General features: G+C 40.8%; 127 protein-coding genes, 3 tRNA genes, 3 rRNA genes, 1 other RNA gene and 1 pseudogene (1 of these 135 cut by a window edge). 18 read left to right on the top strand and 117 right to left on the bottom strand.

Annotation, left to right across the window (positions count from 1 at the left end; translation table 11 throughout):
- Positions 1-88, bottom strand: the start of a protein-coding gene (locus tag M9H69_RS00670) for a metal-sensitive transcriptional regulator (protein WP_000185161.1). It extends 170 nt beyond the left edge of the window; only the first 88 of its 258 coding nucleotides appear in the window; it begins with the start codon at positions 86-88; its stop codon lies beyond the left edge, outside the window.
- A gap of 147 nt (positions 89-235) precedes the next feature.
- Here M9H69_RS00670 and M9H69_RS00665 point away from each other — a divergent pair, with 147 nt between their 5' ends.
- The 11 genes from M9H69_RS00665 to M9H69_RS00615 all read left to right on the top strand — a co-directional run bounded on the left by M9H69_RS00665 (position 236) and on the right by M9H69_RS00615 (position 7442).
- Complete coding sequence (locus tag M9H69_RS00665) at positions 236-856, top strand: GTP pyrophosphokinase (RefSeq protein ID WP_250315650.1); 621 nt, start codon at positions 236-238, stop codon at positions 854-856.
- A 9-nt stretch (positions 857-865) separates the two neighbouring features.
- Positions 866-1540 (top strand): response regulator transcription factor, encoded by a 675-nt coding sequence (locus M9H69_RS00660; RefSeq protein WP_250315649.1) that lies wholly within the window; start codon positions 866-868, stop codon positions 1538-1540.
- Positions 1541-2773 (top strand): sensor histidine kinase, encoded by a 1233-nt coding sequence (locus M9H69_RS00655; protein ID WP_250315648.1) that lies wholly within the window; start codon positions 1541-1543, stop codon positions 2771-2773.
- Between the two features lie 51 nt (positions 2774-2824).
- Positions 2825-2974 (top strand): hypothetical protein, encoded by a 150-nt coding sequence (locus tag M9H69_RS00650; RefSeq protein ID WP_250315647.1) that lies wholly within the window; start codon positions 2825-2827, stop codon positions 2972-2974.
- Positions 2968-3231 carry a hypothetical protein gene (locus M9H69_RS00645; protein WP_250315646.1) on the top strand — a complete coding sequence of 88 codons (264 nt, stop codon included), beginning with the start codon at positions 2968-2970 and terminating at the stop codon, positions 3229-3231. Before M9H69_RS00650 ends, M9H69_RS00645 begins: the two co-directional genes overlap by 7 nt.
- Positions 3232-3276: 45 nt before the next feature.
- Positions 3277-4341, top strand: a complete 1065-nt coding sequence (locus M9H69_RS00640; protein ID WP_250316153.1) for an ankyrin repeat domain-containing protein — start codon at positions 3277-3279, stop codon at positions 4339-4341.
- A 24-nt stretch (positions 4342-4365) separates the two neighbouring features.
- Positions 4366-4566: a hypothetical protein gene (locus tag M9H69_RS00635; RefSeq protein ID WP_250315645.1), complete on the top strand. Its 201-nt coding sequence runs from the start codon at positions 4366-4368 to the stop codon at positions 4564-4566.
- 3 nt (positions 4567-4569) lie between these two features.
- Positions 4570-5439: an ankyrin repeat domain-containing protein gene (locus tag M9H69_RS00630; protein ID WP_250315644.1), complete on the top strand. Its 870-nt coding sequence runs from the start codon at positions 4570-4572 to the stop codon at positions 5437-5439.
- Between the two features lie 24 nt (positions 5440-5463).
- The gene (locus tag M9H69_RS00625; RefSeq protein ID WP_250315643.1) at positions 5464-6054 is read left to right on the top strand and encodes an SMI1/KNR4 family protein; all 591 of its coding nucleotides are present in this window, start codon (positions 5464-5466) and stop codon (positions 6052-6054) included.
- A 95-nt stretch (positions 6055-6149) separates the two neighbouring features.
- Positions 6150-6872, top strand: a complete 723-nt coding sequence (locus tag M9H69_RS00620) for a DUF4241 domain-containing protein (RefSeq protein WP_250315642.1) — start codon at positions 6150-6152, stop codon at positions 6870-6872.
- A gap of 12 nt (positions 6873-6884) precedes the next feature.
- Complete coding sequence (locus M9H69_RS00615; RefSeq protein WP_250315641.1) at positions 6885-7442, top strand: SMI1/KNR4 family protein; 558 nt, start codon at positions 6885-6887, stop codon at positions 7440-7442.
- Positions 7443-7522: 80 nt separating this feature from the next.
- On the opposite strand, the gene M9H69_RS00610 is transcribed toward M9H69_RS00615, so the two are convergent.
- From M9H69_RS00610 to M9H69_RS00575, 8 genes are all read right to left on the bottom strand, one after another.
- Positions 7523-8560, bottom strand: a complete 1038-nt coding sequence (locus M9H69_RS00610) for an aldose epimerase family protein (RefSeq protein ID WP_250315640.1) — start codon at positions 8558-8560, stop codon at positions 7523-7525.
- Between the two features lie 147 nt (positions 8561-8707).
- Positions 8708-9703, bottom strand: a complete 996-nt coding sequence (gene lacD / locus M9H69_RS00605) for a tagatose-bisphosphate aldolase (RefSeq protein ID WP_250315639.1) — start codon at positions 9701-9703, stop codon at positions 8708-8710.
- Between the two features lie 10 nt (positions 9704-9713).
- Positions 9714-10880 carry an SIS domain-containing protein gene (locus M9H69_RS00600; RefSeq protein ID WP_250315638.1) on the bottom strand — a complete coding sequence of 389 codons (1167 nt, stop codon included), beginning with the start codon at positions 10878-10880 and terminating at the stop codon, positions 9714-9716.
- A gap of 223 nt (positions 10881-11103) precedes the next feature.
- Positions 11104-11508: a PTS sugar transporter subunit IIA gene (locus M9H69_RS00595; protein ID WP_044020044.1), complete on the bottom strand. Its 405-nt coding sequence runs from the start codon at positions 11506-11508 to the stop codon at positions 11104-11106.
- 3 nt (positions 11509-11511) lie between these two features.
- Complete coding sequence (locus tag M9H69_RS00590) at positions 11512-12333, bottom strand: PTS system mannose/fructose/sorbose family transporter subunit IID (RefSeq protein WP_000185284.1); 822 nt, start codon at positions 12331-12333, stop codon at positions 11512-11514.
- A complete protein-coding gene (locus M9H69_RS00585) occupies positions 12320-13225 on the bottom strand; it encodes a PTS mannose/fructose/sorbose/N-acetylgalactosamine transporter subunit IIC (protein WP_250315637.1) in 906 nt (301 codons plus the stop codon). The genes M9H69_RS00590 and M9H69_RS00585 overlap by 14 nt, the downstream gene beginning before the upstream one ends.
- Positions 13226-13251: 26 nt before the next feature.
- Positions 13252-13728, bottom strand: coding sequence for a PTS sugar transporter subunit IIB (locus tag M9H69_RS00580; protein WP_000156968.1), 477 nt, complete (start codon positions 13726-13728; stop codon positions 13252-13254).
- Complete coding sequence (locus M9H69_RS00575) at positions 13725-15512, bottom strand: glycoside hydrolase family 35 protein (RefSeq protein WP_250315636.1); 1788 nt, start codon at positions 15510-15512, stop codon at positions 13725-13727. Before M9H69_RS00575 ends, M9H69_RS00580 begins: the two co-directional genes overlap by 4 nt.
- 322 nt (positions 15513-15834) lie before the next feature.
- Between M9H69_RS00575 and M9H69_RS00570 the strand changes: the two genes are divergently transcribed.
- Both M9H69_RS00570 and strH read left to right on the top strand, forming a co-directional pair.
- Positions 15835-16551 carry a GntR family transcriptional regulator gene (locus M9H69_RS00570; RefSeq protein WP_250315635.1) on the top strand — a complete coding sequence of 239 codons (717 nt, stop codon included), beginning with the start codon at positions 15835-15837 and terminating at the stop codon, positions 16549-16551.
- A 294-nt stretch (positions 16552-16845) separates the two neighbouring features.
- Positions 16846-20877, top strand: a complete 4032-nt coding sequence (gene strH, locus M9H69_RS00565) for an LPXTG-anchored beta-N-acetylhexosaminidase StrH (protein WP_250315634.1) — start codon at positions 16846-16848, stop codon at positions 20875-20877.
- Positions 20878-20935: 58 nt separating this feature from the next.
- Here strH and purB read toward each other — a convergent pair whose 3' ends face one another.
- The 26 genes from purB to M9H69_RS00435 form a co-directional block, all read right to left on the bottom strand.
- Entirely contained in the window at positions 20936-22234 is a 1299-nt protein-coding gene (gene purB, locus M9H69_RS00560; RefSeq protein ID WP_000610729.1) for an adenylosuccinate lyase, read from the bottom strand.
- Positions 22235-22280: 46 nt separating this feature from the next.
- The gene (locus M9H69_RS00555; RefSeq protein WP_250315633.1) at positions 22281-23024 is read right to left on the bottom strand and encodes a hypothetical protein; all 744 of its coding nucleotides are present in this window, start codon (positions 23022-23024) and stop codon (positions 22281-22283) included.
- Positions 23021-24199 carry a DUF262 domain-containing protein gene (locus M9H69_RS00550; protein WP_250315632.1) on the bottom strand — a complete coding sequence of 393 codons (1179 nt, stop codon included), beginning with the start codon at positions 24197-24199 and terminating at the stop codon, positions 23021-23023. The genes M9H69_RS00555 and M9H69_RS00550 overlap by 4 nt, the downstream gene beginning before the upstream one ends.
- Before the next feature lie 32 nt (positions 24200-24231).
- A complete protein-coding gene (purK, locus tag M9H69_RS00545) occupies positions 24232-25305 on the bottom strand; it encodes a 5-(carboxyamino)imidazole ribonucleotide synthase (RefSeq protein WP_250315631.1) in 1074 nt (357 codons plus the stop codon).
- Entirely contained in the window at positions 25292-25783 is a 492-nt protein-coding gene (gene purE / locus M9H69_RS00540) for a 5-(carboxyamino)imidazole ribonucleotide mutase (protein ID WP_250315630.1), read from the bottom strand. The genes purK and purE overlap by 14 nt, the downstream gene beginning before the upstream one ends.
- 189 nt (positions 25784-25972) lie before the next feature.
- On the bottom strand, positions 25973-27235 hold the full coding sequence (gene purD / locus M9H69_RS00535) for a phosphoribosylamine--glycine ligase (RefSeq protein ID WP_250315629.1): 1263 nt from the start codon (positions 27233-27235) through the stop codon (positions 25973-25975).
- Between the two features lie 344 nt (positions 27236-27579).
- Positions 27580-28671 (bottom strand): RES domain-containing protein, encoded by a 1092-nt coding sequence (locus tag M9H69_RS00530; RefSeq protein ID WP_000666927.1) that lies wholly within the window; start codon positions 28669-28671, stop codon positions 27580-27582.
- A gap of 3 nt (positions 28672-28674) precedes the next feature.
- Positions 28675-29616, bottom strand: a complete 942-nt coding sequence (locus M9H69_RS00525; protein ID WP_000273871.1) for a sce7725 family protein — start codon at positions 29614-29616, stop codon at positions 28675-28677.
- A 12-nt stretch (positions 29617-29628) separates the two neighbouring features.
- Positions 29629-30462 (bottom strand): sce7726 family protein, encoded by an 834-nt coding sequence (locus M9H69_RS00520; protein ID WP_000403437.1) that lies wholly within the window; start codon positions 30460-30462, stop codon positions 29629-29631.
- 211 nt (positions 30463-30673) lie between these two features.
- The gene (gene purH, locus M9H69_RS00515; RefSeq protein ID WP_250316152.1) at positions 30674-32221 is read right to left on the bottom strand and encodes a bifunctional phosphoribosylaminoimidazolecarboxamide formyltransferase/IMP cyclohydrolase; all 1548 of its coding nucleotides are present in this window, start codon (positions 32219-32221) and stop codon (positions 30674-30676) included.
- A 15-nt stretch (positions 32222-32236) separates the two neighbouring features.
- Positions 32237-32782, bottom strand: coding sequence for a phosphoribosylglycinamide formyltransferase (gene purN, locus M9H69_RS00510; protein WP_250315628.1), 546 nt, complete (start codon positions 32780-32782; stop codon positions 32237-32239).
- Positions 32779-33801 (bottom strand): phosphoribosylformylglycinamidine cyclo-ligase, encoded by a 1023-nt coding sequence (gene purM / locus M9H69_RS00505; RefSeq protein WP_250315627.1) that lies wholly within the window; start codon positions 33799-33801, stop codon positions 32779-32781. The genes purN and purM overlap by 4 nt, the downstream gene beginning before the upstream one ends.
- A 213-nt stretch (positions 33802-34014) precedes the next feature.
- Positions 34015-35457 carry an amidophosphoribosyltransferase gene (gene purF / locus M9H69_RS00500; RefSeq protein WP_250315626.1) on the bottom strand — a complete coding sequence of 481 codons (1443 nt, stop codon included), beginning with the start codon at positions 35455-35457 and terminating at the stop codon, positions 34015-34017.
- A 12-nt stretch (positions 35458-35469) separates the two neighbouring features.
- Positions 35470-39195, bottom strand: coding sequence for a phosphoribosylformylglycinamidine synthase (locus M9H69_RS00495; protein WP_250315625.1), 3726 nt, complete (start codon positions 39193-39195; stop codon positions 35470-35472).
- A 66-nt stretch (positions 39196-39261) separates the two neighbouring features.
- Positions 39262-39969: a phosphoribosylaminoimidazolesuccinocarboxamide synthase gene (gene purC, locus M9H69_RS00490; protein ID WP_250315624.1), complete on the bottom strand. Its 708-nt coding sequence runs from the start codon at positions 39967-39969 to the stop codon at positions 39262-39264.
- Positions 39970-40138: 169 nt separating this feature from the next.
- Entirely contained in the window at positions 40139-41488 is a 1350-nt protein-coding gene (comB, locus tag M9H69_RS00485; protein WP_250315623.1) for a competence pheromone export protein ComB, read from the bottom strand.
- Positions 41489-41500: 12 nt separating this feature from the next.
- Positions 41501-43654 carry a peptide cleavage/export ABC transporter ComA gene (comA, locus tag M9H69_RS00480; RefSeq protein WP_084920041.1) on the bottom strand — a complete coding sequence of 718 codons (2154 nt, stop codon included), beginning with the start codon at positions 43652-43654 and terminating at the stop codon, positions 41501-41503.
- 210 nt (positions 43655-43864) lie between these two features.
- Positions 43865-44074 (bottom strand): hypothetical protein, encoded by a 210-nt coding sequence (locus tag M9H69_RS00475; RefSeq protein ID WP_000869800.1) that lies wholly within the window; start codon positions 44072-44074, stop codon positions 43865-43867.
- A gap of 24 nt (positions 44075-44098) precedes the next feature.
- The gene (locus tag M9H69_RS00470) at positions 44099-44287 is read right to left on the bottom strand and encodes a hypothetical protein (RefSeq protein WP_195217117.1); all 189 of its coding nucleotides are present in this window, start codon (positions 44285-44287) and stop codon (positions 44099-44101) included.
- A 71-nt stretch (positions 44288-44358) separates the two neighbouring features.
- A complete protein-coding gene (locus M9H69_RS00465; protein WP_080585587.1) occupies positions 44359-44583 on the bottom strand; it encodes a bacteriocin immunity protein in 225 nt (74 codons plus the stop codon).
- A gap of 3 nt (positions 44584-44586) precedes the next feature.
- Positions 44587-44769 carry a Blp family class II bacteriocin gene (locus tag M9H69_RS00460; RefSeq protein ID WP_009729537.1) on the bottom strand — a complete coding sequence of 61 codons (183 nt, stop codon included), beginning with the start codon at positions 44767-44769 and terminating at the stop codon, positions 44587-44589.
- 24 nt (positions 44770-44793) lie between these two features.
- Positions 44794-44985, bottom strand: coding sequence for a class IIb bacteriocin, lactobin A/cerein 7B family (locus M9H69_RS00455; RefSeq protein WP_000180812.1), 192 nt, complete (start codon positions 44983-44985; stop codon positions 44794-44796).
- 443 nt (positions 44986-45428) lie between these two features.
- Positions 45429-45665, bottom strand: coding sequence for an acyl carrier protein (locus tag M9H69_RS00450; RefSeq protein WP_000136450.1), 237 nt, complete (start codon positions 45663-45665; stop codon positions 45429-45431).
- Positions 45666-45668: 3 nt separating this feature from the next.
- Entirely contained in the window at positions 45669-46661 is a 993-nt protein-coding gene (gene plsX / locus M9H69_RS00445; protein ID WP_247941856.1) for a phosphate acyltransferase PlsX, read from the bottom strand.
- A complete protein-coding gene (recO, locus tag M9H69_RS00440; RefSeq protein ID WP_084938702.1) occupies positions 46658-47428 on the bottom strand; it encodes a DNA repair protein RecO in 771 nt (256 codons plus the stop codon). The genes plsX and recO overlap by 4 nt, the downstream gene beginning before the upstream one ends.
- Positions 47425-48594: a pyridoxal phosphate-dependent aminotransferase gene (locus M9H69_RS00435; protein WP_000366366.1), complete on the bottom strand. Its 1170-nt coding sequence runs from the start codon at positions 48592-48594 to the stop codon at positions 47425-47427. The genes recO and M9H69_RS00435 overlap by 4 nt, the downstream gene beginning before the upstream one ends.
- A 148-nt stretch (positions 48595-48742) precedes the next feature.
- Between M9H69_RS00435 and M9H69_RS00430 the strand changes: the two genes are divergently transcribed.
- The gene (locus tag M9H69_RS00430; protein WP_250315622.1) at positions 48743-49753 is read left to right on the top strand and encodes a YeiH family protein; all 1011 of its coding nucleotides are present in this window, start codon (positions 48743-48745) and stop codon (positions 49751-49753) included.
- Positions 49754-49780: 27 nt separating this feature from the next.
- Here M9H69_RS00430 and M9H69_RS00425 read toward each other — a convergent pair whose 3' ends face one another.
- The 57 genes from M9H69_RS00425 to M9H69_RS00145 all read right to left on the bottom strand — a co-directional run bounded on the left by M9H69_RS00425 (position 49781) and on the right by M9H69_RS00145 (position 87724).
- Positions 49781-50218, bottom strand: coding sequence for a CoA-binding protein (locus M9H69_RS00425; protein WP_250315621.1), 438 nt, complete (start codon positions 50216-50218; stop codon positions 49781-49783).
- 119 nt (positions 50219-50337) lie between these two features.
- Positions 50338-51306, bottom strand: a complete 969-nt coding sequence (locus M9H69_RS00420; protein WP_000010175.1) for a ribose-phosphate diphosphokinase — start codon at positions 51304-51306, stop codon at positions 50338-50340.
- A gap of 213 nt (positions 51307-51519) precedes the next feature.
- A complete protein-coding gene (locus tag M9H69_RS00415; protein ID WP_002876632.1) occupies positions 51520-52014 on the bottom strand; it encodes a beta-class carbonic anhydrase in 495 nt (164 codons plus the stop codon).
- Between the two features lie 72 nt (positions 52015-52086).
- Positions 52087-53448, bottom strand: a complete 1362-nt coding sequence (radA, locus tag M9H69_RS00410) for a DNA repair protein RadA (RefSeq protein WP_434481180.1) — start codon at positions 53446-53448, stop codon at positions 52087-52089.
- Positions 53449-53461: 13 nt separating this feature from the next.
- On the bottom strand, positions 53462-53977 hold the full coding sequence (locus tag M9H69_RS00405) for a histidine phosphatase family protein (protein WP_250315619.1): 516 nt from the start codon (positions 53975-53977) through the stop codon (positions 53462-53464).
- 1 nt (position 53978) lies between these two features.
- Positions 53979-54422, bottom strand: a complete 444-nt coding sequence (locus M9H69_RS00400; RefSeq protein ID WP_250315618.1) for a dUTP diphosphatase — start codon at positions 54420-54422, stop codon at positions 53979-53981.
- Positions 54423-54706: 284 nt separating this feature from the next.
- On the bottom strand, positions 54707-55672 hold the full coding sequence (locus tag M9H69_RS00395; protein ID WP_250315617.1) for an N-acetylmuramoyl-L-alanine amidase family protein: 966 nt from the start codon (positions 55670-55672) through the stop codon (positions 54707-54709).
- A gap of 2 nt (positions 55673-55674) precedes the next feature.
- Complete coding sequence (locus M9H69_RS00390) at positions 55675-56007, bottom strand: phage holin (protein WP_061864867.1); 333 nt, start codon at positions 56005-56007, stop codon at positions 55675-55677.
- A 3-nt stretch (positions 56008-56010) separates the two neighbouring features.
- Entirely contained in the window at positions 56011-56310 is a 300-nt protein-coding gene (locus tag M9H69_RS00385) for a hypothetical protein (protein WP_001810279.1), read from the bottom strand.
- An 11-nt stretch (positions 56311-56321) separates the two neighbouring features.
- Positions 56322-56927: a DUF1366 domain-containing protein gene (locus M9H69_RS00380; protein WP_250315616.1), complete on the bottom strand. Its 606-nt coding sequence runs from the start codon at positions 56925-56927 to the stop codon at positions 56322-56324.
- A gap of 9 nt (positions 56928-56936) precedes the next feature.
- Positions 56937-58985: a DUF859 family phage minor structural protein gene (locus M9H69_RS00375; protein WP_250315615.1), complete on the bottom strand. Its 2049-nt coding sequence runs from the start codon at positions 58983-58985 to the stop codon at positions 56937-56939.
- 10 nt (positions 58986-58995) lie between these two features.
- On the bottom strand, positions 58996-61731 hold the full coding sequence (locus M9H69_RS00370; protein WP_250315614.1) for a collagen-like triple helix repeat-containing protein: 2736 nt from the start codon (positions 61729-61731) through the stop codon (positions 58996-58998).
- A gap of 8 nt (positions 61732-61739) precedes the next feature.
- Positions 61740-62081, bottom strand: coding sequence for a hypothetical protein (locus M9H69_RS00365; RefSeq protein WP_049479251.1), 342 nt, complete (start codon positions 62079-62081; stop codon positions 61740-61742).
- Between the two features lie 9 nt (positions 62082-62090).
- Positions 62091-65267, bottom strand: a complete 3177-nt coding sequence (locus tag M9H69_RS00360; RefSeq protein ID WP_250315613.1) for a hypothetical protein — start codon at positions 65265-65267, stop codon at positions 62091-62093.
- Between the two features lie 13 nt (positions 65268-65280).
- On the bottom strand, positions 65281-65574 hold the full coding sequence (locus M9H69_RS00355; RefSeq protein WP_029680951.1) for a Gp15 family bacteriophage protein: 294 nt from the start codon (positions 65572-65574) through the stop codon (positions 65281-65283).
- 34 nt (positions 65575-65608) lie between these two features.
- The gene (locus M9H69_RS00350; protein WP_250315612.1) at positions 65609-65911 is read right to left on the bottom strand and encodes a hypothetical protein; all 303 of its coding nucleotides are present in this window, start codon (positions 65909-65911) and stop codon (positions 65609-65611) included.
- Entirely contained in the window at positions 65911-66108 is a 198-nt protein-coding gene (locus tag M9H69_RS00345; protein WP_195217141.1) for a hypothetical protein, read from the bottom strand. The genes M9H69_RS00350 and M9H69_RS00345 overlap by 1 nt, the downstream gene beginning before the upstream one ends.
- Positions 66109-66149: 41 nt before the next feature.
- Positions 66150-66593 carry a phage tail tube protein gene (locus tag M9H69_RS00340; protein WP_007518781.1) on the bottom strand — a complete coding sequence of 148 codons (444 nt, stop codon included), beginning with the start codon at positions 66591-66593 and terminating at the stop codon, positions 66150-66152.
- Entirely contained in the window at positions 66593-66997 is a 405-nt protein-coding gene (locus M9H69_RS00335) for a minor capsid protein (RefSeq protein ID WP_250315611.1), read from the bottom strand. Before M9H69_RS00335 ends, M9H69_RS00340 begins: the two co-directional genes overlap by 1 nt.
- A 2-nt stretch (positions 66998-66999) precedes the next feature.
- On the bottom strand, positions 67000-67380 hold the full coding sequence (locus M9H69_RS00330; RefSeq protein ID WP_138099584.1) for a hypothetical protein: 381 nt from the start codon (positions 67378-67380) through the stop codon (positions 67000-67002).
- A 4-nt stretch (positions 67381-67384) separates the two neighbouring features.
- Positions 67385-67723 carry a hypothetical protein gene (locus M9H69_RS00325; protein WP_138099583.1) on the bottom strand — a complete coding sequence of 113 codons (339 nt, stop codon included), beginning with the start codon at positions 67721-67723 and terminating at the stop codon, positions 67385-67387.
- A complete protein-coding gene (locus M9H69_RS00320; RefSeq protein ID WP_007518773.1) occupies positions 67723-68097 on the bottom strand; it encodes a hypothetical protein in 375 nt (124 codons plus the stop codon). The genes M9H69_RS00325 and M9H69_RS00320 overlap by 1 nt, the downstream gene beginning before the upstream one ends.
- A 5-nt stretch (positions 68098-68102) precedes the next feature.
- Positions 68103-68318: a hypothetical protein gene (locus M9H69_RS00315; protein ID WP_250315610.1), complete on the bottom strand. Its 216-nt coding sequence runs from the start codon at positions 68316-68318 to the stop codon at positions 68103-68105.
- 18 nt (positions 68319-68336) lie between these two features.
- The gene (locus M9H69_RS00310; protein WP_250315609.1) at positions 68337-69236 is read right to left on the bottom strand and encodes a capsid protein; all 900 of its coding nucleotides are present in this window, start codon (positions 69234-69236) and stop codon (positions 68337-68339) included.
- A gap of 19 nt (positions 69237-69255) precedes the next feature.
- Complete coding sequence (locus tag M9H69_RS00305; RefSeq protein ID WP_250315608.1) at positions 69256-69846, bottom strand: hypothetical protein; 591 nt, start codon at positions 69844-69846, stop codon at positions 69256-69258.
- Between the two features lie 214 nt (positions 69847-70060).
- The gene (locus M9H69_RS00300; RefSeq protein WP_250315607.1) at positions 70061-70312 is read right to left on the bottom strand and encodes a DUF6275 family protein; all 252 of its coding nucleotides are present in this window, start codon (positions 70310-70312) and stop codon (positions 70061-70063) included.
- 1 nt (position 70313) lies between these two features.
- Complete coding sequence (locus M9H69_RS00295) at positions 70314-70565, bottom strand: hypothetical protein (RefSeq protein WP_007518764.1); 252 nt, start codon at positions 70563-70565, stop codon at positions 70314-70316.
- Between the two features lie 53 nt (positions 70566-70618).
- Complete coding sequence (locus M9H69_RS00290; protein WP_007518762.1) at positions 70619-70876, bottom strand: hypothetical protein; 258 nt, start codon at positions 70874-70876, stop codon at positions 70619-70621.
- A 2-nt stretch (positions 70877-70878) separates the two neighbouring features.
- Entirely contained in the window at positions 70879-72648 is a 1770-nt protein-coding gene (locus M9H69_RS00285) for a phage minor capsid protein (RefSeq protein WP_250315606.1), read from the bottom strand.
- Positions 72638-72826 (bottom strand): hypothetical protein, encoded by a 189-nt coding sequence (locus tag M9H69_RS00280; RefSeq protein WP_007518758.1) that lies wholly within the window; start codon positions 72824-72826, stop codon positions 72638-72640. The genes M9H69_RS00285 and M9H69_RS00280 overlap by 11 nt, the downstream gene beginning before the upstream one ends.
- Positions 72783-74342 (bottom strand): capsid protein, encoded by a 1560-nt coding sequence (locus M9H69_RS00275; protein WP_250315605.1) that lies wholly within the window; start codon positions 74340-74342, stop codon positions 72783-72785. Before M9H69_RS00275 ends, M9H69_RS00280 begins: the two co-directional genes overlap by 44 nt.
- Positions 74343-74352: 10 nt before the next feature.
- Positions 74353-75693 (bottom strand): terminase, encoded by a 1341-nt coding sequence (locus tag M9H69_RS00270; RefSeq protein WP_250315604.1) that lies wholly within the window; start codon positions 75691-75693, stop codon positions 74353-74355.
- Positions 75677-76213 (bottom strand): terminase small subunit, encoded by a 537-nt coding sequence (locus M9H69_RS00265; protein ID WP_434481179.1) that lies wholly within the window; start codon positions 76211-76213, stop codon positions 75677-75679. Before M9H69_RS00265 ends, M9H69_RS00270 begins: the two co-directional genes overlap by 17 nt.
- 79 nt (positions 76214-76292) lie before the next feature.
- Positions 76293-76718, bottom strand: a complete 426-nt coding sequence (locus tag M9H69_RS00260; RefSeq protein WP_250315602.1) for a DUF1492 domain-containing protein — start codon at positions 76716-76718, stop codon at positions 76293-76295.
- A 412-nt stretch (positions 76719-77130) separates the two neighbouring features.
- Positions 77131-77409, bottom strand: coding sequence for a hypothetical protein (locus M9H69_RS00255; protein WP_007518749.1), 279 nt, complete (start codon positions 77407-77409; stop codon positions 77131-77133).
- A 1-nt stretch (position 77410) separates the two neighbouring features.
- Entirely contained in the window at positions 77411-77911 is a 501-nt protein-coding gene (locus M9H69_RS00250) for a MazG-like family protein (protein ID WP_250315601.1), read from the bottom strand.
- Positions 77908-78147 carry a DUF1372 family protein gene (locus tag M9H69_RS00245; protein WP_250315600.1) on the bottom strand — a complete coding sequence of 80 codons (240 nt, stop codon included), beginning with the start codon at positions 78145-78147 and terminating at the stop codon, positions 77908-77910. Before M9H69_RS00245 ends, M9H69_RS00250 begins: the two co-directional genes overlap by 4 nt.
- Before the next feature lie 12 nt (positions 78148-78159).
- On the bottom strand, positions 78160-78312 hold the full coding sequence (locus M9H69_RS00240) for a hypothetical protein (RefSeq protein ID WP_250315599.1): 153 nt from the start codon (positions 78310-78312) through the stop codon (positions 78160-78162).
- Positions 78309-78569: a hypothetical protein gene (locus M9H69_RS00235; protein ID WP_007518746.1), complete on the bottom strand. Its 261-nt coding sequence runs from the start codon at positions 78567-78569 to the stop codon at positions 78309-78311. Before M9H69_RS00235 ends, M9H69_RS00240 begins: the two co-directional genes overlap by 4 nt.
- The gene (locus M9H69_RS00230; RefSeq protein ID WP_007518745.1) at positions 78569-78721 is read right to left on the bottom strand and encodes a DUF7204 family protein; all 153 of its coding nucleotides are present in this window, start codon (positions 78719-78721) and stop codon (positions 78569-78571) included. The genes M9H69_RS00235 and M9H69_RS00230 overlap by 1 nt, the downstream gene beginning before the upstream one ends.
- Before the next feature lie 379 nt (positions 78722-79100).
- On the bottom strand, positions 79101-80501 hold the full coding sequence (locus M9H69_RS00225) for a virulence-associated E family protein (RefSeq protein ID WP_250315598.1): 1401 nt from the start codon (positions 80499-80501) through the stop codon (positions 79101-79103).
- On the bottom strand, positions 80485-81312 hold the full coding sequence (locus tag M9H69_RS00220; RefSeq protein ID WP_007518741.1) for a bifunctional DNA primase/polymerase: 828 nt from the start codon (positions 81310-81312) through the stop codon (positions 80485-80487). Before M9H69_RS00220 ends, M9H69_RS00225 begins: the two co-directional genes overlap by 17 nt.
- Positions 81313-81323: 11 nt before the next feature.
- Positions 81324-81716 (bottom strand): single-stranded DNA-binding protein, encoded by a 393-nt coding sequence (ssb, locus tag M9H69_RS00215; protein WP_007518739.1) that lies wholly within the window; start codon positions 81714-81716, stop codon positions 81324-81326.
- On the bottom strand, positions 81716-82006 hold the full coding sequence (locus M9H69_RS00210; protein ID WP_007518737.1) for a hypothetical protein: 291 nt from the start codon (positions 82004-82006) through the stop codon (positions 81716-81718). The genes ssb and M9H69_RS00210 overlap by 1 nt, the downstream gene beginning before the upstream one ends.
- Complete coding sequence (locus M9H69_RS00205; RefSeq protein WP_250315597.1) at positions 82006-82716, bottom strand: ERF family protein; 711 nt, start codon at positions 82714-82716, stop codon at positions 82006-82008. The genes M9H69_RS00210 and M9H69_RS00205 overlap by 1 nt, the downstream gene beginning before the upstream one ends.
- A gap of 12 nt (positions 82717-82728) precedes the next feature.
- The gene (locus M9H69_RS00200) at positions 82729-83043 is read right to left on the bottom strand and encodes a hypothetical protein (RefSeq protein WP_250315596.1); all 315 of its coding nucleotides are present in this window, start codon (positions 83041-83043) and stop codon (positions 82729-82731) included.
- Between the two features lie 11 nt (positions 83044-83054).
- Complete coding sequence (locus M9H69_RS00195) at positions 83055-84230, bottom strand: DEAD/DEAH box helicase family protein (protein WP_250315595.1); 1176 nt, start codon at positions 84228-84230, stop codon at positions 83055-83057.
- Positions 84199-84663 carry a hypothetical protein gene (locus tag M9H69_RS00190; protein WP_049493537.1) on the bottom strand — a complete coding sequence of 155 codons (465 nt, stop codon included), beginning with the start codon at positions 84661-84663 and terminating at the stop codon, positions 84199-84201. The genes M9H69_RS00195 and M9H69_RS00190 overlap by 32 nt, the downstream gene beginning before the upstream one ends.
- Positions 84663-85013: a hypothetical protein gene (locus tag M9H69_RS00185; RefSeq protein WP_224757118.1), complete on the bottom strand. Its 351-nt coding sequence runs from the start codon at positions 85011-85013 to the stop codon at positions 84663-84665. Before M9H69_RS00185 ends, M9H69_RS00190 begins: the two co-directional genes overlap by 1 nt.
- An 8-nt stretch (positions 85014-85021) precedes the next feature.
- A complete protein-coding gene (locus M9H69_RS00180) occupies positions 85022-85504 on the bottom strand; it encodes a siphovirus Gp157 family protein (protein WP_250315594.1) in 483 nt (160 codons plus the stop codon).
- A complete protein-coding gene (locus M9H69_RS00175) occupies positions 85497-86219 on the bottom strand; it encodes an HNH endonuclease signature motif containing protein (RefSeq protein WP_250315593.1) in 723 nt (240 codons plus the stop codon). The genes M9H69_RS00180 and M9H69_RS00175 overlap by 8 nt, the downstream gene beginning before the upstream one ends.
- Before the next feature lie 13 nt (positions 86220-86232).
- Entirely contained in the window at positions 86233-86463 is a 231-nt protein-coding gene (locus M9H69_RS00170; RefSeq protein ID WP_000252079.1) for a hypothetical protein, read from the bottom strand.
- Position 86464: 1 nt separating this feature from the next.
- Positions 86465-86743, bottom strand: coding sequence for a hypothetical protein (locus tag M9H69_RS00165; RefSeq protein ID WP_250315592.1), 279 nt, complete (start codon positions 86741-86743; stop codon positions 86465-86467).
- Between the two features lie 10 nt (positions 86744-86753).
- Complete coding sequence (locus M9H69_RS00160; RefSeq protein ID WP_250315591.1) at positions 86754-87011, bottom strand: hypothetical protein; 258 nt, start codon at positions 87009-87011, stop codon at positions 86754-86756.
- A 4-nt stretch (positions 87012-87015) separates the two neighbouring features.
- Positions 87016-87189, bottom strand: coding sequence for a hypothetical protein (locus M9H69_RS00155; protein ID WP_250315590.1), 174 nt, complete (start codon positions 87187-87189; stop codon positions 87016-87018).
- Complete coding sequence (locus M9H69_RS00150; protein ID WP_007518714.1) at positions 87186-87458, bottom strand: hypothetical protein; 273 nt, start codon at positions 87456-87458, stop codon at positions 87186-87188. The genes M9H69_RS00155 and M9H69_RS00150 overlap by 4 nt, the downstream gene beginning before the upstream one ends.
- 74 nt (positions 87459-87532) lie before the next feature.
- Positions 87533-87724, bottom strand: coding sequence for a DNA-binding protein (locus M9H69_RS00145; protein ID WP_001112860.1), 192 nt, complete (start codon positions 87722-87724; stop codon positions 87533-87535).
- 297 nt (positions 87725-88021) lie between these two features.
- Between M9H69_RS00145 and M9H69_RS00140 the strand changes: the two genes are divergently transcribed.
- From M9H69_RS00140 to M9H69_RS00125, 4 genes are all read left to right on the top strand, one after another.
- Positions 88022-88405 (top strand): helix-turn-helix domain-containing protein, encoded by a 384-nt coding sequence (locus M9H69_RS00140; protein ID WP_007518712.1) that lies wholly within the window; start codon positions 88022-88024, stop codon positions 88403-88405.
- A gap of 2 nt (positions 88406-88407) precedes the next feature.
- Positions 88408-89166 (top strand): ImmA/IrrE family metallo-endopeptidase, encoded by a 759-nt coding sequence (locus tag M9H69_RS00135; protein WP_250315589.1) that lies wholly within the window; start codon positions 88408-88410, stop codon positions 89164-89166.
- Positions 89167-89298: 132 nt separating this feature from the next.
- On the top strand, positions 89299-89970 hold the full coding sequence (locus tag M9H69_RS00130; RefSeq protein WP_250315588.1) for a zinc ribbon domain-containing protein: 672 nt from the start codon (positions 89299-89301) through the stop codon (positions 89968-89970).
- Positions 89971-90094: 124 nt separating this feature from the next.
- Positions 90095-91231, top strand: a complete 1137-nt coding sequence (locus tag M9H69_RS00125; RefSeq protein WP_250315587.1) for a tyrosine-type recombinase/integrase — start codon at positions 90095-90097, stop codon at positions 91229-91231.
- 85 nt (positions 91232-91316) lie between these two features.
- On the opposite strand, the gene ffs is transcribed toward M9H69_RS00125, so the two are convergent.
- The 25 genes and pseudogenes from ffs to dnaA form a co-directional block, all read right to left on the bottom strand.
- Positions 91317-91402, bottom strand: an RNA gene (gene ffs, locus M9H69_RS00120) — signal recognition particle sRNA small type.
- Positions 91403-91439: 37 nt separating this feature from the next.
- Positions 91440-91907 (bottom strand): tRNA adenosine(34) deaminase TadA, encoded by a 468-nt coding sequence (gene tadA, locus M9H69_RS00115; RefSeq protein ID WP_250315586.1) that lies wholly within the window; start codon positions 91905-91907, stop codon positions 91440-91442.
- Positions 91908-92107: 200 nt separating this feature from the next.
- A complete protein-coding gene (locus M9H69_RS00110) occupies positions 92108-93394 on the bottom strand; it encodes an adenylosuccinate synthase (protein WP_195217196.1) in 1287 nt (428 codons plus the stop codon).
- Between the two features lie 242 nt (positions 93395-93636).
- Entirely contained in the window at positions 93637-93873 is a 237-nt protein-coding gene (gene comW / locus M9H69_RS00105) for a sigma(X)-activator ComW (protein ID WP_000939506.1), read from the bottom strand.
- Positions 93874-94075: 202 nt separating this feature from the next.
- Entirely contained in the window at positions 94076-95011 is a 936-nt protein-coding gene (locus tag M9H69_RS00100) for an IS30 family transposase (RefSeq protein WP_009729550.1), read from the bottom strand.
- Between the two features lie 140 nt (positions 95012-95151).
- Positions 95152-95225 (bottom strand) — tRNA-Asn (locus M9H69_RS00095).
- A gap of 5 nt (positions 95226-95230) precedes the next feature.
- A 5S ribosomal RNA gene (gene rrf / locus M9H69_RS00090) occupies positions 95231-95346 on the bottom strand.
- A gap of 76 nt (positions 95347-95422) precedes the next feature.
- Positions 95423-98325, bottom strand: a 23S ribosomal RNA gene (locus M9H69_RS00085).
- A gap of 122 nt (positions 98326-98447) precedes the next feature.
- Positions 98448-98520, bottom strand: a tRNA-Ala gene (locus tag M9H69_RS00080).
- A gap of 51 nt (positions 98521-98571) precedes the next feature.
- Positions 98572-100120, bottom strand: a 16S ribosomal RNA gene (locus tag M9H69_RS00075).
- The 16S, 23S and 5S rRNA genes sit together here with 3 tRNA genes alongside, the layout of an rRNA operon.
- Positions 100121-100364: 244 nt before the next feature.
- Positions 100365-100436, bottom strand: a tRNA-Glu gene (locus tag M9H69_RS00070).
- 58 nt (positions 100437-100494) lie between these two features.
- Positions 100495-100755, bottom strand: a pseudogene (locus M9H69_RS00065) (23S rRNA (uracil(1939)-C(5))-methyltransferase RlmD); the annotation flags it as partial.
- Positions 100756-100794: 39 nt separating this feature from the next.
- Positions 100795-102753 carry an ATP-dependent zinc metalloprotease FtsH gene (gene ftsH / locus M9H69_RS00060; RefSeq protein WP_084874658.1) on the bottom strand — a complete coding sequence of 653 codons (1959 nt, stop codon included), beginning with the start codon at positions 102751-102753 and terminating at the stop codon, positions 100795-100797.
- Positions 102754-102768: 15 nt separating this feature from the next.
- A complete protein-coding gene (gene hpt / locus M9H69_RS00055; protein WP_000889402.1) occupies positions 102769-103311 on the bottom strand; it encodes a hypoxanthine phosphoribosyltransferase in 543 nt (180 codons plus the stop codon).
- A gap of 4 nt (positions 103312-103315) precedes the next feature.
- Positions 103316-104593: a tRNA lysidine(34) synthetase TilS gene (tilS, locus tag M9H69_RS00050; protein WP_250315585.1), complete on the bottom strand. Its 1278-nt coding sequence runs from the start codon at positions 104591-104593 to the stop codon at positions 103316-103318.
- Positions 104590-105858 carry a serine hydrolase gene (locus M9H69_RS00045; RefSeq protein WP_250315584.1) on the bottom strand — a complete coding sequence of 423 codons (1269 nt, stop codon included), beginning with the start codon at positions 105856-105858 and terminating at the stop codon, positions 104590-104592. Before M9H69_RS00045 ends, tilS begins: the two co-directional genes overlap by 4 nt.
- A complete protein-coding gene (locus M9H69_RS10345; protein ID WP_000429343.1) occupies positions 105851-105973 on the bottom strand; it encodes an SP_0009 family protein in 123 nt (40 codons plus the stop codon). Before M9H69_RS10345 ends, M9H69_RS00045 begins: the two co-directional genes overlap by 8 nt.
- A gap of 4 nt (positions 105974-105977) precedes the next feature.
- Positions 105978-106346 carry a septum formation initiator family protein gene (locus M9H69_RS00040; RefSeq protein ID WP_000041922.1) on the bottom strand — a complete coding sequence of 123 codons (369 nt, stop codon included), beginning with the start codon at positions 106344-106346 and terminating at the stop codon, positions 105978-105980.
- Positions 106339-106605: an RNA-binding S4 domain-containing protein gene (locus M9H69_RS00035; RefSeq protein WP_001234975.1), complete on the bottom strand. Its 267-nt coding sequence runs from the start codon at positions 106603-106605 to the stop codon at positions 106339-106341. The genes M9H69_RS00040 and M9H69_RS00035 overlap by 8 nt, the downstream gene beginning before the upstream one ends.
- 57 nt (positions 106606-106662) lie before the next feature.
- Positions 106663-110166: a transcription-repair coupling factor gene (mfd, locus tag M9H69_RS00030; RefSeq protein ID WP_250315583.1), complete on the bottom strand. Its 3504-nt coding sequence runs from the start codon at positions 110164-110166 to the stop codon at positions 106663-106665.
- Entirely contained in the window at positions 110167-110736 is a 570-nt protein-coding gene (gene pth / locus M9H69_RS00025) for an aminoacyl-tRNA hydrolase (protein ID WP_250315582.1), read from the bottom strand. It lies immediately after the preceding gene.
- A 73-nt stretch (positions 110737-110809) separates the two neighbouring features.
- The gene (gene ychF, locus M9H69_RS00020) at positions 110810-111925 is read right to left on the bottom strand and encodes a redox-regulated ATPase YchF (protein WP_001218700.1); all 1116 of its coding nucleotides are present in this window, start codon (positions 111923-111925) and stop codon (positions 110810-110812) included.
- Between the two features lie 84 nt (positions 111926-112009).
- A complete protein-coding gene (locus M9H69_RS00015; RefSeq protein WP_000285178.1) occupies positions 112010-112204 on the bottom strand; it encodes a DUF951 domain-containing protein in 195 nt (64 codons plus the stop codon).
- A gap of 64 nt (positions 112205-112268) precedes the next feature.
- Positions 112269-113405 carry a DNA polymerase III subunit beta gene (gene dnaN, locus M9H69_RS00010; RefSeq protein ID WP_250315581.1) on the bottom strand — a complete coding sequence of 379 codons (1137 nt, stop codon included), beginning with the start codon at positions 113403-113405 and terminating at the stop codon, positions 112269-112271.
- A 158-nt stretch (positions 113406-113563) separates the two neighbouring features.
- Positions 113564-114925, bottom strand: a complete 1362-nt coding sequence (dnaA, locus tag M9H69_RS00005) for a chromosomal replication initiator protein DnaA (RefSeq protein WP_084931889.1) — start codon at positions 114923-114925, stop codon at positions 113564-113566.

Genomic DNA, 114925 nt, shown 5'->3' with positions numbered 1-114925 from the left:
AGTCACGATCTTCTTCAATCATCTTTTGAATCCCACGCAACTGGCCCTCTGAACGTTTCAAGCGTGTTATATACTTTGAGTTTGTCATTTCTTTTTCCTTGCTCGATTTTTCTTCATTATATCTCGAATAAGAGGCTTTGTCAAAATTCTCATCCCATCTGTCTTTGTAGGAACTTATCTCATATCTGTGTTTTCATGATATAATAGTAAAAAACTGTTCAGAATGGACGTGCTTATGAATTCTATCTATGGTAGCTGTGAGACCTATTTACCCATCATCTTGCAAACCTTTATTCAAGACATAGAAGAGGCCGCAGCCAATTACAAAAAAGAAACCAACCTCAAACTATATGAGCATTTGCATGCGCGCATCAAAACAGAAAAAAGCATGCGTGAAAAATGCCAACGCAAGGGCCTTCCTCAGACAAGTCAATCTGCTCTTAAAGAAATACGAGATGCTATTGGCGTTCGAATCATCACAGGCTTTACAGATGATATCTATCGCATCGTAGAGTATATTCGCCAGATGCCAAGCATCCATATTTTCAAAGAGAAAGACTATATCCGTCAGGTCAAACCCAACGGCTACCGTTCCTATCATCTGATTCTAGAGGTAACCACTCCCTACCCAGACTGTCTGGGAAATGACCAGGGTACCTATTTTATCGAGATTCAACTGCGCACAATTGCCATGGACTCCTGGGCTAGCCTCGAACACCAGATGAAATACAAGAAAAATATCCAAAATCCTGAGCGAATCACGCGCGAGCTCAAACGTTGTGCCGATGAGCTTGCTTCATGCGACTTGACCATGCAGACCATCCGTGATTTGATTCAGCGATCTGACCAAGACTAAGGAGAACCTATGAAAATCCTACTTGCCGAAGATGAAGCTCAACTAAATCGTGTCATCACTGTTGCTTTAGAACGCGAGGGCTATAGCGTTGATTCTGTTTTTAATGGACAAGATGCTGTCGAAAAGGCTAAATCTAACCACTATCACCTCATGATTTTTGACATCATGATGCCAATTAAAACTGGAATTGAAGCCCTCAAAGAAATTCGCCAGTTGGGCAATACGACCCACGTCATCATGCTGACAGCCATGGCTGAAGTAGATGACCGTGTAACCGGACTCGATGCAGGTGCTGACGACTACTTGACTAAACCTTTCTCGCTCAAGGAGCTCTTGGCTAGACTCCGTTCTACTGCACGCCGCCTGGAAGACTATACTCCGGATACAGTCCAATTAGGAAATACCCGCTTGGATATTGATGAACAAGAATTGGCTGCTACAAACAGCATTCGTTTGGGGAAAAAGGAGACCCAACTCTTGACTCTCCTCATCCAGCACGCTAACCAACCCCTCAGTTGTCAACAACTACTAGAGCAGGTCTGGCCAGACGAGCTGGAAGAACAGGATCACGAGCTCGTCTTTCTCTATATCTCCTACCTACGCCAAAAACTCCAAAGTGTCCAGTCTAGCTTACAGATACTTGGGCCGGCAGAAGGCCCCTTCCAATTAACAGGAGGTGACTAGATGTTTCGAAAGCTTCGTATCAAATTTATCGCAACGGCTACTCTTGCCATCACTCTGATTCTAACCTTCTTTCTAGTTTTGATGAATAGTATCGTCTACACTCAGACTGAGGACAACATTCACACTGTTCTCTCTATCTTAACCAAGAATGAGGGGGAACTTCCTATTACAGACGAAATCAAAGAAAGTCTGACTGAGAAAAATATCCAAGAAGGGATTGTCTATAATTTTCAATACTTCTCCGTCAGAGAAAAGGAAAATGACTACGCCATCTCCCTTACAAATGTCCAGTCCTTAACTGAGGCTGAAGTCAAAAGTTTTCTCCCAAGCATCCTCAAAAGGCAAGAAACTTATGGCTCTATTACTCATAAGGGACGCTATTTTACCTACCAAGTGAGCCAATCTACGACTGGGAAACTACTGGTTTTCTTTGAGACGACTAACTATATCCGAGAACGAGATACCTTACTTCAGGTCTCTATCTGGCTGGCCTTGGCTAGCTTACTCCTCCTCATACTGCTCTTCACCTTGATTTCAGGGATTGTCATTCGTCCTTTTATCAAAAACTATGAAAAACAACGGATGTTTATCACCAATGCAGGACACGAACTCAAAACGCCTCTAGCCATCATTTCGGCCAATACCGAGCTACAGGAGTTAATAGAGGGAGAGACTGAGTGGAGTAGCAGCACTAAAGAACAGACGGAACGACTCAACCACCTGATTGGAAGACTCATCCGACTTGCTCGGCTCGAGGAACAAGAGGATATCAAACTAGCTCCTCAAAATATCTCCGTTATCGCTGAAAAGGTTGCCTCAGATTTTGCTCCTCTCTTTACCAAAGAAGATAAAAAATTTGAAAGTTCTATTGAAGCAGACGTTGTAGAAAAAGTAGCCCAAGAAGAATTTTATGAGCTTCTTAGCATCCTTCTTGACAATGCCCGAAAATACTGCGATCCCGCTGGAACGATTCGCTTGACGCTCCAACGCAAAAATTACCTACTACGCAAACGAACTTGCATCACTATTTCTAATGATTATAAGGATGGACAAGCAGTTAATATTAAGCGTTTCTTTGATCGCTTTTATCGTGCGGAGACCTCTCACAACAACCAAACCATATCTGGACACGGAATTGGTCTCTCTATGGCTCAGCATCTTGTCAGCCTATTTAGAGGTAAAATATTTGTCACCTACAAAAAACAGGTGATTACCTTTACCATCTGGTTGTAAACGTGGAGAGTCTGGTCGGAGTTCATTCAATTACAACATAAGGAGAAGCCAATGGGATTTTTAGTAGCTGAGGAGGGTATTCCTCAAAGCATCGGTTGCGAAGGAGCAACGATAGCATATTATGGGAGTGAGATAGAATTTCATTATGAAACCGTGCCACCACATGGAGATGATATTTTTCTGCAAAATTGCCTTTGTTAAATATTCAACTTCCATTTTGGATTTATGGGAGAAATCTCATATTTTTAGATGCCTATTATTTGCTTGCAGAAACAGTGGAAAAGGGCACTTGGGATTCTATAACAAGCATGCTTATCAATATCCATACAGGAAAATATGCCAGCTTAGATCACTGGTACAACAACATTTCGGTTAAGGAAAAAGAAATCGAGTTAAAAAATGACTACGATGGAAAATCTATGATTTTAAAAAATGTTGATGGGCTTAAGTGGGTTTAGAAATGTAAAATGCAAATGTTAGTTCTATATTAAAGGAGAAGAACAATAGCCAAAAAAAGAGTGACCTTACCTAAAAATTTTGATGAACTGATTACAGCAGGAGATATTGAATCTCTTAAAGCCGTATATGATAAATGTGAGCTTACTGCTCATGACGGCAGATACAGCTTAAATACGGCACTTCATTTTGGAGGTGTTCCTGATGAGTTTGTTATCTGGCTAGTGGAACAGGGTTTAGATGTAAATACTCCTGATTATTATGGACGTACACCTTTATATAAACATGCCGCTTTGGGGAGAGATACTGTAAAACTGCTGTATGAATTAGGCAGAGATATACAAAAACCTGATACATATGGCAGTACACCTCTACATACGGCAGCAGGTTTTTTCCGACCTAAGATAGTAAGTTTTTTGATTGAAAAAGGTGCAGATGTTAATCCCAAAACTGATATGGGACGAACTCCTTTAGCCGAATCCCTTGCTACTTGCAGGAATATGAATATTGCACAGGTAGCAGAAATTGCAGAAATGCTCATAAAGGCGGGTGCTGAGGTAGTGCCTGAAATGGCGGAAAGAGTCGAACTAATCGGAAAGGATTTTGAATTTCACAGAGAAAACTTTAATAAAGATTACTTGACTGAAACAGAAGCAGGGCTTGAGAAACTCTATGCACTGTTTGGTGTAGAACCTGCTCCAAAACGCAAGATATATGACGGAGTTTCTCCTATTCTTGTAGAAGATGTTCCTTGGCAAAAGCAATACGATGAACTTTGGGAGATGTTGATTCCTTCAAGCGGGCCAGCGAAAACTGTACAAGGCGAAGTGATCCGTATAACAGGGCGCGTACAGGATGAGCTCTATAGAAATGGCGGTGTCAACTGGGATAAACACTACCGGAACATGCTTAAAGCCCTGCCAAACCATTTCGCTTCAGGTACACCGCTTTCCGAAGAAAAACTGGAAGAAACTAAGGAACTGATTTCCAGCATCCGTGCAAAAGGCAGTGATGAAGATACTATAACTGAACGTTTGTGTGAACTTTCGATTCTCTGGGTAAGCTTAAATCCTAATCCGCTTCCTTTAGGCAAAACAAATTATAACAGATGATTCTAAATTTATAGGAGACTTAAAATGATTAGATTAAAGGATATAGGAAGTTTTAAATCTGTTCCACAAATTGTAAATGATATCATAAATGGAAATACATCGGCATTAGATGAACAGTTTTTAAAGGGTTTTGATATTGAAGAGAGCATAAAGATAGGTAAATATACCACCCTGTCGCCCTTAAACCTTGCCCTGATTATGGAAAGTTTTGACTCTCTAAAATGACTGGTGGAAAAGGGTGTCAATCTGAATGTAAAAGGCAATCCGGCGTTTTTGCTTGCCGTAAGATATTGTGATGAAGCTATTATCAGGTATCTGGTAGAACATGGCGCAAAGGTGAACTGTGTAAATGATGTAAAGACAGAGGCATTTGAACAGGCTTTATATGGAAAAAAATACGAGAACCTGCCTCTCATCCACGAATTAGGTCATAGGGTAGAAAAATACGGTGGGCAGGCATTTCGCAGTGCCGTTTCAGATAGAAATTATGATGTGCTTGATTTCTTTATAAAGAACGGAGTTGATATTAACTACAATGCCCCTGATACAGTCTATCCTTTTAAACCGACTCCGCTATGTGTAGCCGCTAGGTATGTTGATTTAAAAATGTGTCAATATCTTGTAGAAAATGGGGCGGATGTAACCATAACAGAAAAAGGCGGTATGCGTCCATACAGCATCGCACTTGAAAATGGTGATGAAGAGATGGCTGACTATTTTAAGCAGTTAGAGCCTGAAGAATACCACAGTTTACAAAATAAACTGGATGAACTGAAGCCATTTAAACTGCCTAAGGCGGTCATTGATTTTCTTCAAAGTGAGGAATTACATTTTGAGTTTAAAGACTGTAACTTTAAATGGATAGAGTTTTTCTCTTTAATCAATACTGTTCCGATGAAAAAAGGCAGACAGAAAGTCCTACGTATTTCTAAACAGACGGGAGATTATGACCATATCTATATCGTATGGAATCCTAAAACAAAGAAAGTGGCTTTCTATGATATAGAGCATGAAGAGTTGAAAGATATGTGCAGTTTTGCGGATTTTGTAAATAATATGTCAGCATATATGCAACAAATAATCGAAGGAGAACTGTAACTAAGAAAATAAAGGGTGGATGATATGCAGATAAGTAATGAAATCCAAAAGATAGAAGAGTACATCTGTGAAAATTTTGAAGAATGGGATTTGGATGACCCAGTGGAGGAAGAATATCTAGACGATTATCAGGAAATCCCTGGAGCTTCTGAGGAAGAACTGGTAGCATTTGAGGAGAAATTTGGGATAACGCTGCCTGATGAAGTAAAAGAGCTATACAGGTATAAAAACGGGAGTAATTATCTCAGTATTCTGCCTTGCCTTGTAGATGAAAGAGGCATGCCCTTTTGCTTGATGAGCCTGCAGGAAATTGAGAACACTAAACACTATTTTCAAAACAGAGACGCCCTCTTAACTGAATTTCCTGAGCATTTTACAAGCCAAGACATTGAAAAAATGCGGGACGAGAGGATAAAACCCTATCTTTTTAATAAAAAATGGATTCCTTTTGCCGAGTATTGTGACAGTTGTTTTCTGATGCTGGATTTTGATCCGAATACAGAGGGAAAAGAAGGGCAGATTATCGGCTATATCCATGATCCTGATGAAGTTGTGTATGTAGCAGAAAGTCTTAAAGACCTAATCTTTTCGATCATTAGGGAAATAAAAGCATAGAATGAATGCATTTGTAGGAAAAATGATAATGAGTACACAATTCTCTAACTCAGAAAGTACCCACCTAAAATAAAAGATTTAGAAAGGAGCTGTTTATGGAAAAAATACAAACTTCACAAGAATGGTTACAGAAATACCAAGAAATAAAACACCTGCTCACTTCGTCTATCAATTATGCAGACTATTTTGATAGGAAAGAAATACAGGACATGGAAGTTTTTGTTTTGGATATGGGGGAAGTGACTTTTCCTAGTGGAGAAATTCTAGTCCGAGATCCTTTGTTCTGGCTCCGTAGAGAGGAAAAGCCTTACTTACAATCTGTTCCCAAAGGAACATATAGACTAAAAACTTTAGTAGCCAAGTTAGAAGAAGATCACTACAGGTATATAGCAACGAGAATCCAATTTACAGATCAAGTGCCAGTCATCTACTATGAAGCACTGACTGGTGATGAAGATATAGACACTGTTGAAAAAGACTCTTATTTTGGATTTGCAGTTGACGCAGGTCTGGCAACGATAGTGGACGTTGACACCAAGAATGCCTACTGCGATTTTGAAGAGAGTTGGTATAAAGAAAATCCTGATAAAAATATCTACGATGATTTTTTTGCAGCAATTTTTGCCCAAAATGCCATAGACAATCCCCTTTATCAACGTGAGGGCGGGGATTGGATTAATTTTAAAATCCCCAACGCTGACCTAAGCATTCCGATGATCCAATCAGGTTTTGGAGACGGAGTCTATCCCGTCTACTTCGGCTATGATAAGGATAATCAGCTTTGTGATTTGGTTGTCGAATATATTTACCTAGGATAGAGAGGTGTAGCCATGTCACTAGAAAATGTCTATGATTATTTTCATCATTATGATTCTAAAACCTACCAAGTTGTAGCCTGCATGGGAAATGAACCCTCTGAAGAGGATATAGAAGATTTTGAAAAACTGTATCAAATTAGCCTTCCAGACGACTTTAGGGACTTTACCATGTCACCCCTAGGTGGACTCTATATGGAAGTCAGGGAGGAACTGTGGCCAAGAGCCAAAGCATTTGATGTGGCCCCATTTTGGACATTTTGCCGTGGTATTAAGGTTTACGGCATTGCAAATGAGATACCTGATTTTCTAGACATTCGACTGAAGACCAAAGAATTACATGAACTTGGCTTTGTAGATTATATCCCTTTTCTGTCTATCATCGGTGATGGAGATGTGATTTTCTGCTTTGATAAAAATAATCACATTGTCGCCTTAGATTGGTATAGTAGTGGAGAGGCTGAAGAGCTCGATAGTGACTTTTCAGATCTTTTACTCAAGCAAATCCAAGAACTGGAGGAGCGTAAAAACAGAATGTTAGAGAGAATCGAGAAACAGAAAAAAGAAAAATAAGCCATGTACTGACCAAACTGCCTCTAATGTCAATACAACAGCACGGAACTCAAAAGAGCTGGAACCCAGCTCTTTCTTTTTTATTTGACAACAAGCTCATAACGAGTTTTGCTGGTAAAGGTTTGACCTGCTTTGAGAATGACTTGGTCTTTGAGGTCACTGTGAATAGCATCTGGTAAGGCCTGCGCTTCAAGGGCAATCCCATTGTGCTGTACCATTGGCTGGCCTCCTATGACGACACTCTCATCCACAAAGTTTGCTGTGTAGACCACAAGGCAAGGGGCCTCTGTCTTGAAAAGCAGGAAACGACCTGAGTTTTGATCATAAAGGAAACCAGCATTGTCATGACCTGCAGGAAGAGCAAATGGGTGATCCAAACCAGATACCAGCTGGATTTGCTCATCATCCTCTGCAAAGATATCCTTGAGCAAAGCACCATTGTAGATGTGTTTCACTACATCACGATCAGCATCTGGAATCTTAGCTGGAACACCGTCTGGAGCGATTGGGTAAATGCCCTCCGTATTTAGCTGAAAGACATGGCGGTCAACTGTCTGCGTGAAATCACCAGATAAGTTGAAATAGCTATGATTAGTTGGATTGACAAGCGTGTCCTGATCAGTCGTCACCTTATAGCTGACTTCGTAGGCACCAGTTTCTTCCAAGTGATAGCTAATCCAAATCTTAAGATTACCAGGAAATCCTCCTGTCCCGTCTGTACGCTCTGTGTAGAGAGTCAAGCCATGGTCGCTCACCTCAACCAATTCAAACAAGCTCGAATCCCAACCTGTTGAACCACTGTGGTTACAGTTGCTAGCGTTGTTGACTTCAAGGTCATAGGTCTGACCATTGAGCTCAAATGTTGCACCTGCAATACGGCCCGCTACAGGACCTACACTTGCTCCATGCTTGGGACTATTGCTTATATAGCTATCAAAGTCATCAAAGCCCAAAATCACATTGGCAAAATTTCCAGCCTTGTCAGGCGTGACATAGCGCAAGATGGTCGCTCCATAGGTCATAACTTCAAGCTGATAGCCACTGTTAGTCTCAAAGCGATAGGCCAAGACATCCTTGCCCTCATGATTTCCAAATACACGCTCTGTGTATGCTTTCATTCTTCTCTCCTTTGATCCATTTCTCTTAAGTAAACAAACCATAGAGAGTGTATGCACCATCTATGGTTGTAGTTTCTATTTTCAGAATCCTTTGTCAGAAAACCTTAAGTATCTTCTTAACAAAAAGGGATTCTTCTATTCTTGTTTTTATGCTTCTACACGTTCAATCCATGAAGTTGCTGTTGTTTGAAGAACTTTGTTGAGTTCGTCAATGTTCTCAAAACCTGTTGTACGTAGCCATTCACGAGCTGCTGCTTCACCGTCTTTGATGTAGGCTTCAACTGATCCAGCCCAGGTTGCACGGCCGCAAAGAACGCCGTTGAAGTTTGCGCCTGATTCGTGGGCAAAGACAAGGGTCTCTTGGAAGAGTTTGGCTGATACACCAGCACTCAAGTAGATATATGGCAAGTTAGTCGCTTCATCTTGTGCTTTGAAGAAGGCTGCTGCTTCTTCACGAGTATGCACGATTTCACCTTTGCCAAAGCCTTCAACGTATTTAACATTGACTGGAACTTCCACTTTCAAGACATCGATGTTGAAGCGTGGGTCTGAGAAGACCTTCATAGCACCGATAACCTTGTGTGGTTTCACTTTTGCGTATTCTGCAGAACCTGCGTCAGCAATTTTTTCATCGTAAGCGAGGATTTCAAGGAAGAATGGAATATCTTCCGCCACACACTCTGAACCGATGCGTTCGATGTAGGCTTGTTTTTGTTGGTTGAGTTCGTCAGAACTGTCTACATCGTAGTAAAGCAAGAATTTGACTGCATCCGCACCTTGTTCTTTGATGCGTTTGGCAGACCAAACATCCAAGCAGTCAGGCAAGCGTTTGGTGCTAGTTGTGTCGTAGCCAGTTTTCTCATAAGCAAGGAGAAGACCAGCATTGGCATCAAGCGCTTTTGTAGCTGGAAGACCATACTCAGGGTCGAGAAGCATAGATGATGCGTATTTTGTTAATTCATCTGCAACCAAGACTTTGAGTTCTTCCATTTGAGCCACTGTTGGCTCCTCTGTTTGGTATTGAGCCATGAGGCGTTTCAAAGCACCACGTTGGTCAAAGGCAAGAGCTGAGATAATGCCGTTCTCGTCAGAGAGTTTTTTCAAGCAAGCTACTTTATTGGGACTTAATTGTAATTTACTCATAGACACTTCCTTACTTTTGATAGTCATGAATGATAACACCTTGTACCACACGGTTTACTGTACCTGTAGGAGACGGTGTATCTGGTTTGTTTTCCACTTTGAGCGAAGTCAACAGGGCAAAGAGTTGGGCATAAACGATGTAAGGGAAGACACGGTAAATATCATTCAAGACACCGCCACAACCAAGGGCCACTTCTTTGACATTTTCAAGACCAGAGGCTTGATCACTCAAAAGCACAACACGACGAGCAATGTGATCACCAGCAACTTCACGAACCAAGTCCAAGTCGTACTTGCGAGTGTATTCTGACGTTGTGCCAAAGGTCAAAACAACTGTATCTTCATTGATAAGAGATTTTGGACCGTGACGGAAGCCAACTGGGCTTTCATACATGGTCGCCACTTGACCAGCTGTTAGTTCCAAAATCTTGAGCTGAGCTTCATGAGCAAGTCCAAAGAAAGGACCAGCGCCCAGGTAGATAACACGGTTAAAGTCAAGGTCAACCAGCTCTTTGACATCTGCTGCATTTTCTAGAACCTTACGCGCAAGGCTCGTCACAACTTCAAAACGTTCAGCTTTCACAGCAAATTCTGTAGGATCAAAGACCAAGAGAGCTGTCAACATCATAGACGTAAAGCTAGAAGTCATGGCAAATCCAGCATCATTAGAGGCAGCTGGTTGCAAGAGCAAAAGATTGCGCTCATCGCCATGAGCTTGAAGCGCCAATTTACCATCTGCAGCACATGTAATGGTCACTTGATAGAGGTCGTCAACCAAGGCTTTAGCCAAATCAACAGTCGCCACACTTTCAGGTGAATTCCCACTACGAGCAAAGGAAACAAGGACCGTCGCCACATCTTTTTTCAAATAAGTTTCTGGGTTGGCTACAATATCTGTTGTCGCAATAGAATTGAAATTCCATTTGCGCTCGTCATAGACTTCCTTAAAGTATGGCACCAAGGTATCTCCCACATAAGCAGAAGTACCAGCACCCGTCAAGATGACCTTGATATAGTCATGTCTATCAGCGATACCTTGCAGAAAGGCTGCAATTTCTTCACGTTTCGCTTGATAGGCTTCAAAAGCTTCTTTCCATACATCAGGCTGTTGGTAGATCTCACGAGTCGTGATTTCTGCACCCAGTTCAAGTAATTCTTCTTTTGTGTAATTTAGCATAGAGTTCCTCTAATCTATTGTTGTTTCATTCTTATTGAAAATATGGGAATGGGAGTGACTCCCATTCCCATGTATATTCTATATAAGATGTTCTAACGGTTTAGCCGTTGTCACATCTTATACTCGATGAAAATCAAAGAGCAAACTAGGAAGCTAGCCGCAGGCTGTACTTGAGTACGGCAAGGCGACGCTGACGTAGTTTGAATTTGATTTTCGAAGAGTATTATTCATCTTCGTCATCATCGAAGCCTGCTAACAAATCATTGACTTTCACAATGCTTTCTGCAGCACGGCTCTTGTAGTCCGCATCTGCACCTGTAAGGCTAGCATTGATAAATTCAATCACCATTGGCAGATTCATTCCCGCGTAGAGTTCAATGTCGCGACCTTCCATGATTAGACGGCTCACCACGTTACATGGTGTTCCGCCGAGAAGGTCCGCAAAGACTAGGAAATCATCCAATCCTTCGATAGCAGCTTCAAATTTTGCAGTAAATTCTTCTGGACCATCTTCTGGAAGAAGAGCCACTGCATGAATGTTGTCTTGTGGACCCATAATCATTTCCGTGCTACCTTTAAGTTCTTCACAGAAACGACCATGACTCACCAAAATTAATGATTTTGTCATAAATTATGCGCCCATTCCAAGCAAGAATTTACCGATGAATGAAAGACCTACTGCAAGAACGATAATGATACCGATCGCTTTAGTAGAGTTCATACCTTTCTTACCAAGCAACCAGAAGATAAAGGCAGTAAAGATTGCTGGAAGCAAGCGTGGGAAGATTGAGTTCAAGATGTCTTGGAAGTCAATCATCTTTTCACCGATTGGCAATTTGTAAGAAATGTCAAAGTTGATCATTGTTGCTACAAGAGCACCCATCATGAAGACACCAAGTACAGATGCAGCGTCAATCAAAGCTGTCAAGGTACTTTGCATGTTGTTGATAAGGTTAACCCCTTCTTTGTAGGCAAATTCCAATTGTTTCCAACGGAAGATGTCATAAGCAACTGCAACTGCAATCCAAAGGAAGATACCCCATGGTTGGCCAGCGATAGCCATAGTTGCTGCGATAGATCCCATGATAGCAGGTACAAGTGAACCAAAGATTGTGTCTCCAAGAGGAGCGAATGGTCCCATCAAACCTGTCTTGATACCGTTAACGGCATCTTTTGAACCCACACCATCTTTTTCTTCCATGGCAAGGTCAAAACCAGCGATAATAGTGTGGAAGAATGGTGAAGTATTGAAGAATTGAGTATGAACTTTCATCATTTCTTTCAATTCAGGAGTTCCATCCCCATACATTTTACGCAATTGAGGCAAGATCATGTAAAGGTAACCAGAAGCTTGCATACGTTCGTAGTTCCAACCTAATTGGAAAGTAAACAAGCTACGTTTGTTGATTTGATTAAAATCTTCTTTTGTAAGTTTGTAATTAGAATTCGTCATCTTCGATTTCCCCACTTTCTGATGGTGTAGAAGGTGCTGCTACAGCTACTTTTTGGCTGTTCTTAAAGTGAACAACTGCAAGGAAGATACCTACGATAGAAACACCGATCATAGACAAACCTTTGAAGTTGTTAGCAAAGCCAATCTTTTCAGCAACTTCAGCAGGAAGAGTGCTAATGATACCAGCAACTGCTCCACCAAGACTTTGTACGTTTGAGTAAAGAACAGTCAACATAGCTGTCAAACCAAATCCCATAGCAAGGTAGTGAAGGTTACGTTTAACTGGAAGGTAACGAAGCAAGATTGCAAATCCAAGACCTGGAAGCATACGACCTGCAAGTGTCAAACCGTCTGCAACCCATTGGTATTCTTTAACAAGGTCTACTACTGATTGTACGAAAGCACCACCAAAAGCAAGAGCGAAGAATACTGGAAGGGCACGTGAAAGAGCCCATGGAAGCGCACCAAGTAGGTAGTTGCGTTCGATACCTTTGTAGTCAAAGCGTTCGATCGCAGCATCAATACGGTGTGCAAAGAAAGTAGTTGTCATACGTCCAAGAACGTCGAAGTATGTCAAAAGTGCTGCTACTGGTACAGCGATTGTTGTAATCGCAAGATCTGTATCAATACCTTGAGAGATAGAGAATGCTGTTGCAAGAACCGCACCAGAAGTTGCGTCGATACGAGAAGCACCACCGAAGGTACCAACCCCAAGAACGAACAACTGCAAGCTACCACCGATAAACAAACCAGTTGTCACATCTCCCATGATCAAACCAGTAATAAAACCAGCGAATACAGGGGAACCTGCAGATGAAACGATTGTCAACTCATCACAGATTTGATAAGCTGAGTACAAAGTGAGAAGTAAAATTTGCCACCATTGTATCATAACAATGACCTCCTAAAAATTTTTTCCTATTTTAATAAGCTCAAAAAGTCTGAAACTGGATCATTTGGAACCATTTGAGCAGTGAGTTTCACACCTTTTTCTGCTAGTTTGTGGAAATCTTCCACATCCTTATCTACCACATTGATAGAACGTGTGATAGAGCGAGTTTCTGGTGTTTGAGACATATTGCCGACGTTAAGTGTTTCAAGTGGAACACCTGCTTCAACCAAACCAAGGAAACGGTCTGGTTTACGTGCAACGATAAAGAGACGTTGACTATCGTATTTACCAGCAAGGATATTTGCTGCTGCTTTCTCAACTGGCAAGATACTGAGTTTCACACCTGGTGGTGTCGCAAGTTTCAAACCACTCTTTTCAATATCGTTGTTAACAACTTCGTCGTCTACAACCATAATGCGTGAAACATTTAGTTTTCCAGCCCAAAGATTGGCTACTTGACCGTGGATCAAACGTCCATCGATACGGCATCCTACAATTGTCATAAGTTTTCCCCCTTTATGTGTTTTAGTGTAGGTTTACGAGTTAAGTGAATCTCTTCTTTATATTCGCCTTCAGTTTCAAAGATGATGATGCGGTTAGCAGCTTCCTTGAGATAGCTATGAGGGATATAAAGTGAGAGGGTCGGGCCGACATTCCAGAAACGCCCTAGGTGACGCCCATTGACAAAGGCAACTCCCTTACCAAACTCAGACAAATCTAAGTAGGTATCCTTCGGCTCTTCAACAGTAAAGTCGAAAGCGTAAAAGGCTGGTTGTCCTTCTGTCCATCCTTTTGAAAAATCAATTTTCTCAGGATTATCCAGTGGAAGTGGATATTGTTTCCAATTCAGTAAGAAATGTAGATCTTTGCAGACACCTGTACGAATTCCTTTATGTTGCGTATCTGCTAAGAACTTGTGTCCATAGTTAACACGCCCCATATTTTCGATCAAGATGTCAATCTCTGAAAAGCCTTCTCGGTTGCCCTGACAGTAGATGTCTTCACCAATCTCTGTCTGGTATTGAGTAGCAATCCATTGACCATCTACAAAGAGCTGAGCTCGGTCACGTCCATCGATGATACGGAGACGTTCCTCTTCTGCATCCCAACTTGCCTCAGTGCGGTAGAGAAGGTAGCCATAGCTTTGACCAAGTTCTTCCATCGCCTTTGGATAGAGGCTTTCAGTTGGACTAGAGAGACTATCCAGGGTTTCAAACAGGGAAACTTTTTCGGCCAATGGAACTGCCTCTATCTCCATGCTTTCCTTATAGAGTGGTTCCAACTGTGGATACTCTGGGAAGTGTGTTGCCATCATCTTCTTGACTGCTAGATATTTAGCAGTTGGATTTCCTTCTTCATCGAGAAGGGCATCATAGTCGTATGATGTGACTTGTGGTAAATCCAGAGTTCCTCGAGCTGAGCAACCATTCATGAAACCAAAGTTTGTCCCACCATGGAACATGTAAAGGTTGATAGAGCCTTGCTCCAATACCTCTCGAACAGCTTCCGCCAACTCTTTTGGATCGCGTGTGATGATGGGTTCTTTCCAACGGTTGAACCAACCATCCCAGAATTCCATACACATGAGAGGCCATTTCTTGCCATGCTCATCAAAGAATTCTTGCATTTGTGAAAAGTTGTAAGGAGCCTTAGAACCGAAGTTCCCTGTCACAAAGAGATCATCTTCGATCAAGGTCCCGGCTTTCAGAGTAGCCCTCCATGGGCCATCTGAAGTAAAGAGTGGGCAATCAATCCCTCGCTCTTCCATCAATTTCCGAATTGCTCGTAGATAAGACTTATCTTCTCCATAAGAACCATATTCATTTTCGACTTGCATCATGAGAATGTTTCCGCCATTATCCAACAAGCGAGGCACAAGCCTTGGCAATAATTGGTCATAATAGCGAGCAACTGCCTCGATGTAGGCCGGGTCGGACGAGCGGATTCGCATGTCCTTGGTCAAGAGCCAAGCCGGCAAGCCACCAAATTCCCATTCCGCACAGATAAATGGAGACGGGCGTACAATGGCATAGAGACCCAAATCTTGTGCTATTTGAAGAAATCTCTCCAAATTTCTGGCACCTTCAAAATCAAATTCCCCTTCAACGGGTTCATGTAAATTCCAAGCCACATAGGTCTCGACCGTATTAAAGCCAAGCGCCTTTAAGTTATAGAGAGAATGATACCAATCCTCTGCTGGAATCCTAAAATAATGAATGGCGCCAGACAAAATCTTGAACGGTTTCCCATCTAAATAGAAATCGTCCTCAATTTTAAATCTTGTCATGTTACCACCTCTGACGAATTAAGTTTGCGCTTTCATTTATTATAATATTAAATATAATCAAATATTTTGCATTTGTCAATAGGTTTTAGAAAATTCTTTAAAATTTTTCTATTTTTTTACTTACTATTTACCAAAATTATCTAAAAATAGCATGAAAGCGATATTTTAATGTATGATAATTCACAAGGTTATAAAATGGAATTTTTTACATGTAACATAACATTTTTAGTCTATTATTTTAATTTTTTTTACCTAAATACTACTATTTTGTCTGTATTTGTGGTAAAATCAAGGTTGGAGAAAGAGAATCGAGGTGAAATTTATGGCTATTCCTAAATACCAATATATTAAAGATGAATTAAAAAACAAAATCATCTCTGGTCAATTTGCAAGTGGAGATAAATTTTATACAGAAGCAGAATTGATCGCGATGTATGATGTTAGTTCAATCACTGTTGTACGTGCTTTGAATGACCTTGCAAAAGACGGCTACATTGTCCGCCAACAAGGTAAAGGTACTTTCGTTTCACGTGCCCGCAAGCACAAACTCGTTGAGTTTTCAGATGTCGAAATCTTTGAAACAAAAGACGATAAAGTTACTGTCCTTTCTATCGAGCGCGGAAACAAACTTGAATATTTAGATAAACTTGGACTACGTGGAGATCAATTCTACTATAAGATTGAACGTATTCGTCAGACAAACGACGTGACATACATCTACCACACATCTTATATTCCTGAGCAATATATCAATGCCAACTATCCAAATCTTGACTATTATAGTTCTATCTATAAACGTTTCAAATTGGATTACCGCATTCACATGAACGATGAACATTTTGAGGAAATCAATGAAATCGCATTTCCAACACCAGAGCATGTTGCTTCTGTACTTGGAATCGATACGCAATTTCCAACAGTCTTCCAAACGAAGACTACAAAACTTGAGGCCACTGGCCAAGTCCTTGCCTATAGTGAAACTTATAAGCGAGCAGACTACTACAAAATTAAATTCCTCTCATGTAATCGAGGTCATTAAGAAAAAGCTTGAGCCTAGCTCAGGCTTTTTCTATATTCATTATAGCACGAGAAAGAAGTTGTGAAAACGCTATGGAGGACTCTTATTTAATTAGTAGCGTTTTTACTAAAAACAAGTTAAATATTGGTTTTCTCTTTCTCATTTCTAGAAATAATTTTCTTCTAAATCTTATGATTTCCTCTATTTATTATAGTTCTTATATAAACCCACTTGACATTTTACTCCTTAGATAATAAAATAAAATTGGTTTTATGTAAACGCTATCACATATGATAATAACAAGGAGGTTTTGTCATGAAACTAGAAAAGAAACAGCGCTTCTCCATTCGTAAATACGCGGTTGGGGCAACTTCTGTACTTATAGGATTTGCTTTTAGCGCTCAAGTCGTATCTGCCGACGGGATTACTCCAGCTCCAACAGCTGAAGAAACTGTCCAAACTATTCAGGAGAGTCCACAAGCAGTCAAGGAAGCTGTAGAGTCCAAGACCCCAGAAAAACTAGAAGAAAAGACTGACGAGCCTGTAAAAGAGGAGGTCAAAGAAGACCAGGAGGCTCCTCGAACAGTTGCTCCAAAAACAGAAGAAACAACTGCACCAGTTGTGACAGAAAATGCTAGTCCAACTCCTACTGCCGAGAAAGAAATCACTGCCCCTGCTGAAACTCCTGCCGAAAGTACTCCTTCCGAAAAGAAAAATGAAGCCGTCACACCTGCAGTAGCCACTCCTAGCACGGAACGTGCAGCTCAGGTGAATGAAAAACTGGCAAAAAGAAAAATGATCTCAATCGACGCTGGACGCAAGTACTTCTCTCCAGACCAACTCAAAGAAATCATCGACAAAGCCAAACACTACGGTTATACTGATCTTCATTTACTAGTTGGAAATGATGGCATGCGTTTTATGTTGGACGACATGACCATCAAAGCCAATGGTAAAACCTATGCAAGCGACGATGTCAAACGTGCGCTCGAAAACGGAACGGATGCCTACTACAAGGATCCAAATGGCAACCATTTGACAGAGAGTCAGATGACGGACTTGATTAACTATGCCAAAGACAAAGGTATTGGTCTCATCCCAACCGTAAACAGCCCCGGCCACATGGATGCTATTTTGCATGCCATGAAAGAACTAGGTATCCAAAAACCAAACTTCAACTACTTTGGGAAAGAATCTGCTCGTACCGTTGACCTGGATAACAAAGAAGCGGTTGAGTTCACAAAAGCTTTAATCGACAAGTATGCTGCTTACTTTGCTGGCAAATCTGATATCTTTAACATCGGACTAGATGAATACGCCAACGATGCTACAGATGCCAAAGGTTGGAGCGTTCTTCAGGCCTACAAGTGGTATCCAGAAGATGGCTTCCCAGATAAGGGTTACGACAAATTTATCGCCTACGCCAATGACCTTGCTCGCATCGTCAAATCTCACGGCCTCAAACCAATGGCCTTTAACGACGGTATCTACTACAATAGCGACACTAGCTTTGGAACTTTTGACAAAGACATCATCGTTTCTATGTGGACTGGTGGATGGGGCGGATATGACGTCGCTTCTTCTAAACTTCTAGTTGAAAAAGGCCACCAAATCCTTAATACCAACGATGCTTGGTACTACGTTCTCGGACGGAATGCAGATGGTCAAGGCTGGTACAACCTCGACCAAGGACTCAATGGGATTAAGAACACTCCAATCACTTCGGTACCAAAATCTGATGGGGCAGATATCCCATTTATAGGCGGTATGGTAGCTGCTTGGGCAGATACCCCATCTGCACGCTATTCACCATCACGCCTCTTCAAACTCATGCGTAGCTTCGCAAATGCCAATGCTGAATACTTCGCTGCTGACTATGAGTCTGCCGAGCAAGCCCTTAAAGAAGTGCCAACAGACCTTAAACGCTATACTGCAGAAAGCGTCGCAGCTGTCAAAGAAGCTGAAAAAGCCATTCGCTCACTCGACAGCAACCTCAGCCGTGCCCAACAAGACACCATTGACCAAGCAATCGCGAAACTCCAAGAAGCTGTTAGCAACCTAACCTTCACACCAGAAGCTCAAAAAGAAGAAGACGCGAAACGCGAAGTTGAAAAACTTGCCAAGAACAAGGTAATCTCTATCGACGCTGGACGTAAGTACTTCACGCTCGACCAACTCAAACGCATCGTAGACAAGGCGAGCGAGCTCGGCTACTCTGATGTGCACCTTCTCCTAGGAAATGACGGACTTCGCTTCCTCCTTGATGACATGACCATCACGGCTAACGGAAAAATTTATGCAAGTGATGATGTCAAGAAGGCCATCATCGAAGGAACAAAAGCTTACTACGATGATCCAAACGGAACCACTCTTAGTCAAGCTGAAATCACTGAATTGATCGAGTACGCAAAATCAAAAGGCCTCGGACTCATCCCAGCAATCAATAGCCCAGGTCACATGGATGCCATGCTCGTCGCTATGGAAAAACTTGGAATCAAGAATCCTCAAGCCAACTTTGATAAGGTCTCCAAAACAACCATGGACCTTGAAAACGAAGAGGCCATGAACTTTGTCAAAGCCCTCATCGGCAAGTACATGGACTTCTTTGCAGGCAAGACAAAGATCTTCAACTACGGTACAGACGAATACGCTAATGATGCCACCAACGCTCAAGGCTGGTACTACCTCAAATGGTATGGACTCTATGGCAAGTTTGCTGAGTACTCTAACACTCTTGCTGCTATGGCTAAAGAACGAGGCCTTCAACCAATGGCCTTCAACGATGGTTTCTACTATGAAGACAAGGATGATGTTGAGTTTGACAAGGATGTCATCATCTCTTACTGGTCTAAGGGATGGTGGGGTTACAACCTTGCAACGCCTCAGTACCTAGCAAGCAAAGGCTATAAACTCCTCAACACCAACGGAGACTGGTACTACGTGCTAGGTAATCACAAACCAGATGAAGCCTACCCACTATCAAAAGCACTTGAAAACTCTGGCAAAGTACCATTTAACCAGCTTGCATCTACTAAGTATCCAGAAGTAGACCTTCCAACCGTCGGAAGCATGCTTGCTATCTGGGCAGACAAACCAAGTGCTGAGTACAAGGAAGAAGAAATCTTTGAACTCATGACTGCCTTTGCAGACCATAACAAAGACTACTTCCGCGCTAACTACAATGCACTCCGTGAGGAACTTGCTCAAATCCCTGCAAACTTGGATGGATACAGCAAGGAAAGCTTGGATGCTCTAAATGCAGCTAAAGAAGCTCTCAACTACAACCTCAACCGTAACAAACAAGCCGAGTTAGACGCTCTCGTAGCCAAACTCAAGGCAGCCCGCCTAGGCCTCAAACCAGCTGCAACCCACTCAGGAAGTCTCGATGAAAATGAACTAGCTGCCAATGTTGAAATCAAACCGGAACTCATCACAAGAGCAGAAAAGATTCCATTTGAGGTCATCAAGAAGGAAAATCCGAATCTCCCAGCTGGTCAGAAAAAGATCATCACACCAGGTGTAGAGGGCGAACGCACTCATTACATCTCTGTTCTTACTGAAAATGGGAAACAAACAGAAACAGTTCTAGATAGCCAAGTGACCAAAGAACCTGTGACCCAAGTGGTTGAAATCGGTGCCCCTATTACGCACAAAGGGGATGAACACGGTCTTGCCCCAGCCACAGAGGCAAAACCTAGACTGGACATCCAAGAGGAAGAGATTCCGTTCACTACCGTGACACGCGAAAATCCACTCTTGCTCAAAGGGAAGACTCAAGTCCTTACCAAAGGTGTTAACGGTCGTCGCAGTCATTACTACTCTGTAAGCACTACTGCTGATGGCAAAGAAGTGAAGACTCTTGTCGATAGCCTTGTAACGCAAGAAGCAGTGACACAAGTCATTGAAGTCGGAACCCTTGTTACCCATGTAGGGGATGAACACGGTCTTGCCCCAGCCACAGAAGCAAAACCGAGACTAGACATCCAAGAAGAAGAGATTCCGTTCACTACCGTGACACGTGAAAATCCTCAATTGCCAAAAGGACAAAGTCAAGTCGTCGTTTCCGGAGTAAATGGCCGCCGTACGATTTTCTACTCTGTTAGCACCACTGCTGACGGCAAGGAAGAAAGAACCCTTGTCAATAGTGCGGTATCGCAGGAAGCGGTCGCTCAGGTTGTCGAAGTCGGAACTGCCGTTGAGAAAGCTGAGCAAGCTGAAGCAACTACTAGCAAAGCAGATGAAAAACAACTCCCTGCAACAGGAAGTCAAGACTCTGCAGGCTTGGTCGCAGCAGGACTCATGGCCACACTAGCAGCTTACGGGCTCACTAAGAAAAAAGAAGATTAACACCCTTCGATAAGCATATAAAAAAGCGAGATTCAATCTCGCTTTTTTATTGTTAGGATTAATCACCGAGTCCGATACGTTCAAAGATATCATCCACACGTTTAGTGTAGTATGCAGGGTTGAAGATTTCGTCGATTTCTTCTTGAGTGAGGCGTGAAGTTACTTCTGGATCTGCTTCAAGAAGTGGTTTAAAGTCCACTTGGTTGTCCCAAGAGTAGGCCGTTTTTGGTTGCACCAAATCATAGGCTTGCTCACGCGTCATTCCCTTCTCGATCAAGGTCAACATAGCACGTTGGCTAAAGATAAGACCGAAAGTTGAGTTCATGTTGCGGATCATATTTTCTGGGAAGACCGTCAAGTTCTTGACGATATTTCCAAAACGGTTGAGCATGTAGTCAATCAAAATAGTCGTATCTGGTGTGATGATACGCTCAGCTGATGAGTGAGAAATATCACGTTCATGCCAAAGAGCGACGTTCTCATAGGCTGTCACCATATGACCACGGATAACACGCGCCAGACCAGTCATGTTTTCAGAACCGATAGGGTTGCGTTTGTGAGGCATAGCAGATGAACCTTTTTGACCTTTAGCAAAGAACTCTTCCACTTCGCGTTGCTCAGATTTTTGTAGACCACGGATCTCAGTCGCCATACGCTCAATTGAAGTTGCGATGCTGGCAAGAACTGCAAAGTACTCAGCGTGAAGGTCACGAGGAAGGACTTGTGTAGAGATTTCTTGAGCACGGATACCCAACTTGTCGCAGACGTATTGCTCTACAAACGGTGGGATATTGGCAAAGTTACCAACCGCACCAGAGATCTTACCAGCTTCTACACCAGCAGCCGCATGCTCGAAACGCTCGATATTGCGCTTCATTTCACTGTACCAAGTCGCCAATTTAAGACCAAAGGTTGTAGGCTCAGCGTGCACACCGTGAGTACGACCCATCATGATGGTGAACTTGTGTTCCTTAGCCTTGTCAGCGATAATGTTGGTGAAGTTTTCAAGGTCACGACGGATGATGTCGTTGGCCTGCTTGTAAAGGTAACCGTAGGCCGTATCCACCACGTCGGTAGAAGTCAAGCCATAGTGAACCCACTTGCGCTCTTCGCCAAGAGTCTCAGAAACCGCACGCGTGAAAGCCACCACATCGTGACGAGTCTCTTGCTCAATCTCCAAAATACGGTCGATGTCAAAGTCCGCCTTCTCGCGAATCAAAGCCACATCTTCCTTAGGGATTTCCCCCAACTCAGCCCATGCCTCGTCAGCCAAGATTTCCACCTCAAGCCAAGCACGGTATTTATTTTCTTCACTCCAAATATTCGCCATTTCAGGGCGAGAGTAACGGTTGATCATGTTTTCTCCTTTTGCATTACAGAAACCAAATAGTAAGATTTAATAGTTAATATTCTTCTAACAATTTCATCACATATATATTATATAAATCAATAACTATTTTATCAATTAGTATCAAAATTGAAAACCAGATAAAATAATTTTTGTCTTTATCTGTGCTAATAGCCAACTCTAAAAAAGATTGAGAACTAATTTTATAAGAAGATAAATTATGAGCTAGTGTATTTCTCTGAACATACAGTTCATCATATCTACTTTGGACGACACTTTGAAACAGTGGTCCCAACTTTCCATTTTGAGTAGGCTGTAGAAATTGATTAACAGGAATTATTTTATCTACATTCGTTTTAAAAAAATAATCGAATTTTCTTTGATGCCATGTTGATAGATTAGTATCTTTAAAGAGTTTCTTTACATAGTCTATTGTTTCTTTTTGGAGATTATTCTTGTCTAAAACTTCGTAAATATTAAATTCTCTATCCAATGACGTAATTGCTTCCACTAATCTGCGAAATACTTTGTTTTTTGCTTCAAATGTTGAACATTCACCTAATTTATCATCATTATTTAGTAACTTCCTTCTATATTCTAAATCATTAGAAGCGATTTCCCATGTAATGAATTTTAATTTTTGTTCTTGAAAACCAGTCATTTTTAAAAGAACTGAATTCATAACATATTCATTAACAGGGTAGGTTTCAATCCCACTACCAATTCCATAATTAGCAACTATCGCTTCTTTTAACACACTTTCAATGGGTGCTAGAATGAACTTTTCATGATTAATCATAGTGTATACTTCCCATAAATATCTATAGATTTCTCCATTCTATTTCTCAAATGCTTTAAAGCTGCTGGATTCTTAGTATGATTATTATCTTCCTTAAATTTTAATATTGTATTTTGTAATTCTTGTATCAAGCTCGATTTTTTTGATATATCAATTTGTCTCCGTTGAAAAATCATATACTCAAATAAACCAAAGAAATTAACATCTAAATCAATAATTGATTTAAAACGTCTTTCAGGAAATAATTGCTCAATAGTACTCTCTATCTCATCCAAAATAATTTTATAGTCCCCTTCAATTATTTCTTTCGGTAGTTGTTCAAATAGATTTTGATTTTCATCATTAGCAACTGCATATATGAATTTTTCATATAAATTTTCCATTCGTCGTGCATATCCATATCCCACTTTAGTTATTCTCCCAACTTTTCTATAGTGAGAAAGAATGGCTATATATCGCACAAAATCCATTTTAGAATCATTTACAAACACTAGATTTGAAAATTTTGGTTCAAAGAAATCTACCAATGTATCTTTTAGGAAATAGAGAGACTTTCTACTTTCTTGAGGCAACAACGGTTCTCCTTGTATATTAATATTACGAAATACAGAAGAATAAAAATTTTGCTGTTCAGAATAAAATTCTATATCTGCTCTCCCACTATCTTTCTGTGGTACTAAGTAAGAAAATCCTAGATAATGATTTCTCATAAACTTATCATCAACCGAAGGAATTTCATCATAAGTGCTTATTTCAATTTCAGATAGTATCTTTTCTTTATTACTACCTTTATCTGTCAGATAATCTAAAGACCATTCTAAAACATTGTCATACTCGTCATCATCAAGCTCTGTATCGTTATCATCTGCCAAAGTTTGAACTACTTTTTTATATTTCTCTTTATTTGGAAAAATTCCCAAATAGCTCAATAAAATACTTGTTAACCTTTGTTGTCCATCAAGTATTAAATTTTCACGTCCTTCACTCGTCACGTATGATCCTATTGTCACCGGCGGAACAAACTCATTTTTTTCAAAACTTTCAATCAGCTTTTTAGCTTTCTGGGCATCCCAAACAAAATAACGTTGATAACCGGGTAAAATAATATTCTTTTTTAAAATCAATTCTTTCCAATGTTCCAAAGAATATTCTCCATAATATACCTTATTTTCCATGTCTTATATTCCTTCTGAAATTTAACCTTTCCCTAAAACTCCTCAATCTCATCCGGCACATCACTAAACAAAGTCACATGTCCCATCTTGCGGTTGTGCTTCGCTTCTATTTTACCATACAGATGGAGGTGGGCGCTTGGATTTTCTGTCACATATTGTTCAGCGACCTCGACGTGCTGGCCGAGAACATTAAGCATAACAGCAGGTGCATGGAGTTTTATGGCTGGTAATGGTGCTCCGAGAACACCCAAAATATGCGTGTCAAACTGGGAGAAGTCGCAGGCTTCGATAGAGTAGTGGCCAGAGTTGTGTGGCCGTGGGGCAATCTCATTGACGATGATGTCATCAGCTGTCGCAAACATTTCCACGCAGAGGGTTCCAGACAAGTTGAGTTGCTCAGCGATTCTCACTGCCATAGCTTTGGCTTTATCTGCTAGACTATCAGAAATTCGAGCTGGGACGATGGTCTTAGACAGGATGTTGTTGCGGTGGATATTTTCCTGAACTGGGAAAACCGTCACATCCTCGCCGTTACCAGACACGATAACAGAAATTTCAAGGTCAAAGTTGACAAATTCTTCCATAACGCAGTCTGCTGAATCCGCTAGCGCATAGGCTTCTTCCAAGTCTGCTTCCGAGCGAATGACCTTTTGCCCATGTCCATCGTAGCCACCCGTCGCAGTCTTGAGGACATAGTTTTTCGACAGGTCAATATCTGCCAAGTCTTGGCTAGAAGTCACAACCTTGTAAGGTGCCACCGTTACTTGAGCCTTATTTGAGAGAAAATCCTTTTCAAAAATGCGATTTTGGGAAATACGGAGCAGGTCTGTCCCTTGAGGGAGCTGTCCATCCTTGATAACAACATCCAAACCGTCAGCATCGACATTTTCAAATTCATAGGTGAGGACATCGCAACGTTCCGCCAACTGACGCAGGGCATCCACATCGTTATAAGGTGCGACGATAATTTCCGCCACGCGAGAGGCCGGGCAATCCGCCGCAGGATCCAGCGCGATGACCTTGTGCCCCATGTAGATAGCAGAAATGGCCATCATCTGCCCCAGCTGACCACCACCGATAATTCCGATTGTTTTAGATGAGCTCATTTGTAGACTCCTCTGCGATTTTTCCTTGCTCGTCTGCGAAATCTGCCAAAGCTGTCGCGATAGCCTGGTCCTCTACTGAGAGAAGACGGAGGGCAAAGAGAGCTGCGTTAGTCGCACCTGCTTCACCGATAGCCATTGTCGCAACAGGTACGCCACCCGGCATCTGTACGATAGAGTAAAGCGAGTCCACGCCACTAAGGGCACGTGATTTGACTGGCACCCCAATGACAGGCAGGGTTGTTTTGGCTGCAACCATACCTGGCAAATGGGCTGCGCCTCCAGCGCCTGCAATGATAACCTTGATGCCACGACTACGGGCTTCTTCTGCATGCCTAAACATGAGGTCTGGTGTGCGATGGGCAGAGACAACTTTCTTTTCGTAGGCTACACCGAAGCGATCTAAAACTTCAGCTGTTTTTTGCATGGTGGCCCAGTCGGATTTGGAGCCCATGATGATGGAAATAATTGGTTTAGTCATAATTTTTCCTTTTTCTTCTTTTTTAATAATGGTCTTAGGTGGTGGGGACGGAAGCAAACCTTCGGTTTCATTCCTAAACTTTGAGCTTAAGGTCTCAAAGTTTCCCCGACCAGAACAGATACTGTTCTGGTCTTTTCACCACGGTGACCATTATCGTATTTGGCGACTGCGTCGCCTTTTCTTATATCTTTATCGAATTGCCTTGCTTCCGATATCGGTTCGGTAGAAGAGGCCTTCTGTATTTTGTTGGGCGAGTTCTTGGTAGATGGTTTCTTGGGCTTCTTTGACGGTATCAGCAGTGGCGACGAGCATATAGACACGTCCACCGTTTGATAGCAGTGCTCTGCTATTTTCCGCAAACTTAGCTCCTGCATAGTAGGTGATGATGTCGCCTTCCGTCTTAGCTGGCAACTCGACACCCTTTGCATAATCTAGCGGGTAGCCCTTGGATGCGACAACTACGCCCAGCGTCACACCCTTGTCCGTCCACGTGATCTTCGGATCCTTACCATCCAGAATATCCGTGATATTTTGCGCAAAATCAGATGTCAAACGAGGCAAGATAATTTGTGTTTCTGGATCTCCAAAACGAGCGTTGAACTCGATGACCTTAGGTCCCTCTGCTGTTAAAATAAGCCCTGCGTAAAGGACACCAAGATAAGGACGACCTTCTTTAATCATCCCTTCGAGGACAGGCTTGACAATAGTATCAACTGCTGTGGCAACCACACTCTGTGGCAAGTGAGGAACTGGCGCATAGGCACCCATACCACCCGTGTTAGGCCCTTTGTCGCCATCATAGGCACGTTTGTGGTCCTGAGCCGTTGGCATGATGTAGAACTTGTCACCATTGACAAAGGCAAAAAGTGAAAATTCCTCTCCTGCAAGAAACTCCTCGATAACCACACGCGCACCTGAGTCACCAAATTTATTGTCCAAAAGCATCTCATGAGCAGCTTCGACCGCTTGCTCGACTGTCTCAGCAACGACAACACCTTTCCCAAGAGCTAGCCCATCTGCCTTGACGACGATTGGAGCGCCTTTTTCTTCGATATAGGCCTTGGCTTCCTCAAAATCTGAAAAAGTCCCATAAGCGGCTGTCGGAACATCATATTTGACCATGATTTCCTTAGCAAAATCCTTAGACCATTCCAGCTCAGCTGCAGCCTTGGTCGGACCAAAAGCCTTTAGCCCAGCTGCATTGAAATCATCCACAATCCCAGCAGCAAGGGCATCATCTGGACCAATGAAGGTCCAAGCAATATCGTTGGCTTTTGCAAACTCAATCAATTTAGAATGTTCGGAAATAGAGATGTCCACCAATTCCAGACCATCCAGAGTCATCCCGTCATTCCCAGGAGCTACAAAGACTTTTTCAACGTCTTTTGATTCCAGCAACTTCTTAGCAATGGCATGTTCACGACCACCCGAGCCGACAACTAACAGCTTCATCTTTCAACCTCTTTTGCGAATTATTTACTAATATTATACCATAAACGTTCGCTTTAATCTAATTATATCTACAAGTAGAAAAATACAACATAGAGTAAACTTACTGAAGCTAGTCCATTTTTTAAATCTTTAAACACTTAATGAGGCTGGGACAAAAAAATTTTAGCTTTAGGAGTCCTATACGATAAATTCTTAGACTTGGTAAATGAAATAAAAAAGCGAACAAGAAAAAATTCTGATTGTCAGAAAACTATCTTTGTTCGCTTTTTATATTTAAAGCTAGACTTTTGTCCCAAGCTCATTAAGTGCGGAGTATCTCTAAAATATGTAGCCAAGTTTTATATCTACCAGACATAGGAAATCTGATTTATTCGTTTCATTTTTATATCAATTACATCAAAACACTCTGGTGTGAATATAGCTAAATTGAAACCTTCTGGATTCATAACACTACGGAATTCAATTCCTTGAAAGGCATATTGTTCAGGATATTCTTCTGAGACTATAGATCTGACAAAATCAGCTATATATTGAGTTGGGAGATAATCTAAAACATCATCAGACTTTCTCATTACTCTCCCCATCTCATAATCAATTTGTTTTAGATGCTTTTTATTAATTGCCAACTCAGCAATATCATCAATAATCCCATCTAGAAAGGGACTAATTTCATTGATTTTTTTAAAATCAATAACTGTTATAGGAGACTTTAATTCAAAAGTCCCAATGCAGACATGGTCATATAAACCTGTTCTAGTTTCATGTATTGCTGTTTTTTCTGTATCACCCAAATATAACGTCACAATCCCTCTTGCATTCGCTCTTCCATCAGCAGATTTACCTTTAGGAGGTGCACCTATTTCTTTCGGCTCAAATTGTTTTCTATCTTTTGAAATTCTACATCTAAAGAATTGCTCTCCTCTTGAATAAGTCTTTTGGATAGCTTCACAATACTTTGCTAAAATACCTTTATTAATCTGGTTAGAATGAAAACGATTATTATATTTAATATCTTCAACAAAACATTCCCAACCCTTACTGAATAACGAATGCTCCTGTAAATAGATAGGATCATACATTTTATCTACCCCAACAGGTGAGTTTAACAAGTTTGGAATTTCTTCAAACAGTTCTTTACAAATTTCTGAAAGCATTTGATAAACCTTATACTCATCATTAGTAGTAAATATGTTCCAATTTGTTGCTACTTCAGTTTTTAATAGCATCTCTTGCCCAGATTGGAAATTTTCTATTTTTTCTATTGGAGAAAAAATAGAAATAAATGAACTAAAATAATCAATTAAATATTTATCTTTCTGTGTATCATAAACAAAGTCATTCGCATTACTACATAAATCACAGCTAGACTGTCTTCCAGCTATGATTACTTGAGATTTAAGAATTTCATCTGCAAAGCATTTTTGACAAAACTTCATTAACTATCTGTCTCCATTTATTTGATCAAGATATTTACCAACCAATTCAATATGATGCATCATGGTTAATTTTTTAATGGTGCCAAGTCCTGGATATGTTTTGGTATCGGACAATCGTTGAAACTCTTTGATCGCCATTGTCTGTGATATTTTACCTTCTTCAATAGCATTGATTAACTTTTCGAGAGCCTCCTCAAACTTACCCGCTTGGTTTCTCTGCTTTTCATTTGTATTAGATACAAAATGATGAATTCTTAAATCTTGTTTTTCGTTAAAATAAACGATATGAATAGCTATAGCAGTGGGGGCAAATCCTGAATCACTGTAGCTCTCGCCAACAATAGAGTAATCCGAAAATCCCTTATACCCATCCTTTAAAAAATATTTATGATCTTCTGAGAAAAATTCATCTGTTTTTTTAGCATAATCTACATTTCTTGGCGCTTTCTTAAATCTGTCACTAATTTTGACTTTGCTCCCGCTAACCTCTCTGTTTAACTTACTGTCTTCCCCAATAATATTGTAGGCTGTTAGTTCTGTATTATAATTATCTTCGTATCCATTTAAATCATCAGGATCTTTACATATTGTGATTTGCCTACTCATGTCATCATTCTGCTTGAAATTATCAGCTTTTTGATAATCTGTGCTTATCAGTGAGGCAAAGTACAAATGCTCACTCTGCTCAATCACTTTGTCTAAGTGGCTTGCTCGATTTTTTTCGTTTTTGCTGTATTCCTCATTAAAGAACCCTACTGCTGGATTCATGATGAGGGCACACGGTTGCTTCTTCGTTGCAAATGCTTCCAAAGTACTGACCAGAGTTGGGGATAATCTCACTGGTTCAATAATTGGAATAACATTGTTGCTTAACTTATTATTTTCTAATAACTCTCTGAGCGCTATTAATTCATATTGCCGACCTCTTAGGTATGGAAAATACATACTTTGCTCCTCCTATTTTTGTAAAAATTGTGCAAGTGCATCATAATCCTTTGGTTTAAAGTTCATGAAATACACCAAAAACTTGAGTTCATATGGGACCGCCGCAAACAATTCTTTATTGATTGGATTTCTTTTTTTCAGTTCAATTAAAAAATCTGAATAAAATTGCTCTAGTCGAATATCTTCAGTTAGTTGCCTACAAACATCGTAATAATCGAATTGAGAGACCTGAGGTAAAAAACCAAAACGCTTCTCAATAATACTTTCATATTCGCGTTTCCGAAGAATACTGAAAATGACATCTCTATCTAAATCATCATTGTATTCCTTAGGTTCCATCACTGTTTTAATTTTTACGTTTTTTTGTAGAATATATAGACCAATAGGTTTATTAATCTCATCAATTTTTCTTTTCGCCATTTCTATGTTCTTTTCGTATGTCAAAATGGCAACATGGTTAAAAGCTTTATAATATTCATTGATTTGATTTTCAAGTCTGTCAAAATTGTCTAATTCTGTTTTTATTTCATACACAACCGCCTTTCCGTTGATTAAAATAAAATCTGGTTTTGCTCGACCGACAGGTATCTCTGTTAAAGCTGTTGTAGTATTGACACTATGTATTCCTAATAAACGTTTATTTAAAAGAGTATTCTTATAGAAGTATTCGTTCCGATACGACCGAGATAGTTTATTATAAACATTTTGAATAGTGGACAAATTATTTTCTAATTTATAATGTTGCGAAACACGCTCAAAAACTGGATCTTTTTTATTTTGTACGAGATTTTTGATAGTATTTCTGGAAAAAAATCTATTTATTAAATAATTTTTTTTAATTTCCAAATCAATCCCCTCCTTGATTGCGCTCTGCTAACATCATTATATCAAAAATATTTACTTCTAACATAGTTTATCATAACTTTATTTATTACCTTGCAGATAAAACTATGATGTTTTCTAATTTACAAATAAATTCGCTTCTCATAATTTGTTATTAATCTATTATTTCATTTCAAAAAAAAAGGAAAGAAACTGTTTTCTTTCCTTTACTTTCTCAATGTCTAAAATGTCTCACGCCTGTAAAGACCATGGTCAAGCCATATTTGTCAGCTGCTTCGATAGATTCTTGGTCACGAACTGAGCCCCCTGGCTGGATGATGGCCTTGATACCAGCTTTGGCGATTTCTTCCACGTTATCCGCGAATGGGAAGAAGGCATCAGAGGCAAGTACAGCGCCGTTAAGGCGGTCTTTGGCTTGGTCAATGGCGATACGAACAGAAGCCACACGGTTAGTTTGACCTGGGCCAACACCGAGTGTCATGTGGTCATTGGTCACGATGATACCGTTTGATTTGACATACTTGATAGCCTTCCAAGCGAACTCGAGGGCGGTTGCTTCTGTCTCTGTTGGTTGGCGTTTGGTCACCACTTGCCAGTCAGCTGGGCTTTCTTTGACCACGTCTTGATTTTGCACCAGAAGTCCACCGACAACGCCTGTGTATTCTGCTTCCACTTCGCTGGCATCTTGGGCATCAAATGGTAATTCTAGAATGCGCAAGTTTTTCTTTTTGTTGGTCAAAATAGCTAGCGCTTCATCTGTATAGCTTGGCGCAATGATGATTTCAAGGAAAACGCCGTGCATCTTCTCAGCTGTCGCAGCATCCACCTCACGGTTGAGAACGACAATCCCACCGAAGATAGAGACTGGGTCTGACTCATAAGCGTAGTCCCAAGCAGTCTCGATGTCATCAGCCTGACCGATTCCACATGGGTTCATGTGTTTGAGAGCCACAACGGTTGGACGGTCTTTGAAGTCACGGATAATACGAATGGCAGCATCCGCATCACGGATATTGTTGAAGGACAATTCCTTACCGTTAAGCTGTTTGGCTGAAGCAATGGAGTAATCTGTCGGCAAGGCTTTTTGGTAAAAGTCTGCATCCTGTTGAGGATTTTCCCCATAGCGCATTGGTTGCTTGAGGTCGTAGGTCAAAGTGAGTTTTTCAGGTTTTTCTTCACCCACTTGAGCTGTGAAGTATTCTGCAATCAAGGCATCATAAGCCGCTGTGTGACGGAAAACTTTAGCCGCCAAACGTTGCCGTGTTTCGTAAGTCGTTTCGCCATTGGCTGACAACTCGTCCAAAACCACAGCATAGTCCGCAGGATCCACCACAACTGTTACGCTAGCATGGTTCTTCGCTGCTGATCGAAGCATAGAAGGACCACCGATATCGATATTCTCCACCGCATCAGCATACGTCACATCTGGTTTGAGAATGGTTTCCTTGAAAGGATAGAGATTGACCACTACAAGGTCAATGAGCTCGATTTGATTGTCCTTAGCCGCTTCCAAGTGGCTATCCAAATCACGACGAGCCAAAAGTCCGCCGTGGATATTTGGATGAAGGGTCTTGACACGACCGTCCATCATCTCTGGAAAACCAGTCACATCATCAATGGCAATAGTCTCTACCCCAGCATTATCAAGGGCAACCTTGGTTCCGCCTGTCGAGATGATATCCCAACCCAGTTTTTTAAGTTCTTTGGCAAATTCAACAATGCCCGCTTTATCTGAGACACTGATTAAGGCGCGTTTAGTCATTTTTGTTCCTTTCATTTACTTATCCAACAATTCTCTAATAACCTCTGGATACAACTTGTACTCCGCTTCATGAATCCGAGCTTCAAAACTGTCAATGGTATCATCAGCTAGCCGTGGTACACGGACTTGTTTGATGACCTTGCCTGTATCCACACCGGAGTCCACCCAGTGAATGGTCACGCCACTCTCAGCAACACCAGCATTCCAGGCGTCCTCAATTCCATGAGTTCCTGGAAATTCTGGCAAGTAAGCTGGATGGATATTGATGATTCGACCTTCATAAGCCGCCAATAAGGTTGGCCCAACGATTTTCATGTAGCCTGCTAGACAAACCAAGTCAATCTGGTGTTCTTGCAAGAGTTCGACAAGGGCTGCTTCGTAGTCTGCCTTGTTCTCGAATTCCTTGAGTTCAAAAGCGTAGGATAGAACACCAAGCTTGTCTGCACGCTCGAGCACATAGGCGTCACGATGGTCTGAAAAGACAAACTCCACCGGAAATTCTTCGGCAATCACCTGAAAATTTGAGCCATTACCAGAGGCAAAAACCGCTATTTTTTTCATTTAATGATGACACTTTCGTTTTCTTTCTTGACGATGCTACCAATTTCATAAACTGGTTCATCCAATAATTCCTTGATACGGTCTACATTTTCAGGGCTAACTGCCAGCATAAGTCCCACACCCATATTGAAGATTTCAAACATTTCTTCGTGTTTGATCTGACCGTATTTTTCAAGGGCTTTGAAAATTGGAAGAACTGGAACCTTGCTTTCCTCAATCTCAGCAGCCAAGTCAGCTGCAAACATGCGAGGGACATTTTCGATAAAGCCACCACCAGTGATGTGGGCAATCCCGTTGACTAACTCTTCCTTGATGAGTGGCAAGACAGCCTTGACGTAGATACGAGTCGGCTCAAGAAGGACTTCCTTGAGTTTCTTGCCTTCCAATTCCGGCAAGACTTCCTCACCTGTGTAGTCCGCAAAAACACGACGAACGAGGGAGTAACCATTTGAGTGAATCCCACTTGAAGCAAGTCCGAGAAGAACATCGCCTTCAGACACTTTTGACCCGTCAATAATTTGAGATTTTTCAGCCACACCGACTGCAAAACCAGCCAGATCGTAGTCATCTGCGCCATACATACCAGGCATTTCAGCCGTTTCCCCACCAATGAGAGCAGCGCCTGCCTGCACACAACCTTCTGCTACACCAGCAACGACTTGTTCTAGTTTAGCTGGTTCATTCTTGCCAGTCGCGACGTAGTCAAGGAAGTAAAGAGGCTCCGCACCTGCAGCGATGATGTCATTAACACACATGGCCACACAGTCCTGCCCAATCGTGTCATGCTTGTCGTATTTGATAGCCAGCATGAGCTTGGTTCCGACACCGTCAGTCCCTGAAATCAAGACCGGCTCTTTGACACCTGTTTTTGAAAGGTCAAACATGCCACCAAAGCCACCCAGAGCTCCCATAACACCTGCACGCTCCGTACGAGCCACGTGCTTTTTGATCCGCTCAACAACTTCATAACCTGCTTCAACATCTACACCCGACTGGGCATACGCATTTTTATTTGCCATTTTATTTTTCCTTTTCTTTGAGAAGATTGCGACGTATTTTAGATAAACAATTATTTTATCTAAAAATACTAGTCAGGGCTCTAGCTTTGGTCCCATAAGACAAAGCGTCTATTGACAAATGCTTTAGCTTTTAGTCAGTAGCGAGACGTGGAGCATAAGCATTTTTATTTGTCATCTTCTCTTCCTTTCCTTTCATGGAGAGTCTTTATCCGTCTATTTGTAAAAACTGGTCTTATCCCCCAAGCTTCTACGATATTCTTCCTCATAATCGTAGAGAGGAGTTGGGTAGTCTCCATCAAAATAAGCGACACAGAGACCACCGTTCGGCGCATCTGTTTCGATGCCGATAGAATCAATCAAGCCATCAATCGAAAGATAGGTCAGGCTATCCGCACCAATGATTTGGCAGGTTTCTTCGACTGTATGATTAGCCGCAATCAACTCCTGACGCGTCTGGATATCAATCCCGTAGAAACATGGATAAGCCAGCGCTGGACTACCAATGGCAACGTGAACCTCAGACGCACCTGCTTCTTTCAAAAGCTGAACGATACGGCGAGAGGTTGTCCCACGAACAATGGAATCATCAATCATCACCACACGTTTGCCTTTGACAACACCCGAAACAGCAGACAGTTTCATCCGCACCCCTTGCTCCCGCAATTCTTGAGTCGGTTGGATAAAGGTGCGTTGGGTGTATTGGTTTTTGATCAGTCCCATTTCATTTGGCAGACCAGATTCTTCTGCAAATCCCATAGCTGCGCTCAGCGAGGAATTTGGTACACCAACCACAATATCCGCTTCATGCTTGAATTCACGCGCTAATTGGGCCCCCATACGTTTGCGAGCTGTATGGACATTGACCCCATGGATGTTAGAGTCAGGGCGAGCAAAGTAGATATACTCCATAGAGCAAATCGCCAGCTGGGTATCATTCGTATAACTATCGTACTGGATACCATTGTCATCCACAATCACAATTTCCCCTGGCTTTACATCACGAATCCACTCAGCACCGATGACTTCAAAGGCACAGGTTTCAGACGAAACCACCACCGCTCCGTTTGCCATCTTCCCGATAGAAAGAGGACGGAAGCCGTTTGGGTCGAGGGCTGCAATTAACTTATCTTCAAACATCAAGAGATAAGCGAAACCACCTTTGACAAGACTAAGTGCTTCCTTGATTTTACCCATTAGACTAGGATTGTGACTACGACGAATGAGGTGAGCCAAGATTTCTGAATCGGAAGTTGAGCTGAAAATCGCTCCTCTTTGTTCCAATTCTTGCTTGAGAGATTCTGCATTGGTCAAGTTTCCGTTATGAGCAAGTCCAAACTGCATATCGTGAAAGCGGAAGAGAAAGGGCTGGATATTATCTACAGAAGCTTCGCCAGCAGTCGCATAACGAACATGCCCAATCGCGCTCGTTCCAGTCAGTTTATCCAAATTAGCTGGATTTCTGAACACTTCTGATAAAAGCCCCATATCACGATGACGCTTCAATTTCCCCTGATCATTGGAGAGGATTCCTGCCCCTTCCTGACCACGGTGCTGAAGACTATGGAGACCAAAATAGGTCAATTTAGCAGCATCTGGATGCCCCCAGATACCGAAAACACCACATTCTTCATTAAGAGATTTTACTTCGTATGTCATTTTTTATACCTTTTATTTCCCTGTGAAATAACGCACAGCCGACGCGAACAGGTGCTGGTCCTTATTTCCTGGAATATTTTGGAAAAGACCATCTTCATAACGTTCTGAGTGTCCCATTTTACCGATGATTTGACCATTCTTGCTGGTAATTCCTTCGATGGCATTTACAGAACCATTTGGATTGTACTTAGAATCCATGCTTGGCTTGCCATCAAAGTCTACGTATTGACTGAAAATTTGACCATTATCACGGAGCTCTGCAAATTCCTCAGCCGTCACAACAAACTTTCCTTCACCGTGCGATACTGGAATGGCGTGGATATCGCCCACTTGCACTCCAGCCAACCATGGTGAGTTGGTATTGGCAATCCGAGTTTCCACCATCTTGGCCACGTGCTGGTTGGCATCATTGTAGAAGAGGGTTGGACTAGTGCTGCTTGCATCCTCGAAGTTACCGTATGGAAGAAGACCTGATTTGACAAGAGCTTGGAATCCATTACAGATACCAATAATCAAGCCACCACGAGCGATAAAGCTATCAATCGCTACACGCACTTTTTCATTGAGCAGGATATTGACAATAAACTTAGCTGATCCATCCGGCTCATCCGCAGCTGAGAAACCACCTGCAAAGAAGAGAATGTTAGCCTTGTCGATGTTGTCAACCATGGTTTCAACTGACTTGGCAATAGCTTCTTCATTGAGTGTCACGAATGGCACCAAGTTAACCTCTGCACCTTCTTTTTCAAAAGCCTTGGCTGAGTCATATTCTGAGTTGGTTCCTGGGAATACTGGGATGTAAACCACAGGTGTTTCAACTGTTTCTTTGGCTTTAATCACAGCATCTGATGCCACAGCAGGTACTTCTTCCAGTTCTTTCGCTTGGGCAAATTCTGTTGGGTAAACCTCTTCCAATGTCCCTTGGAAGGCACTGTCAAGCTTGTGTCCATCTAGCTTCACACCGTTGACAAGGAGTGTAAAATCTGCTTTCGTTTGACCGATTTTCTCCACTCCAACGATTTCTTCAGGAGACGTGAAGACAAATCCGCCTAACTGAGCTGTCAAAGCCATTTCAAGTTTAGGCAAAAGCACCTCTGCACCGATATGATTTCCAAAAGTAGCAAGAGCCAAGCTTTCAAGGACACCACCGTATTTAACAGCTGATGCAGATGTCACTTTGTGATCAGCTTGGATGTCTTCAAACTGAGCAAAATTAGACTTAATCAAGTCAAAATCAATCTCCGCAGAAAGAGCTTGACCTGGGATGTAGTAGATATTTTCACCAGCATCCTTAAATTCTGGAGAAAGGACCTTACGGCTATCTGCTGTTGTCACCCCAAAGGCTACCAAGGTTGGTGGCACTGTCAATTCTTCAAAGGTACCAGACATAGAGTCCTTACCACCGATAGATGGCAAACCAAGCTGGATTTGTGCTTCGATAGAGCCTAGAAGAGCTGCTACTGGCTGACCAAAACGCTCTGCTTGTTTGTCCATGCGCTCAAAATACTCTTGATAAGAGAAGCGAGCCTTAGACCAGTTGGCACCAGCAGCCACCAAACGAGCAGTTGCTTCGATTACTGCATAGGCAGCACCGTGGTATGGAGACCATTCTGCTACATAAGGGTTAAAGCCTTGAGCCATGACTGACGCAGTGTGAGTTACACCATGTTGAACTGGCAATTTCTGCACAGAAGCCTCAGTCGGTGTCAATTGGTAACGACCGCCAAGTGGGTGATTGACCGTAGAACGACCGACCGAGCAGTCAAAGATGGTCTGCAAGCCTTTTTGACTCGCATGGTTGATGTCAGATAGAACCGCAAGAGTATCCGCTTCAAGGGCTTCAGCACTTGTCTTGCGTTCTTCTGGGAGTTTGACATCCTTGTCCACAACCTTGGCATCGACAACGACACGCACACCATTGGTATCAAGGAAACGGCGTTCCAAGTCAACAATCGTTTCACCATTCCAGTGCATGACTAGATTTGGTTTTTCAGTCACTGTCGCAACCACAACCGCGTCAATATTTTCTTTATTACATTCTGCAACGAAGGCATCTACATCCTCAGGACGAACCACGACTGCCATCCGTTCTTGTGATTCAGAGATGGCAATTTCTGTACCATTCAAGCCTTGGTATTTAAGAGGCACTTTGTTGAGGTCGATTTCAAGACCGTCTGCCAATTCACCGATGGCCACACAGACACCACCCGCACCAAAGTCGTTGGATTTCTTGATGAGGCGGGTAACCTCACCATTACGGAAGAGGCGCTGAATCTTGCGTTCTTCGATGGCATTCCCCTTTTGAACCTCAGCACCAGCAGTCTCTACAGACTCAACTGTTTGAACCTTAGAAGAACCTGTCGCACCACCGACACCATCACGACCTGTTTTACCACCAAGAAGGATAATCACATCCCCCGCTTCCGGTTTTTCACGGACTACATTTTCCTTAGGAGCAGCACCAACAACGGCACCTAGCTCCATACGTTTAGCTACAAAGCCTGGGTGGAAGTATTCACGAACGTAAGTCGTTGCAAGACCAATTTGGTTACCATATGAAGAATAACCATGAGCCGCTGTCTTCGAAATGACTTGTTGTGGCAATTTCCCAGCGCGCGTTTCTGAAATCGGCGTTGTAATGTCACCCGCGCCTGAGATACGCATGGCTTGGTAAACATAAGAACGGCCTGACAATGGGTCACGAATGGCGCCACCGATACAAGTAGCAGCCCCACCAAATGGTTCAATTTCCGTTGGGTGGTTGTGGGTTTCGTTTTTGAACATGAGGAGCCAAGGTTCCTTGAAACCATCAACGTCCACTTCGATTTCAACCGAGCAGGCATTGATTTCGTCAGACACCTCCATATCGTCCAAACGACCATTAGCACGCTCATAACGACCAAAAATAGTCGCCATATCCATCAAGGTTTGCGGTTTTTCAGAACGCCCCAACTCCTCACGCATGGCAATATACTTATCATAGGTTGCCTGTAATTGTTTTTGGAACTTAGATGCTGAGAAATCAATCTGTTTCAACTCTGTCTCAAAAGTCGTGTGACGGCAGTGGTCAGACCAGTAAGTGTCCAAGACCTTGAGCTCTGTTTCTGTTGGCACGCGCCCGATTGACTTGAAGTAGTCTTGGATAAAGAGCAAATCATCCACTTCCATGGCCATCCCCTGCTCGGCCTTGTAGCGGGCAAAGTCTTCTGCTGTATAGCTTTCAAAGAAAGTCAATTTTGGAATGGTCTTGTCTGACTCTGAAAATTCCTGTTTGGCAATCCCTGTCGTGATGTCCTTAAAACGAGAATCCACTGGATTGAGCAGGTAGTTCTTGACCGCTTCTAACTCAGCAGCATCAATATCTTTATTAACCAAGTAAAGTTGGGCTGTATTGACCATAACATCACTCGAACTTCCCAGCAAAAGCAAAGCTTCCTGTGAAGAAGCTGCACGCTGGTCAAACTGACCAGGCAGGCTTTCAATGGCAAAGAAAGCATAGTTAGCAAGATCTGCTTGCACAGCCGCTTCATCCAAGACATGATCCGTCACCTGCTCAGAGAAGATGTGCTTCTCTGTAGGTGCAAACAAGTCCTCTGCCAAATCAAAAACATCATAAACTTGCACAATGCGAATACTTTTTAAGGTTGAAAGCCCCAAGTTGTGCTGGAGTTCTCTTACCAAACTCTCTGACTTAACCTGAAAATCGGCCTTTTTTTCAACAAAAATACGTTTATCCATCAATTCTTATTCCTTTATTTCAGCTCTTGCAATGTTCCCAACGACCTTGAGAGTATTGCAAACAGATTATTTCAAACCCTGCAATTTCTCCCAGACAATCTCGTAAACGTCTGTTAATTCTCCGAGACCTCTACGGAAAACATCCTTGTCCATGTGATTGCCATCTGCATCCCACAAACGGCAGTTATCTGGTGAAAATTCGTCTGCCAAGATAATCTTGCCATCCTTGTCAAAACCGAACTCTAGCTTAAAGTCAATCAATTTAAGACCAATCTCAGCAAACCAAGCTTTCAAAAGTTTATTGATACGACGGGTTTCTTCCTTCAAGTAGGCAATCTGCTGGTCATCCGCAATTTTAAGGAATTTCACATGCTCGTCATTGATAAAGGGATCATCCAAATCATCATTTTTATAGTAAAATTCGACAATCGGAGTCTCAAATGCGATACCTTCTTCTACGCCAAAACGTTTTGAAAAGGAACCAGCTGTGTAGTTGCGGAGCACAACTTCCAAAGGAATAATCTCAACCTTTTTATTGAGCTGTTCCGTGTCCGAAATTTTCTCCACAAAGTGAGTCGCTACACCAGCCGCATTTAATTTCTCAAAAATAAAAGATGAAATCTGATTATTTAACACTCCCTTGCCCGCAATCTGCTCCTTCTTGACACCGTTGAAGGCAGTTGCCTGGTCCTTGTAAGTTGAAATAATGAGATTTTCATCCTCAGTTGTATAGATATCCTTGGCTTTTCCCGAATAGATCAGTTGTTTTGACATTTTAAAGTTCGCCTTTCGTTTTACTTGAGCACATTCTAACATAAAAGCATGAAAAATTCAAGGTTTTTACGAATAAATAACGTTTTTCCTATTTTAAGCGTAAAGAAAAACTGCAAGATAAGCTCCTCTTACAGTTTTAAAATCATTTATCCTCTGAAAAACACGAATATTAGCCTTTATTCAAAAATTGATCCCAAAAATAACGGAGATAACTTTTCTTTCCTGTGATCATCTGCAGGCGGCCTTCTAAGCCATAGCGAAGTTTTGCAGCCTGCTCAGGGGGCAGATGGGTTTCCGCCTCAATTTTAAAGAAATTTCCTTTTTCAGTCTTTGTAGCTGTCGCATCAATACTTGTAATAGTGGAATCCAGGAAAATTTGATTCTTCGCATCATTAGTCGTAGTATAACGGACAGAGTCTCCAATCTTAACTCTAGCAACATCTTTTGAACTGAGATAGGCTGTGAGTTTGGTTTTTCCTTCTTTTTCCAAAGATGGATAGAGTTGGGCTAGCAGGGTTCCTTCTGCAGCCATCGTAGATTCACTGGTCTCAGGATTAAGGTGAAGCACCCCATCCTCGCTTGCTGTAATCTTCCCCTTCTCTAGGAGACCTCCTTGGACTTTCTTACCCGACTCTGCTTCTAAAATTTTCTGATCCAAAAGAGTTAATTCCTGACCGACTTTGACTAGGTGCTGGGACTTGAGCGATTCCAGTTGACTATCCAGTCCCGTTGCATAGGCTTGCTGGGTTCCCGAACCTGCATACTGAACACGATAAGTAGCAAGACTAGATTCTAACTGAGAAAGCTGTGCTTCAACCTGTGCAACAGCCTGAGCCTTAGCTTGCGGATTTTCCTCCCTCTGAGACTTGTAGGACTGGTAGAGAGAGTAGGCTAGATTCTGACTGGTCAAGGAAGCACCTGTTTCAATAGCCGACTTAGCTGTCTGGTAATCGCGAATTTTAGCCTCTGTTTGACTGATGAGGTTCCCGATTTCAGCTTGGGTTTGACTAGCCGCTGCATTCTGGGACGCGATGGTCTCATTTTGCTGTGAAACATTGCTCCTCAGACTACTAGCTTGGCTGAGATAGTCTCGAAACATCTCCTGATATCCAAACTTATCCGCCTCTGGAAATTGATCACTCCCCTCTTTCAAACTGGATTGCAAATAACCCAACTGCTTTTTTTGATCCTTTAACATCTCCAATTGACTGGCATATGCTTCGACCTGGACAGCCTCCGCCCCTTGCTGGTACTCAACGAGTAGTTCGCCTTGCTTGACCAACTTGTTTTCTTCCAGATAGTTGGCCACAATCCGTTGATTGCTAGTTGACTGGATGTTGGCAATGATCCGACTAGGTTCGACAGTCGCTCTGGTAGACAAACTAATCTCCTTCTCTGCAAAAACTGCAAATCCAAGTAAAAACACGAGCAGAAGTGACATAGGTAAAATCACTCGACTGGAAAAATTATGGTAACGACGATGGTAAAACTCCGCACTTTCTAAAAATTCTGGTTGCATCTTCTCCTCTTTCTAGCTATTGACCAAATGGGCGTAAAATCCACCTCGAGCCAGTAAGTCCACATGATTTCCCTCTTCGACAATCTTGCCCTGATCCAAGACAACAACTTTCTCTGTCCGCTCAGCAATGGTCAAGCGGTGGGCAATGAAAATCAAGGTCTTGTCTAAAGCCATAAGATTATCCACAATCCGCTTCTCTGTCAAGATATCCAGACTGCTGGTCGCTTCGTCCAATATCAAAACAGGTGCATCCGTTAAAAGAGCTCGCGCCAGAGCGATTCGCTGCCGTTGGCCACCAGAAATACCTGCGCCATCCGAAGTCAATTCTGTCTGGTAATTCAGTGGCATCCGCTCGATATCCTCCCGAATCTCTGCCAATTCAACTGCTCGCAGAATATCCTCCTGTGTCGTCCCCTCCTTGGCTCCAAGGAGAAGATTCTCCAAAATCGTTCCGTTAAAGACATAGGGCTGTTGAGGCAAATAGTTGATATGCTGGCGCAAGGCTTTTTTATCAATCTGATTAAGATTGACACCACCCAGACTAATCTCTCCCTGACTAGGGTCGTAAAAGTTAACCATCATCTTGGCCAAGGTGGTCTTGCCTGACCCTGAAATCCCCACGAAAGCCACTTTAGAACCTTGCGGAATGGTCAAATTGATATCCGACAAAACATCTCGACCGTAGCCATACTTGTAGTGAACCTGCTTGAAAGCCATATCCCCTTTCATCATGCTCAAATCTTCTACTGTTTTCTTCTCCTCAAACTCCGAAGCTACCAGATAAACCTCATTTAAGCGATTATTGGCAACCTGCGCTGTTTGAAGTTTGGTTTGCAGGTTGATGATATTTTCCAAAGGATTGGTAAAGTAAACAAGCAAAGTATTATAGGTAATCAATTGCCCCAAACTCATCTTGCCATCCATGACCAGAACAGCTCCCATCCAAAGAACGGCAACATTGAGAAGAAGCTGGGCAACTTTTTTCAGAGCCTTTTGCTGGCTTTCTGCCCGACTGTAGGTAAAGGATTTTTTCAGATAAGCCACAAATTCCTTATCAATCTTTTGATAGCGTGAACTTTCACTAGTCAAAGACTTAATGGTCTCAATACCGTTGATGTCCTCGATGATAGAAGAAGACAGAACCGCATTGGCTTCCATAGTGTCCCGATTCATCTTTTCAAAAGGCTTCATAAAGGCAAATATAATCACTGTATAAATGGGAAGTGCAAGCAGACTGATGAAAAAGAGTGTTATATTTTGTGAAAACAAGACAAGCGAGATAATCAAAATCGTTGACACATCCAAAAAGATAGAAAGAATGGTCGAAGCTAGCGCATCAATGATACTATTAGCATCTGTAAAACGAGAAACGATTTCCCCTGTCCTGCGTGTCGCGAAAAAGGACATTGGCAGGTGAAAAACATGCTTGATATAAGACAAAATCACGTCAATTGACAACCGTTGCCCCAGAACAAGTAAAAGATATTCCTGCGCATAGGACAAGATTTGCTGGAGGATATAGACGATGACCAGCCCAATAGAAATAATCCCCAGCGTCGAACGCATCTGATCTGGCACATAGGTATCAATGATCGACTGCAGATAATAAGAACCCACAATGTTAATCAAGGTTACCAAGAGTGTCGCTAGAACGATATTGGTAATTAAGCCACGCTGTTTGAGTAAGATTGGCAAGAAGGATAGGAGCCCTTGTTTTTTCTCCCTGTGAGGTTTGTAGTCTGGAGACGGTGCCATAAAGAGACTGACCCCTGTCCATTCTTGCGCAAATCGCTCACGGCAAATCTTCGTCAGCTTAACACTAGGATCTGGATCAGCGATGTGGATCGTCTTCTTGTCCTGACCAATCACCACATAATAGTGGAGCAATTTCCCTTCCTTGAGCACATGGGCTACAAAAGGAAAAGTCAAATCAGGCAGATCAAAGAGCGTCATATCCGCTTTGATAGCGCGCGTCTCGAAGCCAATTTCTTCTGCCACCTTGACAAGACCCAAAGCAGTTGTCCCATCCATAGTCGTCTTGGCTAACTCTCGCAGGTGAGCCAAGGAGTAATAACTACCATAGTAGCCAAAGACCATGGCCAAGGAAGCCACACCGCAATCCATCTGATCCACCTGGGGACGATAGTGCCTTTTCCCAAATTTCATATCCATCTCCTTTTTTCTAATAATCTCTAAAAACTTTGTAAGATTATTTTAACCAAACAAGGAAGAAATAAGGGAATTATTTCTGAAAAAACTATTTTTACGCCTAAAACGCACTTTAAAAAGCATAAACTATCATTTAAATGTAAAAAGGCAGAACGAAAGTTCTGCCTGCTTAAAGCAACCGTTAAAAAATGAATGCCCAGAAATAAATTATTCTGAAATGATATTTTCTTTACTTTTATAAAGTAAGATAAAGGTCATCAAAAATAATGAAATCGTAGGTATATCAAAACATTCAAACCATGTAGGTAAATTTATTTTGTTTACATCAGCCACAATTCTAATCATTAGATAAGCCATTGAGCTAAACAATACAATAAACTCTGGCCAAGCTTTTTGTAGTAATTGAACGACTTTCATCTCAAACTCCGATCTGATGGTTCATCAATTCCCTATTTTACTTTCTTTTGTTTTGTACTTGTATCCTAGATAAAACAGACCAAGTAGAATTGGATAGGTTTCTGGATAAAACAAGGTATTGATCGGATTTTTCATAATCAAATACGTTGCGATATAAATAATGATCGATACGACAAAATACCCCTCAGCAAATCCTAATAAGAATTTTTTCATGATAGACTCCTATTTACCTGAAAAGAAAGGCGGGAAAACTCCACCATTTACATGCATAAAATCCTTTTCATTCAGATTGATCTTTTATAGTTTTGATTATTTTTCGTCAAATCCTTACAAAAAATACCAAAATAGCCCGAAGCAAGTAAACCAACTACAGTCCATTGCCAATCAAAGGATACTAATGAACCTGTACGAATCACATGAAGTACAAGATTGAGAGCTATAGCCAAGAAAGGAACTATAGTAGCTAATTTGGGTAAGAGTGTATTGAGATTAAGGTTCCGATTGTTCATAGTCTAACGCCCTCTGTATCCATTATAGACTCCCAATCCAAGTGTACCTCCTGCTACAGTAGCCGCTGCTCCATAAGCTGCTACTGCTTTCCAGCCTACAAGCACTACCGTACCTATCGTTAATGTAATAACACCGCCTTGAACCTCTTCAAGTTCTTGAAAAGATAATTCTTGAAATTGTTTCATTGTTAAGCCTCCTTTCTAATCATATTAAGGTCGCAATGCTTTTCCAATAGCATATCCTGCTCCATAAAGAGCTCCTCCAATTGTAACCACAGCACCTGCTACTTTTCCTGCTAAAATAATTCCAGCTGCTGTAATAATCAATCCCCCATTCACATCCGTCAACTCTTCTTCTGTAAGAGCTGCAAAGTTCTGTTCCATTTTGTCAAAGTTTGTCATCTTTTTTCTCCTTTATTTTTATTTTTTTAGTTTATGGTCTCTAGGCTTTAAACCATTTTAAAAACCAGATTGGAAAAATAACTGAAATCATTTTTTCTCTCCCTCCTGTTCTTCTCACTTATCTATTCGAAAAGTGATTTAAAATGAACAGGTAAATTTCATTTATTTCAAATACCATTTGATAAACCATGGCAATAAGATTGGTAAATACATCGCGTAGTCTCCTTCCCTTTTTCCTTACCTATCTATTCGAAAAACAATTCGAAAATGAGCAACTCATTCATTTTTATTTTAAAAACCACTTAATGAACCACGGATAAAAACCGGTAACATACATAAACGTTCCTCCTTTTTCTTTCTCATCTCTTTATTCGCAATTTCTACTAAAAATTTTTCTTTTTTCTACAAACAAAAAAGCAACATGCAAATCATGTTGCTTTTTGCTATTCTTTACTTTTGACAACTGCTACCACATCTCCTACACTTTGCAGTTGGTCAATTTCCTCATCACTGATTTCAATTCCGAATTCATCTTCTAGTGTCAAGACGAACTCCATCAAGTCAACTGAGTCCGCATCGAGATCGTCTTTCAAACTCAAAGATTCTGTCACGACAAAGTCCTCTCCCTGTCGCTCTTGGATAATGGTTACAATACGGTCAAAAATTTCTTTTTCTGTCATTTGTTATTCTCCTGAAAATTCACGCGCAGTCTGGGCAACTACGTCTGTTTCTAGCATAGTACGAATCTGGCGAATCGTACTATACACAGCCTTGGCATCACTTGAGCCATGAGTCTTGACAACCGGTGCCTTAACACCAAACAAGACTGCTCCACCAACATCTGAATAATTGAGTTGCTTTTTCAAACCTCTAAGGCTATCCTTGAGAAGAAGAGCACCTAGTTTCGCTCGAAGACCACCACCTGTGATAGCTGTCTTAAGCAAGCCCATGATACCCATGGCTGTCCCTTCAATAGATTTGAGCACAGCGTTTCCCGTGAAACCATCTGCCACAACAACATCCGCAACGCCATTCATCAAATCACGCGCTTCCACGTTTCCGACAAAATTCAAGCTTTCATCCGCTGCTAGCAAGGCGTAGGTTTCCTTACGAAGGGGATCACCCTTGCTACTTTCTGTTCCATTATTGAGCAAACCAACACGTGGTCTCGAAATTCTACGAACATTTTTCGCATAAAAGGAACCCAAAACAGCGTATTGGTGCAGATGATGAGCTGTATTTTCTGCATTGGCTCCAAGGTCTAGCATGTCAAAGCCTTTGCCATCAATGGTCGGTAAGGTCGACATGAGCCCAGGACGATCGATATTCCTGATACGACCCACAATGAAGAATCCTGCAGCCAACAAGGCACCTGTATTCCCAGCCGAGAGGACAGCGTCTGCCTCTCCTTCTTTGACTGCCTTAGCCGCTAATACCATACTGGCATTTTTCTTCTTACGAATAGCTTTTGTAGGCTCATCATCAAAATCAATCTTCTCATCCGTATGAATAATGCTGACGCGTTCTGTCGCTGTTAGATATTGCTTGATTTTGCTTTCGTCTCCATAGAGTTGAATCTCAATATCTGAAAAGTCAGCAAGGGCTTGATTGACACCCTCAACGATAGCTTGAGGTGCGTAATCGCCCCCCATAGCATCTACTGCGATTTTTTTCATTTGTCTTCCTCTTTTAGTAATTGTCCCCAGTCGGCTAGGGAATCAATAAATTTCTTTGATTTTAGGTGAATTCCAACATACTCTTCGTAGATTTGGTCTATAAACTTGCGCAAGTCTTGCTTGATTTCAGGCTTGAGCGAAATAGTCTCCAAGGTCTCAAAATCAATAGCTTGAAATTGATTGAGCAGATAAGGGATATTGGGATTCAGATGACAACGTCTCTCATCTTCATGATAATGCTCTGGGCAGAGGCAGGCTCCATATTTAAAAGAAAAGTCAAAAGCCTGACCGACCCGATGGCAAAAGACACACTCATTAAAATTGAGCCCAATTCCAAATCGGGTCAAGATTTGAATTTCAAAAATATTGGTCAAAACCTGATAATCCAATCCTGCTTCCATCAACTCCAAAGTCTTTTGCAAAAAAGCAAACAGGGGAGCATCCTGCTGATTATCCTGCAAACTAGCATCTGCAAGGGCAGCCACATAGGTCGCATAAGCCATAACAAAGAGATCACTATTAATCTTGGGAAAGGTCATCACCTCATGGTAGTCTTCGATATAGCTGAGTCCATCATCATTGATTCGCAAGAGAAACCGAGCCAATACCAAGGGCTGAATAACAGGGGCCAGTTTGGACTGACCAGCGTGTTTGACGAAAAACATGCGCTTGCCCGCTTGCTCGGTAAAAATCTTGACTAACTTGTCATCCTCACGAAAGTTACGATTGTAGAGCACCAAGCCTTGACTCGTGATAGACTGAATCATGCTTCTCTCATGTACTCCTCAAGTCGTTTCATAGCCTCTCTGATCGTTTCCATGCTGGCTGCATAAGACAGACGCACATAGCCTTCTCCATACTGACCAAAAGCAGCACCCGGAATAAAGGCAACAGCCTTCTTCTGAGCAAAATCCTTCAGAAAAGCAAAGGAGTCTTGATTGTAACCTGCTGGAATCTTAGCAAAGATATAGAAGGCTCCGTCTGGTTTGATAATCTCAAAACCAAGAGCAGTCATCTTCTCGATGATATAATCTCGACGCTGGATGTACTCCTTCTTCATAGGCTCCGCGTCGTTTTTACCAGCGGTCAAAGCCTCCACCGCAGCATGTTGAGCCATAGTGTTTGCGGCAGTTACCAAGTACTGGTGACTCTTGATTAACTGAGCTGTAAAGGCCACAGGAGCAAAGATAAAGCCTAAACGCCAACCTGTCATAGCATGAGACTTAGATAAACCATTGATAATAATAGCCTGGTCTCTCAGCATAGTTCCCAAAGATACATGGGCTTCGCCTGTATAGGTTAATTCTGAGTAAACCTCATCACAGACAACAAAAATCTCATACTTGCGTAAAACGTCTGCCAAGGCTTCCAACTGCTCCCGACTATAGGTAATTCCTGTCGGATTAGCCGGATAGTTGAGAATGACAGCCTTGAGCTTGTCGCCTTGCTCCAAAATGGCCTTTTCCAACATCTCAGGAGTCAAGACAAAACCATTTTCAGTCGTATCAATCTCGACAACCTCTGCCCCAACTAGATTGACAATTGGCTCATAACCTGGATAGGCAGGAGCTGGCAAGAGCACCTTATCTCCCTCTTCCAAAATAGCTGTCAAAGTAGCCGATAAAGCCTCTGTCGCCCCAATTGTAACCAAGATTTCATTTTCAGGATTGTAATCTAGCTGGTATTTTTCTTTTACAAAATCACTGGCTGCCTGACGTAATGTTAACAGACCACTCATCCCTGTATAGTAGGATTGGTTCTGGTCGATGGCCCGCTTAGCCGCTTCCTTAACATGATCTGGCGTTGTAAAATCAGGTTCCCCCAAGGTCAAACGCAGGACCCCAGGAATCTCCGAAATAGCCTGGTCAAACTGGCGAATCAACGAAACTTGAATCTTATCTAATTGTTTATTAAAGCGCTTAGTTAAGTCCATAGATACCTCCTACTCTCAAAACGTATCTCTATTATACTACAAAAGCCCCCCGACCGCAAAAATACATTATAGAATAGCTTTCCACTTTCTATTTTACTTTTCCCGTTTACAGGTCTATAATGGTAACAGATTATGATTGGAGGTTTTTATGTCATTTCTATCAAAAAATGGAGCAGGCATCTTGGCCTGCCTTCTCATTTCTATCATTTCTTGGTTTCTAGGAGGACTTTTCCCCGTCGTGGGTGCACCCGTTTTTGCAATCTTTATAGGAATGCTCCTACACCCCTGGCTCTCGCCCTACAAACAACTAGATGCAGGTTTGACCTTTAGTTCCAAAAAATTACTCCAGTATGCCGTCATCTTGCTTGGTTTTGGTCTCAATATCTCGCAAGTCTTTGCAGTCGGACAAACCTCACTCCCTGTCATCCTTTCCACCATTTCGATTTCCTTAATCGTCGCCTACCTCTTCCAGCGTTTCTTTGCACTAGACACAAAACTGGCTACCTTGATTGGTGTGGGTTCTTCTATCTGTGGTGGCTCTGCCATTGCTGCGACAGCACCCGTTATCCATGCCAAAGAAAAGGAGGTTGCCCAAGCCATTTCCGTTATCTTTTTCTTCAATATCTTGGCTGCGCTCATCTTTCCAACTCTAGGAACCTGGCTTCACCTATCTAATGACGGCTTTGCCCTCTTTGCAGGAACTGCGGTCAATGATACTTCTTCTGTAACGGCCACAGCTAGTGCCTGGGACAGTCTTTATCAGACCAATACCCTCGAGTCTGCAACCATTGTTAAACTCACACGCACCTTAGCGATCATTCCCATCACTCTCTTTCTCTCCTACTGGCAAAGTCGCCAACAAGAAAATAAACAAGGCGTACAACTGAAAAAAGTTTTCCCACTTTTTATCCTTTATTTTATCCTGGCCTCTATCTTAACGACTCTACTTACCTCTCTTGGTGTGTCCAGTAGTTTCTTTACCCCTCTCAAACAACTCTCTAAATTCTTTATCATCATGGCCATGAGTGCTATCGGTCTCAAAACCAATCTAATTGCCATGGTTAGATCCAGTGGTAAATCTATTGTCCTCGGAGCTCTTTGCTGGATTGCCATCATCCTCACCAGTCTTGGTATGCAAGCATTGATTGGTACTTTATAATACAAAAGGTAGCCCATGGCTACCTTTTTATTGCTCAAGAATTAAGCGAGTATGTTCTCTCTTGATACAGCGATTCATCACGATGTCATCGCATCCTCCAGCACGCAAGATTTCTTCCGCTTCTAGATTTTCAAGTCCTAATTGCGCCCAAAAAATCTTGGCATCAGCCTTGAGAAAATCACGCGCCACATCTGGCAAAAACTCGCTCCGTCGGTATACATTGACAATATCCACAGGAAAAGGAATCTCAGCTAGACTCGTATAAGCCTTTTCTCCCAGGATTTCCCCACCTGCAGCCTTGGGATTGACTGGAATGATTTTATAGCCCCGAGCCTGCATTTCCTTGGTCACTCGATTGCTAGTTGTTTCTTCACGATCGGACAAGCCTACTACTGCTAACGTTTTACTGGTTGCAAGATACTGACGTACCACACCATCACTTGGATTGATAAATTCTTGGCTCATAGAAATCCTCCTTTTTTCTCAGTATAGCATATTTTGAAAAGGCTTGCAGATTTTGACTACAAAAAAATTCCTAGCAAGAGAAAAAGCTTGCCAGGAAATTCGTTTATTCAAGTGAAAGTTTAGATTTTTTTCTCGATACTAAATAATGGAGAAAGAGGACGTTTTTCGTGGATACGAATAATAGCATCGCCCAGAAGATGAGCAATCGAAATTTGTTCAATCTTATCAATCAAACGCTCTTCTGGTAGGTAGATAGTATCCAAAACAACCAATTTTTTAATAGCTGATTTTTGGATATTGTCCATAGCTGGTCCAGAAAGAACTGGGTGCGTACAGCTTGCGTAAACTTCAACAGCACCTGCTTCAGCAAGTGCATCTGCTGCATGGCAGATTGTTCCAGCTGTATCAATCATATCGTCAATCAAGATACAAGTCTTGCCTTCGACCTTACCGATGATGTTCATCACCTCGCTGGTATTCATCTTGTCTACACTACGGCGTTTGTCAATAATTGCAATCGGAGTTTTCAAAAACTCTGCCAATTTACGAGCACGAGTTACCCCACCATGGTCTGGGCTGACAACCACGTAGTCAGAGCCAACCATGCCACGACGTTCAAAATAGTCCGCAATCAATGGAGCACCCATCAAGTGATCTACAGGAATATCAAAGAATCCCTGAATTTGCGCAGCGTGCAAATCAATCGTCAACAAACGATCTACCCCAGCAACTTCTAGCATGTTTGCAACGAGTTTTGCAGTGATTGGCTCACGTGCGCGCGCTTTTCTATCCTGACGTGCATAGCCATAGTAAGGCATGACAACGTTGACAGATTCTGCACTAGCACGCTTCAATGCGTCCACCATAATCAAAATTTCAAGTAAATTATCATTTACAGGTGAACTCGTTGATTGTAGGATAAAGACGTGTTTTCCACGGATTGATTCTTCGATGTTGACCTGAATCTCCCCATCTGAAAATTGGCGAACAGTCGATTTCCCCAACTCTATCCCAATTTCTTGCGCCACACGCTCTGCCAATTCTCTATTAGAAGAAAGGGCAAACAGCTTTAAATCAGAAAAAGACATGATTTCCTCCGGTATTTATGTATCACTTGTTTTTTACACAACATTTTCCATCTACCATTGTAGCGCTTTTTCCTTTATTTTTCAATCAAAAATAAAACAAGGGCAAACATTTATACCCTTGTTTTTACTATTTTATATTAGCTGTATTAAAATTAAAATCACTACATTTTAACAATCGATTTTATGCTAGGATGAAATTTTTTCGAGACAAAGTTAGTATACTTCTCTCATACTTCCTGTATCCACATCATAGACAGCACCTGAAATAACCACATCATCAGGAATCAGTGGAGATTCTCGAAGCAATTGCATATCCTCTCTCACACTCTCTTCAACATCCTGGAATGGTAAAAAATCTTGATCAGACACATCAACTCCGAGCTCGTGTTTCAAATGTTCATGAAAACTTTCATTTTGAAAGGTTTGAGCTCCACAGTCTGTATGGTGAAGCACCACAATCTCTCTAGTCCCCATTTGTTGCTGGGAAATCACCAGTGAACGAATCATGTCCTCAGTTACTCGACCACCCGCATTCCGTAGGATATGGGCATCCCCAAGGGCCAAACCTAGAGCTTGCGCAACGTGCAGACGTGAGTCCATACAGGTCACAATAGCTACTCTGGTTTTGGGTTTAAGTGGCAGATTTAACTGCCCATGTAGGGCAACATAAGCCTGATTGGCTTGCATAAACTGTTCAAAATACGACACGATTCCCTCCTCAAAAATTTGATAATCAAATATTTCTCCTATCTTATCATTTTTAAGAGGATTTGTCACGGATTATGCAAAGACCTTTTTCAAAACTTCCTGAATCGTCGTCACACCAATGACTTCAATTTCCTTGGGTGGAGTAATTCCTGTCAAGGAATTCTTAGGTACATAAATCTTAGTAAAGCCTAGTTTTGACGCTTCATTTATGCGTTGTTCGATACGATTCACGCGTCGAATCTCTCCCGTCAAGCCCAGTTCACCTACAAAACATTCCTGAGGATTGGTAGGCTTGTCTTTGTAGCTCGAAGCAATGGCAACCGCAACAGCCAAGTCAATCGCAGGTTCATCCAATTTGACACCGCCAGCAGATTTGAGATAGGCATCCTGATTTTGCAAGAGAAGCCCTGCTCGTTTTTCCAAAACAGCCATAATCAGACTCGCACGATTGAAATCAAGTCCTGTCGTCGTGCGTTTAGCATTTCCAAACATAGTCGGTGTTACCAAAGCCTGGACCTCCGCCAAAATCGGACGGGTCCCTTCCATGGTCACAACGATTGACGAGCCAGTAGCCCCATCCAAACGCTCTTCTAGGAAAACTTGACTCGGATTGAGTACCTCAACCAATCCGCCCGACTGCATCTCAAAGATGCCAATCTCATTAGTGGATCCAAAACGGTTTTTGACTGCTCTCAAGATACGGAAGGTATGGTGGCGTTCCCCTTCAAAGTAAAGCACCGTATCTACCATATGCTCCAACATACGCGGACCAGCCAAGGTTCCTTCCTTGGTCACATGCCCTACGATAAAGATAGCAATGTTATTAGTCTTGGCCAGCTGCATGAGCTCAGCTGTCACCTCTCGCACTTGAGAAACTGACCCTTGCACTCCAGAAATCTCAGGAGACATAATAGTCTGGATAGAGTCGATGATGAGAAAGTCAGGTTGGATACGCTCTACCTCAGCTCGAACACTCTGCATATTGGTCTCTGCATAGAGATAAAACTCACTATCAATATCCCCCAAGCGCTCTGCTCGTAACTTAATCTGCTGAGCAGACTCCTCCCCACTGACATAGAGAACGGTCCCCACTTGAGACAACTGGGTAGAAACTTGTAGGAGAAGGGTTGATTTCCCAATCCCTGGGTCCCCACCGATGAGGACGAGACTCCCTGGTACCACTCCGCCTCCAAGTACACGGTTGAATTCCTCCATCTCCGTCTTGGTTCGATTGACGATGATTGAAGTCACTTCAGCCAGTTTCATAGGCTTGGTTTTTTCACCTGTCAAGGACACACGCGCATTCTTAACCTCGATAACCTCGATCTCTTCTACAAAAGAAGACCAAGCTCCACAGTTTGGACAGCGCCCTAGATACTTAGGTGAATTATATTCACAATTTTGACACACAAATGTCGCTTTTTTCTTTGCGATGATAAACCTCTTTCTAAATTTCTACCTCACATTCAATCACTTGGCAAAAATCAATCTTCTCGTCTGGTACAAATTGGCGCATGAGCATTCGATGAGCGACAACTAGCACTGTCTGGTAGTCTCGGTACTTTATCATAGTTTCCAAAAAACGCACCTTCATCTCTTCAGCTGTCTCATACTGAATAGGACTATTAGGAAGCAACTCCCCCTTGTTTTCTAAAAACAGAGTACGTGCTTTTTCAAAATTCTCTATACCACTTTCGTAAACCTGCCATTCATGCAATAAAGGCTCTACTCTTAAAGGAAGGCCCGTAGCACAAGTAAGATAAGAAGCCGTTTCTAATGCTCGCGTCACTGCAGAAGACACCAGTATATCAGCTGAGCCAAGCAAAGGATTTTGGCAAAGTTCCTGAGCTTGTCGCCTTCCTTTCTCAGACAAAGGAGCCAAATCTAATCCAAAGCCAGTGTAGGAACACTCCTCTAACTCACGGTAATCTGGCTCCCCATGACGTACAAAGATAATCTTCATCTTAGTGTCCAGTTGACCCAAAACCACCAGTCCGCACGCCATCCGCTTCATCTCCGTCTGCAATCAAAAATGGTGCAAAGACAGCCTGGACTACACGTTCTCCAACTTCGAGGACGACTTCCTGTTCAGTAATGTTTTTCATCTGAGCAAAGATATGGCCTTCATTCCCAGGATTTCCATAATAATCCCCATCAATGACCCCAACTGAGTTAATCAAAACCAAACCCTTCTTGCGAGGGTTTGATGAACGGTCATAGAGATAGAGCACTTCTGTCGGCTGCATATAGGCCTTAACACCTGTCGGAACCAAGACAATCTCTCCTGGCGCAATAACCGTACGCACAGCAACCTTTAAGTCGTAACCAGCTGCATGAGCCGTCTCACGCTTAGGTAGCAAACTTTCATCTGTAAAACTCGAAACCAATTCAAAACCACGAATTTTCATATTTTTCTCTTTTCTATTATCATTTATTCTAGATTATTCTATCTTATTTATTCGGAAAAAGCACGAAAAAAGAGCACACAACAGTTATAGGTGATACGATAATTTACACTGTTTCACAATACGTTGAAATTTAGAGCTTTAAAGCGAGAGCAAAGTTGACTTTTTACATCGTTTTACAGAGATTTACGACATTTTTGCCCCTTTTTTGCCCCTTATAAAACAAAAAAAGCCCGCAAGCCTGAGCCTGCGGGCTAGTGTAATCTATTTTGAAATTCTTTCTGTTTTTATTTTTCTTCTTTTGGTTTATCGACGATAGTGATAAGCCCGTCTGGTTCTGTTTTGAATGCTGGGTCTGTGTGAAGTTCACCGTTGGCTTTCAAATAGTACCAGCCATCGCCTGACTTAATGAATTGTTTAGAGAGCATGTAGCCATCTTTTTCTTCCATAAAATACCAGGTTTCACGGTATTTCACCCAACCAGTGGCCATGCGACCGTCTGATTTGAAGAAATACCATCGATGGTTGAGGAACATCCAGCCTGTGACCATTGCGCCACGTTTGTCAAGATAGAACCAATCTTTGCCATCATTGAACCAACGGTTGATTAGGCAGTATCCACGTTCATCGAAGTAGAACCACTCATTGTTGATTTTCTTCCAGCGTTTTGTCGGATACGAGCCATCTGACTCCTCCCACCACCAGCCGGTTTCATTGCGTTTCCAGCCAGCTTCAGATAAGCCACCTTCGATATCCTTTTTAAACTGCTCACGGCTGATGCCCCATTTTGCAAGATAAGGATACGGATCCACGTGGTCAGAGTAGTTTCGTGGCTGGTTATACGTACAGTATTGGTGCGTCTTAATTCCAGCCAAACTATCAGAATCCAACGTTTTCGGAATTCCTGCTTCATCAGCAAGGTTTCGCAGTAGTTCAACATATAGCTTATAATCGCGCATGAACTCTTCCTTAGTAGCATGGCTCTCAATCAATTCTACTTGTCCATAGCCTTCAACGTTCCAGCCTCCACCTACATCATAAGCTCCCATGTCTGTGTACCAGGTCTGCATCACACGGCCGTTGCCGACAACGTGAGAGAAGAAGCCAGAATCAACAGGACGACGCATATGATAGTCCGCTTCGTTTTGGGCAGTTGAATTTGGATTTCCTGTTGAGTGTGCATGAATTTGTCTGTATGGTTGCTCCCCCACCTGTGGTAAGTCAGTTCTTAGTCTACTTGTATCAATATCCATTATTATTCCCCTTTCCACGCATCATTCATCTGTTTGACTGCTGACTCAACGAATGTATCCAAGTCCTTATCAGTCATGCTGATATTGTACTTATTGAGTTCAGCACGGATTTTCGTACGGGCTTGTTCCAGCTTTTCCTCGCCCTTGAAGCCTGTCTCTTGAGCTACTTGCTCCACAGCGTTGACCGCGTTCTTAGCAAGGATTTCGACAATCTTGATGGTCTTTTCACCGCCTTTTTTAATCAAAAAATCCTTAATCGATTTGACCGCGATACCAGCCAAAACAGTCAAGATTCCAGTAGCTGAAACGATAATGATTTCAGTAATTTGTTGCATGTGTTATTCTCCTTTTTCGATTTCTTCCATGCGGTCGTTCATGCGGACCATTTCTTTTTGAATATCTCCGACCGCGTGAGTGATTGTGGTTAATTCTGTAGTAGTTTTTTCCAGGTGAGTCATCAAACGCTCTTCTCGTCTGTTAGAGTCGGCCTTTGATTGCTCGTGCAAATCCATAATCTTCTTCTCTCGCTTGTCCGAGGTCTTGATAAGATATCGAATGATAATAAAGAAAAGTAAGATAAACAAAATCGCCCAAGCTACCTGACTTTGAGCGATTTTTTCAGCTTCTTCAATTGGCATATAACCTCCTTTTACTCAATACGTGGCATGACTACGGTCAGCACACCTTGCTGAAGCATCTCAGCAAGAGCCTGTTCTTTCCAAGTGTAGCCTTCTGTGGCTTGCATTTGGAACTTGAAAATAGTCTTGGTTCCTTTTGGCCATTTCGGATTGGTGTCAAACGGATATGGCATAGCGACGATATCGCCGTTTCCATACCGTGTACTTTTAACAAGCGGTTTGATGAACTCAGCCACTTTGTTGTAAGCATAAGTAGGCATACCCCCATTTTGAGAGATGGCTAGGGCGATGAGAACCTCAGTGATAGCTGAAACCGTGTCAAGGTTCTCCTTGTTTTCCACGGCCGCTTGCTCTACCTTAGTTGCCATTTCCTTATTTTGCTTGAGCTGCGCATCCACCTGGCTGAATTTCTCATTTTCAGCACGATTTGGAAAATTCTCTTGATAAAGAGCCTCAATAGCTAACTCAAAAAGTTCGCTATTTGATAGGCTGATTTTATCAGCAGGTAACAAGATAGGTACGATAGCACCATTTGAGTTGACAAGTGTGACCTTGGTAGCTGATGCTGTTCCACTTGCATCAAATTCCTGTGATTTTGAGCCATATTCTAGTTTCATATTTCCTCCTTAAATTTTGAATGATACGTTGTCAAAGTTGAGCCATGTAGCGTCAACGTTCCCCTTGACGACTACGTTACCTCCTGGATAAATCCCGACAACGGCAGGGCCATAGTCATTGTTTAAAGCGGTTTTGAATAGCGTTGTGGATGGTCTGAAATTTTCAGGCAAAGTAAAGATAATTGACTCACGGGTAGTCTTTCCGCCTTTACACGTCCCTTTTAAATACACAATCCCGTCGAACGTTTTTGAAAACTGCACTTTTTCATACTCAGGATGATGGTTCCATCCATTTTGTAAAACGGCATTTTGCCAAGGTGGGCTCTGAATGTCATCTTTGGTAGCAATCTCTTTCCATTGCGTTGGAGACCATTTATTGGCATTGTTATAGGTTCTAACAAATACACGACCTGTCCCTATTGAGGTGAAAAATTGGACGCCTTTCCAGCTATCAAGCCAAAAATTTTGATACAGACCCCACTCACCGTTTTTTCCTGTTGGGTTGTCATCGTATTTGCCAGACCTCCAACCAAATTCTGTAGCTTGCTTGTTCCAAACATCATCCCATTGAGCACTACCTCTACCTAGACCTCCATTGTTAGAGGTCAGCTGATACTGCTGAATTGGCTTGTTATTCGAGTAGATATCGCCTAGAACATCTAATGAGCCTGGTTTCCCAAATTCTGCAACCTTACCGATGCCTACACGTCCGTTCTTATCATAGGACATTACTACGCTTTCAGTTGCTACTGTTGTAGAAAATTCAACGTTTGTAAACTTGTCCTCAAGCTTACCAATAATCACAAAGGATTTATTCGATGGATAATTCCCCGCCATGTTAGCAGCTGAATTAGTCAATGTATGAACACTTGTAAAATTACCAGATGCACTCCCATTATCATCCGTGAAATTCTCATTACCTATCTGAGCAACTTTGAAAGTTAAGGACATTACATTCCTTTGCTTTCCTGACTGCATTATAGGGGCAATTCGGGCATTTCTTAACACTTGCAATGTATTTGGATTACCTCTAGTTCTAAGTGCGGAGAAGCTAAAGGAGGGAGCATAATACTCAATCACGTTGATAGTAATATCTTTAGTATCTGATTGTTTGCCCCGACTATCGACAACATAAGCTCGAATGGTCGCCAAGCCGCTAAAGTTCATGATACCAAAACTACCACCGTTTTTAGTTACGACCATTTTTCTATTAACAATTTCAGCTCGATATCCAGTTATGGTAGAACCATATGCGCCAGACGCATTGTTGAAGTTTACTTGGATATCTGAAATGATTTGTAAAAAGTCATTTCCACCCAAAAGCCGTCTTGCGACCGTATTCATGTCAGTTAATGAAAGACCTGTGAAGGTAGGTTTTACACTGTCTGGGATTTTAAAGTGCCAGCCATTAGAGTACACATCGCTTCCAATTCGGGTAGACCCATTATATGTTCGAATACAGATATCCATAACCCCCGAACTTGATTTAGGCAAGTATCGAGCTAGGTCAAGTGAAGGAGTAAATGAAACGCTAGTAGTATGATTCTTCCCTAGGTCAATCCAGTCACTTCCAAAAACTCTATACCAAACCTGATGAGTGAATGAACTTGCTTTTCTGTCGATTCGTATAGTATGACGAGATCCTAAATTCCTATCACCATCTAGCCCTGCAACTGCACTAGAACGAGGTAAGCTGGATAACGTGTACTTAGTCGAGATAGTAATATTTCCGTGAACTCCATTATTAGGATCAAATGAAGCCCATACTGAGAAAGTTTTTGTCCCATCGCTTTCATGAGGGATAGTAGTTTCTCCAGAAGCAAGAGTAGTCTCTTGTCCTTGAGTATCGAAACTGAGGTTACTTTTGTAGATGCTGATCCCGTTTAGCCATACGGATAAAACACTTCCGTTTTCTGCGTTCCAAGTTCGGTAACCTCCATCACGGTCAACTGTAGCTCTCCAACTAACTCTAGAGGAGTTGTTAGCGATGTCCTGACTAATTTGTTCTATGTAAAGGTTCAAGTGCAATGGGCCGCTAGAATTGATAAATTTAGTCATTTTTCTCTTTTTAACCTCCTACATATCGAACAACATTCACATCTTTGTCAAGATAATACTGCTCTGTTCTAAAGCGTCCAATTTGAATTGACGAGGTGAAAATACCGTTGTCAATATTGATTACACCTTGACTGATATACATAACCTCTTTACCAGCTGAAAACATTGATATGCGATCATGACTGACTTTGATTGATGAACTAGCATCGTTCTTTCCAATGATGAGCCCCTCATTTGAAGCACTCATATAGGTATCGATGAACTTTTTCATCTCTTTCAAGCCACCAAATTCTATTGATAAAAACTCAATTCTCCTGCCTGCTTCGATTAAATCAGATTCAGATTTTTTTTGGCTTTCTGCATTTGATTTTACAAAAGCATTATAGGCTTTTTCTAAATCACTGAACTGATCCATTGTCGCTTTAGCTTTTAGCTCTATGTCATGAAGTTGAGCTTTTTCAGCTAGAGCATTTAATTGATCTTGAGTCAGTGATTGGTCAGCTTTAGAGTTGATAGTCTCTTGCACATCTTCGTCTGATAATCTAAAATCAGTCATTACATTGCCAATTTCAAGCTGAACATCTGTAACATACAGATTGACAATTTTGTCATATCCAACATAGAGCATGACTCTGATTTCATCAAAAGGTATATCGTGCTTTGCTGAAAGAGAAAAACGTTGGTATTTGTCGCTGATTTGGGAAACAGGTATATCAAGCCACGATTGTCTGGCAATAACTCCATCTTTTATAAAATGGATTCCAATATGAGCCTCTTGAGGCGCTCCATCTTTCGCAAACAAAGCCGAAACAGTGACTGGAGTGTCTGCCGGTTGAGGCAATGAAACCTTTTGATATATCCCTTTCCAGCGAGGGATGGTCGTGTCATTCTCGCTAAACATATGCAAGCCTGACCTGCCTTTATTAGATACAGAGTGAGTAAAGTTATAAGCCAATCCATTGACAGATGCCTTAGTCCACTTTCTTTCTCCAGATAGAAATGAGGCGTTTCTGATATAATTTTTAGCTCCGATACTCACATTATCAAAGAGAGCTGTCCACTTGTACCTTGTAGGGTCTTGACTGTCTGCCTCAGTGAAATCAGTGTAAGTACCTAAATAGCGCTTATTTGTGCTATCTGTTGTACTAAAACCATCACGACCGTCAGCAGAATTAGCCCAAGCTCTATGCAAGTATGGAGTGCGTCCGTCAGCTCCAGTTTTTCCTGGGATACCTTGGTCGCCTTTCGGGCCTTGCAAACCTTGGACACCAGGTACCCCCTGTTGCCCACGTTCCCCTTGAGGTCCAGGAGTCAATTCAATTTTTTTTAGATCTTCTTTCGTTGCTACGTCTTTAGAGTTTATTGTGAGCTTATCAATGTTCATCACAACTTTGCCGTCACGTACGGAAACAATCTCTTGCAAACCATTCATGATTCGCAAACGTGCTAAATCCAGATCTCCAGCAGTTATTTTTTTGGCATTTAACGTAATGTAATTACCAATTGCTGCGGAGACTTTTTTTGCTAGCAATTCATCCGTGGTTATCGTATCGACAATTTCTCCGACATTAGCGCTGTCTGCCTTTTTAACCCATGAACCTTCTACACGTTCCCACATTTCAACATAGCCACCATTAGGTTTAAACCATATATCTCCATTTTTTGGTTTGGTAGGGCTTGATGTATCAAGGTACATACTACCTTGTTTAGTGATAAGTTCGTCCAAATACTCTATTTGACGTTGCATGGACCCCTTATATTTATAAGTACCTTGTGCAACTCCAGCAGCATTTCCACTACTATGGGCAGATAAACCACCATCAAACGAAAGTTTGTAGGACAGCATTGGAATATCAAAATAGATATTTTCATCCCAGTGTACTGTAACCCAGTCACCGGATTCCATGGCCATATCACCACGCCAGGACAATGTATATGGATAAAAGTTAAAATCACGGTATTCATTGAAGATACGATCCAGAATTTCTTGTGTAACCCATGGATTTTTTAACTTCATGATATTACCTGTGGACAATCCTGATTTATACACAACCTTATCAGCAGACTTACACTCAATACCTTTCAACCTGTAAGGTATCTCGTCACGTTCTAATCCACCTGGCTTATACATATCTTTTGTGATATGTCTTGATGTTGTCTTTAGCTTGATAAAATCAAGCTTCCCATTACGATTAAATCTGACGAAGCTTCCTGATAATTGCGCTAAATAAACTAACGCCTCACGATAACTTGTTTTTTCTAGTTTCTTCGCAACTTGATCATTTACTAATTGGATATTAGTATCTGTCGTGATACCTGTCAATCTCACGATTTCTAATAAAATATCCCTTGTATAAGCTGGATAAGTAAGCTGACTATCATAAGCACCAGACAATCTAACAAACTCGTCCTGTAGCTTAATTTTGGTCTTTTTATCATTACGATCTAGCTTGACCTCGGTAACAAAAAACTTGCCAAGTGGGACGGTTTTACCCGCAATTGCTACCGACATTGTTGCCGGCATCATTTCTTGCAGACCTTCAATAATCTCTTTAATTTCAATTTCTAGACTATTGATGTACCCACCACCAATTGTAAAATCATTACTATTACCGATGGAACTGTCGTAAGTAGCTGATGCAATTTTGGTTTTTGTGTATCTCTTACCATTTAAGTCAAAGTTAGCCTCAAACACGCGCAGATGGTTCTCTATTGCTTTGATATAATCTGATGTTACTTCTAACATGATCCCTCCTACTGCTCGATAATAGATACAGATAAGCCGTTGTAATAGGTCACACCGTCACTCAGACGCCCCATTACTGTCTCTGTGATAGTTCCGCGATAACCAGTGATAGACTGTCCTAAAATGTTTGCAGTAAAAAATCCGGCTACCAATTTAGACTTGATAAGATTTCTTTCTGCTTCTGTGATAATTCCCCATTTGATGGAGAATGTACGTTTTTCCGCAATGACGTCACCCGTCATCAATCCACTAGCACTACGACCCGTAGAAGATGACCAGATAATCTCATTATTGATGCTGATTTCAACTGGAGAAGCAAGAGCTACTCCACCTACTGATATTTCACTCATGCATACCTCCTAAATCATGAGGGGGGATTCCCCTGTTTTAATTGCAATTTCATTGATTTTATCTACAATCTTCTTGGTGATTTTATCACCATCAATTGTCAAATCAAGAGCACGAACCGCTTGTAACAACTGTGTCAGTAAGGCTAGAACTTCTGGTCCACCGCCATTATTTGACAATTCCGCTGCACGACGTGCCATTTCAAGCATTTTATTTTCCGGAGCAACAATCTCACCGTAATGCTTGTTGTCACCAATCATGGCAATTTGTGGTGTATTGGCCTTAACAAAGCCACCTTGAGCAAGTCGAGGTAGTCCAATGTAACTAAATCCACCGATATTTACACCAGGTAATTTATTAATCACGCTAATAGCGCCATTGAGTAAGCTGATACCACTATTGATTGTGCTTTCTACCGTGCCAAGCACCCCGTTAATAACGCTACGTACAGCACCGCCAATGGCACTTCCAACCATGGTTCCAACGTGAGTAAACGTTGAGCGTATTTGCCCCCAAAGTCCGCTAAAGAACCCGATAATGCCCGAAAATGCATTCTTGACATTGTTATATGCTTCGCGGAATTTTGAAGAAAACCACCCTGGTATGCTAGCAAGAGCAGATTGAATATTACTCCACTTCCCTGCAAACCAACTTGCAATAGGATTGAAGATACCTGTTAAACCTGCCCACGCGCTGCGGAATTTGTCTTTGAACCAATCAGGAATAGAAGCAAGATTGCTTTTTAACTCATTGTATCGTTGAGAAAACCAAGAACCAATACCGGTAAAGATAGCAACAATGGCATCCCAGGCTTGTTTAAACTTGTCCTTGAACCATTGAACAACAGGTGCAAAAATGGTCTTAACAGATTCCCACCAACGTGTGAACTCTGCAATCATCGAATCGATATCAATTCCAAGTGCGGCTAAGAGAGATTGGATGATACCGGAAAATAGATTTTTAATTCCGTTCCAAGCTTTATCCCAATCCCCTGTAAAAACACCCGTTACAAAATCAATCAAACCAGATAGAGCTTGAGCAAGACCACCGATGATATCAGAGAGTGCTGCAATAGCATTGATCAATGCTGTACCGATAACTTCTGCTAATCCGCTAAGAATCTCCATAAATTTTGTGACATCTACATTCAAAACAAAGTCTTCCCAAGCTGCTTTGAAAAAATCAAAAAAACTACCTAAAAGCATAGAGAGATTATCGATAGCTGGTTTTACATGAGCGTCATAAACTTCCGAAAACATTTTGCCCAATTTTGATAGAACTGGATTGAGGTAAGTATTCCACCCATCCAAAAAGCTTTTCATCAACTGACCAAAACCACTTGTCAAAGAGTCAATAAATGGTTTTGCTTTGTCATCGTACACGCGTTTCAACGCATCACCAACATCATTTACCAGTGATTCTAAACTTTCAAAAACAGGAGCAATGCCATCTAATAATCCTGTCCAGGCTTGTACTAACTGTGGAACATTCGGGACTATTGCTTTTTCAATTCCTTTAGCAAAATCTCCTGCTATCTTACTGCCTAATTCGATTACTGTGCTACCAGCACTTAAAATCGCAGATACAATCGCACTGCCAATTCTAACAGCGCCAGAAGATGTGATGACATCGTAAAAACCATTTGAGAAAGCTTGAACGATATTACCAGCAACCTCAGCTACGTTTCCTATGTTAGTAAATAGAGATACAAGAGCGCTCTTAATACGCTCTTTTTGGCGCTGTAAGCCATTAGCTATACTTTCGGCTATAAAGACTCCTATCCCGAGAGCAACAGTCCCTATCGAGCCAACAAATTGCCCTAGAGCATAAGCTATCTTATCAAGCATAGTTTGAAAAGAAGCAACAACTTTTGGATCTGTAAAAATCTCTTGTAGTAATTCACCGATTCGTTTCAAAGCACTCTGAAGGCGTTCAACACCATCAAATCTAAATGAAGCATTGAAACCGTCCTGGAACAATTTGACGAGTTCAAGCAATCGTTTAAATAATCCATCAAACAGACCGTCTAATTGATTCCCACCTTCAGCAATTTTTCCCATGTCGACTTCAGCGCCTTTAGGTGTTCCACCACCTCCGCCGCCTGAACCACCAGGACCGCCACCGGAATCTCCACCACCATCTCCGCTATCGGATGAGTCAGATAGTTTATTGATTTGGTCAAATCCCATGAGAGATTTCATTTCTTGGGCAGCTTTCTTAGCTGCTTTACCAGCTCCATCCGCAGCCTTGCCGGCTCCTTTAGCGGCTTTTCCTAAATTGCCAGCTCCTCCTGCTGCACCATCAGAAGCCTCTCCTAAATTACCAACTGCATCAGCTGTTTCTTGGATACCCGAGCCTTTCATAGACTTCTTGCCAGTAAATAGTTCAGTCAATGCTTTAAAAGCATTACCTACTGTCAGCAATTTGCTGAGCAAAAAGTTAATCACTTTGATGACTGGGGTAAAAATGTTAATCAAGCCAGCTCCGACGCTTGCCATAAAGCTTTCGAACTGTAGCTTCATAATTCTAACTTGGTTAGCCCAACTGTCAGATGTCCTAGCGAAGTCGCCACTAGCTAGTGACAGCTTATCTGTTACAAATGCGAACCGCAAAGCAACTTTTTCAGCCTCAGACATTTCTTGTGTCGTCTTTCCAAAGCCGTTAGCCATTGCATACGCATCAAGTGCCGATTGAGTCATAACAACACCTAAATCTTTAAGCGTCTCTGTTTCACCAGTAAAGACTGATTTCAGCTTTGTGTAGGCTTCATCTTGACTAATATTATAAAAAGATGCCACATCGCCCGCTAAACTAGTTAAAGCTGTCGACATCTCGTAAGCTTTTTGTTCGCTGAAACCAAAAGCTTTCGTCATCGCACCGAATGTGCCGGTGTATCGTTTTGCCATGGTCTCTGATAACCCAGAGGTATACATAGCTTGTTTTGCAAAGTCATCGACTTGCTTGCTCATGCGTGGGAAAGCAACGTCAACAACGTTTTGTACTTCGTTGAGATCTGAGCCGAGCTTGATAGCTTGAGCTCCGAAATCAACAAGTTTCTTGATTGCAAATGCTCCTGCAAGCATCTTGGCAGCTTTCGTTGCCATCCCTTGCAAGCCACTCATCTGGCCTTTAAATTGTTTGTCGTTGACGACAAGGTCAAGACCAATTTGACCAACTGTCTGTGCCAATAGCTATCACCTCCTACTTAGCCATCTCAACAAAGGCTTGTTTTAATTCTTCAAGAACTTGAGTCAGATCTTGTTCAGTTTTCTCCTTGGCAAGTCTCAATCTCCATTCGTTTCGAATACGGTGCTGACCTTCTGAAAATACTTCTAGCATTTTAGGGTCATCTTCGCTTCGAATTTGGACGATTCGACCAAGCGGTGTTTCTCCGGACAAACCAGCTAAGAGAGCCTTGAACTCTTTCCACTTCATATTCTTAAATTCATTAGAGTATACAGATAAGCCATACTGTGTCCTAAGAGAACTGACGATTAAATCGAAATCCTCAAATAGGTCATAGTATGGCTCACTGTTCTCCCATTTCTTCTTCTCCCATAACCAACGTCATCGCTGCTTCAATAACTTTAGTTAAGTCAGCAAAATTCAAGCGCATTTCATTAAGTGTTTTGCGACTATTTTCAGGGAAGATTAGCTCAAACATTTCCATCATTTTTTTGGCAGATGGAGTGCCTTTTTCATCACCGATAGTCTGCATCAGAGTCAGTACAGTTGTTGCATCTGTATTAACTTCAATTTCAGCATCTTTAATTTTCAATTTTGGATTTTCTTCAAAATTGAGTTTTTCTGTGATATCAATTACTTTGGACATTATTCAGTTTCCTTTTCTTCAAATAAAATGTTGATCAGTACTTGACCAGTTCGATTTTCTTTGCTTGCCATAGCTTCGATTCGCTCTTTGGATTTACCGCTTAAATCAACGGTATCTCCAGCCTTATATTCGATACCTGTATCGATATCAATAAAAGCTATGGTTGCTGTTGCGTTGGTTTCTTCAGCTTCAACCATATTTCCTCCTTAAAATAAAAAGAGGGTCGAAACCCTCTAAATTAACCTGCTGGCACCACTTCCGGTTTACCATTTGACATGACATCAAATGACAATGGTGCAACACCAGTTGAATCCCCTGAAATAAAGTCCTTAAGATTGATAACCGCGTCTTTAAATTTGATTTTAGTTCCATCTGGGAAAGTCCATTGGAAGTCCGCTTCAGAATCGCGACCATTTTTAAACGCAAGACCTGCGATGTAGTCGTTACCGGCATCACCTACGTTTCGTTTACCAGAAACAGAAATTGTAACTGACTTCGCAGTCATCAAACGACGTGTCCAACCTTTTTGGTCAAATGGTTTCCATTCTTCAACACCATTGTCAAATGATACTGAGAATGATTCCATGTCTGCAATATCAACAAGTGATTCAACTCCTGCAGTTCCTTTATTTACTTGGAACTGGTTTTCATATACGGGGAATACCCCAGTTTTCTGAGCCATTAGTTGCCCTCTCTTTCGTAATATAAATCAAGCTCGATAACACGCTCATACACGTTATTATCATCTGTTCCTACGTCCACAGGCTCGTTCTGTAATAAGGCAATCATCTTAATAGGTGTTCCACCGATAACAACCGATTCAGCCTCAAATAGACGATTGTAGAGGTACTGAGCACGCTTCTCAGTCTCATTCGCATTCTTGTTCCAGTGAATTAAGACGCTGATTGATTTGACATCATAGCTTGTCAGTGATCTGCCTCCGATTGCTACCCGAGGACCATCGATTGTCTTTCGTTGGTAAATGCCTATACTATTTTCTTGCTTATTATCGATCTTGCCAATGTAGTAGTTGTTAGCTGCATTAAATGTTTTAATCCAGTCACGGACTTCAGCTAATGTAATCATGCTTAAACCCCCGTGATTTGTTTGTAAAGTCGCCCGTAGGCTTGTTTTATTTTGTGTGACTTCTTGCCACCATCAGCCCAATCCTCAAACCACTTTCCTTTTGCATGAGGATTTTCTTTCGTCTGGAATTGATATTCAGGATGAAAGTACAATCGTCTTGCGTAAGGAGTGGAATGTACCAGGCTTACTACACCTTGGGATGAACGTGAGTAGTCTGGAGCCATTGCTTCGCCTTGCAACACACCTTTATCAAATGGTACGACTTGTGCCTGCACAACTTCTGTATGCAGGTATTCAGCAGTCTGTTCCAGTGCTATGATTTGAGCCCTTTCCAGTTTTCGGATAGTACCAAAATCTAGCTTTACTGTAGACTTCGCAAACATAGTATCACTCCAATCCGATGTAGGTATAGTTAACAGTCCCATCTGGATTTCTAGCTTTCCGGCTGTCGGCAATCTTCCTGGCAATGCCAAATACAATTGCAGTCCCACCGCTCAATGTAGGCAAATACGGTGCAATATCACCAACAAAATAAGCTGATCCAGTAATTTGGACCAGCTTCTTCTGTTCGGTTAGGACTGTTTTGACACCGTCCTGATAATTGCATTTTAGATTTTCTCTAAACGCCTCCAAAGGTTCGCCATCTTCAGAAACTCCCTCTTGGTTGACTGTGACTGTGATTGGCGTCTGACAAAATTGAGGTAAGACAAGTTGTGGAAATTTCATCAAATAACCCTCCTCGTCAATCCTGTTTGCTTCAAAAGTTCATAGGTCTTGCGATAAATAACAATACCTTGTTCTGTAGCAATATTCCAATTTGATCCAAATTGCATTGACACACCATTAATACTGTAGTTTGAAACCGTAGTAGCTATCAAATCAGCATTAACCTCCTCAAAATCAACAATCTGACAACAAGCCTTTCGGATGACTTCCTGCTGAAATGGTGTCAGATTGTCGAATCCAATACCACGGATTCGGTTGAATGTAAGTATATCAATCTTGTCAGAAGCTGATTTAAGTTTGCTAGCCAGTTCTTCTGAATCAGCAGAAATCACACCAACAAACGTCTTTTTGTAATAATCTGGACTAGCATACATGACTGTTACTCCTTAGCTCCTTTGAGCTTCTTGATTTCATCCTTAGCATTTTTCAAGTCAGCCAAAACTTTTTCGTACTCCTCTTTTGAAACCTTGTCGACAGATTCACCATATTTTAATTCACCATCTTCGTAGACTTCAAAGCCACGACCAACAAAATCATTGATCGCTGACTCATCGATATCATAGACGCGAGCGCCTTTAATTGCTTTTAATACCATATGCTACACCATCCTTTCTTACGCTGTCGCGTTAATAAAGATACCAGCTGCTTTGTTCTTGATCAAGAATGCATCCATGTAGAAGCGAGATTGGAGCAAATAGTTGTCAGCTGTACGTGAGTCATGACCTGGTGTAAATACTTTGATGTAAGAGTATTTTTCACGAGCAACTTCACAAGATGGGTGGATTAAGATGAAGTTCATTTGTTTCGCTTCATCTGTTGCGACACAGCCATTTGTAAAGTTGTATTGTGATTTCATGCGAGCTGATTGCACTTGTTTGATTTTAACGTCATCAAGGCTATAGATAGAGCGTTTGACGTCGCCATTTGAACCATTCACTCCTAGCACGCGTTGGATGTCTTTAGCCTGCTTGAAGAGCTTGTTGACAGCTGGAGTGACGTACAAAATGCGACCTTCAGATGGGACGCCTGCTTCGTCCATTTTTTCCATGGCATCATCAAATTTTTGCAAGATATTTTCTGCAGTCAATGTTGTAGTGTCGATAGTGGCACCGTTAGCAGTATACTTACCTGCTTCTGTGTAGAGTTTTGAGAACACGTAGCAATCTTTTTCAGGAATACCTTGTTCAGTTTCCAGAGTGTTTTGAACATTGGCAATAGAGACGACAAGGTTTGTTTCATCGACATCCATAGGATCGATTGCAAATTCGATGTCGCGGTCATGTTCGAGTTTCTTTGGTTCCCATTCGTTGGAGATTGTTCCAGAATTAAAACCGATAGTTTGACGATTGTGGTCTTTGTAACCAGATACTGTGATGTTTGGTAGCTTAATTGTTTGAGCATTGATAAATTTCACTTGCGGATTTGAGTTAAACAAATCTACAGACGCAAGCTCCTTTGCATATTTTTGATGCAAAGCTTGTTCGAATTGTTCTGCGTAGTTATAAACTGTCATAATTTAATTCTCCTTTTTCTTAAAGACCAAACGCTGCAGCAATGGCATCAGTTTGGTTAGTTTGTTGTGTTTTACCGGTAGATCCGATTTGTTGAAACCCAGTTGACTCTTCTTTATTTGGCTTCAATGCAGGAACGTCTTCCAACACTTTTGCGACAATAGCTTTGAAATCTTCTGGTTTCGATTCAAGTGTGAGAGTTGATGTATCAGCCAATTTCATCACATAAGGTAGTACACCAACAGGCAATCCTTCCTCGATTGCTGCTAATTGTAGATTTCGCTCTAAATTAGCTTGCAATGCACTTGCTTGCGCCTGCGTTAACTGTTGCTGTAGTAATGTGACGTCTGGTGTTGCATCAGCTTTCTGCGACTTAAAAGCAGTAATAGCTTGAGCCATTTCTTCACCACTCAATCCTTGCTGCTTAAAGTAATTTTTTAGCACGGTATCTTCAGCAACCTTTTGCTTGCCTTCGACAATGCTAGCGATTTTGTCATAGTCAATCTCAGGAGTGCTAGATGGTTGAGTTTGGCTTGACGTGTCTTGTCCACCTGCAGAGCCAGAGCCAGTTCCTGTATCTGCATTATGGAAAAATAGTTTGCGTTTGAACATAGCGTTCTCCTTTCAGTTTTAAGGGTGTCTCCCTATTTCAGTTATTGTCACTGGTGTCTCCACGTAGTTTTTAGTCTTCGGACAAAAAGAAAACCGTACGGGATTCCATACGGTTAGAGTATAAGAAAAACCGCCTCGAATTCGACACGGTTTATAGCGATTTACAGTGATTTATAGCAGTCTATTCCTGCCAGTCAAGATGTTAGATCACCTCCTAATCTTTAATGGCACGGTTTGAAACCTTTGCGTAAACATCCACATAAGTCTCTTTCTTGTCTCCGTTATGCGTGATTTCTGCATAATTTCCACAAGGTTCGCTTGATGTAATTGCGTTCGTACTAACAAGAGCTTTCCAGTTTTGCAGGGTCTTGCTAAACCAAACTACAAAGCAGTCTTCTGCTTTGATTTCACGATCTGATAAGCGCGAAAATTCTTGTGATGCCAATTGTTTTGCTTTCTCTAACATTTCATTCCTCCGTTTTTTCATATGTTTCTGCAAAAATATCAGGCTTACATGGATAAAATTCACCTTGCACGCCTTTGATAATGTAATCGTCTTTTGATGCTTCCATGATGCCCTCTAAGGTCACAATAGATAGTTTTCGAGTGTTTAAATCGTAGGGTACAGATTCAATACCCATAAAAGTAGCGATTTCTTTTACATTTTCGCCCGTCCACTGCACCGCCTCAATGACTACTGGTTTCTTTCTGTATTTCATTTTTTCAATCCTTTCTGAGTACAAAAAAAGCACCTTATCGGCGCTCTGTGATATTAACAATCGTAAAATACATACTTCTCACGTTGCAGTCTACGTCTTTTCTCTTCTGAATCATAGCCGTACTCATCTGCAAAATAATCGTATTGATCTTTGATACATTTGTCTAATTTTGCTTCAAAGATATCACTCTCTTCTTGTGGTCCATAGATAGCCGCTACAGGAAAAATCGGGGCTACTAAACGATATCCAAAGATGTCGCTGAATGTATCTGCTTTTTCTGCTACACGTTGATAGCTTTCGATAATCCGCATGACTACCTCTCCTTTAGTTTATTTATAACATAATTATAACTCTCAGGAAAGGTTTTTTCAAGTATTTCTCTTCGTTCACTATCAAATTGTGCCTCAAAGACATGCGCAAAAAACTCGCTCTCTATATTTCCTTTTTTCTCCCAGTAAACGAGCGAGTGCGAATACTTACCTTGTATTCTACCTTCACTCAACGCTCCTAATATATCAGATGCCGAAGAAGCTTTATCGTTGATGTGGATTGCTTCGAAAATAGTATCGTCAGATAAATTGATAAAGTCTTTACGTAGAAGTTGCAGTATTTTTTTATCCTTTGTGAATTCCCAACCCAGCTTCTCATCTATTTGGTGACCAAATTCATGGAAATAACCAGTACCAGGTCCGCGAGGGTCGTCTACGTCCTTATACATGTTCAGGAAGAGTTTTCCAGATTCATATCTCACAACTCCTGTTTCTGCAATAGTTGCAATCGCCGACTGGTCGGCTAATCTTGCAAACAAGGCTTGTCCAAGCTCTGTACCATCCTTGAATTTTTTTCGAGTCGCCTCGATATACATGTGTCGTGTCTCTGCAGAAATCTTCTTCGAAGCTACGCCACTAGTATCTCTAGGCAATCTCTGACGATTGATGAATTTCTTGTAATCACTATCACTCTCGAGTGAAAACTCTTGGTATAATTTGTATCCTTTTTCCGCTTCAAAGTATTTCAGATTTTCTTCTGCATTAGACTTAAATTTAGACCATTCTTCCGCCCTTAATGTGTACTTCTGAACATTGTCTTTATCGAGACTGAACTGCGATAATCTGCTAAAGCGTTTCTCCTGTCGCTTAGCATGCTGAACTTTGTTGTCCAGTAACTGTCTTTCCTTGATGTCGTCCAATTCCTGATTTGTAAATATTTTCTCTGGCTCGCTACTGACCCCAGGAAAATAAGTTGTATGCTTATCTTTGCAGTTAGGGTGATACAAACCAGCTGCCATTGCAGAACTTAACAATGGATATGGACCATCAGCCGCACTGCCTCCTGACCAGACATCATCAATCAATACTTTACCTTCAAAAGGCATGCACAGAGGACATGCATTCGATCGCTTGTTTAAGATAACAGTGTGAATCCCCCACTCCTGGCGCTTGACTCCCTCGCCCATTAGGTAGGCTCTTTTGGTTGCTGTCCGAATGGCCATGTCAGCGTACGATACGATATTGACCATGGCCCCGTTACTGTATTGGATGCATGTGATTCCCCGACTTAGAAAATCTTTGGTTGCCATATCCACTGATTGCTCATATGTCTTAGCTCCCGTGTTAGCTGCTACCTGAGCATCAAATATTGTGCGCCTGTACTGGTCGTCTGTATACCTCAATACAGCATGCTCTGCCGTCTTCATATCATGCTCGATCGAGTTAAGTAACGCATTCAACTTTCGTTCATTGATAGCGAAAAATGAAGCCCCCAGATTATCTGTTCCACTGTTAAATTCAAAACCGTTCTTGATAGCTTCCAGGATAGACATTTCCTCATCATCCATGCCTTGCTTATAGGCTTCTTGGATAGCTGTAGAAATCTTGCTATTGATATTGGCAAACTCTTTGCTATATTTTTTGGCATTGGATCGCTTAAATCGTTCAAGCTCTTTCAATTGAGCGACCTGCCATTGTTCCCATTCAAAACCTTCAGCAGTTTCCTCTGCCTTATGCCTTCCGATATTTCTAATCATAGAATCAAGCAGATCGTTTTCGATTCGCTCAAATGCTTTAGATACATCATAAGCCATTGCAGTACACCTTAAAACCTTGCGCCTTAAAACTTCTCAATTGTCGTTTCAAAGCTGTTTTACTAGGCATTTTGAGGTTGAGCATATCCAACTTGTTGTTCTTCTCAACAGCATAGATACCAAACTCTACATTATCACTCGCTATCTGTAGAAGTCCCTGCGCTTCCTTCTGACTCATGTGATAGATCCTCTGTCCTATCGTCACTGTCTTCAGCATCTTCAGCCTCCTTCTCTATCTCAAAATCGTTAGCAGCTTCATTCAATGATGGTACGTCGACTTCTGTCACACCTTGCTCCGCTTTGATTCTTGCCACTTCATGGTCTTTCCAGTCCTGGTCTTTTGAGTCACCGTACAATTCCTCAACGCTCGCTTCAATCGACATGATACCGCCTGTCTTGGCCTTAGAAACTGTCTCAACCTGTGATTCGAAACTAGGATTAGCATACTCGCCAAACGGCACGTCGACCTTGACTTTCTGTAGTGGGTTTTTCTTCAGCACGCTATCAGCATTCAAAACCATACTGATTAACTTTGGCAGGTAATCTTGCAGAGCTGTCACAATAGCATTGCGAGTATAGAGAGTTGCCTTTTCTTTCTCACGTTGTGCCTCGGCATTATCTAGCTTCTTGACATCAATACCGAGTGTTGATGGGCTAATGATACCTTGTAAAGCTAAATCAAGCGCAGTCACGTATGTACTCAAATAACTTTCATGTGGGATATTAGCTTGTTGCAATGTGATTGTGTTCTTTGCATCCTCGCCCATCGCTGTCTCAACCTTAATAAAGCGATGGTCAAAAGGATTGCCCTTACTAATTTCTCCTGTGTAAGGATCTCTAGGAAGTAAGTTCTCAGGAATATACTCTCGTGATCGTCCAGAACGAAGAGCATCCATCCACTGACTCCAAGACTCATCCAAGCTATCAAAAGCATCTGTCTTACGATCATAGATAGATTGACCACGGCCTTTTACTTTAGGTGACGTGTAAATCTTAAACGGCAAGCACAAGATAACGGATTTATCGAACTCCACATCGACAAGGTTAGCAGTGTACTCTGTTGCGCTCATATCTAGCTCAGTTTCGCCTCTGTAGAGCTTATAAGTTAATGAACCATAGCCGTAGATTTCCTCGAGCAAATAGTTCCGTCTGCGTTCTGTGAAGTGTGTGCGGAAAATAACTTCTTTCAATCTTCCACGGTTGTAGATGATTTCAATTCTATCTCCACCAACCCATTCAACAATAGGCAATGCTGTAAGTTCCGGATCAAATGAAATACGAAAAGCACCATCACCCATCACAAGACTATCTTTAATCGCCTCCTGCAGTTGATCGTGGAAGTTGCTATCTTCAGCAATCTCTTCCCACAAAGTCCCTTGCATTTCCTCGGCAAAATCTAAATCATTCATATCGTGCAGCGTGATATCTACCAACCTATCAACGATAAGACCAGGGATTCCTGTGTGAATCTTTCTAATTTCTTGCCCAGGAGTACTTGTCGCTCCCCAAAAGTTGATGTTGCTATGTGGTAATTGCTTGTAGAGCTGGTCCAGTTCGTATGAGTCACCGCGATACCAAATTTGGTTCTTTGCTGCATTATCTTCAAACGTCATTGCCTCTGTAATTGTGATGACATTTGGCTGTGCCTGTTCCAGTTTGAGAAAGCTTCTCATACTCTTTCTGATCATGTCCATTATTCCCACTTTAGTTTTCCTTTCTTCCGATTATCTTCCTGTATGGCAACCATGCATACTGATTCGCATTGATTGTGTGATCATTTGCATCTTCCGGCTCATCTTTTCCTTCTTTCCATGAGTAAGTGTTTAGCTCTTTGATATGATTCATACAATGACTTAACACATAGTAACAACCTTGAGCTAACCAACCAATTTGAAAGTTGATCCGGTCAATAATCTTGGTTTTCTTATAAGCATTGTTAAAGATATACAGACAGCCGTATTGTCGCTTGTATTTGTTTAATTCTGTAATTGTTGCTTGGTCCGCACTATCAACAAAGACATCACGCGCCAATCCCCATTCACTACGATTGCGTTCTAGGAAATTGATAAACTTGACCACAGTATCAGATGGAGCAATCGGCACATCAAGCTCAGCGTTGTTATAGACTTCCTCATCCAGCGTATATAACTTCCCGTCATCTGATATCCCTTGGAAAATCATTGCAATTGTATCCGGACTACTTGCTGAGTAAGCTGTATCTAGTCCAGCTGTGAACCGTTGGAACGTGACCGTATTCTTTACAAAAGACTTACTCAATACGTGTTTTTTGCTATCAAAATTAACGAAGACAATTCCTGTTGCTCGTCCACGTAGGCCAAGGATTTTATTTTTGTAGAGCTTAGTCCCAACTGGTGCCGCATCCTTTTTCTTCTGGATGGCTTCTGGTGTCAGTGACAGGTTGTCATTAAACGTAAAAAACCAGTAACGCCATTTAGGGTTAGCTGGTTCTGATAGGTCTCGCATAATTTCTTCCGGCACATCGCCTGCGTATTTTTTGTACGGTCTTGCCTTGTTGATGAACTCTTTGTAGACTGGTAAATCAGGATTATCCGGATTGAGCGTTGCCATCAAATAATCATTACGTGTGGACAACTCACGAACAAACTCAATGTCAGCCGTGTTGACCTCATCAATATAGACACATCCATACTGTCCACCAAGAACCAGCTTCCATTTTTCCTTGTTGTCATACCCCAATACATAAATGATTTTACCCTCAAACTTGATGTGAGGAATCTTCGAATCTTTGTCACCATTACCACAGTAGACGGCTGTTTTATGGATGTCTAAAATTCCGTTATCCTGATTAATGATGTTCTTTTCGGCTACACCAACTGTCTTTGCTGCAATGATATGAAACTTCTTTGTGCTCCTACTGACTGCTCGCATAAACTTAACACCAACACCAACCGTTGTTTTTCCAGCGGCCGTTGTGCCTTCCAAAAAGTCCGCATCAACATTATTAAAGCTGTTGCAAAAATCAATGTACTTTTGAGATAGAGGGAAACTATTCGTCAAGGCCATCACCGCCCAACTGACTAACGATATCGTCAAACTTCTTAGTTTCGGTCACTGTAGCATTGATATCAACTTTATCAGTCCACATTTGATGTCGTTTCCCTAGTAACTCCAAAGCTTTGTTCCTATCGCTATTTTTTGTCGGAATTTCAACCAGCTGAGGAATTTCGTTATAGACTTTCACGCTCTTTCCTGTTTTGGGATCGGGTATCAACTCAGCTACTTTTGTCGTGACTACAATTGTCTCTTTCGCCTGACCTGATGCAATCTCTGACAACATCACAAGTATTTGTTTTTGAGTCAGGATTTTTTCATCCTGAATCTCATCCATTCTTTTTTTGATATATTCAGAAATGTCAACTTTTGTCAACAATCTTTGTCCTTGACTTCTAGCAGTCTTTTCACTATACCCTGCCTTAATAGCTGCATCTGTCGCATTTGCGTTGATGATGTACTCATCTGCGAATCGTCTTTGTCTTTCATTCAATTTTCCATCACCACCTTTTTTTAAAATCAAAAAAGCCAGACATCAACTGTCTAGCTCTTAATTCTTGATGATACTATAATACCACGTTAAAACTGTCATGCACTGTCAATCACTGTCATTACTGTAATTTACTGTCAAATGCTGTCACCGCATCTAATTCCTTTGTTGCTATACGCAACAATCGAAAGTAGGTGCTCTCGCTACAATTTAGCTCATCCATAACTTGCCACCTCGTCATCTTATCAATATAAACCAAACTCAGTATCGCCTGACTATCAGTATTATCCAGAGAGTCAATTAACCCCTGAAGTTCTCTCTGCTTCCTGATAGCTTCAGCAGTTTTTTGTTCAATCTCGTCTTTAGCTGTTAGCAACTCAACATAGATATCATCTTGCTTTTTCTTAATTCCTCCCGAAACTTTATCAACAGAGTATTTTTGACTAGACAAGAGCGAAGCTTCAACTTTATCTCTTCGCCTAATCAAACTCGCGATATATAGATCCAAATTCCTTAAATCTTTTAAAATAGCCTTCGCCTTGCTCACTCTCTATCTCCTTTATGATATAATAATAGTGTGTTAATTATAGCTGAGGCAGAGAATGTCTTGGCTTTTTTGTTTATCATCGGTTTAAAATCTTGACAACCTCACCGATTTTGAGAGGTACCCGTACATACTTCTCCTCGTGCGAAAGGAATTTAGGGATTTTAAAATAGACGATCGTTTGATTTGGTGCCACTTGTTTTATTGTATCAATGTATTTCACCAAATTGCTGTTAAAGGCGGCATTTCCTAGTAAGACGAACCTTGGCAATGTCTGTCTAATCAGCTTTAGTTTTCCTGAATACGGATATTTTTTAGGTTTCATTGTCTGTCCTTTCAAATGATTTTTCCTTCAAATAGCAGTAAATCCTATTGACAACATGTAATTTTGATTCGGTATCATCCCAAATCCTCCTTAAATAAACAAACTAGCTAACCATATCAATAATGCACATGTAATGATTTTTGAAATACTGCTTTTTACAGCATATGAATAATCCTCTTCAGATTCTTTTTTGCTAGATAACACAGGCCAGATGAAAGATAGTAGTGCATCCATCCCTAATGCTTGCCAGACTGTAATTTTACTGACAGGAACAATCGTTGTGATAATTTCATTCCATCCGTACTGAACAACAAACGGAGATACAACGATTACAAATACCGCCCCTAATACAACTCCTAGTCTTTTCATTTTATAAATCCTCCTCTTTCACAAACACCCCGTCAATCCATTTACCCTTACGGTCTTTAATTTCCTGGTATGCCAGTTCAAAACATTCTTCAAAGTTATAACCAAGAGCGTTGCTGATTGATTTTAACCAATAAATTGAACGAGATAAATCGACTATATATATATCTTTATTTGTAAATCCATTTGATAACTGAATATTACTGATGGCTCTGTTCAAAAAGACCAGACATTCTATGACATAGTATTCGTCGATAAAAACTTCGTCGCTAAAAACTTCATTAAAAATCTTATGAACATCCTCTTTAATCAGTAAGGCCAGACCAACAATCACGACTGCACAGTCTCCGATGCTGTCCTTTGTCAGCTTCTCATTCTTCTTGAGATACCCAGCGCATAACTCTCCGAACTCTTCACTGAGTTTAAGTGACTGCTTGTCTAACCGTCCACAGTTTTCAAGGTCACGATCAATAAACCATTGCTTTACATTTTCTAGTGTGTTCATAATTCGATATTATCTCCGATTTCTATATGATTATATTTCTGTTCACTCACCACAAACACATTCCCGTTTACCGTGATAGTGAATAGATTTCCGATTTTACGTTTTTCCGTAACCTTGCCAGTAATCTGGTACTTACTATCAGCGTGATAGACAAGTAAGGGTTTCTGTTGCATGAATAACAAGCAAGTATCGATAAGCGACCATGCGAGCAAGAAGCGAATTAGTGTGTTTTTCATTCTGTGATCTCCTTACCTTTTAGGCTTATTTCTTTTAAAAATGGGATTTTTCTTTTCTTTTTTCTTCTGCTTGTGATATTCGCTATCTTTGTTAAAGATAATATCTTCATCTTCAATAAGTTCAGGAATGAAGTATCTAGATGGGTGTCGTTTAGTTCGTTTCATCTCGTGACCTCATTTCTCAATTCAAAACCAATTCCATATAAGAGCAAATCATTTTGAAAGTCAACGAATGCTTCAATCATCTCAGCTTCTTGAAAGTCGTATTCCTCAACCGTACTTAAGAAATCATCAATATCATTTCTTTGTACACTTCCGTATTCTGTCTTTGTGTGTTCCATGGCTTTTTCATAGCCATCAACATCAATTGTGTAGCAGATTCTGCCACTTGAATAATCATATTTATAATTATTGATAATCATCACTCCACCTCCTCAAGTTCTACTTTATACAATCGTTCCCCTCGATACTTATTCTCTAGTTGAGCCTTACATTTAGCAGCATCACCCACTTTCTTAAAGAAGTGAGTTTCATCTACCATATTGTCAAAATATAGTGTTACTGTGTATGACATTTCTTCTCCTATACTTATTAAAAAATATGCTTATTTTGTGAATACTTTTTACACGGTTACAGGTTACATCACTTTTCGCAAAACATATTTTATAAAAAACAAGAATGCTGTTATATCAACGTTTATAGCACTTGCTATTTTTACTTATTAAATATTTTATATAAATGATGTAACCTTACTAATAGACACCCCAAAACCTCAGTAGTATCAAGGGTTTAAGAGGGTTACATCACTTTTTTTAAAATTTTATCAAAAACAGCACTCAAACCATTGATATAACTGACTTTTCCTGCGGTTACATCAATGATGTAACCTGATGTAACCGAAACACGATTTTTGACCGTTTTTTGCCTAAAAGGTTACATCATTTTCACTAAGGTTACATCACTTCTGTTTGTATATTTTTTCTAAAATATGCACGTATTGTCTTTCCTTTAACCTTCTTTATTTTGTATTCCCAATCCTGATGATTGTCCATGATCAACTTGATTTTTCTAGCAATCTTTTCACCTCTTGCGCTATCGATATCAAAGACATTCTTCAATATCTGTTTAGCAGATACACTCGATTGAAGCTTCACACCTTCATATAGCAGACCGGACTCATTGCGATAGCTACCGTCATTGAAGTAGCACCAGGTATATTGATGTTGCTGAGTGACTGAGAAATCTTCCCATTCTTCTGGAACCAGCATTTCAAGATAATCGTAGACCTGTGATTCTGCCTCATCTTTATAAGTGAAGCGTTCCTTATAGATTGCCAGCTCATCTTCGAAGTCATTATCAAAGGTAAGCGTGAAACCTTTTTTGTAAATAGCAACTGCTTCACCCCAAAGCTGGAGTACATCATTATCCGTCATATCAAATGGTTTGACAAACTGTTGGCCTGCATCCACCAGCACAGGCAGAAAGCGCCGTTCACCAGTCTTATCACCCAGGTATTCAATTTTATTACTGGTTCTAGCAATGACAAAATTTTTCGGAAATTTCTCAGATCTGCGACCGTAGGACCTACGGAAAGAAAGTTCTGTTTTGGTCACGAAGGCTTTTAGCTCGTCAAAAGTAGTCTTCCTGGAAGCAACCATCTCGTCGTCGTTAACGATCAGTGATTTCAGCATAATTTCATAGTTATCTTTGTCCATAAAATCCTTAGCTGAATCTGTATACCAATCGACAGCTATTTTTTGCAAGAAAGTGGTTTTTCCAGCACCCTGACCACCGACAAGATCCAGTGTATAGTCAAATTTTACCCATGGATTAAAAACCTTAGAGACCGCACCAACAAAAAACATGACAGCTATTCTCTGGACATAGATACTGTCCTCGGCACCTAACCAAGTTTGAAATACCTGGGAAAGTCGTTCTTTATGATCCCATGACTCATAGGCACTTTCCATGTATTCTTTGACCGGATTGTAGGTTTTTTCCGCAAAGAACGCTTCGATGCCATCCCTTAATGCTCCAGCCTTGAAAACTGTCTTGAAGTGATTCTCCAAATATACGCTTAGGTAGGATTCAAAGGCTGAAGGTAGCTGCCCCTTCCTTAACTGGATAGCATCCAGTTTTACGTCCTCTACGATTTCGTGTTCACCAGTAAATTCATTGTGTCTGAGAAAGTCGTTGAGCTTGTTATCGCTCTTCATTGCAAGAAGAACATTTCTAGGACTGTCAGCCACAATAGATTCAATTTCAATCTGTTCACCTTCTTCATCTAAGATTTTTTTCTTTCTGCGCGAAAATTGCTTGATTGAAATATTCGTAACATCACCTATTATGGCCACCCCCCCTCATGTGTTTCTTGATCATCGATTCGACAGTCCTACTTAATTCTTTGTGACTAAGAGGTTCTACTGAATTGTTATTGGCTGTTTCTGCTAGTTGCAGTATACAGTTCGGCTCCACTGACCTGCTCAAGAGTCCGCCTACAAATTTTGCAAGTGTATCATTTCTGCTGCCTTCATCTCCGAAGCCTAGAACAACCATTTCAAATAATTCGGTTGTTCTGTTTCGTTTGCCAGCACCTTTGCTGATTTGATAGTAGATATTATCCAGGTCACTACCAGAGTTCTTTTTGTTGTATTCCTTCTTGATGGCCATTACAAGAGATCGACTAGCCGTGACCATAGTGCCACCCTCTTTGGACTTTTTCTTGTCCCAAGCATAGACACCTTTGGAAGTTTTAGACGGAGCAACCAGTACGTAATTATTTGGATGTGCTTTGATATCCACACCAGGCAGAAATCCAATCATCTGGGTCATAGACACATCAGGATGTTTAAAATAAAAAATATGTTTGCCGCCACTAGCTGTCTTTGCCTGCAGGGTTGGAGTTATCAAGTTTAGATGCTCCCAATTAGCCAGACTCTCATAGCCATTAGCCTTTCCGTGCAGGTCCACATCGATAACGAAGAATTTATCAGTCCGAACAGCAATGTTGCTATCCGGATACTGACTCCAAAAATCCTCAATTTCTTGCGCAGTCATAGCTGGTTTATCAGCAAATTTGATCATCGGTTGCTTATTTGAAGGACTAATAGGAATAACCGAAAATCCTTTTTTTTGATAAGCCAAGGCATGTTCTTTCATTCCCATTTAGTAACTCCTTAGAATGGTAAATCGTCGTCTTGAATATCCATCGGGTTGTCATTCCCAAATGTATCATTCGAACTTTGTTGATTACGACTTTCCAACATTTGGAAATTCTCAGCCACGACTTCTGTCACGTAGACACGTTGTCCTTGCTGGTTATCGTAACTACGAGTCTGAATACGGCCTGTCACCCCGATAAGTGAGCCTTTTTTAGCCCAGTTTGCAAGATTTTCGGCTTGTTGGCGCCACATAACGCAGTTGATAAAGTCAGCCTCGCGTTCGCCATTTTGACTCTTGAATGTACGGTTTACTGCAAGAGTAAAAGTCGCAACTGCTACATTTTGCGGTGTATAGCGGAGTTCAGCATCACGGGTCATGCGCCCTACAAGTACAGCATTGTTAATCATTATTTTATTACCTCCAAAATTCTACTGAACGTACTCTCATGAAATGAGTATAATCCAGGGTTATTTCTCTTCAAAGGCTTGATAATTTTAGTAACAATTTCTTTTAAGGACATATCTGAAATTTCAAGCCAAAAGAAATCGTTCTTAGTGTAGTTGTAAACACAATCAATTTCTCCGTGCTTATAACATACACCCCAAATCTCACCTTGATGCTGATAGACTAGGATCTTATCATAATAATCAATCTGTAATTCAATCGGACGTTTGCGCCCCAGTTCCGTATATCCCATTACTCAATACCTCTCGCTTTCTTCGCATCTGCGATAATCTTCTGAGCTTCCTTCAATCGATCAGCTGGAATGCTTTCAGGTTTGTCAACACCCATCTTATCGATGAACCATTTTCCAATTGTTGCAGCAGGACTCCCTGTAGCTTCAGCCATATTTTTGAGTTCTGTCCGAATGGCTTTAGCCTGTGCTCCTGTAATGGTTTTGGATCCGTTACTTTTAGCCGGAGCATTAGCCGGTTGCTCTTGCTGGCTATTTGGTTTTTGAGCTGTTTTTTTAGATGTACGGCCTGCTTGGTTATTCTGATTATGATATTCATCCGTATCAGGATCCTTGTTGTCATCAATCATAAATAGTCCGTTTAGGGCGTATTTTCGGGCGTAGCTGGATGCAGCACCTGTAACTTGACTACCATCCATCCCTTTTTTGCTATCATCTTCTCTAGCATAGGCTGTAGTCCCAATGGTTTCACCAACTGCATATAGAGTCGCAGTTGCTTCGACATAGTACCTGTCACCGATTTGCACAATTCCATCTTGTAAAATCAATACTGCATCGTGTTCCTGCAAGATTGGCTTCAGAGCTTCTAGGATGTCCTCTGCGCTTCGATAGCTATACTTCCCAAAACTGTTATACTGTCCTTTTGGAGCAACCAAACTCTGCTGGATACTCTGTAAAGTGACAAAGATTGGGGATTGTTGTTTTGTTACCATGCATCTCCCCCCTTATAAGTTTCTCAATAAATCAAGCAAACCAGGCTTAGTATTTTCACGTTCGATTTTTGAAACATCGCTACCATTTGGATAAGTAAGTTCAAATGTGGCTTTAACTCGAATAATCTCCATTCCGTGTACCTTAGCCAATGCTTTTAGAGCTGTTTTCTGTTCAAGATAACAATCATATGGCATTGTAAGAGCGCCTCGAATATCATCCACAAAACCGGCCTGAGTAGCCAATGAAGAACGTTTGTTCTTTAGTTCATTTAAAAAATGTCCGCTTCGTTTGTCACGCATTACAATATAATCACTTGAAAGTTTCATTTTGATTCTCCTTAGAAATAAAATTCAATGACACGCACGTCATGTTGTTGACGGCTGCCTGTTACTCGCCATAAAAGTTGGCGATAATCGTCATAATCTCCATCAGATGGATTAACAGGGTCTAAGACCACAATAGTTTTAAATTTATGCTGAAGGCCATCAACCCCTACACCCAAAACCTGGCTTGTAGCAACCACATTTGTCTGTTCTAACGAGTCCTTCTTGTCTCCAGTCCAAATACCAATTTCTGGGTGACGCTCTCTGATGACCTCTACAATCTGCTTGGATTTGCTCACTATCAGCATTTCTGTCCTGCTTGCTAGTAGAAGATCCAATTGAAGCAGCATTGGAGTATCTGCATTAACAGCCTTCAACTTTGGGAAGTCAATCTCAAAGCCGGTCTGGATTAAATATCGCTCAAAAGTTTTTCGGCCAAATGTCTGTTTGGCCATGGCATATTTACCATTTTTCCCAACGATGTTCAATTTTCTAAATTGATCTAATTCCTCCGGATTAGCTGTTAGACACCAGATAGGTTCAAATACAACTTCAAATCCGTTGTTTTCCTCCGCTTCTTCAATGGCTTCGACTTCCTCCCATCGAAAGAAGTTGGGCAGATTGCTTACATATTTTTCATAGTCTCGGAAATCATCCCATTCTTGCTTAGAATAGCTGAACTTGGAATACTTCATCTTTCCGTGGGCTAGTTGCCAGTTTTCTCTTTGATTAGGATCAGCCATCCCAAAAAATGTTTTTTCTAGAGGGTAGAAGTTTTGTCCCTTCTTCCTGATTGGGGTTGCTGATAGTCCAACTGTATAGCCACGTTTGACCTTGCGATAAGCCTTCACGTTGGCATCACTAGACATGTTCTGCCACTCGTCAATAATGAACACATCGCACTCAATAGACTCACCGCTTGCAAGTCTGTTCTGCAATCTACGGTCCGTCATCGTTTCTAATTCAAAATCAGTGTTGTATCCTAGATTTTGATAAGTGCTATTCCATCCGTTCAGGATAGCTAAACGATTATTGATAACCAGGACTTTTTTTGCTGACTTGTGCTTTGCTATTTCAAAAGCACAGATGGTCTTGCCACGGCCGCCGTATGCCTCAAGAAAGATCCCAGGACAATTACGGTCACTTCTTTTGACTGCTTCAGCTTGCCATTTGCGTAATTCGATCGCCAATGTCCACAATCACCTCCTCAATATCGTTCCTCTGGGCATAGAAGAGCCCAAGTCTTGCGGCTGCCCTCACATCGTTGTGGTGACTCTTTTCAAAGGACCATAGTCCAAGAGCTTTCAGCAAGTCATTTGGTATATCTGTCTGATAACCTGCGTTACGTTGCAAAACTAAGTCCGGATAACATAGTTCGATAGCTGCAATGGTCTCAACTACTGAGTTGTCCCTGGAATAATCATTATCCCTAACCTCAAATTTTTCAACGACCACTATATCAAACTCAAGACTGCGACCAATCTCTTTAAACCAGGCTTTAAAGTTTTGAGCGCCATAAGGGACTACCCAATAGTCAACAAGTTTTGCATTATCCAACAAGACAATCCCTGTTGTTGAGGTTTCAATTTTATTACTGCTTGGGTCAATAGATAAAATTTTCATCAAACACCAACTTTCTCAGTCAGCACTCCTGGATAAAGGGCAGTGTTAAACCAATTTTGTTTATTTACCTTTGCAAAGGCAAATAGCGATTTAACTTCTTTTGCTTGCTTCTCAAATTTTCGAATATCTTCTTCCGATTCAAAGATAGGTTTTTCTTTGTATTTAGCGACTGTGACCAGCTTGTACTCCGGAGTAAACACCGGCTTTTCATTTCCCTGATCAAGATTCGTTTCGTCTACTTTCACAAAACGAATCGCAACATCGAATAGAAATCCTTCTGTAACAAGCACTTCAATTGATTCTGGTCCAATCACAACTGCTAGTGAATCTGTTACTCGTGTTTTATTCATCAATTCCATTACTTAATCACCAACTTTTCTGTCCGGACAAGTTCCGCACCTTTAATTTTCTTACCAGCCTTCAACAATTCTTTGAGTGTTTTTTTGTCCGGTTTCAATTCAATCTTCTTAGCAAAGTACTTCTTAGGCAGTAAGTCTTCATCCACTTGGACAGACTCACGATTTTTCTGCACTTTCAAAGTCATCGCACCACTCTTGACTTCGGTTTGACCTGTGACATTCATAGCTGCCATAATGTTATCCTTGACATAATCCAGCTTTTTCTGTGCCGCCTGTTTCTTGGCTTTGAAGCTCTCTTCCTCAGCCTTGTACATGGCCACGTCAGCTTCTAGATTCTTGATAACATGGGCATACCCTTCCGCTTTCTGTTCGAATTGTTCTTGCCAATCGATGGCCTCAAGCGTGTCTGCTTTTGTTTCGTCATCAATATCCATTTGATAAATTGTCAGGAACTGACCTGTTAGTTCGTATAAACTAGCCATTTTTTTCTACCTCTCTAATTTTATTTGTAAGTTTTGTTAGTCCAATGCCAGATTTGGTCAAATCAGCGTTGGACGTAAATAGATGATTTTGATTCATTCTAGCAATTTCGTTTTTAGATAAACATGCCAGATTTGAAATATCGTAGTTTGTTTTATCACCGTCTAGGAAAACGATTGAGTATCCTTTTGGTATCGGGCCATGATGTTCCTCCCAAACCTTGCGGTGTTTCAAAACCCATCGATTAGGTTCTCCGATTTTTTCTTTCGGATAGCCATCTGTTGTATAGTTGATAGTTCCTACAGGTACATAATTCGGAGGTCGATTACCTTTTTTGAACTGCCCGCTGTTTTTTGGCATATTGGGGTATTTCTTCCCCTTATTGTGGGGAGTCTGACCTTTCTCGAATCTTCCCGTCAAACCACTGTGTAGATTATTATTTCTCCGATAACTCTTAATCTGTTTCTCAGTTAGTGATAAGCCAAATTTTTGGTTCATTTCATTTGCGACATCACGAGAAATCTTATTTTTTTGAATTGACACAAGATAATCATGTTGCTCCCTCGTCAGCAATCGACCTTGATAGATTTTCCCAACTGGTAATCCAAGGCGTTTGCGTACGCCGCCTATTTGAGTCTTAGTATAGTTTGTCCCAAATTTCTCATTTAGTAACCTGGTTACTTCGGGAGTTAATCGACCATGGCAAATTTCATGCATGTACTCCGTGTACTCATCCTTCCAGCAAAGCGATCGGGGCATTGACTTCACCTACCTTGTCTTTGAATTTTTCAGCATCTAGCGCCAACTGGCCAGCTTGTAGGATTTGACCCGAGATTGCGACCATCTGTTTTGATCGTTGAAGCTCGGTCTTTAATTCATCAGCAGTAAGATCCCTATCGTCCAACGTTTCTAGTTGGGCAAAAAGAGTATTGGTTAAATCTGTCAATTTATTTCGAACCATTTTAAACTCCTTCTTCTACACCTTTTGCGAGCCCTACAGGTGGTTCTACATCATAAGTAAATTGTTTATCTGAATTTCTCAGATTCATACGAGCGATGTTGTTGAACTGATTCCGCCCCTGTTGGTAAACTTCAATGATCGCTTTGTCTAGAATTTCTTGTTCTTCCACTTGCCTTTTTCTTTTCTGCTCGTTGTTTTCAATGACCATCAATGCTACAAAAAAGCAAATAAAGGTTGTTGCAAATCCGAGTAGTTGGCTCATTAAAGTTGGTTCTGTCATATTATTCTCCTTAAAACACACTTAAACCTTGTTTTTCCCAATAAGAAATATATTCTTGTTGTGCTTGTCCGTTATATCCACACGCATGGAATGCCAAGCCGTGATTACTATCACTTTCTTTTTTGTCTAACAAAACTTCTAGTTCTGATTTGACGAATTTTTTTAACGCTTTTAAATCGCCACATGGATAAAAAAACTCGTACCCATCAATTACTAACTGCCACACCCAACCAAGGGGCGTTTGATTATAGATGTATTTGATTTCCATTTTTCTATACCTCTAAAAGTTTTTCCAAGTCAGCAATGCGCTGATAAAGTATTTGTTTTTCTTCTTGTGCTGCAATCAATTCTCGGTTTAAGTCCAACGCAACCAATCGCCAGTCGGTGTTGACTTCGATTTTTGTTGTGTTGAAAAACCATTTTGTGATTTTGTCTAGTAATTTCATCCGACTGACCTCATTTTCTTGCTTTTCACCATTTCTTTTTCCCAAGCTTGAGTCCCACGATATTGCAGATAAGCATCAAAACCTTTAATCGTAACAAGTTGGCCATCATTCCTAAGATGCTTCTGTTGGCTAGGTAGCTTCTTCATCTCGCGTCTCATGTCTCCCGCTTGCCGTTTCGAGCATCCAAAGATGTGTTCTAATTCTTCATCATTAGCCGAAACCTTTTCGATGATTACATCTTTAATTCTTACAATTTCAACTGCTTCCATTTTTGCTCCTTTCGTGTTATAATTCAGTTAGTTATTTTGATTAGCGCCTGACTTCTGTTAGGTGCTTTTTTGTGCTACTCAATCCCATAATCTTCAATAACCTGAAGAATGAAACTGTTTGCTCGTGGACCTTTTGTTGTTCCACTTAGAATGTTTGTCACTTCCTGTCGCTTAAAGCCGTAAGCAACCGCTAGAGTTGCTTTTTTGATCCCTTTCTCTTTCAAGAAAGCATTAACTCTTTCACGACCATTTGCGATATCTGGCATATACGTCCCTCCCTCTTTACTGATTTGTAAATAAGAAACAACTAAAATTTTAACTATTTTTCTGCATTACACTTGACAACTCACACCAAATCGGCTAAAATGAAAGCATAATAAAAACAATGATAAATCTATAAATACCGTTCGCCAAAACATTTTTTATGATTTATTTTCTTAGTTGTTTTTTTAGTTGTAACTTACTTACAAAAAACATTTTACACCTTTTGGGATAATTAGTCAACCTTTTTACACCAAATTTGTTAAATTTTTTTGTAATGTCTTAGAAAGGTTGATTTAACAATGTTTGAGACATTTGAAAAAATTAAAGAATTAGCAAAAAAGCGTGGAAAAGCTCTTGGACAAGTCGAAGAAGACTTGGGTTATGGCAGAAATACACTGTATAAGATAAAAAACTCTACGCCAAATGCTGAACGTATCGCAGAAATTGCTAACTACTTCAACGTATCTACCGACTACCTGCTCGGACGTACGGATAATCCGACTATTGCAAAAGATGACAAGGCAAATGAATATCTTGGTCCAGCTGAGACTGAACTTGTCGCAGCGTTCAGAAATCAGACCCAGAACATGACCGAGGAAGAAAAGGTTCGTTTTAACAAGGCGATTGAAAGCTTGATGGTAACTGCTAAAACCCTGATGGACGATGACAGTAAGTGGAGGTAATTATGGCTAGAGAAATTATTTCCCGTAGACAGTACATCCAACACTGGGATTATGCTGTCCCGGTGATCGAAGCAGTGTCTCGACAGAATAATATTCCACTTGAACAAGTTACTTTTCAGCACATCATCCGTTACTTTGAACAGACTTACAACCTTCATTTTATCTTCTTTGAAAAGGACCCGTTTCCTATGCTCCCTTCAGCCGGTCTACTTGGTTCTGAGTACATTAAATATCGAGGGATTGTCAATAATCCAGATGTTACCTACTTGGATGATATCATCTGTAAACACAATGACGGCTTTACCATTTATAGCAAAGAAAAAGAAAAGTACCTTGTTTATATCAATCAAACACATATCAAAAGACGGGTTATCTTTACCATTTTGCATGAATTAGCCCACATCGCAGCCCATTTCAGTACAGGTCGTTCTGATGAGGTCGCCCTCGCTTGCGCTAACAACTATCAGAGTAATCCGCTAGAAATAGAAGCTAACACCATGGCCTCTCTCTTTTACATCAATAATGAGCGCATGGTCTGGCACCTCAAAAACAAGCACTCATACGAGCAAATTAAACAAGCAAATACAATCAGCGATAACGCCCTTTTTAATCGATTAGTTGATTTTGTTCATTATCGGATATTGAGCTATAACGAACATTTATTGGACGATCAACAGCAACGACGAGTAGCTATTGACCTCGTTACAAAATACAAACAAGGGAATAATATCTTACAACAATATTATGATATTGTTGTGTAATGCTAAAAGCAGATGTGATAGCTGGTACATTGTAGCGAGGTATTAAGAAAAATAAAAACCCATAACCTCATCGGCTACGGGTAGAAAAAAGAGCATAAAGGATTCTAAATAGTTATTATTTTGGAGGTTATTATGAAATTTTGTCCTGAATGTGGCAATCCAGTAGAAGGTTACAAGTTCTGTCCAAATTGCGGTTATTCTATCGCTAACCAAGAACGGACTGAACAACCTCAGCCAGTCAATAGAACAGCTTCTCCATCTCCTGCTCCACGAAGCAGAAAAACGGACAAAGTCGGACCACTTGAGATCGATAGATATAATCGTACCTATCGTATTCATGGAGCTCAAAAAGCAAAAGGCTCTTCTGGCTTGATCGGAGGAGCAATTAAAGGCTCGGTAAAAGCAGGGCTTGCAATGGGAACGATGGGATTGTCTTTGATACCGTCCTTGGTTAAGAAAGATAAGAATGACACAGATTGGTATTCCTTCGAGGATTTAGTATCCTATGAATTGATTATCAATAATGAGACGGTTGTTTCTGGAGGAGTTGGTCAAGCATTGATTGCAGGCGCTATGTTTGGTGCGATTGGCGCTGTTGCAGGCGGTATTGTTGCAAAAAGAAAATCAACTTCTAAAATTTTAAACATGACAGTCCGTGTAACCTCAAATGACTTTACCAAACCAGTCGTATTTATTGACTTGATTAGAAAGCCAGTAAAGAACACTTCGAAAGAGTATAAGGAAGCAGTCGAAAACGCTCAGCGAATCATGGGAGCCTTGGATGTTATCGTCCATAATTCATAAAAAAAATCCCCACACTCTCCGACGGCAATCTTGAGTGTGAGGAACTTCAGTATAAGAAACAACCATTCAAAAGGTCGTTTTCTTATACCCATTTTAACAAAATAAAGGGGAAAAATCAATGTGGATGGAAGAATTACCAAACGGCAAATATAAATTTTTTGAGCGATACAAAGATCCATATACTGAGAAATTAAAAAAAGTTTCAGTAACCATGGAGAAGAAAACTCCCCAGGCAAGAAATCAAGCTGCCATCTTGTTACAAGAGAAAATAAATCAAAAATTAGGAGAAAAACAACATTTTGTTTCTGATATAACTTTTGAAAAACTATATGAGGAATTTGAGGAAAATTGGAAACACGGTGTTAAAAACTCAACCGTCTACGCTTCAAAGAATGTTAAAAAAGAGATTCTAAAGCAGATAGAGGGCGACTATTTAGTTAGAAACATTGATAGACGATTATTGCAAAAAGTGATAGATCAGCTATTACAAGATGGAAGGTCTCATAACTATGTTTCTAAAATCAAGTTCAAGCTTAATCAGATAATGAAATTCGCTGTCAGAATGAATTATATTGATACAAATGAAATGCTATTTGTTGAAATGCCTAGAAAGGTAATTACAACTGAAGATCTCAGAAAGAAAAATACAAAATACTTAGATCAGAAAGAGTTTAAGTTGTTCATCCAAAATTTAAAAGAAGAGGCCCTATGTGATTATCGAATTACAAAGTATATCCGAATAGCCAAAGTTCTTTTTCTTACTGGCATGCGATATGGAGAGCTGGCTGCCTTAAATTACAAGGAGGATATAGATTTTTCTAAAAAGACCATTCACATCAAGCATACATACGATTTCAGACAAAAAGAGAGAACTACACCAAAGACAATCAAGTCTGATAGGGTTATAACAGCACCTCAAAAAGTGTTAGACATCATCAAAGAGCAGATAATAGAGAATGCGACAAATGGATTTGATACAGATTTTATTTTTATAAATACTTTAGGAGAGCCAATAACAAATGCCCGGGTTATTGGTGCATTGAAAAGACATGGCCAGAAAATTGGCATAGATAAGAACATCACTACACATATGTTCAGACACTCTCATATATCCCTACTTGCTGAATTAGGTATCCCCTTGACTGCTATCATGGACAGAGTAGGGCATAGCGACTCAAAGACCACACTAGAGATTTATTCTCACGTTACCCAAAAAATGGTATCAGACATATCTAGCAAGTTAGACAAGATAAAATTTTAAATTGTGCCCCTCGTCTGCCCCTTTTTCTTATACAAGACAAACAAAAACCCCTTAAAGTGTTGATTTTAAAGGGTTTTTAAAGTGCACGAAAAAAGAGCACACAATTCACATCGCTTAGGGCTGCTGGATTCCTCCCCTGACCCGCTTCACGCAGAACTGTTGCTCCATTATTTATTATACCACATACCTCTATATTTTAAAAGAGAAATTATTTTTTTCGTCGATTTCGGAAAAAGTCTTGCATAATAGCTACACATTCATCTTCCAAAATTCCCGTTTCGACCTCTACACGGTGATTAAGACGCTCATCTGTCAAAATATCGTACAAACTCCCAGCAGCACCAAATTTCTGGTTTTTAGCCCCGTAGACCACCTTTGGTATGCGAGCTAGTCCAATTGCTCCACTACACATAACACAAGGCTCAATGGTCACAAAAAGCGTACAATCCAGCAAACGCCAACTTTCTTCAATCGCGTTCGCATTCTCTATGGCTATGATTTCCGCATGCATGACTGCCCGTTGCAACTCCTCGCGCGCATTATGCCCCCTACCAATAATCTCTCCATCCTTGACAATTACACAACCAATTGGAATTTCATCGTGTTCCAGAGCAATTTCTGCCTCTCTCAAAGCCTCTCTCATAAAAGCTTCTTTTTCTTCAACTGTATAATTCATCGTTCTTCTCTTTTTCTACTTGTCGATTTTATTATTATATCATGATTCTCAACACAAAAAAAGCCACCGAATGCGGTGACTTAATAGGGAGATTATTATGAAAAAGAAAAGTTTAGGATATTTGTTACAACAAGTTAGGAGGTCTTCTTGTAACTATCTATAGTATACCCAACCTGTCTTAAACTAATCTTAAAAATCTCCTATGACCAAACACTTTCTAAAATATTAGTTTGTTCACGATCAGGACCTACTGAGAAAGTAGAAATACGAACCCCAACCAACTCGCTTACACGACGAACATAGTTACGTGCATTCTCAGGAAGGTCTTCTAAATTACGGACTCCAGTGATATCTTCTGACCAACCTGGCAATTCTTCGTAGATAGGTTTGCAACGTTTCAACTGCTCAAGACTAGCAGGATAGTAATCAATACGTTGACCATCAAGATCATAGGCCACACATATTTTCACAGTATCCAAACCACTCAAAACATCGATAGAGTTCAATGAAAGATTGGTAATACCAGATACACGACGACTATGACGCATCACAACTGAGTCAAACCAACCCACACGACGTGGACGGCCAGTTGTTGTACCGTATTCATGACCTACTTCGCGGATGCGATCTCCCACTTCATCAAATAATTCCGTTGGGAAAGGTCCGTCACCTACACGACTCGTATAGGCTTTACATACACCTACAACCTTGTCAATCTTACTTGGACCAACACCAGACCCAATTGTCACACCACCAGCGACAGGGTTTGAAGAAGTAACAAATGGATAAGTCCCTTGGTCAATATCCAACATAACACCTTGTGCACCTTCAAACAGCACACGTTTGCCATTATCAAGCGCATCGTTCAAGATAACAGAAGTATCTGTCACGTATTGCTTGATTTGTTGCCCGTATTCATAATATTCTTCAAAAATATCATCGAATGAAATGGGTTCACTATCATACAATTTTTCAAACAGACGATTCTTTTCCGCAAGATTGCGTTCCAAACGCTCACGAAAAATCTCTTTATCCAAAAGATCCGCAATACGAATTCCAACACGAGCAGCTTTGTCCATATATGCTGGACCAATTCCCTTTATTGTAGTACCAATCTTATTATCACCCTTAGCTTCTTCTTGCAAGCGATCCAACTCAATGTGGTAAGGCAAAATAACATGCGCACGATCAGAAATACGCAAGTTATCAGTTGTCACACCTTCATCATGAAGATAGCTCAACTCTTTCACAAGAGATTTAGGGTTTACAACCATACCGTTTCCAATAACTGAAATTTTTTCAGGGAAGAAAATTCCAGATGGAATCAAGTGCAACTTAAACTTTTTACCATCAATAACAATGGTGTGACCTGCATTATCACCACCTTGGTAACGAGCAATCACTTCCGCATTGGCTGAAAGAAAATCTGTAATTTTTCCTTTACCTTCATCGCCCCATTGGGTACCTACAACAACAACTGAAGTCATAATAAAATTCGTCTGAGCTACTAGAAGCTCGTCCTTTCTCATATACATGGCAGGAATTTCACCCGCAATTATATCTTACAATTTATTATAAGAAAAAAACACTATTTTATCAAGAAGAAACAGTAGAAAAGATTTGGAATTTCTGTAAATAACAAAATTCAAAACCTTAAAAATTAAACAAAATCCTAAAAAATATAAAATCAATACAGATTATTGTTCGTGATATATGATTTATGAGTTTCTTATTGGATAAGAGTTGTACCACCTTGCAGTAATTTATCTAGATATAAGCGATAAGCTGTTTTAAAGTGATATAGTGAAAAGTCCCTATCACTTTTTATTTTAAATCGGATTAAATAATATAGTAAAAACCGAAGATGAAGTGATTCCCACTCAGCACAACTCTGGCCTAAAGAGGCATATTCTTGTTCAACTAGTTTCAAAAAAACAAATGCTCGATCATAAAATTTCTGAAGCATATAAAAATTCCCTTTCTTATTAGTAACACTAGTCTAACAAAAAAAGGAACTAAAAAAGCTTCAAATCCTATAAAAGAAGAATTTAAAGCTAAACGAACTAAAAATAAAATAAAAAGGTAATTATAGACTTAAAAAATAAAATTTGAAATTTCAACAGTCCACTATATTTATAAATGATAAATTGCAAGAATAAGTGCAACATTTACTTTAACTCATCCACTAGAGCTTCATAAGACGTTCTGTAAGCTAAACATTTTCGTGGTCGGTGGTTGATATCATATAAGGCCTTGTTCAAAGCCTCATCAGATATAGCAGCTAAATCTGTTTTCTTTGGGAAATATTCTCTTAGTAAGCCATTTGCGTTTTCATTGCTTCCTCTCTGCCAGGATGAATAGGCGTCCGCAAAGAAAAAGGAAATTCCTAAATTCTCTACCAGAGGATAGCAGGCGAACTCTTTTCCCCTGTCTGAAATGAAGGTTTTAAGAGTCTCTTTTGGAAATAGCCTACAAAGTTGTTCGATGGCTGAAAACATGGCTTTGGCTGTTCTGTCTGGTATCTTGAAAGCTAAGTAAAAGCGCGTTTTTCGCTCCAGAAAGGTAGCTAAACAACCCTTGCTTTTGCCTCTAGAAGACACTACAATATCGGGCTCCCAGTGGCCAAAAGTTTCACGATTTCTGACCTCTTTAGGACGTTTGGCAATCGACCTGCCAATCCTAAATCTTCCACGTGTTTCTTTAGGTTGTCGAGTTTTGCCTTTACGACGAAGGATACTCAAATCCAGATCAATCAAACCAGCATAGAGCCAGTTATAGATGGTTTTAAAACCTACCATTGGCTTTTTTTCAAGCTGATAGCGACCACAAATCTGTTCAGGCGACCAGGAGCATTTTAAACAGTCCTCAATTTCCTTTTTCAACGTTGGTGTCAAACGAGACTTCCGACCTTTTTGCTTAGCCCTGTGGTCGTACTGTTCCTGTGCTAAGACGGCGGAGTAAGCATTTTGGCATCGTCTTAACTCTCTTGAAATGGTAGACTTATAGACGCCAAGTTTACTTGCAATTTGGCAAGGTTTCAAACCTAATTCCAAGTAGGTTTCTATCTTTATTCGGTCGGTTATGGTAAGATGGAAGTAGCTCATAGTTTTTCCTCGGGTTCTGTTTGTGTGGTTACTTACAGTTTACACCAATGAAACGCTATGAGTTTTTTGGTTGCACTATATTTTACAATTTATCTATAGAAAAAAACGCTCAATTGAACGTTTCGATTTATACTCTTATACTCCGCCAGTAGGACTCGAACCTACGACATCATGATTAACAGTCATGCGCTACTACCAACTGAGCTATGGCGGATAAAAGCTAAGCGACTTCCATATCTCACAGGGGGCAACCCCCAACTACTTCCGGCGTTCTAGGGCTTAACTGCTGTGTTCGGCATGGGTACAGGTGTATCTCCTAGGCTATCGTCACTTAACTCTGAGTAATACCTACTCAAAATTGAATATCTATCAAATAATTAGAAAACCTCACGCTTCGTATCCTCAGCTACTTTGGATAAGTCCTCGAGCTATTAGTATTAGTCCGCTACATGTGTCGCCACACTTCCACTTCTAACCTATCTACCTGATCATCTCTCAGGGCTCTTACTGATATATAATCATGGGAAATCTCATCTTGAGGTGGGTTTCACACTTAGATGCTTTCAGCGTTTATCCCTTCCCTACATAGCTACCCAGCGATGCCTTTGGCAAGACAACTGGTACACCAGCGGTAAGTCCACTCTGGTCCTCTCGTACTAGGAGCAGATCCTCTCAAATTTCCTACGCCCGCGACGGATAGGGACCGAACTGTCTCACGACGTTCTGAACCCAGCTCGCGTGCCGCTTTAATGGGCGAACAGCCCAACCCTTGGGACCGACTACAGCCCCAGGATGCGACGAGCCGACATCGAGGTGCCAAACCTCCCCGTCGATGTGAACTCTTGGGGGAGATAAGCCTGTTATCCCCAGGGTAGCTTTTATCCGTTGAGCGATGGCCCTTCCATACGGAACCACCGGATCACTAAGCCCGACTTTCGTCCCTGCTCGAGTTGTTGCTCTCGCAGTCAAGCTCCCTTATACCTTTACACTCTGCGAATGATTTCCAACCATTCTGAGGGAACCTTTGGGCGCCTCCGTTACCTTTTAGGAGGCGACCGCCCCAGTCAAACTGCCCGTCAGACACTGTCTCCGATAGGGATCACCTATCCGGGTTAGAGTGGCCATAACACAAGGGTAGTATCCCAACAACGTCTCCTTCGAAACTGGCGTCCCGATCTCTTAGACTCCTACCTATCCTGTACATGTGGTACAGACACTCAATATCAAACTGCAGTAAAGCTCCATGGGGTCTTTCCGTCCTGTCGCGGGTAACCTGCATCTTCACAGGTACTAAAATTTCACCGAGTCTCTCGTTGAGACAGTGCCCAAATCATTACGCCTTTCGTGCGGGTCGGAACTTACCCGACAAGGAATTTCGCTACCTTAGGACCGTTATAGTTACGGCCGCCGTTTACTGGGGCTTCAATTCATACCTTCGAGTTACCTCTAAGCACTCCTCTTAACCTTCCAGCACCGGGCAGGCGTCACCCCCTATACATCATCTTACGATTTAGCAGAGAGCTGTGTTTTTGATAAACAGTTGCTTGGGCCTATTCACTGCGGCTGACCTAAAGTCAGCACCCCTTCTCCCGAAGTTACGGGGTCATTTTGCCGAGTTCCTTAACGAGAGTTCTCTCGCTCACCTGAGGCTACTCGCCTCGACTACCTGTGTCGGTTTGCGGTACGGGTAGAGTATGTTTAAACGCTAGAAGCTTTTCTTGGCAGTGTGACGTCACTAACTTCGCTACTAAACTTCGCTCCCCATCACAGCTCAATGTTATAGAACTAAGCATTTAACTCAATTCACACCTCACTGCTTAGACAGACACTTCCATTCGTCTGCTTTAGTTAGCCTACTGCGTCCCTCCATCACTACATACTCTAGTACAGGAATATCAACCTGTTGTCCATCGGATACACCTTTCGGTCTCTCCTTAGGTCCCGACTAACCCAGGGCGGACGAGCCTTCCCCTGGAAACCTTAGTCTTACGGTGGACAGGATTCTCACCTGTCTTTCGCTACTCATACCGGCATTCTCACTTCTATGCGTTCCAGCGCTCCTCACGGTACACCTTCTCCACACATAGAACGCTCTCCTACCATACCTATAAAGGTATCCACAGCTTCGGTAAATTGTTTTAGCCCCGGTACATTTTCGGCGCAGGGTCACTCGACTAGTGAGCTATTACGCACTCTTTGAATGAATAGCTGCTTCTAAGCTAACATCCTAGTTGTCTGTGCAACCCCACATCCTTTTCCACTTAACAATTATTTTGGGACCTTAGCTGGTGGTCTGGGCTGTTTCCCTTTCGACTACGGATCTTAGCACTCGCAGTCTGACTGCCGACCATAATTCTTTGGCATTCGGAGTTTATCTGAGATTGGTAATCCGGGATGGACCCCTCACCCAAACAGTGCTCTACCTCCAAGAATCTTTATGTCGACGCTAGCCCTAAAGCTATTTCGGAGAGAACCAGCTATCTCCAAGTTCGTTTGGAATTTCTCCGCTACCCACAAGTCATCCAAGCACTTTTCAACGTGCCCTGGTTCGGTCCTCCAGTGCGTCTTACCGCACCTTCAACCTGCTCATGGGTAGGTCACATGGTTTCGGGTCTACGACATGATACTAAAGCGCCCTATTCAGACTCGGTTTCCCTACGGCTCCGTCTCTTCAACTTAACCTCGCATCATATCGTAACTCGCCGGTTCATTCTACAAAAGGCACGCTCTCACCCATTAACGGGCTCGAACTTGTTGTAGGCACACGGTTTCAGGTTCTATTTCACTCCCCTCCCGGGGTGCTTTTCACCTTTCCCTCACGGTACTGGTTCACTATCGGTCACTAGGGAGTATTTAGGGTTGGGAGATGGTCCTCCCAGATTCCGACGGGATTTCTCGTGTCCCGCCGTACTCAGGATACTGCTAGGTGCAAAGACTATTTTAAATACGAGGCTCTTACTCTCTTTGGCTGATCTTCCCAAATCATTCTTCTATAATCTTTGAGTCCACATTGCAGTCCTACAACCCCGAAGAGTAAACTCTTCGGTTTGCCCTCCTGCCGTTTCGCTCGCCGCTACTAAGGCAATCGCTTTTGCTTTCTCTTCCTGCAGCTACTTAGATGTTTCAGTTCACTGCGTCTTCCTCCTCACATCCTTAACAGATGCGGGTAACAGGTAGTACCTGTTGGGTTCCCCCATTCGGAAATCCCTGGATCATCGCTTACTTACAGCTACCCAAGGCATATCGTCGTTTGTCACGTCCTTCTTCGGCTCCTAGTGCCAAGGCATCCACCGTGCGCCCTTATTAACTTAACCTTATTTTCTGACCTTTCAGTCATAAACTCTTTTAATACTACAGCGTTTCGGTTTATTTTCTTGTTACTATTTGATATAGATATTCAATTTTCAATGTGCATTACTTGGTGATCCCTCACCAATGGAGCCTAGCGGGATCGAACCGCTGACCTCCTGCGTGCAAAGCAGGCGCTCTCCCAGCTGAGCTAAGGCCCCACAAGACCTCTCAAGACTAAACAAGACCAATGCGCAGTTCCTTATCCTTAGAAAGGAGGTGATCCAGCCGCACCTTCCGATACGGCTACCTTGTTACGACTTCACCCCAATCATCTATCCCACCTTAGGCGGCTGGCTCCTAAAAGGTTACCTCACCGACTTCGGGTGTTACAAACTCTCGTGGTGTGACGGGCGGTGTGTACAAGGCCCGGGAACGTATTCACCGCGGCGTGCTGATCCGCGATTACTAGCGATTCCGACTTCATGTAGGCGAGTTGCAGCCTACAATCCGAACTGAGACTGGCTTTAAGAGATTAGCTTGCCGTCACCGGCTTGCGACTCGTTGTACCAGCCATTGTAGCACGTGTGTAGCCCAGGTCATAAGGGGCATGATGATTTGACGTCATCCCCACCTTCCTCCGGTTTATTACCGGCAGTCTCGCTAGAGTGCCCAGCTGAATGATGGCAACTAACAATAGGGGTTGCGCTCGTTGCGGGACTTAACCCAACATCTCACGACACGAGCTGACGACAACCATGCACCACCTGTCACCTCTGTCCCGAAGGAAAGCTCTATCTCTAGAGCGGTCAGAGGGATGTCAAGACCTGGTAAGGTTCTTCGCGTTGCTTCGAATTAAACCACATGCTCCACCGCTTGTGCGGGCCCCCGTCAATTCCTTTGAGTTTCAACCTTGCGGTCGTACTCCCCAGGCGGAGTGCTTAATGCGTTAGCTGCGGCACTAAACCCCGGAAAGGGTCTAACACCTAGCACTCATCGTTTACGGCGTGGACTACCAGGGTATCTAATCCTGTTTGCTCCCCACGCTTTCGAGCCTCAGCGTCAGTTACAAGCCAGAGAGCCGCTTTCGCCACCGGTGTTCCTCCATATATCTACGCATTTCACCGCTACACATGGAATTCCACTCTCCCCTCTTGCACTCAAGTTAAACAGTTTCCAAAGCGTACTATGGTTAAGCCACAGCCTTTAACTTCAGACTTATCTAACCGCCTGCGCTCGCTTTACGCCCAATAAATCCGGACAACGCTCGGGACCTACGTATTACCGCGGCTGCTGGCACGTAGTTAGCCGTCCCTTTCTGGTAAGATACCGTCACAGTGTGAACTTTCCACTCTCACACTCGTTCTTCTCTTACAACAGAGCTTTACGATCCGAAAACCTTCTTCACTCACGCGGCGTTGCTCGGTCAGACTTCCGTCCATTGCCGAAGATTCCCTACTGCTGCCTCCCGTAGGAGTCTGGGCCGTGTCTCAGTCCCAGTGTGGCCGATCACCCTCTCAGGTCGGCTATGTATCGTTGCCTTGGTGAGCCGTTACCCCACCAACTAGCTAATACAACGCAGGTCCATCTGGTAGTGATGCATTTGCACCTTTCAATGAATTATCATGCGATAATCCATTTTATGCGGTATTAGCTATCGTTTCCAATAGTTATCCCCCGCTACCAGGCAGGTTACCTACGCGTTACTCACCCGTTCGCAACTCATCCAAGAAGAGCAAGCTCCTCTCTTCAGCGTTCTACTTGCATGTATTAGGCACGCCGCCAGCGTTCGTCCTGAGCCAGGATCAAACTCTCATTAAAAGTTTGAGTTCTCACTCATTTCTGTCACTGACAGATTTATTGTTTTTTTTCATTGTTCAGTACTATAACCTTAGTTATAGTGCCCTGCACATTGGTTCGTCTTGTTCAGTTTTCAAAGGTCTTTGTCACTCAATCTCTCTCAAGCGACAACTATATTAGTATATCACAGCCACTCTCGCTTGTCAACACTTTTTTGAAACTTTTTTGAACTTTTTTCATCAAGTGTTCCATCCGCAACATACCATAGTCCGTACGGGATTCGAACCCGTGTTACCGCCGTGAAAAGGCGGTGTCTTAACCCCTTGACCAACGGACCTTGAGCTTTTCAACTCTTTCTATTATACCTACTTTTCCTACTTTGTCAAGAACTTTTTTCAATAAAGTTGATTTTTTATTTTCTTCACTAACTTAACAACTGCTTCTGTTCGTGCAGTGTGGGGAAACATATCGACCGACTGGATATACTGGAGATCATAGACTTTTACTAGTTTAACCAAATCTCGTGCCAAGGTCGAAACATTGCAGGATACATAGACCATTTTTTCTGGAACATAGGTCAGAATGGTATCCAACAGCTTATCATCTAAGCCTGTACGAGGAGGGTCAACTATCAAGGCATCTGCTCGGTAACCATCACATTAGAACATAAAAAGAGAGGTCGAACCTCTCTAAATTTATTTTTCTTCACTCATTTTTGATTTTACTTCATCATAAGATAGTGCATGAGATTCCTCTTCTACTGTCTCAGGCATTTTTCCTGTCTCGTAAAGAGATTTAATCTGTGTACTATCCAATGTTTCGTATTTCAACAATGCTTCTGCAATCAACTTGTGGGTTTCACGATTTGATTGAATAATTTCAGCTGCTTTATTTCGTGCCTCATTTAATAATAAACGTACTTCTTCATCAATCTCATAGGCTGTTTGTTCTGAAATTGATTTTTGAGGACTTTGTGCACCAAACATAGCATGATTTCCTTCGTATTGAACTGGTCCTAGTTTTTCACTCATACCATATTCAGTGACCATTGCACGCGCCATCTGAGTAGCTTGTTCAAAGTCATTTGAGGCCCCTGTAGTTTGAACATTAAAGATAATCTCTTCAGCTACACGACCACCCATTAAACCTGCCAATTGCTCTTTCATATCTTCTTTAGACAGGAGCATTTGATCTTCTTTAGGAAGTGCAATCATGTATCCGCCTGCACGTCCACGTGGTACAATGGTAACTTTATGAACAACACGGGCATTTGACAAGACTAAACCAACAATGGTATGCCCAGCCTCATGATAAGCAACCAATTCACGTTCTCTTTGTGATACTGTTTTATCCTTCTTAGATGGTCCAGCAATCACTCTGTCCTCTGCCTCATCAATATCTGAAGCATCAATAATTGATTTGTTGCGACGGGCTGCAACCAAGGCTGCCTCGTTTAGAACATTTTCTAAGTCAGCTCCCACAAAGCCTGGGGTTTGTTGGGCAACTAGTTTCAAATCAACATCGTCTGCCAGAGGTTTATTTTTAGCGTGAACTTTCAAGATTGCTTCACGACCTTTAACATCAGGGCGACCAACCAAGACTTTTCTATCGAAACGTCCTGGACGGAGAAGAGCTGGATCTAGAACATCTGAACGGTTTGTCGCAGCGATAACGATGATGCCTTCATTTCCCTCAAAACCATCCATCTCAATCAAGAGTTGGTTCAAGGTTTGTTCACGTTCATCATTTCCTCCACCGAGGCCGACACCACGTTGGCGACCAACAGCGTCAATTTCATCGATAAAGATAATGGCTGGTGCTGCTTTTTTAGCATCCTCAAAAAGAGAACGAACACGACTTGCACCAACTCCGACAAACATTTCTACAAAGTCAGATCCTGAGATACTAAAGAATGGAACGCCTGCTTCTCCGGCAACCGCCTTAGCAAGCAAAGTTTTACCTGTTCCCGGAGGTCCCTCTAAAAGAACACCTGCAGGAATACGCGCACCAAGTTTTGTAAATCGTTTTGGATCTTTTAAGAATTCAACAACTTCGACTAATTCTTGTTTTTCTTCCTCGGCACCTGCAACATCTGAGAATCGTACCTTGATATCTTCTTTGTTAGCAGCTTTGGCCTTGCTACGTCCAAAACTCATTGGATTTCTACTATTATTTCCTCCCATATTTCCCATCATAGAGAATAGGAAGAAGAAGAGAATAGCAAATGGAACAACAGACACAAGGATATTGATCCACATACCACTTGAACTCTCATGTTTGACTGTAACCTCAGCCTGATGTTCAGAAGCAAGTTTTTGCAATTCTGAAACTGTTGAATCAGACGGAAGAATAGTACTTGAGAATCTTTCTACTGTTGTAGCTGTAGGAGTGAAAAATTGAATTCCTGTTTCTTCTTTACTAGTCTTAGGATTTTTATAAACACCAGACACTTCAATGATGCTACCATTTGGCTGATAGGTTAATTCTTTTACATTGTCTGCTGTAATTTCTTTTACCAGTTCTGTATAGTTAATTTTTTCGCTTCGTCCAGCAGTATTTCCAGAGTAAAAATACTGGAATCCTGTCACTAGGAAAAAGATAATTAACAAGTAGAGAAATGGATTTCTAACTAAACCATTATTTTGTTTTTTCATTAAAGATAGATCTTTCTAATTTGAATAAACTTCTTCTTTCAATACTCCAACATAAGGAAGGTTACGATAATTTTCCTTATAATCCAGACCATAACCTACTACAAATTCATTTGGAATAGTAAAGCAGGTATAATCCGCTTCAATTTCAACAACACGTCCCTCTGGTTTGTCCAACAAAGTCGCGATTTTAACAGAAGCTGCTTCTCTTGCAATAAACATATCTCGCAAATTTTTCAAAGTTTGACCTGTATCGATGATATCCTCTACAAATAAAACATGTCTTCCTTTGATATCTTGAGTCACGTCTTGCTTGATATTGATGACACCACTACTTGCTGTTCCACCATGGTAACTAGATACCATCATGAAGTCCATCTCAATATGCGTATCAATATGTTTGACCAATTCAGCCATAAAAGGAATCGATCCTTTTAGAATTCCAATAAGAATTGGATTTTTCCCCTCATATTCTTTTGTTAATTGTGCACCTAGCTTTTTAGCTGCTTCTGTAATTTCATCATGTGAAACGAGAATTTTTTTTATATCGTGTTCTAACATCTTTTTACCTATCTATTTTTTCTATATAAATTACAGTGTTCATTATATCATTTTTCGTGTTTTTACTCAAATCACTGGTCGCAATTCCTAAAATTGAGACAATTTCTCCAAATTGCTCAATAATAGGGGTTGTTTTTCGTTTTTCAATAGGGATTTTCAAATCTATAAATAAACGTCTCAGTTTCTTTCGGTGACCATTCAGGATAAGAACATCGCCAGGTTTTCGACATCTAATATGTACAGGTGTTTCCCGTGAAACTGTTACTTTTTGAACAAAATCCCCTTCAACAGGGATACCAAAGGAAAATAAATAGCCCATATATCGAACTTGATTTTGATAGTGTAACACAAGTTCATCTTCCTTTTCATCGGCCTGAGGACTGATTTTACAAACTCGAAAATTCTGATACTCTTTTATCAATTCATAACCATTTTTCAGTGAGTGACGATACTGACTTTTAGTTGCTAAAATCTGTCGAACTTCAGCAAACTGAGCCTTTGTCAAATTTAAGTCTGGGAATTGATTCAGATAGTTCTGGAGTAAGATTCCTTGAGTTTGTTGGGAGTATGAAAAGAGCTCATTCAAATCTTCCACATCAATTTGTTTAGAAAGCTCCGTTATGGCTACTTGGTAATCTGAAATCTCCCTTCCAAAATCTAAAAGAGCGGATTTAAGACGAGGATTTTCTTTTTCAAGCTCTGGTAAATACCTATTTCGAATACGATTGCGAAAATAGGCATTTTCCTGATTTGTTTGATCTTCGAAATGAAGAATTGGTGGAAAATCCTTTTTATGAAAATGCAACAAAGGACGAATGATTTCAATATCATCAACTACTTGACTTTCTTTTATTCCTGTTAAATGACGTAGCCGACTTCCTCGAATCAAGCGCATCAAAATCGTTTCAACTTGATCATCTGCATGGTGGGCAGTAACCAAGGCAGTCGCTCCAACCTCTTTCATGATTTTCCTAAAAAAATCATAACGAAACTCTCGAGCACGCGCTTCTGAAAAGTCTCCTGAAAAACTTGTGATATAAATAGGAAGTTCAGCTGCATCAGCTAACTTCCTTAGTTCATTTTCCTCCCAGTCAGACTCACTTCTCTGCTTGTGATTGACATGTGCTAAAACCAACTCAATTCCCAACTCTTTTTGGTAAGTAGACAATAGATGGTATAAAGACATCGAATCTAGTCCGCCAGACAGAGCCAACACGACTTTAGAATGTTTTTTGAAATACTCTTTTCGGAGAAAATGATTTAAAAAATCCCGTTCCCTCATTTTAGAACCTCATAGACATCCTTGGCTATCTTAGCAATAGTGTCATAATCAGAATTTTTGGTGAAAATGGAAAGAACGAAAGGAGAATCCGTATAAACAATGGCAGTGTCATGTTTAAACTCATCGGCATCTCCAATTTTATGAGCTACCTTAACCGAAACACCTTTTGCGATTCGTTGGTTGTCAAAATCGGTCTTACCTAGAGACTCTAGGACAAAACCATTCTGTTTATAAATAGCTTCCATGACCTTTCCAGCCATTTTCGAAGAAGTCAATTTATCATTCACATCCCAATCTTCACCCATAATGGTGGACATTTTTTCTTTGAAAGCCCCGTCAGATTGATTGGTCACATAATAACCTAAAATATTATGAGCAACATTGTCAGACTCTTTTGTTACCTTGGTAATCAACTGTTGAAGACTGTATTCTTTGTTATCTTCTTTTTTAGGTAAGCTACCACTACCTTCTGGTTTATAGGACCCAGGGAAACTATTTACTTCTGGGATATACTTGAAGCTACTGTCTAGCGTATATTCCCCTTGATTTATCTTATCTTGAGCATAATAAAGGTAGGCTAGTTTCAAGATGCTAGCTGCATAGAGTTTACTGTCTTCATTCACCCCAGCCTCTTTACCTGTACTCAATTGTTTAACATAAATAGAATAATTTTCATTCTGATAGTTGTTTGATAAAACTTCTTGAACCTTCTGGATGCGATTGTCTTCTTCTGAGACGAACTCTTTTGATACCCACCCAACTTGATCAATATGAAGAAATTCTTGTCCCTCAGCAAAGAGAGCTCTATCCACCATTACAAGTTGATAGGGAGAGAGAGATGAAGAAATTTCTTTCGCATCATAGGGGCTGTTATAGATAACAAACCCCGGCTCCAACCATACTTGTCTATTTTGAGTTTGAACTTGACTTTGATCATAGACCAAACGCTTATCTGCAAGGATAAACTGGTGATTATCTAATTTAAAAACAGGAACACCTTGTCTATTCAAACGCCATTCTACTATTTTAAAGGTGGTTCCAGAAGTCAATTTACCAGACTCCTTGACAAGATCCTCATTAGCATAGACAGCTGTTTCTCCGTATACCATCGGGGATTCCAGAGTTTCTTTATAGTAGAATCCATAATCAGACTCGGTTAGATAATAAATTTCTTGCGAAGAGTAAGGAAGCTGTTTTTCTGTGCTAACTACTCTTGAGGTTATGATAAAAGCAGGTAGCAATAAAACTACTAAGAACTTACGCATTCTTCTCTTCCCTTTCTTCTTGTAATCGTAATAAATGGTTTTTAGCTGCCAATTCCTCTAATTTTTCATCTGATAAACTTAAAAATTGCTCAACAACTTCCAATAAATTTTCCATGACATTACCTCGGAAGCAAATCAGGAATTGTGTAAATTGCTTCTCGTTTCTTTGAGTAATAGTACTTGGCGCGTGCATATTTTGCTACATAGTCTTCATCTTTCAACTTTGCAGCAAAAGCAGATTCTTTATCCTTTTCGTCACTGAGAGTTTGATACTGTTCTTTCAATTCTGTCAATTGCTGACGGCGTTGCAGTAACTGATCATAGCTTTGAGCCAAGTTATAAGTTGGTAAAATAAACAACAAGATCATCAAAATAAGGACCCAACCCATAAAACGATTCCTCTTTTGTCTCTCCTTCATCAGGTAACGACGACGTTGGTGTTCATTTTGAATAAAAGAATTATTCATCTGTACAATATTTTTAGACATTTTCTTCTACCCGTGTTTCACTGAGAATTTCATACATGCCTGCTGCATCTTCTTTTTTTGTACTATCTTTCATTTCTAGTACTTTAACAAGCAACAATTTATTTCCAAAGCGAATTTCAACTTGGTCATCAACTTTCAAATCCGTTGAACTTTTGGCCAAGATTCCATTCACCTTGATTCTACCTTTATCTGCTACTTCTTTTGCGACTGTGCGACGCTTAATAATTCGTGATACTTTTAAATACTTGTCTAATCTCATTTTTATTACCTCAAATTATTATTGTACCATTTTTATCCTTTTTATAGAAGAAAAATGTTAACTGAGATTTGTTTCCTTTGATTCTTTTATCTCTAATAAACTTTCTCCAAAAATCAGCAAACCTTCTAAAATTTCATAATCCTTCTTGTTTCGAACATCAAATACAACTTCCATTAATCCCTTATTCTCAGCTATGGCTACTTTTAGGTTCGTTGCGGATAAGGCTTTAAAATAATCTTGAGCCAAGAACAATCGTTGAGTGACTTTTTCAAATTGAATTGTAATTTTATTATCTTTTCTTTCCACACGTTGAACAAAGACCTTGTCCAAGTAAGATTTGACCAAACCAATCTCTAAAAGATAGGCCACTACGTCTGGATATTCTCCAAAGCGATCCATCAATTCTTCTTGTAGTTCTTCATAGTTGACACGGTTGTCAATTCGACGAATTTTCTTGTAAATTTCAATCTTATGTCGCTGATCAGAAATATAAGTGTCAGGAAGATAGGCATCAATTTGTAAAATCAGCTCAGCATTCCCTTGGGTTCTTGTATTAGAATTACCGTTTCGTTTAGCAATAGCTTCCTCTAGTAACTGCGAATACAATTCAAAACCAACGGAATCAATGAAACCAGACTGGGATTTTCCTAGGAGATTTCCTGCTCCACGAATCGAAAGATCTCGCATAGCAATCTTAAATCCAGAGCCCAATTCTGTAAATCCTTTGATTGCTTCTAATCTCTTTTCAGAAACTTCACTGATTGATTTTTCTGGACGATACATGAGATAGGCATAAGCAATACGATTACTACGACCAACTCTTCCTCTTAATTGATACAAGGTTGACAAGCCCATATGGTCTGCATTTTCGATAAATAAGGTATTGGCGTTTGGAATGTCCACGCCTGTTTCAATTATGGTAGTTGTCACCAAAATATCATATTGTCCATCAATAAAGTCCAATAGAGTATTTTCTAACTGAATTTCACTCATTTGTCCATGAACAAACCCAATCGAAGCTTCTGGAATCAACTCCTGTAATTCTGAAACCTTCCGATAAATAGTGTCAACTTTGTTGTAAAGATAGTAAACTTGACCTCCACGCTCCATTTCACGCAAGACAGCATCACGAATCACACTATCATTCTTTTCCAAAACATAGGTTTGCACTGGATAACGATTGGTCGGAGGTGTTTCAATAACAGACAAATCTCTGATTCCCAACATAGACATATGAAGAGTACGTGGTATTGGAGTAGCTGTCAATGTTAAGACATCCACTTGTTTCTTCAGTTCTTTCAATGTTTCCTTATGCTTGACACCAAATCGTTGTTCTTCATCAATAATCATCAAGCCTAAATCTGAAAAGACAACATCTTTTGACAAAACACGATGCGTTCCAATCAAAATATCGACTTGACCATTCTTTAATTTTTCAAGTGTCTCTGCCTGCTCTTTTTTACTTCTAAAACGACTCAACACATCAATATTAACTGCAAAATTTTGGAATCTCTCTTTAAAATTTGTATAGTGTTGTTGCGCTAAAACCGTCGTCGGAACTAGAACGACAACTTGTTTATGATCATTGACCGCCTTAAAGGCTGCACGCATTGCAACTTCAGTCTTCCCAAAACCAACATCTCCAACTAGAAGTCGATCCATGGGATGAGAATCCTGCATATCTCTCTTGATTTCCTCAATACTGCGAAGTTGATCATCCGTTTCAACATAAGGGAAAGCATCATCAAAAGCATGTTGCTCATCATCATCAGCTGAGAAAGCAAATCCCTTCAACTGACTACGCTCAGAATAAAGCTTGATTAAATCGTCAGCTATATCCTCTACCTGGTTCTTAACTTTTTGCTTGGCCTTTTTAAAATGACCATCATTTAATTTATTAAGTTTTGGAGCTTTCCCATCACTTGAAACATATTTGGACAGTAATTGAATTTGCTCAACTGGGATTGAGATTTGATCCCCATTTTGATATTGAACACTGACATAATCACGGTGAATCCCTTTGATTTCAATTGTTTCAATGCCTAGATATTGACCAATTCCATGAATATGGTGAACAACGTAGTCCCCTTTTTCAAGTTCATTATAATCTTTTAATCGCTCTGCATTTGACGCATGTTGTCTTCTAAAACGACGTTTTAATTTCTTTTGAAAAATCTCATGTTCAGTAATCAAGAGAATTTTTTCATCTACAAAATGAAAACCATGTCTTAGATTACCTTCGATTAAGTTTACAGATTTTTTACAGATACTTGACTTATCTCTTGAATCCAATTTAATCTGGTATTCCTCTAAAACATCCTCCAATGTTTTACTTCCCATTGAATTGCTAGACTGCAGAATAATGGTGTAGTCCATTTTTTTATATCGCTCAATTTCTTCTTTAAGAAAAGAAAATTGATTAAAAAACTCCTGCATGGGAAATTGATTAAATTGATAAATGTGATCAAACTTGAGATTTCCTAATCCTTTTTGGAGATTGGAGAAAAAGGTAACTGGACTTTGTTTTTTATAGGTTTGCTCTGTATCTGCAAAATACTGCATATCAGAAAATGATTTACAATTCTGTAAATCTTCTGTAAAGTATTGCGCTAATTCTCTTTCAAAAACTTCATACTGATTCATCAATTTTTGATAATCATCAAAGAATACTGGTGTATCTTTTTCAATATAATCAAATATAGTCCATGTTTTATCGTAACATAAAGATAAAAACTTTCGACTATCTGAATGCACTTGTCTTTGATGAAAACTTGATAAAATATCTTCCAAGTATGATTTTAAAATTGCTGATAAGGTCTTCGAAATTTGCTCTTCTAAAGCTGACTGACCTCTTAAATAGTCCCTTTCTCTTAAAAGTATATCACTAGCTGGAAAGATGGTGAGTTCTGTTTGATTTTCTTTTGATAATTGTGTTTCGACTTCAAAAGTCCGGATTCCATCTACTTCATCACCAAAAAACTCAATTCGAAAAGGTTCTAACTGAGACATCTCAAAAATATCTAAAATATCTCCTCGAATACTAAACTCACCTTGGGTCTGTACTTGTGTAACTTTGCGATAGCCTATTTCCTTTAATTTGTGAAGAAGGTCATGTTGATCATATTCTTCACCAATCGCAATCCTTATAATACTTTCTTTAAATCTAGTCGGAGAAGGTAAAATCAAGCGACTTGCTGCGATATTACAAACTAAAATTCCTTTCTTAGATGAATCAGTTAAAAAACGCAAGGCTTCAACCCGCGAAATGATTTTTTCTTGTGAAGACATCAAAAACTCTACCATAGGAGAGTCATCTACCAAAAATGGATAGACTAATTCCTCTCCTAAGATGGAAAGAAGATCACTGATAATTCTTTCTGCTTCTCCATAAGTCGATGTCAATAAAACAATCTTATTTTCTTTTTTTAGACTACTTGCAATTGCAAGAGCCTTGGTAGAAGTTGATAAACCAAGTATTAGTTGTCTTTTCTTATCTATCAGATTTTGATGCCATTTTTTTATCTGATCATTTTCTGAGAATAAATCTAATAAAGTCACCATTTAGCCATTATACCTCTGCATCGTTTTCTCAAAGTTTTTTTCTTGTAAATAGTAATTTACAGCATCGTCAACCTTGTCAATTGACTGTAAAATACCTACATAGTTTTCCTGATCAAACTTACTTAAAACATGGTGAACCACTGACATGCCTTTTTTGGGCCTTCCAATTCCTATTTTAATACGGTTAAAGACCTGAGTACCATTATGTTGAATAATAGACTTGATACCATTATGACCACCTGCTGAGCCCTTTGCTCTTAAACGAATTTTTCCGACTTCCATGTCAAGGTCGTCGTAAATAACGAGTAAATCTTCAATATCCAAACCATAATATGTCAATAGAGCATGAATAGCTTTCCCACTTTCATTCATAAATGTCGTTGGTTTGACAAGATAAATTTTTTCTCCGTTGAAGAAAAAAGATGCTAGGTCAGCTTGAAATATCTTGTCGTGTGTAAAGGTGACATTTTGTTTTTTGGCGATTTGGTCAATCAACATAAATCCAACGTTGTGCTTGGTTTCAAAATATTTATCACCTGGATTTCCCAATCCTACAAGTAATTTGGTCATTTATTTTTCCTTTCAAAAGCCAAAAGGGTTGGAATTTTTTTCCAACCTAATTGACACTATTTGTTAAATATTATTAGACATTAAAGCGGAATTCCATGATATCGCCATCTTGAACGATATATTCTTTTCCTTCTTCACGCAAGCGCCCAGCTTCTTTTACAGCCTTTTCAGATCCGTATTTCACTAGATCCTCATATGACATGGTTACTGCACGAATAAAACCTTTTTCAAAATCTGAATGGATAATACCAGCTGCTTGAGGAGCTTTCATACCACGCTTAAAGGTCCAAGCACGGACTTCTTTTTCACCAGCTGTAAAGTAAGTTCCAAGTCCAAGCAAGTGGTAAGCAGCTCGAGTCAATTTATCAACACCTGATTCTGTCAAGCCAAGTGCTTCAAGAAACTCTTGCTTATCCTCATCGTCTAACTCAGAAATTTCTTCCTCAGCACGCGCGGAAATAACAACTACCTCTGCATTTTCTGTCGCTGCAAATTCACGAATTTGCTTCACATAATCGATAGAATCTGGATCTGAAACTACATCCTCATCTACATTGGCAACATAAAGAACTGGTTTAGTGGTTAAAAGGAAGAGACCTTTGACAACCTTTTGTTCCTCATCTGTAAATTCAATAGTTCGAGCTGATTTTCCATCTTCAAGAACAGGCTTAATCTTTTGAAGGACGTTAAACTCTGCTACTGATTCTTTATCTTTTTGCGTACGTGCCATCTTTTCTACACGCGCGTAGCGTTTATTGACTGATTCTAAGTCAGCAAGAATCAACTCCAGGTTAATGGTATCAATATCTGCAAGTGGATCCACAAAGGCGTCTTCACGTCCTTGCTCACGCATAACATTTTCATCATCAAAAGCACGAACTACGTGAACAATCGCATCTACTTCACGAATATTGGCCAAAAATTTATTTCCTAGACCTTCTCCTTTTGATGCTCCTTTTACAATCCCTGCAATATCTGTAAATTCAAAGGTTGTTGGAACTGTCTTTTTAGGAGTAATCATTTCCGTTAGTTTTTGTAGGCGTTCATCTGGAACTTCTACCATCCCAACATTTGGATCAATAGTCGCAAATGGGTAGTTTGCTGCCTCTGCTCCTGCTTTTGTAATTGCATTAAAAAGGGTTGATTTACCAACGTTTGGCAAACCAACGATACCTGCTGTTAAAGCCATAGTTTCTCATTCTCCGTTCTCATTTCAATCCCTAACATTATAACACAAAAAGGGAAAACTTGCTAACCCTCTAACTAAGGGTTCTTAGTCAATAATCTTATTCATTTTTCGTTCAAAATCATAGCGACTCATCATGACAAGGTGGTCACAATTGCTACATTTGATTTTGATATCTGCCCCTACACGAGTGATTTCCCAACGATTAGCTTTTTTTCCTGTTGATTTGATTATGCAAGCATGAGGCTTTTTCATCTCAACAAAATTTCCAACTTGATACATACTATTCTCCTTTTCTTTTTCGATTATATCATAAAAGAGGCGAGCCAGGCTCAACCTCTTTTACTTAATTTGTACGAACTGGTGTAATGAGCTGCATGAAATCTTCGTCAGTATCTGCTGGCACAAGAGTAAATGGACGAACAGCTGAGATAAAGCTAATAGTTACCTTTTCGCTATTTAAAGCCTTGAGGGAGTCAATCAAGTAAGTTGGGTTGAAACTAATAGTCAAATCATCACCAGTCACCTGCTCCGTATCGATTTCTTCGTTTACTTTACCAACTTCTGGAGAGTGAACATGGGCACTAACAACCCCACTTTTAATTTCAAGCTTCACAGTACCATTTTGAGTCGCACTTGATAAGAGACGAGCACGCTCCATAGATTGACGCAAATTAACCACATCAAAAGTAATTGTAGTGTTAAAGTCTGTTGGAATCAAACGATCTGTATCAGGATAGTTTCCTTCTAGGAGACGAGTATAGAAGCTAATATTTTCGCTTCTAAAGAGGATTTGATTATTTGCAAAGAAAATCTCCACAGTTTCAATATCATCCGTAAATACCGCTGAAAATTCGCGTAGAGAACGACTAGGAATTACTACATCGAAATCATCTCCATTTTTTTCAAGAGTCAATTTTTTCTGGCTAAGGCGATGAGAGTCTGTTGCAACTGTTTTTAGTTCCTTGTGTTTGCTCAATACAAAATGAACACCTGTTAAAATTGGACGACTTTCTTGCGTACTTGCAGCAAAAGCTGTTTCATTGATAATTTTCTTGAGCATTTTTGTTTCAAGAATCAAAGGTGTGCTTGCTGAAATTTCTTGGATTCGTGGGTACTGTTCGCTATCTTTTCCTTTTAGAGTAATTTCTGATTTACCACTTGTTAAGACAATTTGTTTTTGTTCAATTTCTTTGAAATCAAGCGTTACATCTGGAAGACTGGATACAACATTGATAAAGAAAGAGGCTTCAAGAAGAATCGAACCCAAAGAAGTAATCAAGAGACCAGCATCTTCATTCTTTTGAGAAATGAAATTCTCAATAGAAATTTGCCCGTTTGAGCCAATTAAAGTAATTCCTTCATTTGTAACATCAATTTTAATTGTTGATAAAATTGGAATAGCATTTTTTGAGCTAATTGCCCGTTTTGTAGTATTTAAGGCTTGTAGAAATAAATTTTTATTGATTGAAAAATGAATCATGGATTCTCCTTTATTTATTTTTAGTATTAGAAAGTTAATAGTAATAATAGGGTGTGTGAATTCTGTGGAAAACTGGGTGCTATTTAGTAAATTCAAGCTTTTAAGCTTGTTTAAAAATTGTGGATAAAAAAGATGAAAAATAAAAAGTTATCCACAAACTACTTAATTTTCTTTTTGATTGCTTCTACTTCTAAACGTAAATTATCGTCTTCGTCAATTAGTGATTTAATTTTGGCATGGGCATGAATAACGGTGGTGTGATCCTTTCCGCCAAATTCTTTTCCTATTTTTGGAAGACTATTATCTGTCAGTTCTCTAGCTAGATACATAGCAACCTGACGTGCCAAAACGATGTTTTGAACTCGTCTCGTCCCCTTCATTTCTTTGACGCTCACTCCATAAAAATTACCAACTTCAGTTTGGATTTTCTCAATTGGAATAACAAGTATCTGGCGTGCATCTTGCTTACGTGCTCTGATAGCTTCTGCAGCAATATCAATAGTGATATCCTTAATCTTCTTCACTCTGGCAATTAAAGTGATATCATTGATTGCTCCTTCCAGTTCTCGAACATTTGAATCAAATTGGCCAGCCAAGTATTCCAGAGTATCACTTTGAAAATGGTAATCCAAATGCTCTGTTTTACTTTGAAGAATGGCGATACGTGTCTCAAAGTCAGGAGGGGTGATATTTTGCGTCAATCCCCAGCTAAAGCGCGTGACAAGCCTCTCCTCAAGGCCTTCTAGGTGTTTAGGACTTCGATCACTGGTTAGGACAATCTGTTTCTGCTTATCATGAAGAGCATTGAAGGTATTGAAAAATTCTTCCTGGGTTGCGACTTTTTTGCCACTGAGAGATTGGATATCATCGATCAATAAGAGATCAAGACTACGGTAAGTCTTTTTGAACTTTTCCATTTCCCCAAGTCGCAAGTGTTCAAGAAAGTCATTGATAAAACTTTCGGCAGGAATGTACTTGACACGCGCATCAGGAATATTTTTCAAAATCTCATTTCCAATCGCATTGAGCAAGTGAGTCTTTCCAAGACCAGGTCCTCCATAGATGAAAAGAGGATTGTAGGTAAGAGCTAAATCTTCAGATACAGCTAATGCAGCGGATACCGCCCAAACATTCCCATCACCTTGAATAAAGTTATCAAAGGTATATTTTTCTTTTAACCCTGTTTCGGAATAGGGAATCGTTGGTAGTGCAGGTGTGTAATCGTAAGTAGAGACACTATTCGTATCATTTACTTGAGGAGATTCTGTACTCTGAGGTTTAGTGAAAATATAGTGAGGTTTGATTTCAGAATCATAAATTTCAAAACCAGCAGCAACAATAATATCTTTTAATTGCTTTTCCCACACCATTTCCATCTCTGATCTCGGTAGAAATATAGTAGCTGTGTTTTCTTCTACTTTGATGAGTTCAGCAGGTGTAGCATAGAAATCATACATAGATCGAGTCAATCTTTCTTGAGCAAATTCTAAAATACGATTCCAAAATTGCTTTTCTTTCAA

Source organism: Streptococcus oralis (genome assembly GCF_023611505.1).
GTDB classification, from domain to species: domain Bacteria; phylum Bacillota; class Bacilli; order Lactobacillales; family Streptococcaceae; genus Streptococcus; species Streptococcus oralis_CT.
The sequence above is the reverse complement of the archived record's forward strand: the minus strand, read 5'-3'. Positions and strand labels throughout refer to the sequence as shown.

Bases quoted from the DNA above. Each gene is read 5' to 3' on its own strand.
- purD (WP_250315629.1), bottom strand. From the start codon at position 27,235: ATGAAGCTGTTAGTTGTCGGCTCGGGTGGTCGTGAACATGCCATTGCT.
- M9H69_RS00495 (WP_250315625.1), bottom strand. From the start codon at position 39,195: ATGGATAAACGTATTTTTGTTGAAAAAAAGGCCGATTTTCAGGTTAAG.
- M9H69_RS00370 (WP_250315614.1), bottom strand. From the start codon at position 61,731: ATGTTAGAAGTAACATCAGATTATATCAAAGCAATAGAGAACCATCTG.
- recO (WP_084938702.1), bottom strand. From the start codon at position 47,428: ATGATTCAGTCTATCACGAGTCAAGGCTTGGTGCTCTACAATCGTAAC.
- tilS (WP_250315585.1), bottom strand. From the start codon at position 104,593: ATGAGGGAACGGGATTTTTTAAATCATTTTCTCCGAAAAGAGTATTTC.
- M9H69_RS00235 (WP_007518746.1), bottom strand. From the start codon at position 78,569: ATGATTATCAATAATTATAAATATGATTATTCAAGTGGCAGAATCTGC.
- purK (WP_250315631.1), bottom strand. From the start codon at position 25,305: ATGAGCTCATCTAAAACAATCGGAATTATCGGTGGTGGTCAGCTGGGG.
- M9H69_RS00305 (WP_250315608.1), bottom strand. From the start codon at position 69,846: ATGTTCAAACGCAAACTATTTTTCCATAATGCAGATACAGGAACTGGC.
- M9H69_RS00405 (WP_250315619.1), bottom strand. From the start codon at position 53,977: ATGAAGATTATCTTTGTACGTCATGGGGAGCCAGATTACCGTGAGTTA.
- ychF (WP_001218700.1), bottom strand. From the start codon at position 111,925: ATGGCTTTAACAGCAGGTATCGTTGGTTTGCCAAACGTTGGTAAATCA.
- M9H69_RS00240 (WP_250315599.1), bottom strand. From the start codon at position 78,312: ATGAAACGAACTAAACGACACCCATCTAGATACTTCATTCCTGAACTT.
- M9H69_RS00550 (WP_250315632.1), bottom strand. From the start codon at position 24,199: ATGGAAAATAAGGTATATTATGGAGAATATTCTTTGGAACATTGGAAA.
- M9H69_RS00205 (WP_250315597.1), bottom strand. From the start codon at position 82,716: ATGGTAACAAAACAACAATCCCCAATCTTTGTCACTTTACAGAGTATC.
- purC (WP_250315624.1), bottom strand. From the start codon at position 39,969: ATGTCAAAACAACTGATCTATTCGGGAAAAGCCAAGGATATCTATACA.
- ssb (WP_007518739.1), bottom strand. From the start codon at position 81,716: ATGATTAACAATGCTGTACTTGTAGGGCGCATGACCCGTGATGCTGAA.
- M9H69_RS00595 (WP_044020044.1), bottom strand. From the start codon at position 11,508: ATGACAAAATCATTAATTTTGGTGAGTCATGGTCGTTTCTGTGAAGAA.
- M9H69_RS00525 (WP_000273871.1), bottom strand. From the start codon at position 29,616: ATGTATTTTCCATACCTAAGAGGTCGGCAATATGAATTAATAGCGCTC.
- plsX (WP_247941856.1), bottom strand. From the start codon at position 46,661: ATGAAAAAAATCGCAGTAGATGCTATGGGGGGCGATTACGCACCTCAA.
- dnaN (WP_250315581.1), bottom strand. From the start codon at position 113,405: ATGATTCATTTTTCAATCAATAAAAATTTATTTCTACAAGCCTTAAAT.
- M9H69_RS00170 (WP_000252079.1), bottom strand. From the start codon at position 86,463: ATGGTTCGAAATAAATTGACAGATTTAACCAATACTCTTTTTGCCCAA.
- M9H69_RS00255 (WP_007518749.1), bottom strand. From the start codon at position 77,409: ATGAAAAGACTAGGAGTTGTATTAGGGGCGGTATTTGTAATCGTTGTA.
- pth (WP_250315582.1), bottom strand. From the start codon at position 110,736: ATGACCAAATTACTTGTAGGATTGGGAAATCCAGGTGATAAATATTTT.
- M9H69_RS00390 (WP_061864867.1), bottom strand. From the start codon at position 56,007: ATGCAACAAATTACTGAAATCATTATCGTTTCAGCTACTGGAATCTTG.
- purF (WP_250315626.1), bottom strand. From the start codon at position 35,457: ATGACATACGAAGTAAAATCTCTTAATGAAGAATGTGGTGTTTTCGGT.
- M9H69_RS00570 (WP_250315635.1), top strand. From the start codon at position 15,835: ATGGCTATTCCTAAATACCAATATATTAAAGATGAATTAAAAAACAAA.
- M9H69_RS00100 (WP_009729550.1), bottom strand. From the start codon at position 95,011: ATGAGCTACTTCCATCTTACCATAACCGACCGAATAAAGATAGAAACC.
- M9H69_RS00185 (WP_224757118.1), bottom strand. From the start codon at position 85,013: ATGAATAAAACACGAGTAACAGATTCACTAGCAGTTGTGATTGGACCA.
- M9H69_RS00400 (WP_250315618.1), bottom strand. From the start codon at position 54,422: ATGAAAATTCGTGGTTTTGAATTGGTTTCGAGTTTTACAGATGAAAGT.
- M9H69_RS00650 (WP_250315647.1), top strand. From the start codon at position 2,825: ATGGGATTTTTAGTAGCTGAGGAGGGTATTCCTCAAAGCATCGGTTGC.
- purH (WP_250316152.1), bottom strand. From the start codon at position 32,221: ATGACTAAACGCGCCTTAATCAGTGTCTCAGATAAAGCGGGCATTGTT.
- M9H69_RS00015 (WP_000285178.1), bottom strand. From the start codon at position 112,204: ATGTATCAAGTTGGAAATTTTGTTGAGATGAAAAAGCCTCATGCTTGC.
- lacD (WP_250315639.1), bottom strand. From the start codon at position 9,703: ATGAGTAAATTACAATTAAGTCCCAATAAAGTAGCTTGCTTGAAAAAA.
- M9H69_RS00590 (WP_000185284.1), bottom strand. From the start codon at position 12,333: ATGACGAATTCTAATTACAAACTTACAAAAGAAGATTTTAATCAAATC.
- M9H69_RS00345 (WP_195217141.1), bottom strand. From the start codon at position 66,108: ATGGTTGAAGCTGAAGAAACCAACGCAACAGCAACCATAGCTTTTATT.
- M9H69_RS00380 (WP_250315616.1), bottom strand. From the start codon at position 56,927: ATGAAACTAGAATATGGCTCAAAATCACAGGAATTTGATGCAAGTGGA.
- M9H69_RS00350 (WP_250315612.1), bottom strand. From the start codon at position 65,911: ATGTCCAAAGTAATTGATATCACAGAAAAACTCAATTTTGAAGAAAAT.
- purE (WP_250315630.1), bottom strand. From the start codon at position 25,783: ATGACTAAACCAATTATTTCCATCATCATGGGCTCCAAATCCGACTGG.
- mfd (WP_250315583.1), bottom strand. From the start codon at position 110,166: ATGGTGACTTTATTAGATTTATTCTCAGAAAATGATCAGATAAAAAAA.
- M9H69_RS00145 (WP_001112860.1), bottom strand. From the start codon at position 87,724: ATGCCAGATATCGCAAATGGTCGTGAAAGAGTTAATGCTTTCTTGAAA.
- purB (WP_000610729.1), bottom strand. From the start codon at position 22,234: ATGATCAACCGTTACTCTCGCCCTGAAATGGCGAATATTTGGAGTGAA.
- M9H69_RS00190 (WP_049493537.1), bottom strand. From the start codon at position 84,663: ATGAAAATTTTATCTATTGACCCAAGCAGTAATAAAATTGAAACCTCA.
- M9H69_RS00250 (WP_250315601.1), bottom strand. From the start codon at position 77,911: ATGAACACACTAGAAAATGTAAAGCAATGGTTTATTGATCGTGACCTT.
- M9H69_RS00135 (WP_250315589.1), top strand. From the start codon at position 88,408: ATGGCTAGAGAAATTATTTCCCGTAGACAGTACATCCAACACTGGGAT.
- strH (WP_250315634.1), top strand. From the start codon at position 16,846: ATGAAACTAGAAAAGAAACAGCGCTTCTCCATTCGTAAATACGCGGTT.
- M9H69_RS00470 (WP_195217117.1), bottom strand. From the start codon at position 44,287: ATGAAAAAATTCTTATTAGGATTTGCTGAGGGGTATTTTGTCGTATCG.
- M9H69_RS00270 (WP_250315604.1), bottom strand. From the start codon at position 75,693: ATGGCCTTGACGAATAGTTTCCCTCTATCTCAAAAGTACATTGATTTT.
- M9H69_RS00130 (WP_250315588.1), top strand. From the start codon at position 89,299: ATGAAATTTTGTCCTGAATGTGGCAATCCAGTAGAAGGTTACAAGTTC.
- M9H69_RS00245 (WP_250315600.1), bottom strand. From the start codon at position 78,147: ATGAAAAACACACTAATTCGCTTCTTGCTCGCATGGTCGCTTATCGAT.
- M9H69_RS00285 (WP_250315606.1), bottom strand. From the start codon at position 72,648: ATGGCTTATGATGTATCTAAAGCATTTGAGCGAATCGAAAACGATCTG.
- M9H69_RS00585 (WP_250315637.1), bottom strand. From the start codon at position 13,225: ATGATACAATGGTGGCAAATTTTACTTCTCACTTTGTACTCAGCTTAT.
- M9H69_RS00425 (WP_250315621.1), bottom strand. From the start codon at position 50,218: ATGAGCCAAGAATTTATCAATCCAAGTGATGGTGTGGTACGTCAGTAT.
- M9H69_RS00310 (WP_250315609.1), bottom strand. From the start codon at position 69,236: ATGACAGTTTATAACTACGCAGAACAATTCGAACAAGCTTTGCATCAA.
- purM (WP_250315627.1), bottom strand. From the start codon at position 33,801: ATGGCAAATAAAAATGCGTATGCCCAGTCGGGTGTAGATGTTGAAGCA.
- M9H69_RS00455 (WP_000180812.1), bottom strand. From the start codon at position 44,985: ATGACAAACTTTGACAAAATGGAACAGAACTTTGCAGCTCTTACAGAA.
- M9H69_RS00300 (WP_250315607.1), bottom strand. From the start codon at position 70,312: ATGTTAGAGAAAGCAAAACAATTGGCATCACAAGAATTTTCGCGCTTA.
- M9H69_RS00620 (WP_250315642.1), top strand. From the start codon at position 6,150: ATGGAAAAAATACAAACTTCACAAGAATGGTTACAGAAATACCAAGAA.
- M9H69_RS00125 (WP_250315587.1), top strand. From the start codon at position 90,095: ATGGAAGAATTACCAAACGGCAAATATAAATTTTTTGAGCGATACAAA.
- M9H69_RS00655 (WP_250315648.1), top strand. From the start codon at position 1,541: ATGTTTCGAAAGCTTCGTATCAAATTTATCGCAACGGCTACTCTTGCC.
- comW (WP_000939506.1), bottom strand. From the start codon at position 93,873: ATGCTTCAGAAATTTTATGATCGAGCATTTGTTTTTTTGAAACTAGTT.
- M9H69_RS00385 (WP_001810279.1), bottom strand. From the start codon at position 56,310: ATGCCAATTGAAGAAGCTGAAAAAATCGCTCAAAGTCAGGTAGCTTGG.
- M9H69_RS00460 (WP_009729537.1), bottom strand. From the start codon at position 44,769: ATGAAACAATTTCAAGAATTATCTTTTCAAGAACTTGAAGAGGTTCAA.
- M9H69_RS00395 (WP_250315617.1), bottom strand. From the start codon at position 55,672: ATGGATATTGATACAAGTAGACTAAGAACTGACTTACCACAGGTGGGG.
- M9H69_RS00575 (WP_250315636.1), bottom strand. From the start codon at position 15,512: ATGACAAGATTTAAAATTGAGGACGATTTCTATTTAGATGGGAAACCG.
- M9H69_RS00435 (WP_000366366.1), bottom strand. From the start codon at position 48,594: ATGGACTTAACTAAGCGCTTTAATAAACAATTAGATAAGATTCAAGTT.
- M9H69_RS00110 (WP_195217196.1), bottom strand. From the start codon at position 93,394: ATGACTTCAGTTGTTGTTGTAGGTACCCAATGGGGCGATGAAGGTAAA.
- M9H69_RS00340 (WP_007518781.1), bottom strand. From the start codon at position 66,593: ATGGCTCAGAAAACTGGGGTATTCCCCGTATATGAAAACCAGTTCCAA.
- M9H69_RS00320 (WP_007518773.1), bottom strand. From the start codon at position 68,097: ATGTATGCTAGTCCAGATTATTACAAAAAGACGTTTGTTGGTGTGATT.
- M9H69_RS00610 (WP_250315640.1), bottom strand. From the start codon at position 8,560: ATGAAAGCATACACAGAGCGTGTATTTGGAAATCATGAGGGCAAGGAT.
- M9H69_RS00155 (WP_250315590.1), bottom strand. From the start codon at position 87,189: ATGAAATTACTAGACAAAATCACAAAATGGTTTTTCAACACAACAAAA.
- M9H69_RS00175 (WP_250315593.1), bottom strand. From the start codon at position 86,219: ATGCATGAAATTTGCCATGGTCGATTAACTCCCGAAGTAACCAGGTTA.
- M9H69_RS00475 (WP_000869800.1), bottom strand. From the start codon at position 44,074: ATGAAAGTCGTTCAATTACTACAAAAAGCTTGGCCAGAGTTTATTGTA.
- M9H69_RS00420 (WP_000010175.1), bottom strand. From the start codon at position 51,306: ATGTCTTTTTCTGATTTAAAGCTGTTTGCCCTTTCTTCTAATAGAGAA.
- M9H69_RS00280 (WP_007518758.1), bottom strand. From the start codon at position 72,826: ATGAGTCAGAAGGAAGCGCAGGGACTTCTACAGATAGCGAGTGATAAT.
- M9H69_RS00615 (WP_250315641.1), top strand. From the start codon at position 6,885: ATGTCACTAGAAAATGTCTATGATTATTTTCATCATTATGATTCTAAA.
- M9H69_RS00140 (WP_007518712.1), top strand. From the start codon at position 88,022: ATGTTTGAGACATTTGAAAAAATTAAAGAATTAGCAAAAAAGCGTGGA.
- comB (WP_250315623.1), bottom strand. From the start codon at position 41,488: ATGCAACCAGAATTTTTAGAAAGTGCGGAGTTTTACCATCGTCGTTAC.
- purN (WP_250315628.1), bottom strand. From the start codon at position 32,782: ATGAAAAAAATAGCGGTTTTTGCCTCTGGTAATGGCTCAAATTTTCAG.
- M9H69_RS00290 (WP_007518762.1), bottom strand. From the start codon at position 70,876: ATGCGGATTATCGAAAGCTATCAACGTGTAGCAGAAAAAGCAGATACA.
- hpt (WP_000889402.1), bottom strand. From the start codon at position 103,311: ATGTTAGAACACGATATAAAAAAAATTCTCGTTTCACATGATGAAATT.
- M9H69_RS00040 (WP_000041922.1), bottom strand. From the start codon at position 106,346: ATGTCTAAAAATATTGTACAGATGAATAATTCTTTTATTCAAAATGAA.
- M9H69_RS00365 (WP_049479251.1), bottom strand. From the start codon at position 62,081: ATGAGTGAAATATCAGTAGGTGGAGTAGCTCTTGCTTCTCCAGTTGAA.
- M9H69_RS00325 (WP_138099583.1), bottom strand. From the start codon at position 67,723: ATGAAATTTCCACAACTTGTCTTACCTCAATTTTGTCAGACGCCAATC.
- M9H69_RS00165 (WP_250315592.1), bottom strand. From the start codon at position 86,743: ATGACAGAACCAACTTTAATGAGCCAACTACTCGGATTTGCAACAACC.
- M9H69_RS00600 (WP_250315638.1), bottom strand. From the start codon at position 10,880: ATGCTAAATTACACAAAAGAAGAATTACTTGAACTGGGTGCAGAAATC.
- M9H69_RS00530 (WP_000666927.1), bottom strand. From the start codon at position 28,671: ATGAAGTTTTGTCAAAAATGCTTTGCAGATGAAATTCTTAAATCTCAA.
- M9H69_RS00555 (WP_250315633.1), bottom strand. From the start codon at position 23,024: ATGATTAATCATGAAAAGTTCATTCTAGCACCCATTGAAAGTGTGTTA.
- tadA (WP_250315586.1), bottom strand. From the start codon at position 91,907: ATGAATTATACAGTTGAAGAAAAAGAAGCTTTTATGAGAGAGGCTTTG.
- M9H69_RS00430 (WP_250315622.1), top strand. From the start codon at position 48,743: ATGTCATTTCTATCAAAAAATGGAGCAGGCATCTTGGCCTGCCTTCTC.
- M9H69_RS00035 (WP_001234975.1), bottom strand. From the start codon at position 106,605: ATGAGATTAGACAAGTATTTAAAAGTATCACGAATTATTAAGCGTCGC.
- M9H69_RS00160 (WP_250315591.1), bottom strand. From the start codon at position 87,011: ATGGAAATCAAATACATCTATAATCAAACGCCCCTTGGTTGGGTGTGG.
- M9H69_RS00625 (WP_250315643.1), top strand. From the start codon at position 5,464: ATGCAGATAAGTAATGAAATCCAAAAGATAGAAGAGTACATCTGTGAA.
- comA (WP_084920041.1), bottom strand. From the start codon at position 43,654: ATGAAATTTGGGAAAAGGCACTATCGTCCCCAGGTGGATCAGATGGAT.
- M9H69_RS00275 (WP_250315605.1), bottom strand. From the start codon at position 74,342: ATGGACATGATCAGAAAGAGTATGAGAAGCTTTCTCAAACTGGAACAG.
- M9H69_RS00220 (WP_007518741.1), bottom strand. From the start codon at position 81,312: ATGGGAATGAAAGAACATGCCTTGGCTTATCAAAAAAAAGGATTTTCG.
- M9H69_RS00230 (WP_007518745.1), bottom strand. From the start codon at position 78,721: ATGTCATACACAGTAACACTATATTTTGACAATATGGTAGATGAAACT.
- M9H69_RS00330 (WP_138099584.1), bottom strand. From the start codon at position 67,380: ATGTTTGCGAAGTCTACAGTAAAGCTAGATTTTGGTACTATCCGAAAA.
- M9H69_RS10345 (WP_000429343.1), bottom strand. From the start codon at position 105,973: ATGGAAAATTTATTGGAAGTTGTTGAGCAATTTTTAAGTTTATCAGAT.
- M9H69_RS00045 (WP_250315584.1), bottom strand. From the start codon at position 105,858: ATGCGTAAGTTCTTAGTAGTTTTATTGCTACCTGCTTTTATCATAACC.
- ftsH (WP_084874658.1), bottom strand. From the start codon at position 102,753: ATGAAAAAACAAAATAATGGTTTAGTTAGAAATCCATTTCTCTACTTG.
- M9H69_RS00635 (WP_250315645.1), top strand. From the start codon at position 4,366: ATGATTAGATTAAAGGATATAGGAAGTTTTAAATCTGTTCCACAAATT.
- M9H69_RS00315 (WP_250315610.1), bottom strand. From the start codon at position 68,318: ATGGTATTAAAAGCAATTAAAGGCGCTCGCGTCTATGATATCGATGAG.
- M9H69_RS00180 (WP_250315594.1), bottom strand. From the start codon at position 85,504: ATGGCTAGTTTATACGAACTAACAGGTCAGTTCCTGACAATTTATCAA.
- M9H69_RS00450 (WP_000136450.1), bottom strand. From the start codon at position 45,665: ATGACAGAAAAAGAAATTTTTGACCGTATTGTAACCATTATCCAAGAG.
- M9H69_RS00375 (WP_250315615.1), bottom strand. From the start codon at position 58,985: ATGACTAAATTTATCAATTCTAGCGGCCCATTGCACTTGAACCTTTAC.
- M9H69_RS00335 (WP_250315611.1), bottom strand. From the start codon at position 66,997: ATGATTACATTAGCTGAAGTCCGTGACTGGATTAAAACATTTAATGCA.
- M9H69_RS00200 (WP_250315596.1), bottom strand. From the start codon at position 83,043: ATGAAACTTTCAAGTGATTATATTGTAATGCGTGACAAACGAAGCGGA.
- M9H69_RS00150 (WP_007518714.1), bottom strand. From the start codon at position 87,458: ATGGAAGCAGTTGAAATTGTAAGAATTAAAGATGTAATCATCGAAAAG.
- M9H69_RS00210 (WP_007518737.1), bottom strand. From the start codon at position 82,006: ATGGGATATACGGAACTGGGGCGCAAACGTCCGATTGAATTACAGATT.
- M9H69_RS00665 (WP_250315650.1), top strand. From the start codon at position 236: ATGAATTCTATCTATGGTAGCTGTGAGACCTATTTACCCATCATCTTG.
- M9H69_RS00580 (WP_000156968.1), bottom strand. From the start codon at position 13,728: ATGACAATTGTAGGATGCCGTATCGATGGACGTTTGATCCACGGTCAA.
- M9H69_RS00295 (WP_007518764.1), bottom strand. From the start codon at position 70,565: ATGAAATACAGAAAGAAACCAGTAGTCATTGAGGCGGTGCAGTGGACG.
- M9H69_RS00660 (WP_250315649.1), top strand. From the start codon at position 866: ATGAAAATCCTACTTGCCGAAGATGAAGCTCAACTAAATCGTGTCATC.
- M9H69_RS00465 (WP_080585587.1), bottom strand. From the start codon at position 44,583: ATGAACAATCGGAACCTTAATCTCAATACACTCTTACCCAAATTAGCT.